At 70.0% G+C, this 114,322-nt stretch carries 102 protein-coding genes, 2 tRNA genes, 3 pseudogenes and 1 riboswitch (2 of these 108 cut by a window edge); of the genes and pseudogenes, 48 read left to right on the top strand and 59 right to left on the bottom strand.

Features of this window, described 5'->3' with window-relative positions; all coding sequences use genetic code 11:
* A protein-coding gene (locus tag RF645_RS06515; protein WP_368818804.1) for an alpha-amylase family protein crosses the window boundary here: on the bottom strand, positions 1 to 1,286 show its 5' portion. The gene continues 709 nt to the left of window position 1, outside the view; only the first 1,286 of its 1,995 coding nucleotides appear in the window; it begins with the start codon at positions 1,284 to 1,286; its stop codon lies beyond the left edge, outside the window.
* Between the two features lie 47 nt (positions 1,287 to 1,333).
* On the bottom strand, positions 1,334 to 1,615 hold the full coding sequence (locus RF645_RS06510) for a hypothetical protein (protein WP_368818803.1): 282 nt from the start codon (positions 1,613 to 1,615) through the stop codon (positions 1,334 to 1,336).
* 152 nt (positions 1,616 to 1,767) lie between these two features.
* Here RF645_RS06510 and RF645_RS06505 point away from each other — a divergent pair, with 152 nt between their 5' ends.
* On the top strand, positions 1,768 to 4,626 hold the full coding sequence (locus tag RF645_RS06505; protein WP_368818802.1) for an FAD-binding and (Fe-S)-binding domain-containing protein: 2,859 nt from the start codon (positions 1,768 to 1,770) through the stop codon (positions 4,624 to 4,626).
* 63 nt (positions 4,627 to 4,689) lie between these two features.
* Here the strand turns inward: RF645_RS06505 and RF645_RS06500 are convergent, their stop codons facing one another.
* The 4 genes from RF645_RS06500 to RF645_RS06485 all read right to left on the bottom strand — a co-directional run bounded on the left by RF645_RS06500 (position 4,690) and on the right by RF645_RS06485 (position 10,379).
* Positions 4,690 to 6,147, bottom strand: coding sequence for an MDR family MFS transporter (locus tag RF645_RS06500; protein WP_024289430.1), 1,458 nt, complete (start codon positions 6,145 to 6,147; stop codon positions 4,690 to 4,692).
* 233 nt (positions 6,148 to 6,380) lie between these two features.
* Positions 6,381 to 6,950, bottom strand: coding sequence for a Dps family protein (locus tag RF645_RS06495; RefSeq protein ID WP_368818801.1), 570 nt, complete (start codon positions 6,948 to 6,950; stop codon positions 6,381 to 6,383).
* 208 nt (positions 6,951 to 7,158) lie between these two features.
* A complete protein-coding gene (locus RF645_RS06490; RefSeq protein ID WP_368818800.1) occupies positions 7,159 to 9,621 on the bottom strand; it encodes an MMPL family transporter in 2,463 nt (820 codons plus the stop codon).
* An 83-nt stretch (positions 9,622 to 9,704) separates the two neighbouring features.
* Entirely contained in the window at positions 9,705 to 10,379 is a 675-nt protein-coding gene (locus RF645_RS06485) for a TetR/AcrR family transcriptional regulator (RefSeq protein WP_368818799.1), read from the bottom strand.
* A gap of 112 nt (positions 10,380 to 10,491) precedes the next feature.
* Between RF645_RS06485 and RF645_RS06480 the strand changes: the two genes are divergently transcribed.
* Positions 10,492 to 11,910, top strand: coding sequence for an amino acid permease (locus tag RF645_RS06480; protein ID WP_235044768.1), 1,419 nt, complete (start codon positions 10,492 to 10,494; stop codon positions 11,908 to 11,910).
* A 213-nt stretch (positions 11,911 to 12,123) separates the two neighbouring features.
* Here the strand turns inward: RF645_RS06480 and RF645_RS06475 are convergent, their stop codons facing one another.
* A complete protein-coding gene (locus RF645_RS06475) occupies positions 12,124 to 13,140 on the bottom strand; it encodes a DUF2382 domain-containing protein (protein WP_006215380.1) in 1,017 nt (338 codons plus the stop codon).
* Between the two features lie 282 nt (positions 13,141 to 13,422).
* Between RF645_RS06475 and RF645_RS06470 the strand changes: the two genes are divergently transcribed.
* Positions 13,423 to 13,992 (top strand): hypothetical protein, encoded by a 570-nt coding sequence (locus RF645_RS06470; protein WP_285730263.1) that lies wholly within the window; start codon positions 13,423 to 13,425, stop codon positions 13,990 to 13,992.
* A gap of 34 nt (positions 13,993 to 14,026) precedes the next feature.
* A complete protein-coding gene (locus RF645_RS06465; protein WP_006215378.1) occupies positions 14,027 to 14,341 on the top strand; it encodes a hypothetical protein in 315 nt (104 codons plus the stop codon).
* Between the two features lie 43 nt (positions 14,342 to 14,384).
* Here RF645_RS06465 and RF645_RS06460 read toward each other — a convergent pair whose 3' ends face one another.
* The 3 genes from RF645_RS06460 to RF645_RS06450 form a co-directional block, all read right to left on the bottom strand.
* A complete protein-coding gene (locus RF645_RS06460; protein ID WP_368818857.1) occupies positions 14,385 to 15,848 on the bottom strand; it encodes an NYN domain-containing protein in 1,464 nt (487 codons plus the stop codon).
* Positions 15,849 to 15,935: 87 nt separating this feature from the next.
* Positions 15,936 to 16,298, bottom strand: a complete 363-nt coding sequence (locus tag RF645_RS06455; protein WP_006215376.1) for a hypothetical protein — start codon at positions 16,296 to 16,298, stop codon at positions 15,936 to 15,938.
* A gap of 70 nt (positions 16,299 to 16,368) precedes the next feature.
* Positions 16,369 to 18,099, bottom strand: a complete 1,731-nt coding sequence (locus RF645_RS06450) for a glycoside hydrolase family 13 protein (protein WP_368818798.1) — start codon at positions 18,097 to 18,099, stop codon at positions 16,369 to 16,371.
* 305 nt (positions 18,100 to 18,404) lie between these two features.
* On the opposite strand from RF645_RS06450, the gene RF645_RS06445 reads away from it, so the two are divergent.
* The 4 genes from RF645_RS06445 (at position 18,405) to RF645_RS06430 (ending at position 20,952) form a co-directional block, all read left to right on the top strand.
* A complete protein-coding gene (locus RF645_RS06445) occupies positions 18,405 to 19,070 on the top strand; it encodes a LysM domain-containing protein (RefSeq protein WP_368818797.1) in 666 nt (221 codons plus the stop codon).
* A gap of 122 nt (positions 19,071 to 19,192) precedes the next feature.
* A complete protein-coding gene (locus tag RF645_RS06440) occupies positions 19,193 to 19,807 on the top strand; it encodes a DinB family protein (RefSeq protein ID WP_368818796.1) in 615 nt (204 codons plus the stop codon).
* Positions 19,804 to 19,932: a hypothetical protein gene (locus RF645_RS06435; RefSeq protein WP_368818795.1), complete on the top strand. Its 129-nt coding sequence runs from the start codon at positions 19,804 to 19,806 to the stop codon at positions 19,930 to 19,932. Before RF645_RS06440 ends, RF645_RS06435 begins: the two co-directional genes overlap by 4 nt.
* Positions 19,933 to 20,001: 69 nt before the next feature.
* Positions 20,002 to 20,952: a VOC family protein gene (locus RF645_RS06430; protein ID WP_368818794.1), complete on the top strand. Its 951-nt coding sequence runs from the start codon at positions 20,002 to 20,004 to the stop codon at positions 20,950 to 20,952.
* Here the strand turns inward: RF645_RS06430 and RF645_RS06425 are convergent.
* Complete coding sequence (locus tag RF645_RS06425) at positions 20,883 to 21,944, bottom strand: hypothetical protein (protein WP_157796660.1); 1,062 nt, start codon at positions 21,942 to 21,944, stop codon at positions 20,883 to 20,885. The two genes, RF645_RS06430 and RF645_RS06425, sit on opposite strands and share 70 nt — an antisense overlap.
* A 150-nt stretch (positions 21,945 to 22,094) precedes the next feature.
* Between RF645_RS06425 and RF645_RS06420 the strand changes: the two genes are divergently transcribed.
* Positions 22,095 to 22,403 (top strand): 4a-hydroxytetrahydrobiopterin dehydratase, encoded by a 309-nt coding sequence (locus RF645_RS06420; RefSeq protein WP_061712490.1) that lies wholly within the window; start codon positions 22,095 to 22,097, stop codon positions 22,401 to 22,403.
* Between the two features lie 121 nt (positions 22,404 to 22,524).
* Here the strand turns inward: RF645_RS06420 and RF645_RS06415 are convergent, their stop codons facing one another.
* Entirely contained in the window at positions 22,525 to 23,265 is a 741-nt protein-coding gene (locus RF645_RS06415) for a response regulator transcription factor (protein ID WP_053446651.1), read from the bottom strand.
* Positions 23,253 to 24,602 (bottom strand): sensor histidine kinase, encoded by a 1,350-nt coding sequence (locus RF645_RS06410; RefSeq protein WP_368818793.1) that lies wholly within the window; start codon positions 24,600 to 24,602, stop codon positions 23,253 to 23,255. Before RF645_RS06410 ends, RF645_RS06415 begins: the two co-directional genes overlap by 13 nt.
* 196 nt (positions 24,603 to 24,798) lie before the next feature.
* Here RF645_RS06410 and RF645_RS06405 point away from each other — a divergent pair, with 196 nt between their 5' ends.
* Positions 24,799 to 26,745 carry a BCCT family transporter gene (locus RF645_RS06405; RefSeq protein WP_368818792.1) on the top strand — a complete coding sequence of 649 codons (1,947 nt, stop codon included), beginning with the start codon at positions 24,799 to 24,801 and terminating at the stop codon, positions 26,743 to 26,745.
* A 210-nt stretch (positions 26,746 to 26,955) separates the two neighbouring features.
* Here RF645_RS06405 and RF645_RS06400 read toward each other — a convergent pair whose 3' ends face one another.
* From RF645_RS06400 to RF645_RS06390, 3 genes are all read right to left on the bottom strand, one after another.
* Complete coding sequence (locus tag RF645_RS06400) at positions 26,956 to 27,282, bottom strand: hypothetical protein (RefSeq protein ID WP_053448148.1); 327 nt, start codon at positions 27,280 to 27,282, stop codon at positions 26,956 to 26,958.
* A gap of 419 nt (positions 27,283 to 27,701) precedes the next feature.
* Positions 27,702 to 28,682 carry an LLM class flavin-dependent oxidoreductase gene (locus RF645_RS06395; RefSeq protein ID WP_368818791.1) on the bottom strand — a complete coding sequence of 327 codons (981 nt, stop codon included), beginning with the start codon at positions 28,680 to 28,682 and terminating at the stop codon, positions 27,702 to 27,704.
* An 86-nt stretch (positions 28,683 to 28,768) separates the two neighbouring features.
* Entirely contained in the window at positions 28,769 to 30,577 is a 1,809-nt protein-coding gene (locus RF645_RS06390) for a long-chain fatty acid--CoA ligase (protein ID WP_368818790.1), read from the bottom strand.
* Positions 30,578 to 30,899: 322 nt separating this feature from the next.
* Here RF645_RS06390 and RF645_RS06385 point away from each other — a divergent pair, with 322 nt between their 5' ends.
* Together RF645_RS06385 and RF645_RS06380 are read left to right on the top strand one after the other, a co-directional pair.
* Positions 30,900 to 32,090 carry an NRAMP family divalent metal transporter gene (locus RF645_RS06385; protein ID WP_053448147.1) on the top strand — a complete coding sequence of 397 codons (1,191 nt, stop codon included), beginning with the start codon at positions 30,900 to 30,902 and terminating at the stop codon, positions 32,088 to 32,090.
* Positions 32,091 to 32,139: 49 nt separating this feature from the next.
* A complete protein-coding gene (locus RF645_RS06380) occupies positions 32,140 to 32,934 on the top strand; it encodes a putative hydro-lyase (RefSeq protein ID WP_204782512.1) in 795 nt (264 codons plus the stop codon).
* A 9-nt stretch (positions 32,935 to 32,943) separates the two neighbouring features.
* Here RF645_RS06380 and RF645_RS06375 read toward each other — a convergent pair whose 3' ends face one another.
* The 3 genes from RF645_RS06375 to RF645_RS06365 form a co-directional block, all read right to left on the bottom strand.
* A complete protein-coding gene (locus RF645_RS06375; protein WP_040561313.1) occupies positions 32,944 to 33,363 on the bottom strand; it encodes an organic hydroperoxide resistance protein in 420 nt (139 codons plus the stop codon).
* Between the two features lie 132 nt (positions 33,364 to 33,495).
* Complete coding sequence (locus tag RF645_RS06370) at positions 33,496 to 34,791, bottom strand: MFS transporter (protein WP_368818789.1); 1,296 nt, start codon at positions 34,789 to 34,791, stop codon at positions 33,496 to 33,498.
* Between the two features lie 161 nt (positions 34,792 to 34,952).
* Positions 34,953 to 36,113, bottom strand: coding sequence for a DUF1524 domain-containing protein (locus tag RF645_RS06365; RefSeq protein WP_368818788.1), 1,161 nt, complete (start codon positions 36,111 to 36,113; stop codon positions 34,953 to 34,955).
* 50 nt (positions 36,114 to 36,163) lie between these two features.
* On the opposite strand from RF645_RS06365, the gene RF645_RS06360 reads away from it, so the two are divergent.
* Entirely contained in the window at positions 36,164 to 36,913 is a 750-nt protein-coding gene (locus RF645_RS06360; RefSeq protein WP_368818787.1) for a hypothetical protein, read from the top strand.
* Between the two features lie 48 nt (positions 36,914 to 36,961).
* On the opposite strand, the gene RF645_RS06355 is transcribed toward RF645_RS06360, so the two are convergent.
* The 8 genes from RF645_RS06355 to RF645_RS06320 form a co-directional block, all read right to left on the bottom strand.
* Complete coding sequence (locus RF645_RS06355) at positions 36,962 to 37,549, bottom strand: phospholipase A2 (protein WP_081609556.1); 588 nt, start codon at positions 37,547 to 37,549, stop codon at positions 36,962 to 36,964.
* 86 nt (positions 37,550 to 37,635) lie between these two features.
* Positions 37,636 to 37,845, bottom strand: coding sequence for a Txe/YoeB family addiction module toxin (locus tag RF645_RS06350; protein ID WP_368818786.1), 210 nt, complete (start codon positions 37,843 to 37,845; stop codon positions 37,636 to 37,638).
* On the bottom strand, positions 37,778 to 38,020 hold the full coding sequence (locus RF645_RS06345; protein WP_368818785.1) for a type II toxin-antitoxin system Phd/YefM family antitoxin: 243 nt from the start codon (positions 38,018 to 38,020) through the stop codon (positions 37,778 to 37,780). Before RF645_RS06345 ends, RF645_RS06350 begins: the two co-directional genes overlap by 68 nt.
* Before the next feature lie 57 nt (positions 38,021 to 38,077).
* Complete coding sequence (locus RF645_RS06340; protein WP_368818784.1) at positions 38,078 to 38,185, bottom strand: hypothetical protein; 108 nt, start codon at positions 38,183 to 38,185, stop codon at positions 38,078 to 38,080.
* The gene (locus RF645_RS06335) at positions 38,167 to 38,937 is read right to left on the bottom strand and encodes a GntR family transcriptional regulator (protein WP_058871608.1); all 771 of its coding nucleotides are present in this window, start codon (positions 38,935 to 38,937) and stop codon (positions 38,167 to 38,169) included. The genes RF645_RS06340 and RF645_RS06335 overlap by 19 nt, the downstream gene beginning before the upstream one ends.
* A gap of 40 nt (positions 38,938 to 38,977) precedes the next feature.
* Complete coding sequence (locus tag RF645_RS06330; protein WP_368818783.1) at positions 38,978 to 40,723, bottom strand: biotin carboxylase N-terminal domain-containing protein; 1,746 nt, start codon at positions 40,721 to 40,723, stop codon at positions 38,978 to 38,980.
* A 10-nt stretch (positions 40,724 to 40,733) separates the two neighbouring features.
* The gene (locus RF645_RS06325; RefSeq protein WP_006215352.1) at positions 40,734 to 42,536 is read right to left on the bottom strand and encodes a carboxyltransferase domain-containing protein; all 1,803 of its coding nucleotides are present in this window, start codon (positions 42,534 to 42,536) and stop codon (positions 40,734 to 40,736) included.
* Positions 42,533 to 43,315: a LamB/YcsF family protein gene (locus RF645_RS06320; RefSeq protein ID WP_053446642.1), complete on the bottom strand. Its 783-nt coding sequence runs from the start codon at positions 43,313 to 43,315 to the stop codon at positions 42,533 to 42,535. Before RF645_RS06320 ends, RF645_RS06325 begins: the two co-directional genes overlap by 4 nt.
* A gap of 165 nt (positions 43,316 to 43,480) precedes the next feature.
* Between RF645_RS06320 and RF645_RS06315 the strand changes: the two genes are divergently transcribed.
* Positions 43,481 to 45,544, top strand: coding sequence for an NADPH-dependent 2,4-dienoyl-CoA reductase (locus RF645_RS06315; RefSeq protein ID WP_058871611.1), 2,064 nt, complete (start codon positions 43,481 to 43,483; stop codon positions 45,542 to 45,544).
* A 130-nt stretch (positions 45,545 to 45,674) separates the two neighbouring features.
* Here RF645_RS06315 and RF645_RS06310 read toward each other — a convergent pair whose 3' ends face one another.
* The 3 genes from RF645_RS06310 to RF645_RS06300 form a co-directional block, all read right to left on the bottom strand.
* A complete protein-coding gene (locus RF645_RS06310) occupies positions 45,675 to 46,553 on the bottom strand; it encodes a Cof-type HAD-IIB family hydrolase (protein ID WP_006215349.1) in 879 nt (292 codons plus the stop codon).
* A 73-nt stretch (positions 46,554 to 46,626) separates the two neighbouring features.
* Positions 46,627 to 47,331: an SCO1664 family protein gene (locus RF645_RS06305; RefSeq protein ID WP_278855913.1), complete on the bottom strand. Its 705-nt coding sequence runs from the start codon at positions 47,329 to 47,331 to the stop codon at positions 46,627 to 46,629.
* 10 nt (positions 47,332 to 47,341) lie between these two features.
* On the bottom strand, positions 47,342 to 48,013 hold the full coding sequence (locus RF645_RS06300) for an MSMEG_4193 family putative phosphomutase (RefSeq protein ID WP_368818782.1): 672 nt from the start codon (positions 48,011 to 48,013) through the stop codon (positions 47,342 to 47,344).
* A 130-nt stretch (positions 48,014 to 48,143) separates the two neighbouring features.
* Between RF645_RS06300 and RF645_RS06295 the strand changes: the two genes are divergently transcribed.
* The 7 genes from RF645_RS06295 to RF645_RS06265 all read left to right on the top strand — a co-directional run bounded on the left by RF645_RS06295 (position 48,144) and on the right by RF645_RS06265 (position 56,528).
* Entirely contained in the window at positions 48,144 to 49,538 is a 1,395-nt protein-coding gene (locus tag RF645_RS06295; RefSeq protein ID WP_368818781.1) for a sigma 54-interacting transcriptional regulator, read from the top strand.
* 69 nt (positions 49,539 to 49,607) lie between these two features.
* Positions 49,608 to 51,581 carry a VWA domain-containing protein gene (locus RF645_RS06290; protein WP_368818780.1) on the top strand — a complete coding sequence of 658 codons (1,974 nt, stop codon included), beginning with the start codon at positions 49,608 to 49,610 and terminating at the stop codon, positions 51,579 to 51,581.
* 71 nt (positions 51,582 to 51,652) lie between these two features.
* On the top strand, positions 51,653 to 52,771 hold the full coding sequence (locus tag RF645_RS06285) for an alkene reductase (protein ID WP_368818779.1): 1,119 nt from the start codon (positions 51,653 to 51,655) through the stop codon (positions 52,769 to 52,771).
* 96 nt (positions 52,772 to 52,867) lie between these two features.
* Positions 52,868 to 53,776, top strand: a complete 909-nt coding sequence (locus tag RF645_RS06280; RefSeq protein ID WP_006215343.1) for an SDR family oxidoreductase — start codon at positions 52,868 to 52,870, stop codon at positions 53,774 to 53,776.
* A gap of 76 nt (positions 53,777 to 53,852) precedes the next feature.
* Positions 53,853 to 54,719 carry an SMP-30/gluconolactonase/LRE family protein gene (locus RF645_RS06275; RefSeq protein ID WP_029643499.1) on the top strand — a complete coding sequence of 289 codons (867 nt, stop codon included), beginning with the start codon at positions 53,853 to 53,855 and terminating at the stop codon, positions 54,717 to 54,719.
* 3 nt (positions 54,720 to 54,722) lie between these two features.
* Positions 54,723 to 55,337 carry a TspO/MBR family protein gene (locus tag RF645_RS06270; protein ID WP_368818778.1) on the top strand — a complete coding sequence of 205 codons (615 nt, stop codon included), beginning with the start codon at positions 54,723 to 54,725 and terminating at the stop codon, positions 55,335 to 55,337.
* Positions 55,338 to 55,484: 147 nt separating this feature from the next.
* Entirely contained in the window at positions 55,485 to 56,528 is a 1,044-nt protein-coding gene (locus RF645_RS06265) for an intradiol ring-cleavage dioxygenase (protein ID WP_368818777.1), read from the top strand.
* Between the two features lie 38 nt (positions 56,529 to 56,566).
* Here RF645_RS06265 and RF645_RS06260 read toward each other — a convergent pair whose 3' ends face one another.
* A complete protein-coding gene (locus RF645_RS06260; RefSeq protein WP_368818776.1) occupies positions 56,567 to 57,433 on the bottom strand; it encodes a helix-turn-helix transcriptional regulator in 867 nt (288 codons plus the stop codon).
* A 201-nt stretch (positions 57,434 to 57,634) separates the two neighbouring features.
* Between RF645_RS06260 and RF645_RS06255 the strand changes: the two genes are divergently transcribed.
* The gene (locus tag RF645_RS06255) at positions 57,635 to 59,026 is read left to right on the top strand and encodes a benzoate/H(+) symporter BenE family transporter (protein ID WP_368818775.1); all 1,392 of its coding nucleotides are present in this window, start codon (positions 57,635 to 57,637) and stop codon (positions 59,024 to 59,026) included.
* Here RF645_RS06255 and RF645_RS06250 read toward each other — a convergent pair.
* From RF645_RS06250 to RF645_RS06230, 5 genes and pseudogenes are all read right to left on the bottom strand, one after another.
* A complete protein-coding gene (locus RF645_RS06250; RefSeq protein ID WP_368818856.1) occupies positions 58,954 to 60,105 on the bottom strand; it encodes a globin domain-containing protein in 1,152 nt (383 codons plus the stop codon). The genes RF645_RS06255 and RF645_RS06250 overlap by 73 nt on opposite strands.
* Complete coding sequence (locus tag RF645_RS06245) at positions 59,990 to 60,979, bottom strand: ABC transporter permease (protein WP_259870021.1); 990 nt, start codon at positions 60,977 to 60,979, stop codon at positions 59,990 to 59,992. The genes RF645_RS06250 and RF645_RS06245 overlap by 116 nt, the downstream gene beginning before the upstream one ends.
* 104 nt (positions 60,980 to 61,083) lie before the next feature.
* A pseudogene (locus RF645_RS06240) lies at positions 61,084 to 61,371 on the bottom strand (ATP-binding cassette domain-containing protein); the annotation flags it as partial.
* Between the two features lie 321 nt (positions 61,372 to 61,692).
* On the bottom strand, positions 61,693 to 62,499 hold the full coding sequence (locus tag RF645_RS06235; protein WP_368818774.1) for a rhomboid family intramembrane serine protease: 807 nt from the start codon (positions 62,497 to 62,499) through the stop codon (positions 61,693 to 61,695).
* Positions 62,500 to 62,661: 162 nt separating this feature from the next.
* Positions 62,662 to 63,204: a peptidylprolyl isomerase gene (locus RF645_RS06230; RefSeq protein WP_024289487.1), complete on the bottom strand. Its 543-nt coding sequence runs from the start codon at positions 63,202 to 63,204 to the stop codon at positions 62,662 to 62,664.
* Between the two features lie 199 nt (positions 63,205 to 63,403).
* Between RF645_RS06230 and RF645_RS06225 the strand changes: the two genes are divergently transcribed.
* Positions 63,404 to 64,285 (top strand): hypothetical protein, encoded by an 882-nt coding sequence (locus RF645_RS06225; RefSeq protein WP_368818773.1) that lies wholly within the window; start codon positions 63,404 to 63,406, stop codon positions 64,283 to 64,285.
* 125 nt (positions 64,286 to 64,410) lie between these two features.
* Here the strand turns inward: RF645_RS06225 and RF645_RS06220 are convergent, their stop codons facing one another.
* The 12 genes from RF645_RS06220 to dnaA form a co-directional block, all read right to left on the bottom strand.
* Complete coding sequence (locus RF645_RS06220) at positions 64,411 to 65,691, bottom strand: Nramp family divalent metal transporter (RefSeq protein WP_368818855.1); 1,281 nt, start codon at positions 65,689 to 65,691, stop codon at positions 64,411 to 64,413.
* A gap of 138 nt (positions 65,692 to 65,829) precedes the next feature.
* Positions 65,830 to 66,636: a PIG-L family deacetylase gene (locus tag RF645_RS06215; RefSeq protein WP_368818772.1), complete on the bottom strand. Its 807-nt coding sequence runs from the start codon at positions 66,634 to 66,636 to the stop codon at positions 65,830 to 65,832.
* A gap of 83 nt (positions 66,637 to 66,719) precedes the next feature.
* A tRNA-Ala gene (locus RF645_RS06210) sits at positions 66,720 to 66,792 on the bottom strand.
* A gap of 22 nt (positions 66,793 to 66,814) precedes the next feature.
* The gene (locus RF645_RS06205) at positions 66,815 to 66,943 is read right to left on the bottom strand and encodes a hypothetical protein (RefSeq protein ID WP_006214392.1); all 129 of its coding nucleotides are present in this window, start codon (positions 66,941 to 66,943) and stop codon (positions 66,815 to 66,817) included.
* Between the two features lie 35 nt (positions 66,944 to 66,978).
* A tRNA-Ile gene (locus RF645_RS06200) sits at positions 66,979 to 67,052 on the bottom strand.
* A gap of 129 nt (positions 67,053 to 67,181) precedes the next feature.
* Positions 67,182 to 67,718: a DUF3566 domain-containing protein gene (locus RF645_RS06195; RefSeq protein WP_206390498.1), complete on the bottom strand. Its 537-nt coding sequence runs from the start codon at positions 67,716 to 67,718 to the stop codon at positions 67,182 to 67,184.
* Entirely contained in the window at positions 67,715 to 70,354 is a 2,640-nt protein-coding gene (gene gyrA, locus RF645_RS06190; protein WP_368818771.1) for a DNA gyrase subunit A, read from the bottom strand. The genes RF645_RS06195 and gyrA overlap by 4 nt, the downstream gene beginning before the upstream one ends.
* A gap of 150 nt (positions 70,355 to 70,504) precedes the next feature.
* Entirely contained in the window at positions 70,505 to 72,664 is a 2,160-nt protein-coding gene (gene gyrB, locus RF645_RS06185) for a DNA topoisomerase (ATP-hydrolyzing) subunit B (RefSeq protein WP_200860735.1), read from the bottom strand.
* Positions 72,665 to 72,990: 326 nt separating this feature from the next.
* Positions 72,991 to 73,593 carry a DUF721 domain-containing protein gene (locus RF645_RS06180; RefSeq protein ID WP_029643504.1) on the bottom strand — a complete coding sequence of 201 codons (603 nt, stop codon included), beginning with the start codon at positions 73,591 to 73,593 and terminating at the stop codon, positions 72,991 to 72,993.
* The gene (gene recF / locus RF645_RS06175) at positions 73,593 to 74,780 is read right to left on the bottom strand and encodes a DNA replication/repair protein RecF (protein WP_368818770.1); all 1,188 of its coding nucleotides are present in this window, start codon (positions 74,778 to 74,780) and stop codon (positions 73,593 to 73,595) included. The genes RF645_RS06180 and recF overlap by 1 nt, the downstream gene beginning before the upstream one ends.
* A gap of 13 nt (positions 74,781 to 74,793) precedes the next feature.
* On the bottom strand, positions 74,794 to 75,918 hold the full coding sequence (gene dnaN, locus RF645_RS06170) for a DNA polymerase III subunit beta (RefSeq protein ID WP_368818769.1): 1,125 nt from the start codon (positions 75,916 to 75,918) through the stop codon (positions 74,794 to 74,796).
* A gap of 721 nt (positions 75,919 to 76,639) precedes the next feature.
* Positions 76,640 to 78,343 (bottom strand): chromosomal replication initiator protein DnaA, encoded by a 1,704-nt coding sequence (gene dnaA, locus RF645_RS06165; protein WP_285731123.1) that lies wholly within the window; start codon positions 78,341 to 78,343, stop codon positions 76,640 to 76,642.
* A 523-nt stretch (positions 78,344 to 78,866) separates the two neighbouring features.
* Between dnaA and rpmH the strand changes: the two genes are divergently transcribed.
* The 8 genes and pseudogenes from rpmH (at position 78,867) to RF645_RS06125 (ending at position 87,002) form a co-directional block, all read left to right on the top strand.
* A complete protein-coding gene (gene rpmH / locus RF645_RS06160) occupies positions 78,867 to 79,004 on the top strand; it encodes a 50S ribosomal protein L34 (RefSeq protein ID WP_006214384.1) in 138 nt (45 codons plus the stop codon).
* Between the two features lie 87 nt (positions 79,005 to 79,091).
* Positions 79,092 to 79,445 (top strand): ribonuclease P protein component, encoded by a 354-nt coding sequence (rnpA, locus tag RF645_RS06155; protein WP_285731125.1) that lies wholly within the window; start codon positions 79,092 to 79,094, stop codon positions 79,443 to 79,445.
* Positions 79,442 to 79,954, top strand: a complete 513-nt coding sequence (yidD, locus tag RF645_RS06150; protein ID WP_024289494.1) for a membrane protein insertion efficiency factor YidD — start codon at positions 79,442 to 79,444, stop codon at positions 79,952 to 79,954. Before rnpA ends, yidD begins: the two co-directional genes overlap by 4 nt.
* The gene (yidC, locus tag RF645_RS06145) at positions 79,951 to 81,087 is read left to right on the top strand and encodes a membrane protein insertase YidC (RefSeq protein WP_285731127.1); all 1,137 of its coding nucleotides are present in this window, start codon (positions 79,951 to 79,953) and stop codon (positions 81,085 to 81,087) included. The genes yidD and yidC overlap by 4 nt, the downstream gene beginning before the upstream one ends.
* Positions 81,088 to 81,162: 75 nt before the next feature.
* Positions 81,163 to 81,816 (top strand): annotated as a pseudogene (locus tag RF645_RS06140) (protein jag).
* A 3-nt stretch (positions 81,817 to 81,819) separates the two neighbouring features.
* Positions 81,820 to 82,533: a 16S rRNA (guanine(527)-N(7))-methyltransferase RsmG gene (gene rsmG, locus RF645_RS06135; protein ID WP_285731132.1), complete on the top strand. Its 714-nt coding sequence runs from the start codon at positions 81,820 to 81,822 to the stop codon at positions 82,531 to 82,533.
* 297 nt (positions 82,534 to 82,830) lie between these two features.
* Positions 82,831 to 83,691 (top strand): ParA family protein, encoded by an 861-nt coding sequence (locus tag RF645_RS06130; RefSeq protein WP_368818768.1) that lies wholly within the window; start codon positions 82,831 to 82,833, stop codon positions 83,689 to 83,691.
* A 2,171-nt stretch (positions 83,692 to 85,862) separates the two neighbouring features.
* Positions 85,863 to 87,002 carry a ParB/RepB/Spo0J family partition protein gene (locus RF645_RS06125; RefSeq protein WP_235044733.1) on the top strand — a complete coding sequence of 380 codons (1,140 nt, stop codon included), beginning with the start codon at positions 85,863 to 85,865 and terminating at the stop codon, positions 87,000 to 87,002.
* A gap of 161 nt (positions 87,003 to 87,163) precedes the next feature.
* Here RF645_RS06125 and RF645_RS06120 read toward each other — a convergent pair whose 3' ends face one another.
* The 6 genes from RF645_RS06120 to RF645_RS06095 all read right to left on the bottom strand — a co-directional run bounded on the left by RF645_RS06120 (position 87,164) and on the right by RF645_RS06095 (position 93,954).
* On the bottom strand, positions 87,164 to 88,378 hold the full coding sequence (locus tag RF645_RS06120; protein ID WP_368818767.1) for a peptidoglycan-binding protein: 1,215 nt from the start codon (positions 88,376 to 88,378) through the stop codon (positions 87,164 to 87,166).
* A 154-nt stretch (positions 88,379 to 88,532) separates the two neighbouring features.
* Positions 88,533 to 88,859 carry a thioredoxin gene (gene trxA / locus RF645_RS06115; protein ID WP_006214374.1) on the bottom strand — a complete coding sequence of 109 codons (327 nt, stop codon included), beginning with the start codon at positions 88,857 to 88,859 and terminating at the stop codon, positions 88,533 to 88,535.
* A 46-nt stretch (positions 88,860 to 88,905) separates the two neighbouring features.
* On the bottom strand, positions 88,906 to 89,931 hold the full coding sequence (gene trxB / locus RF645_RS06110) for a thioredoxin-disulfide reductase (RefSeq protein ID WP_006214373.1): 1,026 nt from the start codon (positions 89,929 to 89,931) through the stop codon (positions 88,906 to 88,908).
* A 196-nt stretch (positions 89,932 to 90,127) separates the two neighbouring features.
* A complete protein-coding gene (locus RF645_RS06105) occupies positions 90,128 to 91,606 on the bottom strand; it encodes a hypothetical protein (RefSeq protein ID WP_006214372.1) in 1,479 nt (492 codons plus the stop codon).
* Positions 91,607 to 91,714: 108 nt separating this feature from the next.
* Positions 91,715 to 93,370, bottom strand: coding sequence for a murein biosynthesis integral membrane protein MurJ (murJ, locus tag RF645_RS06100; RefSeq protein ID WP_024289503.1), 1,656 nt, complete (start codon positions 93,368 to 93,370; stop codon positions 91,715 to 91,717).
* An 83-nt stretch (positions 93,371 to 93,453) separates the two neighbouring features.
* A complete protein-coding gene (locus tag RF645_RS06095; RefSeq protein WP_024289504.1) occupies positions 93,454 to 93,954 on the bottom strand; it encodes an NUDIX hydrolase in 501 nt (166 codons plus the stop codon).
* Positions 93,955 to 94,066: 112 nt separating this feature from the next.
* Between RF645_RS06095 and RF645_RS06090 the strand changes: the two genes are divergently transcribed.
* From RF645_RS06090 to RF645_RS06050, 9 genes and pseudogenes are all read left to right on the top strand, one after another.
* Entirely contained in the window at positions 94,067 to 95,476 is a 1,410-nt protein-coding gene (locus tag RF645_RS06090) for a CCA tRNA nucleotidyltransferase (RefSeq protein ID WP_081749196.1), read from the top strand.
* Entirely contained in the window at positions 95,473 to 96,897 is a 1,425-nt protein-coding gene (locus tag RF645_RS06085; protein ID WP_368818765.1) for a glycosyltransferase family 87 protein, read from the top strand. The genes RF645_RS06090 and RF645_RS06085 overlap by 4 nt, the downstream gene beginning before the upstream one ends.
* Positions 96,890 to 98,146, top strand: a complete 1,257-nt coding sequence (locus tag RF645_RS06080) for a glycosyltransferase 87 family protein (protein ID WP_235444542.1) — start codon at positions 96,890 to 96,892, stop codon at positions 98,144 to 98,146. Before RF645_RS06085 ends, RF645_RS06080 begins: the two co-directional genes overlap by 8 nt.
* Positions 98,143 to 99,339, top strand: a complete 1,197-nt coding sequence (locus RF645_RS06075) for a hypothetical protein (protein WP_368818764.1) — start codon at positions 98,143 to 98,145, stop codon at positions 99,337 to 99,339. Before RF645_RS06080 ends, RF645_RS06075 begins: the two co-directional genes overlap by 4 nt.
* A 197-nt stretch (positions 99,340 to 99,536) precedes the next feature.
* The gene (gene rpsF / locus RF645_RS06070) at positions 99,537 to 99,884 is read left to right on the top strand and encodes a 30S ribosomal protein S6 (protein ID WP_024289509.1); all 348 of its coding nucleotides are present in this window, start codon (positions 99,537 to 99,539) and stop codon (positions 99,882 to 99,884) included.
* A gap of 125 nt (positions 99,885 to 100,009) precedes the next feature.
* Positions 100,010 to 100,618: a single-stranded DNA-binding protein gene (locus RF645_RS06065; protein WP_006214362.1), complete on the top strand. Its 609-nt coding sequence runs from the start codon at positions 100,010 to 100,012 to the stop codon at positions 100,616 to 100,618.
* Positions 100,619 to 100,731: 113 nt separating this feature from the next.
* Entirely contained in the window at positions 100,732 to 100,968 is a 237-nt protein-coding gene (gene rpsR / locus RF645_RS06060; RefSeq protein ID WP_006214361.1) for a 30S ribosomal protein S18, read from the top strand.
* An 18-nt stretch (positions 100,969 to 100,986) separates the two neighbouring features.
* A complete protein-coding gene (gene rplI / locus RF645_RS06055) occupies positions 100,987 to 101,436 on the top strand; it encodes a 50S ribosomal protein L9 (protein WP_006214360.1) in 450 nt (149 codons plus the stop codon).
* A 374-nt stretch (positions 101,437 to 101,810) separates the two neighbouring features.
* Positions 101,811 to 102,833 (top strand): annotated as a pseudogene (locus tag RF645_RS06050) (MMPL family transporter); the annotation flags it as partial.
* 25 nt (positions 102,834 to 102,858) lie between these two features.
* Here the strand turns inward: RF645_RS06050 and RF645_RS06045 are convergent.
* The 4 genes from RF645_RS06045 to RF645_RS06030 form a co-directional block, all read right to left on the bottom strand.
* On the bottom strand, positions 102,859 to 103,563 hold the full coding sequence (locus RF645_RS06045) for a hypothetical protein (protein ID WP_082331108.1): 705 nt from the start codon (positions 103,561 to 103,563) through the stop codon (positions 102,859 to 102,861).
* A riboswitch (TPP riboswitch) is annotated at positions 103,555 to 103,647 on the bottom strand. (Overlaps the previous gene by 9 nt.)
* Before the next feature lie 138 nt (positions 103,648 to 103,785).
* The gene (locus RF645_RS06040; RefSeq protein WP_053448131.1) at positions 103,786 to 104,448 is read right to left on the bottom strand and encodes an FMN reductase; all 663 of its coding nucleotides are present in this window, start codon (positions 104,446 to 104,448) and stop codon (positions 103,786 to 103,788) included.
* Entirely contained in the window at positions 104,445 to 105,587 is a 1,143-nt protein-coding gene (locus RF645_RS06035) for an LLM class flavin-dependent oxidoreductase (protein WP_368818763.1), read from the bottom strand. The genes RF645_RS06040 and RF645_RS06035 overlap by 4 nt, the downstream gene beginning before the upstream one ends.
* Before the next feature lie 203 nt (positions 105,588 to 105,790).
* Positions 105,791 to 106,369, bottom strand: coding sequence for a MarR family winged helix-turn-helix transcriptional regulator (locus RF645_RS06030; RefSeq protein ID WP_206390513.1), 579 nt, complete (start codon positions 106,367 to 106,369; stop codon positions 105,791 to 105,793).
* A 106-nt stretch (positions 106,370 to 106,475) separates the two neighbouring features.
* Here RF645_RS06030 and RF645_RS06025 point away from each other — a divergent pair, with 106 nt between their 5' ends.
* Both RF645_RS06025 and dnaB read left to right on the top strand, forming a co-directional pair.
* Entirely contained in the window at positions 106,476 to 106,877 is a 402-nt protein-coding gene (locus RF645_RS06025; RefSeq protein WP_251714265.1) for a hypothetical protein, read from the top strand.
* Between the two features lie 387 nt (positions 106,878 to 107,264).
* On the top strand, positions 107,265 to 109,079 hold the full coding sequence (gene dnaB / locus RF645_RS06020) for a replicative DNA helicase (RefSeq protein WP_268144837.1): 1,815 nt from the start codon (positions 107,265 to 107,267) through the stop codon (positions 109,077 to 109,079).
* A 71-nt stretch (positions 109,080 to 109,150) separates the two neighbouring features.
* On the opposite strand, the gene RF645_RS06015 is transcribed toward dnaB, so the two are convergent.
* The gene (locus RF645_RS06015) at positions 109,151 to 109,678 is read right to left on the bottom strand and encodes a MarR family winged helix-turn-helix transcriptional regulator (protein WP_206390516.1); all 528 of its coding nucleotides are present in this window, start codon (positions 109,676 to 109,678) and stop codon (positions 109,151 to 109,153) included.
* Between the two features lie 65 nt (positions 109,679 to 109,743).
* Between RF645_RS06015 and RF645_RS06010 the strand changes: the two genes are divergently transcribed.
* The 6 genes in view from RF645_RS06010 to RF645_RS05985 are tightly spaced (each overlapping or abutting the next) and all read left to right on the top strand, a layout consistent with a single transcriptional unit that may run on beyond the window.
* Complete coding sequence (locus RF645_RS06010) at positions 109,744 to 110,862, top strand: polyprenyl synthetase family protein (protein ID WP_368818762.1); 1,119 nt, start codon at positions 109,744 to 109,746, stop codon at positions 110,860 to 110,862.
* Positions 110,859 to 111,710 (top strand): phytoene/squalene synthase family protein, encoded by an 852-nt coding sequence (locus tag RF645_RS06005; RefSeq protein WP_368818761.1) that lies wholly within the window; start codon positions 110,859 to 110,861, stop codon positions 111,708 to 111,710. The genes RF645_RS06010 and RF645_RS06005 overlap by 4 nt, the downstream gene beginning before the upstream one ends.
* Positions 111,707 to 113,254 (top strand): phytoene desaturase family protein, encoded by a 1,548-nt coding sequence (gene crtI / locus RF645_RS06000; RefSeq protein ID WP_368818760.1) that lies wholly within the window; start codon positions 111,707 to 111,709, stop codon positions 113,252 to 113,254. Before RF645_RS06005 ends, crtI begins: the two co-directional genes overlap by 4 nt.
* Positions 113,251 to 113,592, top strand: a complete 342-nt coding sequence (locus RF645_RS05995; RefSeq protein ID WP_368818759.1) for a lycopene cyclase domain-containing protein — start codon at positions 113,251 to 113,253, stop codon at positions 113,590 to 113,592. Before crtI ends, RF645_RS05995 begins: the two co-directional genes overlap by 4 nt.
* Positions 113,589 to 113,921 (top strand): lycopene cyclase, encoded by a 333-nt coding sequence (locus RF645_RS05990; RefSeq protein WP_368818758.1) that lies wholly within the window; start codon positions 113,589 to 113,591, stop codon positions 113,919 to 113,921. Before RF645_RS05995 ends, RF645_RS05990 begins: the two co-directional genes overlap by 4 nt.
* A protein-coding gene (locus RF645_RS05985; protein ID WP_368818757.1) for a prenyltransferase crosses the window boundary here: on the top strand, positions 113,918 to 114,322 show its 5' portion. It continues 480 nt past the right edge of the window; the window shows 405 of its 885 coding nt (coding positions 1-405); the start codon lies at positions 113,918 to 113,920; its stop codon lies beyond the right edge, outside the window. Before RF645_RS05990 ends, RF645_RS05985 begins: the two co-directional genes overlap by 4 nt.

Here is a 114,322-nt window from a genome sequence, read left to right as displayed (position 1 = left end):
GCGGCGTCCTCGTCGGAGAAGGTCCAGCCGATGTCGTCGTGGCTGCGGACGTAGTTGACCCACGCGGTCCCGGCGGGCAGCTCGTGGCGCTCGGCCAGGGCGTCGTCGAGCAGCGTGGCCTTCCGCGTGGCCAGCGCCTCCCAGGTCAGCGCCATCTGCAGGGGGTTGTAGGAGATCTGGCACTCGTCGGGGTGGACGTACTGCACGACCTCGTCCGGGTGGACGATGGCCTCGGACTTGAAGATCGTGGCCGGGGCGGCGATGCGGCAGACGCGGTTGAGGATCTGCACGATCCAGTGCGCCTGCGGCAGCGACTCGCAGGTGGTGCCGAGCTGCTTCCACAGGAACGCGACCGCATCCAGGCGCAGCACCTCCGCCCCCTGGTTGGCCAGGAAGAGCATCTCCTGGGCCATGAGCGCCAGCACGCGCGGATTGGTCCAGTTCAGATCCCACTGGAAGTCGTGGAACGTGGTCCACACCCAGCGGGGGTCATCGGCGGCCACAGGCGTGAAGGAGCCGGGATGATCGTCCGGGAAGATCTCGCGCGTGGTCCGCTCGAAGGCATCCGGCATCTCGCGATCCGGGTAGATCCAGTACAGCTCCTCGAACTCCGGGTCCCCGGCCTTCGCCCGCTGCGCCCACTTGTGGTCGCTGGCGGTGTGGTTGAGCACGAAGTCGACCACCAGGCTGATGCCGGCCTCGCGAAGCTCCCCGGCGGTGTCCGCGAGCTCCGCCATGGTCCCCAGATCGGGACGCAGCTCGCGGTACGACGACACCGCATAGCCGCCGTCGCTGTTGCCCGCAGGCACCTTGAAGGGCGGCATGACGTGCAGGTACGTCAGACCGAGCTCGCGCAGGTACGGGATCCGCGAGCGCAGCCCCGCCAGATCGCCGGCCCAGCGGTCGATGTAGCAGACCCCGCCCACCTCCGTGGGACGCAGGTACCACTCGGGATCCTCGCCGCGGGTGTCGTCCACCGCGCGCAGCTGCGCGGGGCGCTGCGCCCACGCGCTGGCCAGCTGCGCTCCCATCTCCACCACGACGACGGCGGCCTTCTCACCCGATCCGTAGGTGCGCCGGAAGAGCTCGAGCAGCGCCGGGAAGTGCTCATCGAAGCGCTCGAGGAACCCGGCGGCCTGCCACGGGGCGACCTTCCGCTCGGCCACGAGCTCGCGCAGCTGCGCGACGGCCCGATTGCGGGCGGCCTCGACGGCCTCGGTCGTGCTCGAGAGATCGCTCAGCTCAGGACGGTCGGACACGACGGATGCGCGGGAATCAGAGGCCATGGCTCCATGCTTCCCTGCCGCGGCCCCGGAGCAAAGCGGTGACCCGCTCAGTCGCTTCCGCCGCCGCCGTCGCCCCCGCCGGAATCGCCGCCGGAGTCGCCGCCGCCGAACCAGCCCGAGCCGCTGTCATGGTGCCTGTCGTCGGAGCCCCAGCCCTGGGAGTCCGCGTACGTGGCCCCGCCCAGGGCCGCGCCATCGGCGCCTGAGCCGGGACGTCGGCGCGAGCGGTCGCTGGAGGCGCGCACGATCACCACCACGATGATGAGCACCAGAGCGACGATGACGAGAAGCGCGATGCCCAGGACGACGAGGGGCCCGATCGAGATCATGGCAGGAGCATAGATCCCAGAGGGCTCGGTCGTTCCCGCCGGAATCTCCGCCGATGGAGTCGGCGCCGAGAGTCTCCCCGCCGACGGCCACGGGTCGTCTAACAGCGACGCAGATCACGCGATCCCCGTGCGAGCGTGGGAGAATCAGTCTCATGAAGTCAACGTTGCCGCTGCCCGCCAGACTCGCCTCCCGCGCCCCGCAGGAGCCGCAGGATCCCCTGCTGCGGGATCTCGGCGCTTGGCCGGGCCAGCTCGTGGACTCGCAGCTCGAGCGCCGAGCGGCCGCGCACGACGCCTCCCACTACCTCCTGCAGCCCCGCGCCCTGGTCCGCCCCCACTCGGCCGACGAGCTCGGGTCCCTGCTGCGGATCCTGGAGCGTCACGACACCGGCCTGACCCTGCGCTCGGGCGGGACGTCGCTGTCCGGGCAGGCCGTCACGGACCAGGTCCTCGTGGACGTGCGGCGGCACTTCCGCGGCGTCGAGGTCCTGGACGACGGGGCGCGGGTGCGGGTGCGCCCGGGCAGCACGGTGCGGGAGGCCAACGCGGTGCTGGCCCCGTACGGGCGCAAGCTCGGCCCCGACCCCGCCAGCGAGTCCGCCTGCACCCTGGGCGGGGTCATCGCGGACAACTCCTCTGGTATGCACTGCGGCACGGAGCAGAACACCTACCGCACGCTCGAGTCCATGGTGATGGTGCTGCCCTCGGGCACGGTCCTGGACACCGCGGACCACGACGCCGACCGGCAGCTGCGCGAGGCCGAGCCCGAGCTGCACGAGGGTCTGCTGCGCCTGCGCCGCCGTGTCACGGGTGATGCCGCCTCCACAGCGACCATCGAGCGGCTCTTCGCCATGAAGAACACCATGGGCTACGGCCTCAACGCGTTCCTGGACGAGACCGAGCCGGTGCGGATCCTGCAGCGGCTGATGATCGGCTCGGAGGGCACGCTGGGCTTCGTGGCCGAGGCTGTGCTTCGCACCGTCGAGATCGCCCCTGAGGTCGCCACCGGCCTGCTCGTGTTCCCCACGCTGCTGGAGGCCACCTCGGCGGTGCCCGGGCTCGTGGAGATCGGCTCGGCGACCGTGGAGCTCATGGACGCGACCTCGCTGCGGGTCGCCCAGGCCTCCGGCACCGCACCGCGCCAGATCATGGACATCGACGTGGCCGATCACGCCGCGCTGCTGGTCGAGTACAACGGGTCGAGCCCGGAGGACCTCGCCGAGCGCAGCGGTGCAGCGCGGGAGCACTTCGTCGGCCTGGACCTGTCGGCCGACCCCGGGCTCACCAGCGATGCCGCAGCCCGCGCCGGGCTGTGGACCGTGCGCAAGGGCCTGTACGCCGCCGTCGCCGGGAACCGGCCCTCCGGGGCGAACGCGCTGCTGGAGGACGTCGTGGTCCCGGTGGAGCGCCTGGGCGAGACCTGCAACGAGCTCAACCGCCTGTTCGACGCCCACGACTACGAGCAGTCGGTGATCTTCGGCCATGCCAAGGACGGCAACGTCCACTTCATGCTCAACGAGCAGTTCGCAGACACGAACGGGCTGGCGCGCTACGAGCGCTTCACCGACGAGATGGTCGAGCTCATCCTGGACGCCGGAGGCTCGCTGAAGGCCGAGCACGGCACTGGGCGGATCATGGCGCCGTTCGTGCGCCGCCAGTACGGCGACGAGCTCTACGAGGTCATGCGCGAGCTCAAGGCCCTCGTAGACCCGCGCGGGGCGTTCAACCCGGGCGTGATCCTCAACGACGATCCCCGCTGCTACCTCCAGGACCTCAAGATCGCTCCCACGGTCGAGGAGGAGGTCGATCGCTGCGTCGAGTGCGGCTACTGCGAGCCGGTGTGCCCGTCGCAGGATCTGACGCTCACGCCGCGCCAGCGCATCGTGGGGCGTCGCGAGATCCGCGACGCCGAGCAGCGCGGGGACTGGGAGCAGGCCGAGGCCCTGTTGCGGGAGTACGCCTACCTGGGGGAGCAGACATGTGCCGTGGACGGCATGTGCTCGACGGCCTGCCCCGTGGACATCGACACCGGCGATCTGGTCCGACGGCTGCGGGCGGAGAGCGCCTCCCGCATCGAGGACCTCGGCTGGGACACGGCGGCGCGTCGATGGGACGTGGGCGTGCGGGCGGCCTCGGGCGCGCTGAGCGCGGCCGACGCCGTTCCCGCCGCTCTGCCCCGCGCGGCCACCGCGGCGGCGCGAGCCGTGCTCGGCTCGGATCGCGTGCCGCTGTACTCGCAGCATCTGCCCGCAGGAGGAGGACCCCGACCCGAGCCGCAGTCGCCTCCGGAGGCGCAGGCCGTCCTCTTCGCCGCCTGCGTGTCCTCGATGTTCGGCGGCTCCGAGGCCGGCGAGCCGTCGGCGGCCCAGGCGCTGCTGCGGCTGTGCGAGAGGGCAGGGGTGCCGATCGCCGTGCCCGAGGGACTGGCCTCGACCTGCTGCGGGACGCCGTGGAAGTCCAAGGGCATGACCTCGGGCTTCGAGCGGATGACGCGGACCACGCTGCCGATGCTCTGGGAGGCCACGGACCACGGTCGCCTGCCGGTGGTCTGCGATGCGTCGTCGTGCACCGAGGGCCTCGAGGCCATGCAGGCGGCGGCCAGGCCGGACTCCCCCTGGGCCGGTCTGCGCTTCGTGGACTCGGTCGAGTTCGCGGCCCAGGAGCTGCTGCCTCGGCTCCGGGTCGGACAGCGCCTCGAGTCGATGGCGCTGCACCCCACGTGCTCCTCCACCCAGCTCGGGCTCAACGAATCCCTGCGAAAGATCGCCGAGGCCATGGCCGAGGAGGTCGTCGTGCCCCTCGAGTGGCGCTGCTGCGCCTACGCCGGGGACCGGGGGATGCTGCACCCCGAGCTGACCGCCTCGGCCACGCGCCGGGAGGCCGCCGAGGTGGGCGAGCACGGCTTCGACGCCTACGCCTCCCTGAACCGCACCTGCGAGCTCGGGATGACGGAGGCCACCGGTAAGCCGTACCGCCACGTCCTGCAGCACCTCGAGGCCGCCACCCGCTGACGGTGACAGAGACGGAAGGCGCCCGGTCCTCCCGGACCGGGCGCCTTCACGGCAGTGCGCCGATCAGTCCAGGGTCTGGCGCCCCGCGGGGCTCGCCGGCTTGCGCGGGACGACGAACGAGAGCGCCAGCGCCACCAGGGCGATCCCGAAGCCCACCAGGAAGGCCACATGGACGCCGTGCGCCGTGGCCTCCAGCTCCGACTCCCCTCCCCGGACGGCGGCCAGGGTGCCCACGGACATCAGCGTGATGAACAGGGCGCCGCCGGCCGCGCCCGCCACCTGCTGCAGGGTGTTCAGCAGCGCCGAGCCGTGCGAGTAGAGCGGCTGCGGCAGGCTGCCCAGGGCGGAGGTCATCAGCGGCGTGATCAGCAGGGCCAGGCCGCAGGAGATGATCACGTGGGCCATCACGACGGTCCACAGCGGGGTCTCCAGCGCGAGCCGGCTCAGCGTGAACATGCCGAGGCTGAGCAGGATCGTCCCCGGGATGACCAGGACCCGCGCGCCGTGGCGGTCGTAGAGCCGTCCGACGAACGGGGAGAGCAGGCCCATGATCAGACCGCCCGGCAGCATGACCAGCCCAGTGGTCAGCGTGGAGTGGCCCTGCACCGACTGCAGGTAGATGGGCAGGAGGATGATCATCCCGAACAGGCCGCCGAAGGACACGATCATCAGCCCGAGCGAGATCGTGTAGACGCGGTAGGTGAACGGGCGCAGGTCCAGCAGGGCGCGGTCCTCGCGCTGCAGCGAGCGCTGGCGCAGCACGAACAGCACCAGCGCGATCACGCCGACGACGAAGGCCGGCACCGCCGGGATGGCCGCGTCCGAGGCTCCGATGCCGTTGAGCCCCATGACCAGCCCGCCGAAGCCCAGCACCGACAGCGGCACCGAGATCAGGTCCAGGCCCACTCGGCGCTGCTCCCCCATGGCGGGCATGAGCCACGCACCCAGAGCCAGGGCGGCCAGCGCGATCGGGAGCATGATCGCGAACAGCCACCGCCAGCTCAGCGAGTCCAGGATCAGCCCGGAGATCGTGGGCCCCACGGCCGGGGCCACCGAGATCACCACGGAGATCAGCCCCATCACGGAGCCGCGGCGCTCGACCGGAATCACGTTGAGCACGGTGGTCATCAGCAGCGGCAGCATCAGCGCGGTGCCGCAGGCCTGGATCACGCGCCCGACCATGAGCACGGGGAATCCGGGGGCCAGCATGGCCAGCAGGGTGCCCAGGGTGAACAGGACCATGGCCGCCATGAACACCCGGCGGTGGGCGAAGCGCTGGAGCACGAAACCGGTCGTGGGGATGACCACGGCCATCGTGAGCATGAAGCCTGTGGTCAGCCACTGCGCGGTGGGTGCCGGGATGTCCAGCTCGTCCATGAGATCGGGCAGCGCGACGGAGAGCACCGTCTCGTTGAGGATCACCACGAACGCGGCGGTGATGAGGATGACCAGCAGGGTGCGCACGCGCGCCGGCTCGAGGTCGGGCTGCGCGGGCCGGGGCTCTTCGACTGAGGGCGACACGGGTTCCTCCTGGACTTCTGGGCGGGGGTTCGGCGTCCCGGGCCGGGGCTGAGGCGCACAGGGATGCCGCAGCACGCTACATGCCCGGACATGCGGTGAGAGCACAGTGTGAGGGGCGTCCCACCCTCTGGGCGCCGAGCGGGGCGCTCAGAGGGAAGGGCCCCGACGACCGGAGTCGTCGGGGCCCTTCCCTCAATGCCGCTCAGGCGGACCGAGCGGGGCGCTCAGCTCGCTCAGCCGTTGCCGATGGCGCGCTGGGCGGCGTCGTTCTCGGACGTGGCGCCGCGAGTGGCCAGATCGCCCTCGTCGTTCTCCAGGTGCGCGCGCACGAACCACTGGAAGGCCTCGAGGCCGCCGGTCTGGCTGATCAGCATGTCCTCGGTGACCGGGTCGAGCTCGCCGACCTCGTCGATGGCCTTGCGGTGGGACTCGATGACTCCGCTGTAGACCAGATCGAGGGCGCCGAGGTGCTCCAGCGCACCGGCCCGGCCCACGGAGTAGTCGTCCCAGGTGCGGCCCTGCACCAGCGAGCTGGCGCGGCCGTCCGGGGAGTAGCCCAGCGCGGCGATGCGCTCGGCGATGTCGTCGACGGCCGCGCGGACCTCGTCGACCTGGGGATCCAGCATCTCGTGGACTCCGATGAAGTTGCGGCCCACAACGTTCCAGTGCGCGTGCTTGAGCACGAGCTGAAGGTCGTTGAGGGCCCACAGGCGGTCCTGCAGGATCGTCGCGATGCGGTTTCCCTGCTCGGGGGTCAGTCCGGGCAGGGTGTACTTGGCGTTGTTCGGGAATGCCTCAGCCATGGTTCTGCTCCTTCCGTCGCCATCAGCCTGCGCTCCGCGTCTGGCGGAGCCCGATCGATCTGATCAGTCGGCGGATGTCTCCATGCCTCCATGATGGCACCCTTCGGGTGCGTTATCCAGAGCTGTTCACGATAAGCGAGAAGCAGGACGAGCGGCGCCCCGGGTCCCCTCGCGGGGGCCCGGGGCGCCGCTCAGCCGAGGGCCCGGCTCACTCGGCTGCGTGCCTGCCCCGCGAGGACCGGGAGGATCCGGCCAGCGCCTGCTCCTCCTCGGCGGCGACGACCTCCCGGGCCAGCCGCTCGTCGCGCGAGGCCGGGGCCTCGGCCTGGGGCTTGCCCTGCTGCAGGGACTCGCCCTCCACATCCACGTTCGGCAGGATGCGATCGAGCCAGCGCGGGAACCACCAGGCCTTCTCCCCCAGCAGCGTCATCAGCGCCGGGATGATCGTCATGCGGACCAGGAAGGCGTCGAACAGCACGCCCGTGGCCAGACCGAATCCCATGGGCCGGATCATCGCCATGTGGGAGAAGATGAAGCCCGCGAAGACCGAGGTCATGATGATCGCCGCCGCGGTCACCACGGCCCGGCCGCCCACCATGCCGCGGACCACCGCGCTCCGCGCCGGATAGCCGTGGACATGGGCCTCTCGCATGCCGGTGACCAGGAACAGCTGGTAGTCCATCGCCAGGCCGAACAGGATGCCGACCATCAGCGTGGGCAGGAAGCTGAGCACCGGCCCGGGCTCGGTGACGTTGAACAGCCAGCTCAGCCAGCCCCACTGGTAAACCGCCACGACGACGCCGAAGGCCGCCAGCAGCGACAGCAGGAAGCCGAGCGACGCGATCACCGGCACCAGGATCGAGCGGAACACCAGGATCAGCAGGACCATCGAGATCGCCACGACGACCGCCAGGTAGACGGGCAGCGCATCGGAGAGGACCTGCGAGACATCGATGTTGGCCGCCGTCATGCCGGCCACGCCGATCGTCGGATCGCCGGCCGCCTCCACGTTCCCGGACAGGCCGCGGATGTCGTCCACGAGGGTCTCGGTCGCCTCATCGGACGGCCCGCTCTCGGGCACGACCTGCAGCAGCGCCATTCCGGAGTCCACATCGATCGGCGTGGGGACCACGGAGGCGACGTCGTCGAGCTCGGAGACCTCCTGGCCGACGGCCAGCTGCAGCTCCTGCGCCTCCTGCTCGGTGGCGTCCTCGGGCAGATCGGCCACGACCGTCATGGGGCCGTTCTTGCCGGCCCCGAACTCCTCGGCCACCGTCGTGTACGCCGCGTACTGCGTCGAGTCCTGCGGCTCGGTGGAGCCGTCGGGCAGGCCCAGGCGCATGGACCCCATGGGAATCGCCAGGATCGCCAGCGCAGCCACGGCCGCCAGCAGCACCGGCAGCGGGCGACGCACAGCCAGGGGCGTCTTGACGTGCTCGGCCTCATCCACCGTGACATCGCGCTGCGACTTGGGCAGCAGGCGCTTGCCCACCAGCCCGAGCAGGGCAGGAGTCAGGGTCAGCGTGATCAGCACGGCCACCAGCACGGCGAGCGCGGCCACGGCGCCCATGAGCGCCAAGAAGGGGATGCCCGTGACGGACAGGCCGATCAGCGCGATCATCACGGTCATGCCTGCGAAGGCCACGGCCGAGCCGGCAGTGCCCGTGGCCAGGCCGATGGCCTCCGTGACCTCCGTGCCGCGGCGCAGCTCGGTGCGGTAGCGGTTGAGCAGGAACAGGGAGTAGTCGATGCCCACGGCCAGGCCCAGCATCACGCCGAGCATCGGGGTCACCGAGGCCATCTGCACTTGTCCCGACAGCGACAGCGCCAGCATGGTGGAGAAGCCCACGCCCACGAACGCGGTCAGCACCGGCAGGGCCGCGCCGACCGCGGTGCGCAGCATGATCAGCAGGACCACGACCGCCACGACCACGCCCACGATCTCGCCGGCGCCCATCGCCGACATCTCCTGGGCGATCTCCTTGGAGTAGTCGACCTCCACGCCGTCGACTGGGTGATCCTCGACGGCAGCCATCAGATCGTCCTTGGTGGACTGCTCGATGGACATCTGGTCCTCGTCGAAGTTCACCGTGGCGACCGCGGTGGACCCCTCGGGCGACACGAAGCCGTAGTCGCCCATCATGTCCATGGTGTCCTGGCCGACCTGCAGCTGCTGCTCCTGCTGCGTGACCGACTCGGCTGTGGTGCCCTCGGGCAGCATGCCGGCCTGCACGGCAGCATCGAGACGGCCGCTGTCGCGCAGCTCGATCAGCTGGGGCAGCTGCTCGGCGCCCTGCTCGACCTGGTCGCGCTGATCGTCGAGATCCGCCTGGGCGTCGAACGGGTTCATGGCCGAGGCCATGCCGTCCACGTCCGCCGCGGCATCCAGAGCCTCGCCGATCTCGGTCTTCTGCTCATCCGTGAACTCCGAGCCGTCCTCGGTGCTGAAGACGACCGTTCCCATGCCCTGATTGGCCTTGGGCAGCTCGTCGGCCAGACGGTCGGCCAGCTGCTGGGTCTCGGTGCCCGGGATCTCGAAGGAGTTGGACAGGGTCCCGCTGAACGCCGCGAAGGCGCCCCCGGCGAGGCCCAGCAGGACGAGCCAGGTGATGATCGCCACCCAGGCGCGGGTGGCTGCGCCCCGGCCCAGGCGGTAGAGGAACTTGGCCACTGGCGTGGCTCCCTTCAGGAGACGGTTCCGAGCAGCGACGCCGCCCGGCGGTTGTTTCGGGGAATGCAGGAGTCTCGGTGCGCTCAGGGCTCGGGCCGGGCGAACCCGGTCTCGAGCCGCGTCAGCGACCGATCTAACAGGGTGGTCCAGGTGCGGCGGTTGCGCTCGGAGAGCGTCTGGTCCGTGGTCTCGGCCCACTGCTTGACGCTCGAGGACATCGCGGCGATGGCCATCTCCACGAGCAGGCGGATCTCCCAGAGCTCGGCCTCGCCCATGCGCTCACGGAGGGAGTCGACGCAGTAGCGCACCATGCCCTCCATGAGCCCGATCATCCAGATCTCCTCGCTGCGCAGCCTTTCGGCATTCGGACGCTGCCGCTCCTGGTCCATGGCCGAGAGCAGGACGATGGACGGATGCACGGGCGTGAGGATGTCGACCGAGCGCAGGGCGGCGGTGAAGGCGAGGCACGCCTCCGACAGCGTCGCGAACGGCTCGCCCCCCAAGGCCTTCTCGACCTCCTCGTAGAGCTGATCGACCTTGGATGCGAACGACGCGAAGATCGCCTCGTCCACCGAGGAGAAGTGGCTGAAGATCGTGCGCCGGGAGACGCCCGCCCGCTCGGCGAGGCTCTCGACGCTGAATCCGTCGATCCCGTGCTCCGCCGTGAGCTGCGCGGCGGCCCCGACGATCGCCCGGCGATTGCGCCACTTGGTGGCCTCGCGCTTGTCCGTCGGCGGAGTGCGGCATGACAGTTTCACGCAGTGGACCCTAGCGGGCACCTTGCACTGAGTGCAATGTTGCACGCTGTGCAATGAGTCACCCGGTGCGCCCCGTCCGCCACGGCCCCGCGCCGATGCTAGGTTCACCCGCATGAGCTCTCCCTCCTCCCGCGCGGACGCGCCGGACAGCGGCACCGCACCCATCGGATCCTCCAGCCTCGGCGCCGGGATGAAGGGCCGCCATCTTGTGATGATGAGCCTCGGCTCGGCGATCGGCGCCGGGCTGTTCGTGGGCTCGGGAGCAGGCATCCACACGGCAGGACCAGCCGTGCTGCTGTCCTACGTGATCGCCGGGATCGTCGTGATCATCATGATGCGCAGCCTGGGCGAGCTCTCGGCCGCGCACCCCTCCTCCGGGGCCTTCTCCGTCTACACGTCCCGAGCCCTCGGCCCGGCCGCCGGGTTCACGGTCGGATGGCTGTGGTGGCTGCAGCTATGCCTGGTGATCGCCGCCGAATCGACGGCAGCCGCGCAGCTGCTCAACGGCCTGTGGCCCGTCTTCCCCCAGTGGGTGCTGGCCCTCGTGTTCATGGTCGCCTTCACCGCGGTCAACATGCTCGGCGTGGGGAAGTTCGGCGAGTTCGAGTTCTGGTTCTCCATGATCAAGGTCGGCGCCGTGGTGGCCTTCCTCATCGTGGGCATCGTGTTCCTGCTCGGCGGCACGCCGACCGAGTCCCCGGGGCTGAGCAACCTGAGCGATCACGGCGGCTTCTTCCCCCTGGGCCTGGGCGGCGTGGCCGCGGGCCTGCTCGTGGTGGCCTTCGCCTTCGGCGGCATCGAGATCGTGGCGGTGGCGGCCGCCGAGACCGAGAACCCCGCGCAGAACATCCGCCGCGCGGTGCGCACCATCGTGTGGCGCATCCTGATCTTCTACATGGGCTCGGTCGCGCTCATGGTGATCGCTCTGCCCTGGGACTCGGACGAGCTGCTGGCCTCGCCGTTCGTGGCCACCCTGGACGCCGCCGGCCTGCCCGGGCTGGGCGCGGTGCTCGGAGTGATCATCGTGGTCGCCCTGCTGTCGTCGCTGAACGCGAACCTCTACGGGGCCTCCCGCATGGTCTACTCGCTGTCCGAGCGCGGCCTGGCGCCCGCGGCCCTGCACCGGATCGACGGCCGCCGCGTCCCCCTGCTGGCCGTGCTCGCCTCGGTCGCCCTGGGCTTCGTGGGCGTGCTGCTGAACTACCTGTGGGCCGAGGCCGTGCTGGGCATCCTGCTCAACATCGTGGGCTCCACGCTGATCGTCACGTGGGTGGCCACGATCGTCTCCCACCTGATCCTGCGCCGGCGCGCCGAGCGCGACGGGACCCCCATGCCCGTGAAGGGCCGCGGCTTCCCCTACGTCAACTACCTGGCGCTGGCCATCATCGCGGCCATCATCGTGCTGGGCATGGGTGTGCCGGATGTGCGCTTCCAGCTGCTGGCCACCGGCGCCCTGGTGGTCGTCCTGTGGGTCATCGGCGCCGCCCTCGCCCGCCGCCGCCCCGAGCTGGCCACCGCAGACCGGGTCTGAGGGCACCCGCAGCAGCGAGGCCCCGCCGGAAGCCCTCCACGGCTCCCGGCGGGGCCTCGTCAGCACTTCCGGTGCGCAGCGGTGCACCGAGCCGGCCCGGACATGTGAAAGGGGCGCTTCGCCCACCCATGGTGCGAAGCGCCCCTTCGGCTCGGCCGCGTGACCGGAGGAGCACGCGGCCGGCGGAGATCGGGTCAGCGGACCCGGACCGGATCAGATGCGGTCGTTGCGACCATCCTGATCAGTGCGGCCGTCGACGTCACGACCGTCGACGCCACGGGCATCGGCGTCGCGCTCGATGTCGACCTCCTCGCGGGCGACATCGGTCTGGACCTGCTCCTGATCCTGGACCACGTTCTTGTCCAGGCCCACGCGCTCCTTGGCCACGACATCCTTGTCGACCACGGGGCGCTCCTCGGAGAGGCTGACCTCGACGTCCTCGTCCGACAGGCGGCCGCCGTGCTCGCCATCGGCGATCGGCTCGCGGACGATCTCGACCTCCTCGCGCTCGACCGGGACAGTGACGGTCTCGGTGTCGTGCACGATGTGCTTGCGCAGGCGAGCACGGCCGGTCTGCACGCGCTCGGTGCCGACGTTGACCTCCTCCTCGTGGCGGACCACGGAGTTGGCGTCATCGCCGCGGGCGGTGCCTGCAGCAGCGACATCGTCGCGGTGACGGGCATCGCCGTCGCGCAGGTCGCCCTCACGGCGATCGCCGGCGAGGGGGCCGTCGGCCGCGTTGTCGCGGTGCCGGGCGTCGCCGTCGCGCAGGTCGTTGTCGCGGCGGTCGCCGTCGCGGCGGTCGCCGGTGTGCGCCGCGCCGGCCGCACCTGCGGCCGTGCCAGCGGTGCCCGCGGCAGCGGCGTCGCGGCCGTCGACCGCACCATCGCGGCCATCGCGCACCCGCTCGGTGCCGCCGGCCTGGAGGCCGTAGTAGCGGTAGAGCTCGTCCTCCTGGGACTCATCCACGTGGGAGTCCGCGTCCAGGTTCGGGGCGTCCTTGATGAAGGCCTTGGTGTAGGGCACGCGCAGGTCGTCGCCGTCCTGGGTGGCCTCATCGAGCGGGACGAAGGTCTCGTTGCCGCCGAACAGGCCGGTGTTGACCGTGACCCAGTTGGGCTGACCGGTGGCGTCGTCCAGGTAGACCTGACCGACCTTGCCGACCTTGTCCCCGTCCTGATCGATGACGGTGCTGCGCTGCAGGTCCTCGATGCTGATGTTGTTCGCCATGTCGTGCTCCTTAAGTCAAGTGTCGTGCACGTCCCCGCATCGATCTTGTGGACTGATGCGGGGCCCGGGTCGATGGATCGTCCCTTGTCGGACAGAGTCCCTTCGGTCCGGGGGCTGCTTGCCTGAGGAAACCATAAGCAGGTTTGGCATCCATCTGCATCAACTTTTCTGACGAATTCGCTCCGCACAGTCACCCAGTTCCCTGATGGTTCACTGAGAGCGGGGTCACATATCTGGACGCCCGCGCCTGACGCGAGTACAGGCTCTGGCTACTCTGGGGTCATGAGTCAGACGGAGGCCCCGCAGGGCAGCGCGCCGGAGAAGGCAGGTGCCATCGAGCGGGCAACGGGGACCTCGTGGCCGGAGTGGCGGCGGATCATGGCGAACGGCGGCGCCGCGGACGCAGATCACGCCGGCCTGGCCAGGATCGCGCTTGCCGCCATGGGCGAGCGCGTGGAGAACCCGGGCTGGTGGGCGCAGTCGGTGGCCGTGGCCTACGAGCAGGACACCGGCCGCCGCGTGAAGGGACAGGTCGCGGACGGAACCTTCCAGGTCTCCGCGACCCGCACGCTGCCCGGAACCATGGATGAGGTCTTCGAGGCCTGGCTGGCCCGAGCCCAGAAGCTTACCGAGATCGATGGCGCGGCGATCGTCGACGGCCCTCGGGAGACCGGCACGGCCAAGCGGCGCCACTGGCGGATCGGCCTTGCCGACGGCACGCGCGCCGTCGTGTCCGCGGAGGCCAAGGGCCAGGGCCGGGCGTTCCTGACAGCCACGCACACCAAGCTGCCCTCGATCGAGCAGCTCGAGCGCTGGCGGGCGGCCTGGAAGGACCAGCTCGCCGGCCTGTGAGTCCACGGCAGCCGGCCGTCGGGAAGGAGAGCACATGCACGAACCAGCATCCGAGAACCGCAGCAACCGCTCCCGTGCGTCGGGATCCCGCCCAGGGCCCGCGGCGATCGCCGCCGTCCTGGCGGTGGCCCTGGGCATCGCGACGATCCTCAGCCCCACCGCGAACCTGCTCCTGCTCATCGGCTGCGCGGCGGCCTTCGGCGCGGGCGTTGGACTGCTCCTGGACCCGCCCCTGCGCGGCTCGCTGCCCAAGGACAGGGCGGCCCTGCGGATCCTGCTGGGTGTCACGGCCGCCGGCGCGCTGCTGGTGGTCCTGCTGCCGGTCCTGAGTCGCACCGGCCTCTGGTGAGACCCCGCTCCGATGCCTCACAGAGCATCGGAGCGGGAAGGGATCAGTCCAGCCCGATCCAGTCGGCCAGCGCCCGGGTGTCCTTGGCACTGGCGTTGAAGCCCACGCGGCGGGCCTGCTCCACGATCGAGGCGTGCACGGCGCTGCGCATCACGTCCTTGCTCGGCTGATCATCGCCGGCCAGGTCGATGCCGGCATCGGTGCAGCCGCGGATCGCGTAGAGCAGGTCCTCGCGGGAGATCTGGTGATGCCCCAGCTGCTTGGCCCGTTGCTGGCACCACGTGGTGGCCTCCGAGAGGCTGAAGCTCTCCGCCGTGCGCGAGTACTCCTCCAGCACCGTGAACACGGCGTTCCACTGCTTGCGCGACAGCCGCGGCGCCTTGGCCACCGTGCAGAAGCGCCCCACGGGCTCCGGGACGCGCACCTGGTGCTGCGCCTTGGACTCCACGGACGAGTTCACCGTCTGGTCATCGCGGCGCCCGCCCGAGGAGCCGGAGCCCGTCTTGGCCGGGGCCTTGTGACGGGTGTCGTCCCAGACGCAGCGGTCGTCGAAGCGGGCGTGCGGCAGCCCGACCCGCTCCAGCGCCTTCTTGAAGGACCCGGCTCCGAACCACTTGCTGGCCTTGAGGCCGTCGCCGAGCTCCTCCAGCGCCAGCCGGGACAGATGCGTGTAGGTCAGCGGCGCGGTCGAGCGGCGGTAGGCCCGCGTCACGAAGGACCGGAAGTCCTCCCAGTCCGCGTCCTGCGACCGATCCTCGCCGGAATCCCTCGCCCCGCGCTCCGGGAGCAGGCGGGGCTCGTCGTCGTCCTCGTCGTCGTAGTCGTCCTCGAGGTCTTCGTCCTCGTCGAGCACTGCGGGGTCGTCGTCATCCCAGTCCTCGGAGTCATCGTCCGCCGGGGACTCCGCGTCCGCCTCCTCCTCGGCCTGCTCGGCGCCCTCCGTGGCAGCGAGCAGATCGAAGATGTCCTGCTCGTCGAGGTACTCGTCCGCCAGGGCCTCATAGGCGATCGCGGTCGAGCCGGTGGCGATCACGCAGGTGCGCAGATCGGCGGCGCGCAGGACCTGCAGCAGGGGCGTGAAGTCCGAGTCCGACGACGCCAGGACGAACTCCTCGAACAGGGCCCCCTGGTTCAGCGCGGCCATGACATCCACGACGATGCGGATGTCCGCGCCGTTCTTCGCCTGCTTGGTCAGCGCGGGGCAGTCCACGACCTCGATGCCGGCCTGGGTGAAGTACGGGCGGAAGGCATCGAAGCGGATGCGCTGCCCGGGCTCGGTGGGATGCGGGACGCTGCCGCCCGGGTTCAGGTAGCAGCGCAGCTGCAGCCAGCGCCGCGAGGGGGCGCCGTTCGGATGCGTCAGCCCCTCGATCCACACCTGCGGGCGCTCGGCGATGCGCACGGCGGCTTGCGGGTCGGAGCGCAGGAGCCCGCCGAAGAAGTTGTCGAAGTCGATGTACAGGGCAGAGCGGCGCTGGTCCACAGGTGCCTCCGGGGGGTTGGTCATCACTCAAGCACCCTACGCGTCAGGGGCGACGACGCAGGCCCTCATGACGGGCTCCCGGGCGGAAGGCGCAGCGACAGCGAGCGCGGCTCAGCCCAGCTTCCGCTTGACGTAGCTCTCGCGCACCATCTCCACGACCTCGACGGAGACGCTGCCTGCCGGCCCTTCCGGAACTGCCCCGGCGACCGCCTCGAGGATCGCCTCCGCGGTGCGCGTCCTCAGCTCCTGGCTGCGCCCGGGCAGGACCCGCAGCTGCACTGCCACGTAGCCCGTGCCGTCATGCGGGTGATCCACGGCGAAGTCCTCGAGCACGCGCGCCCGGGCCTTGGCGGAGGACATGTCGTACTGGCCGATCTCCTGCAGGGCACCCAGCCCGGCTCGGATCAGCTCCTGGGCGTCATAGCCCGGTGCGGCGGCGATGTCTGCGGTGGTCTCGATGATCAGATGCGGCATGAGGTGAGCCTGCCACCGGGGCCCGGCGCCGCACCAGAGCTGCCGCGCCGGTGCGGCGCCCAGCAGGTGCTCAGCCGCGGCGGATCCAGGCGGTGGAGCGTCCGCTCAGGCGGCCGTCCTCCAGCGGGGCGCTGACCAGCAGGACCTCGCCCTGGGACAGGTCCACCGGCTCGGAGCCGAAGTTCGTCACGGACTCCCAGCCGCCGGGGCGCACGAGATGCAGGACCTCGTCCGCGTCCAGGCCGCCCCACTGGAGCACCTCATCGCCCTGCAGCTGCCGGCGCAGGCTCAGCGCCTGCCGGTACAGCGACAGGAAGGACTCCGGCTGCTGCGCCTCCTGGGCGGCCGCATAGCGGGCGAACCACTCCGGCTGCGGCAGATGGGGCGGCCCGCCGAAGCCGTTGTGCGGCTGATCCGCATCCCACGGCAGCGGGACGCGGCAGCCGTCGCGGCCCTGGTCCACCCCGGGATTGCGGAAGAACGACGGGTCCTGGCGCTCGTGGTCCGCGATCTCCACGACCTCCTGCAGGCCGAGCTCCTCGCCCTGATAGAGGTAGGCGGAGCCGGGCAGCGCGAGCAGGAGCATGACGGCCGCGCGCGCCCGACGCTCGCCGAGCTCCCGGTCGAGCAGCGGCATGCCGTCCTCGAGCAGCAGCCACTGCTGGGAGGCGACCTTGAGGTTCTCGCCGCCGGCGGAGTTGCGCGGGAACTCCCCCAGGGCCTGATGCAACCCGCCGAGGTCCAGCCCGTAGCGGGTGGCGTGGCGGACGACGTCGTGGTTGGACAGCACCCAGGTGCTCGAGGCTCCCGAGCGAGCTGCCTCCGCGAGGTTCTTCCGGATGGCGCGGCGGAACTCGGAGGCGTCGAACGGGACCTCCAGCAGATCGAAGCTGAAGGCCTGGCCGAGCCCCTCCGAGCTGGCGTAGCGGGCCAGGCGGTCGGGATGGACCCAGGCCTCGGCCACGGCGGTGCGGGGAGGGTCGTACTCGTCGAAGACCTGGCGCCACTCGCGGTAGATCTCGTGGACCTCGTCGCGATCCCAGAAGGGATGTGCGCCCAGGGACTCGAACTCGTCCGGCAGCTCGGCGCTGGCCGGCAGCTGCTCGGGCAGGTCCTTGGCCAGCCCGTGGGCGACGTCGATCCGGAAGCCGTCCACCCCGCGGTCCGACCAGAAGCGCAGCGTGGTCAGGAACTCCTGGTGGACCTCCGGGTTGGACCAGTCGAAGTCCGGCTGCTCGCTGGCGAACAGGTGCAGGTACCACTGCCCCGGGGTGCCGTCCGGCTCGGTGACGCGCGTCCAGGCCGGGCCGCCGAAAATGGAGGTCCAGTCCGCCGGCGGCAGCTCGCCGTGCTCGCCTCGGCCCTCCCGGAAGATGTAGCGGGCGCGCTCGGGGCTGCCCGGCCCGGCGGCCAGCGCCTTCTGGAACCACACGTGCTGATCCGAGCTGTGGTTGGGCACGATGTCGACCACGACCTTGATCTGCCGCTCGTGCAGGGCCGCGACGAGCTCGTCGAAGTCCTCGAGGGTGCCCAGACGGGGGTCGACGTCGCGGTAGTCGGCGACGTCGTAGCCGCCGTCGGCCAGCTCCGAGGGATAGAACGGGCTCAGCCACACGGCATCCACTCCCAGGTCCCGCAGGTAGTCCGCGCGACGGGTCACGCCGCGCAGGTCCCCCAGGCCGTCGCCGTCGGCGTCCTGGAAGCTGCGCGGATAGACCTGGTAGACGACCGCCTGCCTCCACCAGTCCGGCGAGCTCCAGAGGGGGTTCGGCTGCGGTGCCTCGGAGGCGGGGATGCTCACAGGATCTCTCCTTCATGCAGGGGATGAACGCGGATGCGCTGAGGTCGGACGACGACGGAGCCCGACAGACGGACCCGACGCGCAATCCCACCAGGCTATCGACGCTCCACGACAGCCCGGGAACGGCGACGCGCACGGGCAGAGGAACATGCCCGGGAAACCATGGTGTGGCCCCCATCACCAGACGGGCCTACTCTGGGCCTCGGACCGACAGTCCGACGCCTCGAGGGTCCTGTGCCGCCATCAGCGCAGGTCACGGCGCTCTCGCGGGTGACGACAGGCACGATCTCATCGAAAGGCACCCCATGGCTCTCCAGTTCCCCGAGAAGAAGCATCTGCGTCTCGCGCCCCTGGGCCTCGTCCTGGCCGCCGGGCTCACGCTGTCCGCCTGCGGAGGTGGCGACGACGCCTCCTCCGACTCGTCCTCCTCCGACTCCAGCGCCTCGGAGTCCAGCTCGTCCGCCTCGGGCGGGGCGTCCGAGGGAGCGTCGGGTGGTGCCTCCGCTGGCGCTTCCGCCGGTGCTGAGGGCGGCGATGCCGCCGCCGGCGGGGCGGCAGGTGCTGAGGGCGGCGATGCCGCAGCCGGCGGTGAGGGTGCCGCTGGCGGCGATGCCGCAGCAGGTGCCGAGGGTGGCGACGCGGCTGCGGGTGCTGAGGGCGACGCCGCCGCCGGCGGTGCTGCTGGCGCCGAGGGCGGCGCAGGCGCTGAGGATGCCGCAGGCGCTGAGGGCGGTGCCGCCTCGGGAGCGGTCGATCCGTACAACGGCGGCGTGCCGGAGTCCGTCGGCGTCGACCCGGGCGCGGCTCCGTCGATCCAGCCCGGCCCGTACACGGTCACCCAGGGCGACACCCTGGGCTACATCTCGACGCTGTCGGGCATCACGGTCGACGACATCGCGGCGGCCAACGGCCTCTCGAACGTCGACCAGCTCGAGGTCGGCCAGACGATCACCATCCCCGAGGCCGGCTGATCCCCAGCCGACTCGATCGACGGGCCTCCCTCTGACCAGAGGGAGGCCCGTCGTGCTGCGGGGGCGCAGAACCCGCGGCATCTCCTGGTCATCGCGGGTTCGGCCTGCCTACGGTTCAGGACATGAGCACTCACAGCACCACCCCGACCCCTACCGACACCGTCGACTGGGCCTTCGTGACCGAGGGCCCCTGCGCCGAGTGCGGCTTCGCCCCGGGACTGCGCGAGCTCTCCGCCGCCGAGACCCTTCGCGCCTCCGCCGCCTCGTGGCAGGAGACGATCGAGCGCGACGACGTCCGCGAGCGCCCGTCGGCTGAGGTCTGGTCCCCGCTGGAGTACGCCGCGCACACCCGCGGTGTGGTGGGGCTGTTCCACGAGCGGATCTCACTGCTGCTCGAGAAGGACGACCCGCGGTTCGGCTCCTGGGACGGGGAGCAGGTCGCCGTGGACTCCGACTACGGAGCCCAGGACCCGGCGGTCGTCGCCGCCGAGTACGCGCAGGCCGCCGATGAGACGGCCGCCCTGCTGGACGGCCTGGACGAGCAGCAGCTCAGGCGCACGGGCTCACGGGCCGACGGCCGCGCCTTCACCGTGGCCGGGCTGATCGACTACCTCTTGCACGAGGTGCGCCATCACCTGCACGACGTCGGCATCCAGGCGCCTCGCGAGGGCGTCCGGGAGGCTGCGGCGGAGGCCGCTGAGCAGGCCCACGATCAGGACGCAGGAGCGTCGCAGTGACCGCGCCCCTGCGCGAGCTCGTGCGCGTCCTGCTGGACGCCGGTACGCTCGGGCGCGCAGGCGCCTCCGTGCCCGAGCAGCCGCCCGTGGGCGGCTTCCGCACGGCCCCGGTCACCCTGGACTGAGGACGTTCCGGCGCCCGCGCCGTCACCGGTGCCGCCGGTGCGCGCCCGTCGTCGTGGAACGAGGACCCCATGCCCTCCGTGCAGACCGATCTCTGGTTCGACACCCAGGCCCTCGAGGCCGCCGAGTACTGGACCTCCCTGGTCCCCGGCTCGCGGATCCTGGAGGTGTTCCACGACCACGGAGGCAACCCATTCACCGTCGGCGAGGGCTCCGTGCTCTACGTCCAGTTCGAGCTCGGCGGCCAGCGCTACGGCGCCGTCAACGGAGGACCGCACTTCCAGCTCGACGAGTCCGTCTCCATCTCCCTGATGTGCGATGACCAGGCCGAGGTCGACCGGTACTGGGAGGAGCTGACCCGAGAGGGCAGCGAGTCCATGTGCGGGTGGTGCAAGGACCGTTACGGCATGAGCTGGCAGATCGTCCCGCGGGAGATGATGCGGCTGCAGGCCGACTCCGACCCGGTCGCCGCGCGGCGCTCCACGCAGGCCATGCTCGCCATGCACCGACTGGATGTGCAGACGCTGCGCCGCATCGCGCTGCGCACCGAGGACCAGGACCGGATGCCCGCACCGGCCCCGGAGCAGGGCCGGGTGCCGAACCACATCGAGGGCGCGGTGCGCATCTCTGCCCCGGCGCACGAGGCCTGGGAGCTGATCTCGCGCCCGGGGTGGTGGGTCAACGACGGCCGGATCCGCGAGCACGAGATCACCTCGGACGGCGACCGCCACACGGTGACCGACCCCGTGCAGGGAACCTTCGCGCTCACGGTCGAGGACAGGCTCGACGGCGAGTTCATCGCCTACCGCTGGGAGGGCTTCGAGGGCTCCGACGATCCTCGCACCCTCACGCAGTTCTGGGTCGATCCCCTGGACGACGGCTCGTGCATGGTCCGGATGCTGGAGTCCGGCTTCCGCGACGGCGGGGCCTCCGATGCCGCGCTGCGGCCGACCTACGACGACCAGGCAGGCGGCTGGTGCCTGGAGCTGCGAGCGCTGCGCTCGGCCCTCGACGGTTCCTGATCCGCGGCCGGCGCTGACGCGGCGTCGGCGCCCGGCAGCGCAGAGAGGCGGTCGGCCTCCGTCGCCGCCTCGTCGCCGGAGGACGGCCTCCGGTCGTCGGCGGACGTCGCAGGTGTCGACGGCCGGACCTGCCAGTCCTGGCGAGTGCGCCGGGTCCGCCGAGCTGTGCGCAGCGCTCCCACGGCCACCGCGATGCCGATCAGCAGCGGCACCCACACCTTGGAGTACTCCAGCAGGAAACCAGCCCACTCGGGCAGCTCGATGCTGGGCCAGGGGATCGAGGGGAGGTCGATCTCCGGCCAGGGGAGGCGGGGCAGGCTGATCTGCGGCCACGGGATGCCGAGATCGGGCAGCAGCCGGCCCAGGAAGCTCCACACCGGATCGAGCAGACGGAGGATCAGCGGCAGCAGCACGATGCCCGCGATCGCCGCCCCCGCTCGCCCCATCCCCTCCATGAGCGGGTAGACCGCGCGCTTCCAGGGCGAGGCCTCCATGGCCGCCTGGCGACGTGCGGCCCACGATCCTTCCGGCGGTGCGAACTCGGCCACCTGGCTGCCGTCCTTGAAGCGGACGTGGGCGACCCGAGTCCCGCCGCCGACCGCCTTCACCACGATGCGGGGATCGGCGAACGAGAGCAGCAGGGACTTGGCCTCCGGGGCCGGCGCCTGGTCGGGCTGCTCGTCGGAGGATCCGGTGCGGGCGTCGTCGTCCTCCGGGTGCACGGCCACGCGATGCGAGCCGAGCTGCGAGGCCCGTGCGAGCACGCGGGTCCCGCGGAAGAACACGCAGCCCTTCTGCGGGCCCTCCATGTCGTCGCTGCGGAACTGCGGATCGACCTCGGTGAGCTGGGCGCGATTGCCCACCGCCACGCTGAACGGCCCGAGCTGCGGGTGGTGCAGGCGCCAGATCTCCGGCTGAGGCCGCCCCGGCGCAGGCTGCACGACGTCCTGCGGGGCCTCAGCCCCCTCTTGGTTCTGCTGCTCGCTCGTCATGCTCCAGAAGCTACTGAGGACGACCATCTCCGGTCATCGGCCCCCGGGACGACTTCGGGCGCTCATCCTTCTGGAGGGGGCCTGGGCCTCTCTTCGCCGCGGATCATCAGCCCCCTGCCCGAATGCTCCTCGCCGTCCTACGCTGGGAGCATGGATCACAGCACCGGACAGCTCACCGACCAGGAGATCGCCGAGGCTCAGCTCGCCGACTGGAGCGTGGAGGACGGCGTGCTGCGCGCGTCGTTCGACACCGGCGACTTCCTCAGCGGCCTCAAGTTCGTCACCGCGCTGGCGGAGATCGCGGAGGAGGTCGGACATCACCCCGACGTCCTGCTGACCTACCCCTCCGTGCAGCTCTCGCTGATCAGCCACGACGTCGAGGCCATCACCCAGAAGGACGTCAACATGGCGCGGCGGCTCTCGGAGCTCGCCGCGCAGCTCGGCGTCTCCGCCGCCTGAGCGCGCGCGACCGCAGCACCACGCGGACCAGGGACCCCGCCGGATCGCACCGGCGGGGTCCCTGCGTCGTCTCAGCGCCCTGCGCTGTCCCAGAGTCCTGCGCGCCCAGGCCCCGGCCGCCTCAGGCGCCCAGCACGCGGATGGCCACCTGCACGCGGTTGGTGACCTCGAGCTTGGCGAAGATGCTGGCCACGTGCGTCTTGACCGTGGTGATCGACAGGAACATCTCCTCGGCGATCTCCGAGTTCGTCAGTCCCCGGGCCACGGCCTCGGCGATCTCGCGCTCCCGGGCGCTCAGGACGTCCAGCCCCGGCCCGGACCCGACCTGGGGCCGGGGAGCAGAGCCCTGCGACGAGGACTGCTCCCCGTCCGAGACGGACACGGAGCCCGGCCTCGCCTCAAGGGTGCCGAGCTGCCTGCCCTGCGCCGTGGCCACGGCGATCAGCCGCGAGAGCACCTGCGGGGAGACCGTGGAGCGGCCGGCGGCCGTCTCCTGGACGGCTTCGACGAGCTGGCGCGGCGGGGTGTCCTTGAGCATGAAGCCCAGAGCCCCGGCCTCGAGGGCGTCCAGGATGAACGAGTCGGTGTCGAAGGCCGTGAGCATCAGGACCTCGGGCGGCTGCGGCAGCGCGCGCACGAGCCGACATCCCTCGATCCCGTCGACACGGGGCATGCGGATGTCCATGAGGACCACGTCCGGGCTCAGCTGACCGGCGAGCTCGGCGGCCCCCGCGCCGTCGGCGGCCTCGCCCACGACCTGGAGGTTCTCGGCGCCGTCGAGCAGCAGCTTCAGCCCGGCACGCATGAGGGACTCGTCGTCGACCAGCAGGATGCGGACGGGATCGCTGTCTAGCTGCGGCATGGGATGCACGCCTCCAATCGGAACATGGTCTCGGTGCGCTCAGTGCTGATCGTGCCACCCAGACCGCGAGCGCGCTCGTCGAGTCCCACCAGGCCGAAGCCGCTGGGCTCCGGATGCGCGTCGGCGACCTGCGGATTGCTCACCGTCAGGGACACCGCCCCGGCGCGACGAGACCAGCGGACGGTCACCGGCGCACCGGGCGCGTGCTTGACCGCGTTGGTCAGCGCCTCCTGCAGGATCCGGTAGAGCGTGCGCGCCGCAGTGTCCGGCACGGCCTCGGCGTCGACGACCTCCCGGCCGACCATCTCGATCCGGGCGCCTACCGCGCGGAACTCCGCCAGCAGCTCGGGCAGCTGCCGCAGATCGGGCTCGGGCCGGGTGTCCCCGGGGTCGTCGCGCAGGATGTCGAGCACGGTGCGCAGCTCGGCCGACGCCGTCGCGGCCGTCTGCTGCACCAGTCGAGCGGTCGAGCGGACGGTGTCGCGGTCGAGGTCCTCGCGGTAGTCCAGCGCACCGGCGTACGTGCTGATCAGGGCCAGGCGGTGGGAGAGGGTGTCGTGCATCTCCCGAGCGATCCGGGTGCGCTCCTGCGCCCGGGACTGCTCCGCGCGGGCGTGCTCCTCGCGCACCAGGGCGGCCGCCTCCCGTCGGGCCGTCAGCGCCTCGGCCTGCAGGGCCCGGATCCGGCGGCGGCGGGACCACCGGTACATGCCGATCAGCACAGGCACCAGGAGCATCACGGCCGAGACCCCGCACACCAGCAGGCCGTCGAACCACCCCTCGGCGGAGTCTTGGATGAAGTACCCGACGATGGTCGCGGCCACCGTGACGACGTAGACCAGCCCCGCCCACGACCGACGTCCCCGTGAGGAGATCGAGATCATGGTGAACAGCGAGGCAAGCCACGCCGAGACCGAGAGGGACACGCACACGCCGATGATCAGGGCGGCGATCAGCGCCGAGCGGGGCTCGGGCCGGTCCACCAGCTCCGCCGGATCCACGGAGCCGCCCTCGAGCGCCTGAGCATCGGTGAACCCGTGCCGCAGCGCCACGGGAACCAGTGCCACCGCGATCAGTCCCAGGACCACATCCAGGACCGAGAGCAGGACCACGGGCCGGCCCGGGCCGTACACGTCCAAGGGGTCCAGCGGATCGCCCTGGGTCAGCACCACGACCAGGATCAGCCCCCAGACCACCGGCCCGAGCAGGAAGGCGAGCAGCGTGAGGATCGCGGTGACCCACGGGCGCTGCAGCCTGCGCGGACTCCAGGGCTGACGGGGCGTCTCCGGCGCCGACGCAGCCCACGGGGCGGCGGTCTGGGACGTGGTGGCGGACATGGCTCTCAGCGTAGGAGCGCGCCGCGGCCGCGTCGCCGTCCGGAAGCATGAACGGGCCCTCATCCCATCCGACGAGATCCCGCCGCCCACGGCCCCAGCGAGCGGCATCACACCGGGAGCCTGAGCCCGTCGGTATACCGTGGAGCGCTCACCGGCCCTCTCGGGCCCCTCCCTCCACCGAAACTCGAGCTTCCCTATGCCCTCCTCCAGCCCGGCTTCCGAGCAGGCTCCCGATTCCGGCGACGCCGAGTACCCCCACGGCACTCACCCGGGGCTCGTCCCCGGGGTGGCCGTCGACGAGCAGCGGGTGCGCTACCGCACCGACAAGATCACCTTCGGGGTGGCCGGCGGCCTCATCGTCGCCTTCATCCTCTGGGGCGCGCTGTCCACCGAGAGCCTCACCTCCGCCTCGACCAGCGCCCTGAGCTTCACCGTCACCTACGGCGGCTGGATCTTCACGACCCTGGCGGCCGTCGTCCTGCTGTTCCTGCTGTTCGTGGGCTTCTCCCGCTTCGGGCGCATCCCGCTCGGCAAGGACGGCGAGCAGCCGGCCTACTCCATGCGCTCCTGGATCGCGATGCTCTTCGCGGCGGGCATGGGCGTGGGCCTGATCTTCTTCGGCGCCTACGAGCCTGTGACGTACTACATGACCCCGCCGCCGGGGCGTGCTGAGCCCGAGTCGCTGCAGGCCATGCACTCGGCGATGGCGCAGACGATCTTCCACTGGGGTCTGCAGGCCTGGGCGATCTACGCCATGGTCGGCGCGGCCATGGGCTACGCCGCCTACCGCCGCGGCCGTCCCCTGCTGATCTCGGCGATCTTCGGCCAGCGGGCGCCGGGCAGCGTCTGGGGGCGGCTGATCGACGCCTTCGCCGTGATCGGCATCCTGTTCGCCACGGCCGCCTCGCTCGGGCTGGGCACCCTGCAGATCGGCCGCGGCGTGGAGGTCGTGGCGGGCATCGGCCCGGTGTCCAACGCCGTGCTGATCGGGATCATCGCCGTGCTCACCGCGTGCTTCCTGATCTCGGCCGTCTCCGGCATCGCCAAGGGCATCCGGCTGCTGTCGAACGTCAACATGATGCTGGCCGCAGCTGTCGCATTCTTCCTGTTCGTGGTCGGCCCCACGGTCTTCCTGCTGAACTTCATCCCCTCCGTGGTGGCCACGTACTTCGGCGAGATGTTCGACATGCTCTCGATGTCCGCCTCCAAGGGCCCCGACGCCGAGGAGTTCATGCGCTACTGGACCCTGTTCTACTGGGCCTGGTGGGTCTCGTGGGCGCCGTTCGTGGGCGCGTTCGTCGCGCAGATCTCGCGCGGGCGCACCCTGCGCCAGTACGTGACCGTGGTGCTGCTGGCCCCCACCGCCATCTGCGTGCTCGCCTTCTCGATCTTCGGCGGCACCGCCATCTGGCTGCAGCGCTCGGGCAGCGATATCGCCGGAGCGGCCTCCCCCGAGGACATGCTCTTCCAGATGCTCGACGCCCTGCCGATGTCCCAGATCAGCTCGGTGGCCGTGATGATCCTGCTGGCGGTCTTCTTCATCACCTCGGCCGACTCGGCCTCTGTGGTCATGGCCTCGATGTCCCAGCGCGGCAACCCCGAGCCGACCAAGCCGGTCGTCGCCTTCTGGGCGCTGGCCCTGGCCGGCGTGGCCGCCGTGATGCTGGTCGTGGGCGGGGCCGATGCCCTGCAGGGGCTGCAGGACCTCGTCACGGTGGCGGCCCTGCCCTTCGCCGTGATCCTGCTGTGCATCATGCCGGCGTTCTTCCGGCTGCTGTCGACCGACCCCATGATGCTGCGCGTCCAGTACGCGCGGGTGGCGATCGACGACGCCATGCGCACGGGCATGTCCGAGCACGGCGACGACTTCGCCCTGGCCGTCAAGCACGAGACCGAGGGGTCCTCCGCCGGACGCGACTTCGACTCGACCTCCCCCGAGTACACCGAGTGGTACCGCCGCACCGACGAGAACGGCGAGCCGGCGGAGTACGACTATGAGAAGGACCGCTGGGCCGACGAGGCGACAGGCGAGATGTCGTCCGTGGAGGCTGCCGGTGAGTCCGGCTCCGAGGCCCCGTCCGACACCGAGGCGGAGCCCCGGGCCGACGAGCCCGCCCGCGGCAAGGCCCCCTGGAGGCGCTGAGCGAGCGCATCCCGCACGACGACGCCGTCTGGTCGCCCTGCGCCGCGGCATTCATCGTCGAGGGGACCCATCGGACGCTTTCGTCGCCGAGGGGACGCAACTGACACCCTTCCAGGTGCAGGAAGGCGTCGGACGGGTCCCCTCAGCGCGTACGGGGTCAGCTACGTCCCCTCGGCGTTCCAGTTGACGCTCGACGACGCCCGCACCGCTTCAGCCGCGGGCGATGGCGACCGCCGAGCGGATGAGCGGGATCTGCAGCGGGACGCGCCCGATCGCGACGGCCTGAGCCGGCCACGGCTTGTCCCGCCAGTCCACGGCCATCTTGATGTTGCCCGGCCACACGCCCACGAGGAGCGCGGCCGACGCCGCACCGCCCAGCCGACGGGTCCGAGGTATAGCCAGCAGCCCGGCCACACCGAGCTCGGCGACGCCCGACCACACAGCCCACTGGCGAGGCGTCCCGGGCAGCGCCTCCGGGATGATGCTCTGGTAGACGCCGGGGACCGCCAGATGCAGCATGCCGGTCACGGCATACATGCGCGCTTGGCGGCGACCCAGCGCGTCGGGCGACCTCCCCGCCGCCCTGGGGAAGGTCGTCACCGCAGTGGTCGACGCAGTGAGAGCCGAGGTCGCGGAGCTCCCGGCTCCCGACCTGCGAAGCCTGCGCATGGTGCGTCGATGCCGGGCGAGCTGGCGCCGGCGCTCGGCACGGATCTGACGGGGCCGCAGAGAACTCATCATGCTTGCCATTCTGGCCCCGCACGGCGGCCGCCGTCGATCCGGCCGCTCAGCGGCTCCGCTGACAGGCATCCCCTGCCGTGCGAGACCGGCGCCTCGGCATAGGCCTCAGCGCCCTCGGCTCCGAAGGGGCCGCGTCGGAGGAGAAGGTGACGTAGACGAGACGGGGCATGGCTGCTGCCCTTCCGGTCGATTCCTGGATCGGGGTGAAGGCTGCCTCAACGGCCCCAGGCCTCGCGCAGCACGCGCAGGGAGTCGATGGCACCCTCGGAGGTGGAGCCCACCGGAGCGACCATGATCTCGTCGGCGCTGGCGCGGGCCGCGAAGTCCTCCACGTACTGCTTGACCTGGGCGCCGTCGCCCACGGCCGTGTAGCGGATCATGTTGAGGATCTGCTGCCCGGCCGGGGAGTGCATGACCAGGTCGAGCTCCTCCTCGGAGAGCTCCCGGCCGCGTCCGGCCATCTGGCGCACGCGGGAGCGGCGGTACCACTCGAGCTCCTGCGCCGCGTCGTCCGGGTCGTCGCGACCCACGACGTTGACCGCGGCGATCACGTACGGCTCATCGAGCACCTCGGAGGGCTGGAACTGCGCGCGGTAGGCCTGCGTGGCCTGCTCGAGGGCCTCCGGGGCGAAGTGCGAGGCGAACGAGTACGGCAGGCCGTAGGCGGCGGCCAGGGTGGCGCCGAACATCGACGAGCCCAGGATGTAGAGCGGCACGTTCGTGCCGGCGCCGGGGACGGCGCGCAGGCCGGGGACCACGGACTCGTCGCGCAGGAAGGCCTGCAGCTCCTTGACGTTCTGCGGGAACTCCTCGGCGGCACGGGGGTCGCGGCGCATGGCGCGCACGGCGGCCTGATCGGTGCCGGGCGCGCGGCCCAGGCCCAGATCGATGCGCCCGGGGTGCAGCTCGGCGAGGGTGCCGAACTGCTCCGCGATGATCAGCGGAGCGTGGTTGGGCAGCATGACGCCGCCCGAGCCGAGCCGGATCGACTCGGTCTGAGCGGCGATGTGCGCGATCAGCACGGCCGGGGCAGCCGAGGCGATCGAGCTCATGTTGTGGTGCTCGGTGTACCAGACGCGCTCGTAGCCCAGCCGCTCGGCGACCTGTGCGAGCTCGACGGACTCCTGGAAGGCCTCCCCCACGGTCTTTCCGCTGCGGACGGAGGCGAAGTCGAGGACGGACAGAGGAAGGGGCATGGCGCGGGCCTTTCGGGATCGCAGGTGCTTAGGTCTCTGACCCGTACAGCGGATCCCGGGCCCGCTTGATTCCCCGCCCCGTCCGCTCAGTCCTTGCGCGGGCCGCCGTAGATCTCGTTCACGACGTCCTCGTAGGTCCGCAGCACCTGGGCACGCTTGAGCTTCAGCGACGGGGTGAGGGTGCCGTCGTTCTCCGAGAAGTCCGAGGACAGGATCCGGTGCTCCTTGATCTGCTCGGCGCGCGAGACCGCCTGGTTGGCCTTGTCGATGGACTCGGCGATCGCCGCGCGCACCTGGTCGTTCTGGCGGGCGTCGTCAAGGGTCATCTCCGGATCCAGCCCGTGGGCCTCCAGCCAGCCGGGCAGCGCCTCCTCGTCCAGGGTGATCAGCGCGGCGATGAACGGGCGGTTGTCGCCCACGGCGATGCACTGCGAGACCAGCGTGTGCGCACGGATCTGGTCCTCCAGGACCACCGGGCTCACGTTCTTGCCGCCGGCGGTCACGATCAGCTCCTTGATGCGCCCGGTGATGCGCAGGTAGCCGTCGTCGTCGAGCTCGCCCAGGTCGCCGGTGCGGAACCAGCCGTCCTCGAAGGCCTCCTCGGTCTTCTCCGGGCTGTTCCAGTAGCCGCGCATCACGGCGATGCCCTTGGCCTGGACCTCGCCCATGTCCGTGATCCGCACCGCGTTGCCCGGCAGGGGACGCCCGACGCTGCCGATGCGCAGCGCGGTCGGGGTGTTCACGGTCTGCGGCGCGGTGGTCTCGGTGAGGCCGTAGCCCTCGAGCACCATCAGGCCGACGCCGTGGAAGAAGTGCGCCAGGCGCTCGCCCAGCGGGCCGCCGCCGGAGACCGCGTGCGTGACCTTCCCTCCCATGGCCTCGCGCAGCTTGGCGTAGACCAGGCGGTCGAAGATCGCGTGCTGGATCTTCAGCCCGAGCGGCACCTTCCCGGCCTGCTCGGCGCGCGACCAGGCGATCGAGACGGCCGCGGCGCGGTCGAAGATCTTCCCGCGGCCGCCGGCCTCCGCCTTCTGCTGGGCGGAGTTGTACACCTTCTCGAACACGCGCGGGACGACGAGCAGGAAGTCCGGGTGGAAGCTCTGCAGGTCCGGCAGCAGGTTCTTCATGTCCGCGGTGTAGGCCATGGTGCAGCCGCCGGCCACCGTGAGGATCGAGACGTAGCGGGCGAACACGTGGGCCAGCGGGAGGAACATGACCGTGCGACGCCCCTCCTGCACCACCTCGGGGATCGACAGCCTGGCAGCGTCCGCGAGTTCCACGAAGTTCCCGTGGGTGATCTCGCAGCCCTTGGGCTTCCCGGTGGTGCCGGAGGTGTAGATGATCGTGGCGAGATCGTCGAGGCCGGCGAGATCGCGGCGGCGCTCGATCTCCTCGTCCGGGACGTCCTTGCCTCCCTCGCGCAGGTGATCGAGCGCGCCCTCGTCGAAGCACCACACGCTGTGCACGGCAGAGAGGTCCTTGTCCTGGGCTGCCCGCTCGAACACGGCCTTGTGCTCCGGGGTCTCGACGACGAGCGCCGTGGCGCCCGAGTCCGCCAGGTTCCAGTGCAGCTGCGACGGCGCCGACGACTCGTACACCGGCACGGAGACCGCACCGGCGAACCAGATCGCGAAGTCGATGAGGCTCCACTCCAGGCGGTTGCGCGACATGAGCCCCACACGGTCCCCCGGCTCAATGCCGGCGGCCACCAGTCCCTTGGCCAGGGCGGTGACCTGCTCCACCACCTCGCTGGCCCGCAGATCGATCCACTGCTCACCCACGCGGTGGGAGTAGATCGCCGGATCGGAGGGCTTGCGCGCATTGCGCAGGAGCAGCTCCGTCACGTTCGTGTCTCGGGGGGTCTCTACAGCAGGCGGAATGCTGATCTCGCGCACGGGGGCTCCTGGTGATAGGGGTCAGTGACTCTACGGTAGGCGACCGTGAGACAGGTCACAAAAAGGAGATCAACCCGGATGTGGTGCAGATCTCGTCAATTTGTTGAACAATCTGTACTGTGTCCTCCACTGACCCGGACTCCCCTCTGCGAAGGGCTCCACGCCGACGGTGAACCGCACCCCCGGCGCGCACAACCTGGGGCCGCACCACGCCGCCCCGCTGATCGTCTCGAGGCAGACCATGATCCAGCACCACCCCGAGCAGGCTCCCGTGCAGGACGCCGGCTCCACCGACGCGCAGACCCCCAAGGCCGCCCCCGGCATGGTCTCGAGTTCGTCCCGTCAGGCCATCCTGGGCGCCCTCTTCCTGATGGCCACCAGCGCCATCGGACCGGGCTTCATCACCCAGACCGCCAACTTCACCGTCCAGATGGGCGCGGCCTTCGCCTTCGCGATCCTGGTCTCGATCCTGGTGGACATCGCCGTGCAGCTGAACGTGTGGCGCGTCATCGGCGTCTCCGGGCTCAAGGCCCAGCAGCTCGGCAATGCGGTCCTGCCCGGCGTCGGCTGGCTCGTCGCCGCGCTCGTGGCGCTGGGCGGCCTGGTGTTCAACATCGGCAACACCGCAGGCGGCGGCCTGGGCATCAACGCGATGACCGGCCTGGACGCCAAGTGGGGCGGGCTCATCACCGCCGTGCTGGCCATCGCCGTGTTCCTGTCCAAGAAGGCCGGCATGGCCCTGGACAAGATCGTGATCGGCCTGGGCGTCGTGATGATCCTGGTGACCGGCTACGTGGCCGTCGTCTCGGACCCGCCCGTGGGCGAGGCCATGAAGAACATGGTCCTTCCCGAGCAGATCAGCTACGTCGTGATCGTCACCCTGATCGGCGGCACCATCGGCGGCTATATCACCTACGCCGGCGCGCACCGCATGGTCGACTCCGGGATCACCGGACCGGAGAACGCCACGCGGATCTCCAGCTCCTCCGTGATCGGCATCATCATCACGGGCATCATGCGCTTCCTGCTGTTCCTGGCGATCCTGGGCGTCGTGGCGGGCGGCGCGGAGCTGATCGGCGACAACCTCGCGGCCCAGGCCTTCGAGCAGGCCGCCGGTGCCGTGGGCCTGCGCCTGTTCGGCCTCATCCTCTGGGCGGCCGCCGTGTCCTCGGTGATCGGCGCGGCCTACACCTCGGTCTCGTTCCTCACCTCGGACAAGACCAAGGCCGGCACCCGCAACATCCTCACGGTCGCGTTCATCGTATTCTCGGCCATCATCTTCCTGCTGCTCGGCCAGGCGCCGTCGACCCTGCTGATCGTGGCCGGTGCCGTGAACGGGCTGATCCTGCCGATCGGCTTCACGGTGATCATGATCGTGGCCTGGTTCCGCCGGGACCTGCTGCACGGCTACAGCTACCCCAAGTGGCTGGCCATCATCGGCGCCCTGGTGCTGATCCTGACCTACATCCTCGGCTGGAAGTCCCTGTCCGGCATCGCGGCCCTCTGGGCGTGACGCCTCTGGCATCCTGAAGACCATGACCCGCGCGACGGCAGGAGCTCCGATGAACGACGACACCCCCGTCTCCCAGCTGAGCCCTGCCGCCGCTCGGGAGCTGTTCCGCGCCGGGCGGGCCGTCCCCACCTCCGGGTGGTCGGACGGCTTCGCCCAGGCCAATCTCATCGCGGTGCCGCAGGACTGGGCGTACGACGTCCTGCTCTTCGCCCACCGCAACCCCAAGTCCTGCCCGCTGCTGGGCGTGCTCGAGGCCGGTCAGCTCAGCAGCGACCTGCTGCCCGGCGGCGACATCCGCACCGACATCCCGCGCTACACCGTCCACCGCGACGGCGAGCTCGTGGGCTCCCCCGCCGACGTCACCGAGCTGTGGCGCGATGACCTGGTGGCCTTCCTGATCGGGTGCAGCTTCACGTTCGAGGCCGCGCTGCTGGAGGCCGGGCTGCCGCTGGCGCATCAGGACCAGGGCGTGAACGTGCCGATGTACCGGACGTCGATCCCGGCCGGCTCTGCGGGCCGGCTGCACGGGCCCACCGTGGTCTCCATGCGGCCGCTGCCCGGATCCATGGTCGCCGACGCCGTGCGCATCACCTCGCGCTACCCGGCCGTGCACGGTGCGCCCCTGCACGTGGGCGATCCGGCCGCGATCGGCATCGAGGACCTCTCCCGTCCGGACTACGGCGACGCCGTGGAGATCCCCGACGGATGGCTGCCGGTCTTCTGGGCCTGCGGCGTCACGCCCCAGGCGGCGATCGCGGCCAGCGGCGTCCCCTTCGCGATCGGCCACGCGCCGGGGCACATGCTCATCACAGATGCCCCGAACGCGTCGTACCAGGTGCCGTGAGGCCGCGGATCAGTCGTCCGAGACCGTGACCTCCACCGGAATGTTGCCGCGCGTGGCATTGGAGTACGGGCAGACCTGATGCGCCGCATCGGCCAGCTCCTGCGCCTCGTCGTGCGGCATGCCCGGGATGACGACCTCGAGCTCGACCGCCAGGCCGAACCCCTCGCCCTCCTTGCCGATGGAGACCTTGGCGCCCACGGAGGAGTCGCCCAGGTCCTTGCCGCGCTGCCTGGCGGTGAGCTGCAGTGCGGAGTGGAAGCAGGCCGCGTAGCCCGCGGCGAAGAGCTGCTCCGGGTTGTTCCCGTCGCCGCTGCCCCCCATGGCCCGGGGCGAAGCCAGATCGAATTCCAGGCCTCCGTCGGGGACGGTCACGCTGCCGTCGCGTCCTGCTCCGGTGGCGAGTGCCTCGGTGGTGTACAGGGGATCCATGTCATCCTCCTCGCGATCCGCGACCGGCGTCTCCGGCACGCGGTGATCTCATCGTAGGACGCCCGTCAAGACGGGGGTGCATCGGCTGCGCGAGCACCTGCGAGCCGCGCGGCCAGGACGGGCCGGGCGAGCTCAGCGGGCCGAGGCGGCCTCGGGGGACTGCACCGGGACCTGCGCGGTGTCGAGCTCGCGGCGGAAGCGCCGCGAGCGCAGGCGCAGCAGGGCGAAGCTGCCCAGCAGCATCGTGAAGCCCAGGCTCGCCACGACCAGCCCGACCACTGTGGGGGCCGCCAGGCCGAGGCCCGCGGAGATCACCATGCCGCCCAGCAGCGCGCCCAGCGCGTTCGCCACGTTGAACGCCGCGTGGTGCAGCGAGGCGCCCAGCATCTCGGAGGGGCCGGCGATGCGCATGAGCCAGGTCTGCATGGACGGGCCCAGCGTCGCGTGGCCCATGTTGGTGAGGAAGAACGCGATGCTCAGCCCGACCGGGTCCGTCACCACGGAGACCATCAGCACCATGGCCGCGATGTAGAGCGGGAAGGCCACCAGAAGCGTCCTGTCCAGGGAGCGGTCCGTCGTGAAGCCGCCGATCGCGTTGCCGATGGTCATGCCCAGTCCGGCCACCGCCAGCAGCACGGGGATGAATCCGGCGCTCATGCCGGCGACCTGCTGGCCGATGTCCGCGATGTAGCTGAACACGGCGAACGACCCGGCGAACCCCACCGCGGCGATCAGCATGACCACCCACAGCTGGACCCGGGAGAAGGCGCGCAGCTCGTCCTGGGTCCGTCGGCCCTGCGGGGCGGGCTGGGACGGGATCGTGGTGGCCACCAGGACGGCGGTCAGCGCGAAGACCGCGGCGATCGTCAGGAAGGCCGCGCGCCATCCGGCCGCCTGCCCCAGAGCCGTGAGCATGGGCACGCCCACCAGATTGGCCACGGTCAGCCCGGACAGGGCGACGGCCGCGCCCTTGCCCTGCGAACCGGGGCCCATGAGGGAGGCCGCCAGCAGCGAGGCCACCCCCAGGTAGGCGCCGTGCGGCAGCCCTGCGATGAAGCGGGCCAGCAGCGTCAGCTCGAAGCTCGGCATCAGCCCGGAGGCCAGGGTGGACACGCACAGCAGTCCCGCGAACACTACGATCAGGCGGGTGCGGCTCAGGCGCACGGCCAGCAGGGACAGCAGCGGGGCGCCGACCACCACGCCCAGCGCGTAGGCGGTGATGGCCCATCCGGCGCGGGCCACGCCCTGCTCCGGGTCCGCGTCCATCATCTCGGGCAGCAGCCCCTGGGCGATCTGCGGGAGCAGCCCCATGGAGACGAACTCGGCGGAGCCGATGCCGAAGCCTCCGAGGGCCAGGGCCATCAGCGCGATGCGGCGGCGCGTCGGCGACAGCACGGCGCCGCCCTGGGTCTCATGCACAGCGGTCACAGGACACCTCCCGGGATGATGGATCGATGAAGAACTGCATCACCGCGGCGGAGGCCTCACGCTCGCGGCAGAACCCTCAACGCTAGACCTCGGCTCGCTCTGCCTGCCAGGCCTCCGGGGCCATCCGACCCGCGAGAAGCGTCACACGGCCGCGACGCCGGTCACTCGCAGGCGACCCCGTCGCCGTCGCCATCCATGCGCGGCGCATAGCCGGGCATGCCGCGGTACAGGGGCGCGGCACCGGCGGCCCGGGCCTCGGAGCAGTTCGCGAAGGCTGCGCCCGGTGCAGCGGGTGCCGGGGCAGGCTCCTGGGCGGGCTGCGGTGCGCTCTCGGCGGGCGCCCGCGTCGAGCTCTGGTCCGAGCCCGAACCGGACTCGGACGACGACTCCCCCTCGCAGTCCCGCAGCACCTCCGCCATCCGGTCGTGCTCGGGCTGGGTGACCCACAGGTCGTACTTGGCCTTCACATCGACCTGCCGCGCCACGTAGGGGCACCAGTAGGAGCGGTTCGGCGGCAGCCAGGTCGCGGCGTCGCCGTCGCCCTTGGACTGGTTGGTCGGACCGTCGACGGCCAGGAGGTTCAGCGGGTCGTTGGCGAAGACCAGCCGCTGCTGCTCGCTCAGCTGCTGGGCGCCCTTCTGCCAGGCATCGGACAGCGCCACCACGTGATCGATCTGCACCTCGGCGGAGGTGTCCATTCCCGCGGTGAAGTCGATCGCGGTGTCCGTGTAGGGGTCCTGCAGCAGACCGGAGGACACGGAGCAGCCGTCCTCGCGCTCGATGCCCGTGAGGTCGCGGGCCAGGATGTCATTGCGGGTGCTGCACCCGTTGCCGTCGACGTCGTGCCAGGTGGGACCGAAGAGATCGCGGCCATAGCCGGTCTTCGGCGCGCGGCCCTTGATGTCGAGGGTCTCCAGCACGGTCAGGGCCTCAGCGGAGTCGGAGGCGGCGCTGTCGTCGACGGGCGCGGGCGAGCTCTCGGGCTCCGAGGCTTGCGCCGACGTCTCGACCGCCTCGGGTGCCTCTGCTGCCTCGGACGACTCGGCCCCGCCAGGCTCCTGCGCCTCCGATGACGGGGCCTCCGGCGCCTGCGGTGCAGACGACGCCGAGGAGCCCGGCCGCGGATCTTCGGCCTCCTCGGAGGACGGGCCGACGATCAGCGCGATGACCACCAGAGCCACGAAGGCGAGGACCAGCAGGCCCAGGCAGCCGCCGCAGCCGATGCCGATCTTGGCGGGGGTCGTCATCCGGGAGCGCGCAGGGGTCACATCAGCCTCGTCGTCGGGGGTCGCGGGGAAGCCCCACAGCCTACTGATCAGCACCCTGCCGACGACGGCGCCGCGCGGGCCGCTGCGTGCCCTACCCTCTCCTGGTGTCCTACCTCGATGAGCTGGCCGAGCGGCCCGACGACCACGACGACAGCCCTCCCGACGGCAGCCGGTACCAGAGCCTCAAGCACGAGGCGGTGCGCGATTCCACGCGCGCGCTCCAGCAGCGCATCCGCTCCCGCTTCCCGGATCGCGGGCTGTGGGAGGTCTGCGGCGAGCTCGCGGCGCTCGTGGACGAGGTCGGCTCGGAGGGCGGCATCAGCCGCCGTCGCATCCGGTTCGCCCGCTTCATGTCGCGGCTGCTGGTCGTGCTCATCGTCGTGTTCGTGGCGCTGACGATCGCGCTGGCCGCGGCCGACATCTGGGCCGATCCGGAGGCCATCAGCCCGATCGACTTCCTGCCGCTGCTGGAGACCGTCATCAACAACGCGGTGTTCGCGGGCCTGGCGGTGTTCTTCCTGATCGCCGTGCCGGAGCGGATGGAGCGGGCGCGCGTGATGCGGCTGCTGCACCGCCTGCGCTCCCTGGCCCACGTGATCGACATGCATCAGCTCACCAAGGTGCCCGAGCGCCTGGAGCGGGGCTCGCGCGCCGACGGCGGCCTGGATCTCAGCCGCGAGCAGCTGCGCCACTACCTGGATTACTGCACGGAGATGCTCTCGCTCGTGGGCAAGACCGCTGCCCTGTTCGCCGAGGACACGACGGACGGCGAGATCATCGACGGCGTGGAGGGCCTGGAGACCCTGACCTCCGACATGGCCCGCAAGGTCTGGCAGAAGATCGCGGTGCTGTGACCTGCGTGAACGGCCGGCACGCCGCGGACTTCACCCTGACTCGGCCGACTAGTTGTTCAGCCCCTGCCCCTCGTAGAAGGCTCCGCCCGCATTTCGCACCGCGTAGTAGTAGACATCGGCCACCCCGAGGCACGCGTTGCGGCGGATCATCTCGGTGGGGTAGGCCCGGGTGCAGGACGCCGTGAGCCCGGACAGGAACACCGTGTCGCAGTCCAATCGATCGACGAAGCTCGTGGACGAATAGCACCGATCGTGATCGTCGCAGGTGGGCTTGAAATCAGCGCGCCCCCACTGATCCGGTGAATAGCTGCAGCCGTTGGTCTCGTCGGTCGCCGCTGCCAGAGGAGCAGCGGAGGCCTGAGGTATAGCGGAAGTCTGAGCCAGGCGGAGGGATGATGACCCTCCGGTGAGCCGCACGATCTCCTGGATCTCCGCCTGACTCGAGATCGCGTCGAGCTCGACGATCTCCTGGGGCGTGAAGTTGCGCAGCAGGACGTCGTGCTGCTTCTTGGTGATGTCCCCGCCCGTCGGCGACGCAGTGGATGCCGCCGTGGCCGCGGATGCTCCCGCCGCGGTCGATGCCAGCAGCATCACGGACGCAAGAAGAGTGATCGGTCGGCGCGAAACGGTCTTCATGGCATGCCCCTTCGGTGGAGAATATGAGCCCCCACTAGGGGATACAGTCTCAGACTGTAGCGCAGCTCACCACGCGCGGGCCCATCTCAGCGGCCGTAGTGGTAGCGGCACTGGGCTATCAGCACACGAGCCTCGACGACCTTGCAGACCAGTCGGTGCTCATCGGTGATCCGCCGCGACCAGAAGCCGCCGAAGTCGTGCTTGAGCGCTTCGGGCTTGCCGATGCCTTCATTGCTGTTGCGCTGGATGTCCTCGAGAAGCCAGTTGATGCGCTTGAGGACCTTCCGGTATGGCATCCAGGAGACGCCGGGCATTGGCGGGCGAGCGCATGAGGTACGCCGTCTCCCGCAAGGACTCGTAGTCCTCCAGCGAGAGGATGACGGCGGACTCGCGACCCGAGCGGGTGATCACGACAGAGTCCAGCACCTCGGCGTAGCGCTGGCGCGATTCGGAATAGGTCATCGTCTTCATTCGACCTCCCTGTACAAGAATTTGCACAGCCCGAGGGGCTCGCCGGAGAGGGGTGCCTCAACCCTGTCCGACGGCGGCGAGCTGTCGGCGGGCGGCGGGGCGCCCCAGGAAGAGCCAGCCCAACGAGCCCAGCAGCGGCAGGGCGATCACGAGCAGGACCCACACGGCCTTCCGCTCGCCGGTGATGGCCGGCTGCAGGAAGAGCGGCCCCACAGCTCCAGGATCATGCCCCGGGAGTCCCGCAGGTATGCCCCGATCCGGTCGGTCGCCTCGGCATCGCGCTCCTGGGCCACGAGGTCCACGAGCGCCGCATTGCGCTCGACCCACGGCTGGTGGAACGCCGGAGTGTCATCGAGCGTGTGGAAGAGCAGGCGCAGCTCGGACTGCACCCGCTTCATGAGCTCGAGCTGGCGGAGCGAGCCGGACAGCGAGACGACGGCCCGGTGGAAGGCGTCGTTGGCCTCGGCCATGGCGGCCACCTGCCCGGCGTTGCGGGCCCAGCGGCCGGTCTCCACGGCGGCGCTCATCTGCTCGACCGCACGATGACGAGTCCCCGCCTCCGGCCAGCGCAGAGCCGCCCCCTCGAGGGCCAGCCGGGCGCGGTAGAGCTGATGGACCGTGGCCTCATCCGGAAGGCATACGCGGATGCCGCGATGGCGCTCGCGCTCGACCAGGTGCTCCTGCTCGATCTCGTCGAAGGCTGCGCGCAGGGAGTTGCGGGAGATGCCCAGGACCGCCGCCAGCCGTTCCTCGGGCAGGCGGGCGCCCGGTCGCAGGAGGCCCGTGACCACGCCGCGGCGCAGCACCTCGGCTCCGCGCGCGACCGCGCCCCGACCCTCGTGCTCCGCGTCCACCGCATCGCGCACCGGCGCGAGCACGGTCATGTCGGGCAGCGGCGCCTTGCTCTCGATGGTCATGAGCTCATCGTGCCAGTCGGCGCCAGGATGACCTCCCGTGTCATGACGTGATGCGTCCGAGCACCTGACCGGCCGTCACGGCATCGCCCTCGGCCGCGCCCCGCTCGGACAGGGTGCCAGCGCACGGCGCAGCGACCTTCGACTCGGTCTTCATGACCTCGAGCACGAGCAGGTCGTCGCCGGCCTGGACCTGCGCACCCTCCTCCACGAGCCACTTCAGGACCGTGCCGCCCACACCGGCCTTGATCGCGCCGTCGTCGTCGGTCTCCGCAGAGCCCGACGACGACGCCTGCCCACCGGACTCGAGCGCTGCGGCCAGCGCCTTGGGCACGCCCAGCATCACCCGGCGGCCGTCGATGTCCACACTGAACCGCGAGCGCCCCAGCTCGGCGGCGCGCAGGTAGTCGGCCGCGTAGCCGTCGTCGGCGCTGAGCCGCTCGGCGAACTCGTTCTCGATCCAGGCCGTGTGGACCGTGAAGTCCCCAGCGGTCTCGGCGGCGAACTCGGGGGCCTCGACCGCCGCGCGGTGGAACGGGACTGTAGTGGCCACGCCGTGGATGCGGATCTCGGCCAGGGCACGACGGGCCCGCCGCAGCGCGGCCTGCCGATCCGCGCCGTGCACGATCAGCTTGAGCAGCATCGAGTCGAAGGTCGTGGCGACCTCCTGACCGGCGCGCACGCCGGAGTCCAGGCGGATGCCGGGGCCGGTGGGGGCGTCGATCGCCTCGATGCGCCCGCCGCCGGGCAGGAAGCCGCGGCCCGGGTCCTCCGCGTTGATGCGGAACTCGAAGGCATGGCCCTGCGGCTGGGCGCCCAAACCCTCGGGCAGGTGCCCGCCGTCGGCCACGAGCAGCTGCAACTGGACCAGGTCGGCGCCGTAGACCTCCTCGGTGATCGGATGCTCGACCTGCAGGCGCGTGTTGACCTCCAGGAAGGAGATCAGCCCGTCGCGGCCCACCAGGAACTCGGCGGTGCCCACCCCCACGTAACCGGCCTCGCGGCATATCTCGGCGGCGGCGGTGTGGATCCGCTCGCGCTGCTCGTCGCTCAGGAACGGCGCCGGGGCCTCCTCCACGAGCTTCTGGTGGCGGCGCTGCAGCGAGCAGTCGCGCGTGCCGAGCACGGCCACGCCGCCGTGGGAGTCGCAGACCACCTGGGCCTCGACGTGGCGCGGCTCGTCCAGGAAGCGCTCCACGAAGCACTCGGGGCGCCCGAACGCGCTCTGGGCCTCGCGGGCGGCCGAAGCGAAGGCGTCCTCGACCTCGGAGAGCTCGCGGACCACGCGCATGCCGCGCCCGCCGCCGCCGTGAGCGGCCTTGATGATCACGGGCAGCCCGTGCTCCTCGGCGAAGGCGGTGGCCTCAGCACCCGAGGCCACCGGGCCGTCGGTGCCCGGCACCAGCGGGGCCCCCACGGTGCGGGCGATGTCGCGAGCCTGGACCTTGTCGCCGAGCTTCTCGATGGTCTCGGGCTTCGGTCCGATCCAGGTCAGGCCGGCGTCGATGACTCCTCGGGCGAACGAGGCGTTCTCGGACAGGAACCCGTAACCGGGGTGGACGGCGTCTGCACCGGCGCGCTGGGCGATCGCCAGGATCGCCTCCTGATCCAGGTAGGTCTCGGTCGGGCTGGTGCCCTCGAGCGCATAGGCCTCGTCCGCCAGGTGGACGTGCGGGGCGTCGGCGTCGGGATCGGCGTAGACGGCCACCGAGCTCAGGCCGGCCTCGGCGCAGGCGTGGATGATGCGCACGGCGATCTCGCCGCGGTTGGCGATCAGGACCTTCTGCACGATGGTCTCCTCAGTGGTTCTCGGCAGCAGGCGCTGCGACGGTGTCGGTGGAAGCGGTGGTGGTGGCGGGGTCGACGGCGATGAAGCGCACCGTCCTGCCGGGAGCGGCCTGGGCCATGAGGTCCAGATCGGCCTCGAGCACGCAGGCGATGACCGGGTAGCCGCCGGTCACGGGGTGGTCTCTCAGGAACACGACGGGCAGCCCGGAGGCCGGCACCTGGATGCTGCCGGGCACCGTCCCCTCACTGGGCAGCTCGCGCTCGATGCTGCGAGCCAGCTCCCGGCCCTCGAGTCGGGCGCCCACGCGATCGGAGGCCGCCGCGACGGCCCACTCCTGCTCCTGGAAGGACTCCAGGGCCTCAGGTGTGAACCAGTCGTCGCGCGGGCCCAGGACAACGCGGACCTCCAGCGGCCCGCTCGGCGGAGTCGGCTGGGCAACCGGAGCGCCGGCGACCTCGAGCGGCCAGTCCACTGCGGTGCCGGGGTCACGGCCCACGGCCAGGCGGTCGCCGTCGGACAGCGCCGCGGGGCCGAGCCCGGCGAGAGTGTCGGTCGCACCGCTGCCGATGACCGCGGGGACGTCGATGCCGCCGCGCACAGCCACATACACGCGCAGCCCGTCCGAGGGAGCTCCCACACGCAGCGTCTGGCCGTCTTTCAGCGCGAAGGGCAGACCGGCGCGAGGACGCCAGCCCGAGTCGACCCTCGGAGCCTTCGTCGACTGCTCGGCACGCTCGTCCGGCTCAGTCTGCTCGGTCTCAGGCACATCGGCCGAGTCCGTCGCGACGGGCGCCTGCTCCTCCGATGGCGCCGCGTCCGTCGGCTCCGTGTCCGGCGTCGGCGCAGGGACGACCTCCAGCTCCACAGCAGCGCCGGTCACGGCGAGGACCTGATCGCCCGCGGCCCGCAGGCTCAGACCACCGAGCACGCTCTCCAGGCATGCCGTGCCCGGCATATTGCCGACCAGCCGGGCGGCTCGATCAGCGGCGGCACGGTCCAGAGCCCCGGAGGAGGAGATCCCCACGTCGGAGCGCCCCGGGCGACCGCGGTCCTGGATCAGCGCCTGCAGCCCGGCGGTCTCGACCACCAGGTGATGCGCGGGATCGACCTCGCTCGGCTCCGGGTCTGCGGCCGGCTGGATCTCCACGGCCTCGCGCACCGCCCGGTACGTCAGGCGGTCGCCCGGGGCCAGCAGCGCCGGCGGATCCTGGTTCAGATCGACCATGGGCGTCGTCGTGCGCCCCAGCAGCTGCCAGCCGCCCGGGGAGCTGCGCGGGTAGACCGCCGAGAACTGCCCGGCCAGCGCCACCGAGCCGGCGGGCACGGCGGTGCGCGGCGAGCTACGGCGCGGGATCTCGGGCGTGCCGCGCAAGGCATCGGGCAGCTGGAGGCCATCCACGGACTCCAGCGCTCGAGCGCAGTAGAGGAAGCCCGGAGCGAAGCCGGCGAACGCCGCGATCCAGGGCTCCGCAGTGTGCCACCCGATCAGCCCGTCGGCAGAGACGCCCAGGGATTCGGCCAGCTCGTGGAGGTCCTCGCCGTCGTAGACGACGTCCAGCGCGATCTCCCGGCCCGGCTGATCCGCCAGTGAGCCCCGGGGGATGCGTGCGAGCGCGGCCTCCAGAGCAGGACGGTCGCTCGTGCGGATCAGCACGGTCGAGGCGCCGCCCACCCCGCGGAAGCCCTGCTCGGACAGCGCGGCATGCACAGCCACGGCGTCGGCCAGGTCGGCGCACTCGATGAGCAGCGAGTGATCGGCGACCGGCAGGAGCCGCCGCTGCGGCACCTCGGACGACGCGCGGGACTCGCTCACGAGAGGAACGACCGCTGCTCGACGCCGGCCTCGGACAGCGCCGCCGAGACCTGCCGGGCGATCTCGAGAGCTCCGGGGGTGTCGCCGTGGACGCAGATCGATTCGGCATCCACGGAGATGGTGGAGCCGTCGATCGCGGTAACCGTGCGCTGGGTGGCCATCTGGACCACGCGGGCGGAGATCTCGGCCGGATCGTGCAGCACCGAGCCCTCCTCGCGGCGTGAGACCAGACGGCCCTCCGGCGTGTAGGCGCGGTCGGCGAAGGCCTCGCGCACCGTGGGGATGCCGGCGGCTGCGGCCTGGCGCTCGATCTCGGAGTCGGGCAGGACCAGGATCGGCAGCTCGTCGCCGAGCTCCGCGAGCGCCCGCACGACGGCTTCGGCATGGGCCTCGTGGTGGCCGATCGTGTTGTAGAGCGCGCCGTGGGGCTTCACGTAGCGGACCTGCGCGCCCACCGAGCGGGCGCAGGCCTGCAGGGCGCCGATCTGGTAGATCACCTGATCCGTGAGCTCCGAGGGCACCACATCGATGAAGCGGCGCCCGAAGCCTTTGAGGTCGTCGTAGCTGACGTGGGCGCCGATGGCCGCCCCGCGCTGCGAGGCGATGCGGCAGGTCTCGCGGGCGACCGACGGATCGCCTGCGTGGAAGCCGCAGGCCACGTTGGCGCTGGAGACGACCTCGAGGATCTCGGCTCCGTCCGGCATGGACCAGGAGGTCAGCGACTCCCCGCAGTCGGCGTTGAGATCGATCCGGGGCTGCCCGGAAGTGATGGCGCTCATGGAAGTCGGCCTCCTTGCTGTGGTTGGAACAGGATGGACCATTGAGGGCGATTGTTCAACAATCGAATGTGATGTTCGCTACTGCTGACGCTTCGTCACTATGATGGCGCAGATCACATACCCCACTGCATCGACCTGCTGAGAGTCGTCGCACCCAGGAGCAGCATGACCGAGCACCCCCGCCTCTCCGCCCCCCTGAGCATCGGGAGGCTGGAGCTTCCCCACCGCATCCTCATGGGCTCCATGCACACAGGTATGGAGGACGATCCCGAGCAGTTCCCCGAGCTCGCCGCGTACTTCGCCGAGCGCGCCCGCGGCGGAGCCGGCCTGATGATCACCGGCGGCTTCAGCCCCAACGGCGAAGGCCGCCTCACCCCCGGGGGCGGCCAGCTCTCGGATCCCGCCCAGGCGGCCCATCACCGGATCCTCACCGACGCCGTCCACGAGGCCGGCGGCCTGCTGGCCCTGCAGATCCTGCACGCGGGGCGCTACGCCTATCACCCGAAGGCGGTCTCCGCCTCGGCCACGCAGTCCCCCATCAGCCCGTTCCCCGCCCGAGAGCTGACCGACGAGCAGGTCCGGGCCGCGATCCAGGACTTCGCCCGCTGCGCCGTGCTCGCCCAGGAGGCCGGCTACGACGCCGTCGAGATCATGGGCTCGGAGGGCTACCTGCTCAACCAGTTCCTGGCCCAGCGCACGAATCAGCGCGACGACGAGTGGGGCGGGAACGCCCAGCGCCGTCGTCGCTTCCCGGTGGAGGTCGTGCGCGCGGTGCGCGCCGCGGCCCCGGGGCTGCCGATCATCTACCGGATCTCCCTGATGGACCTGGTCGACGGCGGCCAGGCCTGGGAGGACGTCGTCGCCCTGGCCCATGAGCTCGAGGACGCAGGCGTCGACGTCTTCAACACCGGCATCGGCTGGCACGAGGCCCGCGTGCCCACGATCGTCACGAGCGTCCCGCGCGCTGCCTTTACGGAGGCGACCGCCGCGCTGAAGGCCGAGGTCTCGGTGCCAGTCGCGGCGTCGAACCGCATCTCCATGCCGCAGGACGCGGAAGCGATCCTGGCCGAGGGCCAGGCCGATCTGGTGTCCATGGCGCGGCCCTTCCTGGCCGACCCCGCCTGGGTCCGCAAGGCTCTCGAGGGCCGCGAGGACCGGATCAACACGTGCATCGCCTGCAACCAGGCCTGCCTGGACCACACGTTCTCCCAGAAGCGGGCCTCCTGCCTGGTGAACCCGCGGGCGGGCCGCGAGACCACCCTGGTGCTCGAGCCCACGCGCACCGCGCAGCGGGTGGCCGTGATCGGCGCCGGCCCGGCAGGCCTGTCCACCGCGGTGGCCGCCGCCGAGCGCGGTCATCGGGTGGAGCTCTTCGAGGCCCAGGACCACCTGGGCGGGCAGTTCGCCCTGGCCCAGCGCATCCCCGGCAAGGAGGAGTTCGCCCAGACGCTGCGCTACTTCACCCAGCGGCTCGACGACCTGGGGGTGGAGGTCCGCACGGGGCACCGGGTGAGCGCCCAGGAGCTGATCGACGCCGGTTGGGACCACGTCATCCTGGCCACCGGGGTGGAGCCGCGCGTCCCCGAGATCGAGGGGCTCGAGCATCCGTCGGTCATCACCTATCCGGACCTGGTCAGCGGACGCCGCCAGGCCGGCGAGCGCGTGGCCGTGATCGGCGCCGGCGGCATCGGCGTGGACGTGTGCGAGTTCCTGACCCACGGCGGCCCGCAGCCCACGCCCGTGGAGGACTGGCAGAAGGAATGGGGCGTGGCTCCGCTCAGCGGCCCCAACGCCCAGATCGGCGGGCTGCGCAAGCCCGAGCCGGAGCCGTCGCCGCGCCAGGTGCACCTCATCCAGCGCCGCGCGTCCTCGATCGGCAAGGACCTGGGCGTCACGACCGGCTGGGTCCACCGCGCGGCCCTGCGGGCACGCGGCGTCCACCAGATCACCGGCGCGCAGTACGTGCGCATCGACGACGACGGCCTGCATCTCACGGTGCCCGCCGAGGACTCGTCCGGCACCGATGCCGCCGACGCCCCGCGCGAGCCCCTGGTGCTGCCGGTCGACTCGGTGATCCTGTGCGCCGGTCAGGTCTCCCAGCGCGAGCTCGTGGAGCCCCTGGAGCACTCCGGCATCAGCCTGCACATCATCGGCGGAGCGGATGTGGCCGCCGAGCTCGACGCCAAGCGCGCGATCAAGCAGGGCGTGGAGGTCGCTGCGGCGCTGTGAGCGCCCGGCGTTCGGCAGGCACGAGCCGCGGCCCTCTCGCCCGGCCGTGCTGCCAGCACACCATCGGAAAACCCCTGGAACTGCCAGGATGCTGGCAGCTCCATGGGCCTGAGGCGGTGCTGAATGAGGTTCAGCCGCGCCCGGTCGGCTCCGGAGTCTCGGTGCGGTCCTCGCGCCGCTCGTCCTGCGCATCGACCTCGGACAGCGAGAACGGGAAGTACTGCTCCAGGATGCGGGCGATGCCCTCGTCGTCGTTCGTGGCGGTGACGACATCGGCGGCCTCCTTGGCCTCCGGGATGCCGTTGCCCATGGCCACGCCCAGACCCGCCGCGGAGAGCATGGTGATGTCGTTGCCGTTGTCGCCGAAGGCCATGACGGCCTCCAGCGGGATGCCCTTGGCCGCGCAGTAGTCGGTGATCGCCGAGGACTTGTCCACGCCGCGGGCGGTGGCCTCGAAGTAGATCGGCGAGGAGAACGTGCACTCGGCGCGATCGGCGAAATCCCGGTCCAGCTCCTTCTGCAGCTCGAGCAGCTCGGGGCGCTCCCCGGTGAACAGCAGCTTGGTGGCCGGCTCCGGCAGATCGGCGACCTGCGGCAGCGGACGGATGCTCAGCGCGTTGCCCTCGGCCTCATGGCGGACCTGCGGGTGCTCGGGCTCCGAGGCGAAGAGCTCCTCCCCCAGCGGGATCATCACGATCAGGCCGCGCGAAAGCACGTGGTCGATGATCTCCTGCGCGGTCTGGGCGTCGATCTCCCGGCGGGCGATGACCTCCCCGGAGGCCTGGTCCACGATGATCGACCCATTCATGCCGGCCAGGATCAGATCCTCGCCGATCTCCAGCTTTTCGGCCAGCTGCTTCAGACCGGGGATCGGGCGGCCGGAGGCCAGCATGATCTGAGCGCCCGCCTCCCGGATGGCCTCCAGCCCCAGGCGGGTGCCGGGCTGGAGCTGGCGGTCGCTGCCCAGCAGGGTGCCGTCGATGTCGAAGGCGACGAGGCGGAAGGTCATTGGGGTCTCCTGTGCTGGGGGGCAAGCATTCCTGCCCCCCAGCATGCCAGCTCAGCGCCCGGGACGACGGGCCTTACAGCGGCGGCCAGGGGATCCGATATCCACCGGTCTCATCGTGCGGCAGCACCGGGTCTGCCAGCAGCATCTGCACCCGCAGCTGCAGGGCCATCTGCTCGACCGGGAAGAGCAGCTCCTCGAGCTCGTCGGGCAGCTGCTCGGCCAGTGGAGCCAGGTCCTCGAGCAGCCCCTCCGGCACGGGCTCGCCGGCGAACTCCCAGATCACGGTGCGCAGCTTGTCCGGGGCCGAGAAGCACAGCCCCTGATCGATCCCCCAGATGCGGCCGTCGGCGCCGTGCAGGACGTGGCCGCCCTTGCGATCGGTGTTGTTGGCGATGACGTCGAAGACCGCCATCCGCCGCAGATCGTCGTGCGTCTCGGGATGGGAGTCGTAGAGCGTGAAGTAGTGCTCCTGCGGATCGTGGTCCACGAAGCGCTGGATCGACCCGGGGCCGAAAGGCCCCTCCTCGCGCAGCACCGTGGTGGGGATCAGCCCCCAACCCAGGGCCTCGGACAGCACGTAGGCTGCCCGCTCCCGGCGGTAGATGCGCGGCGGGAAGTCGCGCAGGGGCTTCTCGCCCTCCTCCGCCTTGTAGACGCCGCGGACGGTGCGGCCGTCGTCGTCGGTCACGTCCACGAGCAGCGCGGAGTTGGAGGACTCGCGGAACAGGCCCACGAGCTCGATCTCCCCGTGCTGCAGGACGTGCTCGTCAGCGCTCATGGGGGGGGGATCAGTCCGAGAGCAGGTCGGACAGGAAGCCGTCGGTCGTGTTCATGCGCAGAACAGAAGGTGCCCGTCCCGGCATATACGAGATCGCCGAGACGGAGCAGGGATCCACGGAGATGCGCTGGAAGTGATCCAGGTGCGAGCCGAGCGCGTGGTTGAGCAGCACCTTGATGGGGTCCGCGTGAGAGAAGCACACGACGGTCTGGCCGGGATGCCGATCGCAGAGGCGCTGGATGCCCTCGACCATGCGGTACTGCATCTCCGTGAAGCTCTCCCCGTCCGGGAAGCGGAAGCTCGAGGGGCTCTGCTGCACGGCGGTCCACTCCGGCAGCTTGGCCAGGTGCTTGAGCTTCTCGCCGGTCCACTCGCCGAAATCGCACTCGAGCAGGTCCGACTGCGCCTCGGCGGTGAGCCCGGTGGCCTTCTCGACCGGCTCGGCGGTCTCCCGCGTGCGCTCCAGCGGCGAGGTGTACAGGGCGTCCACGGCCAGGCCCTGGAAGCGCTCGGCCAGCCGCTCGGCCTGCGCCAGGCCCTTCTCGGACAGGTGCAGCCCCGGTGCACGACCCGGCAGGACCTTTCCCGTGGTGGGGGTGAGTCCGTGGCGGACCAGCAGGATCAGCGTGGGGCGCTCGGCGGAGGTCTGGGAACTGTCGGTCTCGGTCTGTCTGTCGCTCACGCGCTCACCGTACCGCCCACGGCCGACTGCGGAAGAGGGGCGGAGGCACCGAGTGCGCTCAGCGCGAAAGCACCCAGCCGGGTACTGCCAGGCCACTTGTGCTGTCGCGGTGCAGGGCTAGCGTGAAGGTGTGACCGATCACCCTGACATCAGCACCCTGGGCGAGCTGCGCGCCGCCGATCTCCCTGTCCGCACCCTGCGTGAGGAGCTGCGGGCCAACCTGCTCGACGCCCTGGCGGAGGACCGCGACCCCTGGCCCGGTCTGCACGGCCTGAGCCGCACGGTCCTGCCGCAGGTCGAGCGCGCCCTGATCGCCGGGCACGACATCGTCCTGCTCGGCGAGCGCGGACAGGGCAAGACCCGTCTGCTGCGCACCATGGTGGGCCTGCTGGACGAGTGGTCCCCGGAGATCGAGGGCTCGGAGTTGCACGAGCACCCGCTGGATCCGATCACCGACGCCTCCCGGACCCGCATCGCCGCCGAGGGCGACTCCCTGCCCATCGTCTGGCGGCACCGCGACGAGCGCTACGTGGAGAAGCTGGCCACCCCGGACACGTCGGTCGCGGACCTCATCGGCGACGTCGACCCCGTGCGCGTGGCCGAGGGCCGCCGCCTGGGCAATCCGGAGACCATCCACTACGGCCTGATCCCCCGCGCCCACCGCGGCATCGTGGCCATCAACGAGCTTCCCGATCTGGCCGAGCGCATCCAGGTGGCCATGCTCAATGTCATGGAGGAGCGCGACGTCCAGATCCGCGGCTACGTCCTGCGCCTGCCCCTGGACGTGCTGGTCGTGGCTTCGGCCAACCCGGAGGACTACACCAACCGCGGGCGGATCATCACGCCGCTGCAGGACCGCTTCGGCGCGGAGATCCGCACCCACTACCCGATCGAGCTCGCGGACGAGATGGCCGTGATCTCGCAGGAGGCCGACCTGGTCGCCGAGGTCCCCGAGGCCCTGCTGGAGATCCTGGCGCGCTACACCCGGCTGCTGCGCGAGTCGCCGGCCGTGGATCAGCGCTCCGGAGTCTCGGCCCGCTTCTCGATCGCCGGTGCGGAGACCACGGCCGCGGCCGCCCTGCGCCGAGCCACGGTGTACCGGGAGGACACCGCCGTCGCACGGCTCGTGGACATCGACGCCGCCGTGGACGTGCTGGCCGGCAAGATCGAGTTCGAGGCCGGGGAGGAGGGCCGCGAGCAGGCCGTCCTGGACCACCTGCTGCGCCGGGCCACCGCCGAGACCCTGGCGGCACGGCTGCGCGGAGTGGACCTGGACCCCCTGATCGAGGCCCTGGACGGGACCGTCACCGTGACCACCGGTGCGGACATCCCCGCCCACGAGCTGCTGGAGGAGCTGCCAGAGCTGCCGGAGGAGAGCCAGGAGCTCTACGACCGGATCGCCCAGGCCTTCGGCGCCGAGTCCGCCGGCGAGCGCGCCGCGGCCGTCGAGCTGGCCCTCGAGTGGCTGTTCCTGGCCCAGAAGATCTCCAAGGACGCCGACGACGACGGCACCATCTACGGCTGAGCACGGGCTCCCGGCGCCGCTGACCGGGTCCGCGCTCGTCGTCCCTGCACCACGGAAAGAAGGTGCGCAGTGCCTGCGTATCGCAACAGCCGCTACGGCCGCTATCGCGGGGGACCCGATCCCCTGGCGCCGCCGCCGGACCTCACGGAGGCCCTGGACGCGATCGGCCGCGATGTCATGGAGGGGTACTCGCCGCAGGATGCCCTGCGCGAGTTCCTGCGCCGCGGCGGTCGCGGCCAGCGCGGCCTGGACGACCTCTCCCGGCGGGTGAACCAGCGCCGCCGCGAGCTGCTCGGCAAGCACAGCCTGGGCGGCACGCTCGATGAGGTGAAGAGCCTGCTCGAGCAGGCCGTGCGGCTGGAGCGCGAGCAGCTGCTGCGTGACGCCCGCATGGATCCCACGGACCGGCAGCTGCGGGAGATGCAGCTCGGTGCGCTGCCGTCGTCCACGGCCGCGGCCGTGTCCGAGCTGGCGGACTACGACTGGGCCTCTCAGCAGGCCCGGCAGACCTATGAGCAGATCAAGGACAAGCTCGGCCGCGAGGTGCTGGATCAGCGCTTCGCCGGCATGAAGCAGGCCCTGGAGGGCGCCACGGAGGAGGACCGCCAGGAGATCTCGCAGATGCTCGCCGATCTCAACGAGCTGCTGGCCAAGCACGCCCGCGGGGAGGACACCCCTGAGGACTTCGAGCAGTTCATGGAGGAGCACGGGGAGCACTTCCCGGAGGATCCGCAGGACATCGACGAGCTGATCGACGCCCTGGCCCAGCGCTCGGCGGCAGCCGCCCGCATGATGAACTCCATGACGCCGGAGCAGCGCCAGGAGCTCATGGAGCTGTCGGCCCAGGCCTTCGGCTCCCCGCAGCTCATGGAGCAGCTCAGTCAGCTCGACGCCAACCTCCAGGCCCTGCGCCCCGGCGAGGACTGGAGCGGCTCCGAGCGCTTCGAGGGCCAGGAGGGCCTGGGACTCGGCGACGGCACCGGGGTGCTGCAGGACATCGCGGACTTGGATGCCCTGGCCGATCAGCTCTCCCAGAGCCATCAGGGCGCGGCCCTGGATGACATCGACCTCGACGCCCTGGGCCGGCAGCTCGGCCAGGACGCCGCCGTGGATGCCCGCACGCTCAGCGATCTCGAGAAGGCCCTGCGCGACTCCGGGCTGCTGCACCGCGGATCGGACGGCGCGCTGCGGCTCTCCCCGCGCGCGGTGCGCCAGCTCGGGCGGGCGCTGCTGCGCGACACCGCCGAGCAGCTCTCCGGCCGCCCCGGCTCACGGGACACCCGCCACACCGGAGCCTCGGGAGAGCTCACCGGCTCCACCCGGGCCTGGCAGTTCGGGGACCTGGAGTCCTGGGATGTGACCCGCACGATCACCAACGCGATCCAGCGCACCGTCGGGGAGGGCGGCGATCCGTCCCGCGGCATGCGACTGCGCGTGGAGGATGTCGAGGTCCAGGAGACCGAGGACCGCACGCAGGCGGCGGTGGCGCTGCTCGTGGACACGTCGTTCTCCATGGCCGCCGAGGGCCGGTGGCTGCCCATGAAGCAGACCGCCCTGGCCCTGCATCACCTGATCAGCACCCGGTTCCGGGGCGATTCCCTCGAGCTGATCTCCTTCGGGCGCTGGGCGCGCAGCCTGGACGAGAATGAGCTGACCGCCATGCCGCCGGTGCACGAGCAGGGCACCAATCTGCATCACGGCCTGCTGCTGGCTGGGAGGTTCTTCCGCCGGCACCCGTCGATGCAGCCGATCCTGCTGATCGTCACCGACGGTGAGCCCACCGCGCACCTGCTGCCCAGCGGCGACGCTCACTTCGACTGGCCCACCTCCACCCCCACGCTGCAGGCGACCGTCTCCGAGCTGGACCGCGTCACCCGCACCGGGGCGCACACCACGTTCTTCCAGCTCGGCGACGACCCCGGCCTGAGCCGCTTCCTCAACGCCATGGCTCGCCGGGCCGACGGCCGCGTGGTGGCCGTGGATCCCGAGGAGCTCGGCTCGGCGGTGCTGGACGAGTACCTCTCGTCCAAGGGCGGGGAATGAAGCGACGGAATATGTCGGACTCGTCCTGTCTTGAACCGAACAGTTCCGTCCCGCCGCCAAGGAGGCCGCTCATGCCCGATCTGTTCGACCAGCTGACCCTGGGAGCTCTCGAGATCCCCAACCGCGTGGTCATGGCACCGCTGACCCGCCTGCGCGCTCAGGCCGACGGCACGCCGTCGGACCTGAACGTCGAGTACTACGCCCAGCGCGCCTCGGCGGGCCTGGTCACCACGGAGGGCACCTTCCCCGCAGCCGTCGGGCGGTCCTACCCGGGTCAGGCCGGCATCGCCAACGACGCCCACGCCGCCGGGTGGAAGCGCGTGGCCGAGGCGGTGCATGCCGAGGGCGGGCGGCTGTCCATGCAGGTCATGCACGGTGGCCGCATCTCGCATCCGGAGATCAACGGCGGTCAGCAGCCCGTGGCCCCCAGCGCGATCGCCCCCGGCACCTCCCTGCACCTGCAGGACGGGCGCAAGGACGAGATCCCCGTGCCCCGCGAGCTGAGCACCGAGGAGCTGGCCGGTGTCCGCGACGAGTTCGCGGCCGCCGCACGCCGGGCCGTCGACGCCGGGGTGGATCTGATCGAGCTGCACAGCGCCAACGGCTATCTCCTGCACCAGTTCCTGGCTCCGGCGTCGAATCAGCGCACGGACCGGTACGGCGGGACGCCTGCGGCGCGGGCGTCGTTCGTGGCGGAGGTTGTGCGCGCCGTGGCCCAGGAGGTCGGAGCCGATCGCACTGCGATCCGCCTGTCCCCGGGCAACGGAGCGCAGGGCACGGCGGAGACCGATCCGCAGGAGACCGAGGCCACCTACCGCACGCTGCTGCAGGAGATCGGCGGGCTGGGCCTGTCCTATGTCTCGCTGCTCGTGGCGGATCCGCAGGACCCCTCGGTCGCCCTGGTCCGCGAGCTGTTCGACGGCCCGCTCCTGCTGAACACCGGGTGGGCGGAGATCACCGATCTGGAGACTTCGCGCGCGATCGTGGACAGCGGCGCCGGCGATGCAGCCGTGGTGGGCCGCAGCATGATCGCCAACCCCGATCTGGTGCAGCGCTGGCGCGAGGGCCTGCCGGTCAACGAACCCGACCCTTCCACCTTCTACACGCACGAGGCCGCCGGCTACACCGACTACCCGCTGGCTGTGAGCGGATCCGCCGCACCGGAAGGCCCCGCCATGACACGGCCCTGAGCCAATCACAACGGGGGTTCGCGCCGTCAGCGAACAGCCAGGTCAGGACCAGGCTCGACACAGACAGTCAGGGTGCTGATGTTCTAGGCTCGAAGCATGACGAACAACGAGAAGCACGACCAGCTCACCTTCCAGAACCCCACGACCCGCTACGTGCAGATCGACCCGCCGGTGCAGTCCCAGGAGGCCCCCGGCCTGGACCGCGACCTGGATCCCCGCGCCGATCTGGGCGAGGAGACCTACCGCGGCACCGGGCGCCTGGAGGGCCGCACGGCCCTGATCACCGGCGGCGACTCCGGCATCGGCGCCGCCGTGGCGATCGCCTTCGCCCGCGAGGGAGCGAACGTGGCCATCAGCTACCTCCCGGAGGAGGAGCAGGACGCCCAGCACGTCAAGGAGGTCATCGAGGGCGCTGGCCGCAAGGCCCTGCTGCTGCCCGGCGACCTGCGCGACAAGGACTTCGCCCGCAAGCTGCCCGGCAAGGTCGCCGATGAGCTCGGCGCCCTGGACATCCTGGTCAACAACGCCGGGCGCCAGTACCACTGGGAGAGCCTCGAGGCGATCACGGACGAGCAGTTCGAGAACACCTTCGACATCAAGCTGTTCTCGATGTTCCGCGTCACGCAGGCGGCGCTGAACGTGATGCCGGCGGGCTCGTCGATCATCAACACCACCTCCGTGCAGGCCTACAAGCCCTCGGAGACCCTGGTGGACTACGCGTCCTCGAACGGCGCCATCAACGCCTTCACCCAGGCCCTGGCCCAGCAGCTCGTCGAGCGCGGCATCCGCGTCAACGCCGTGGCTCCGGGCCCCATCTGGACGCCGCTGCAGGTCACGGACAACAAGAACGAGGAGCAGCTGACCTCGTTCGGCCGCCAGGCCACGATCGGGCGCGCCGGTCAGCCCACCGAGCTCGCCCCGGCCTACGTCTACCTGGCCTCCCCCGAGTCCAGCTACGTCACCGGCGACGTCCTCAACGTCAACGGAGGCTCGCCCGTCGCCTGATCGGCATACGCCACCGCACGACCACGCCGGGTCGGAGCCTCCCCAGGCTCCGGCCCGGCGTCCTACGCTGAGGAGCATGACCATCAAGGCACAGCGCATCACCGATTCGATCGCCCATCACGCAGAGGGCCCTGTCTGGTGGGCGGCCACCGGGCGCCTGAGGTTCGTGGACATGCTCCACGGGGCGATCATCGAGATCGACGACGACGGCGGCCATCAGCGCCTGGAGGTCCCCTCCCGGATCGCCTCGATGCTGCGCCCGCGGGTGGGCGGCGGCGCCGTCGTCGGGCTGGAGAACGGCATCGGCCTGGCCCGCCAGGAGGATCTCTCGGATCTCGAGCAGATCGTGACCCTGTTCGAGGATTCCGGGCTGCGCACGAACGAGGGCGGCTGCGATCCCCAGGGCCGGCTCTGGCTGGGCGACATGGCCTATGAGAAGACCGAGGGCGCCTCGAGCGTCTACCGCTGGGACGGGCCCGGCACCGAGCCGCAGACGGCCTGGGATGGCGCGACCATCGCCAACGGCATCGGCTGGAGCCCGGACGGGGACCTCGCCTACTGGAACGACACCCCCACGGGACAGATCACGGTCTTCGACCACGACCCGGAGCGCGGACCCGTCGACCCCCGCGCCTTCGTGCGGATCCCGGAGGACGCGGGGCACCCCGACGGCCTCACCGTGGATGCCGAGGGCGGCATATGGACAGCGCTCAACGGCGGCAGCGCCGTGCACCGCTACTCCCCCGAGGGCGAGCTCACCGAGGTGATCGAGCTGCCCGTCCGCCAGATCACCGCCTGCACCTTCGGCGGCCCGGACCTGGACCGGCTGTTCATCACGACGTCGCGGGAGAACCTCCCCGATGACGAGGAGCCGGCGGCCGGATCGATCTACGCCGTCGAGCCGGGCGTGCGCGGCATGCAGCCGCTGGCCTTCGGAGGCTGAGCCGTGCAGATCCTGCGCAGAAGCCGCTCCCGGCGCGCACCGCGCCTGGCACCCCGGCTGCTGGCCACCGGCGCCGCCGTGACCACCACGGCAGCGATCGGCTCGCTCGCCACGGGTCCGGCGGTGCGCTCCCCCGAGTGCACCCAGCTGGACAAGCCCTCATGGCAGCCGCCGGGAGTCGCGTTCCCGATCGTATGGACGGGCCTCTACACGGTCATCGCGTGCTCGTCGGCGCTGGCGCTGACGAACCTCGCCCGGCACCGCGAGCGAGCGCAGGCCGATGAGCACGAGCTCGTGCCGCCGCAGCGGCCGCGGGTCCCCGCGCGGCGCTCCCGCCCGCTGTCCCGGCAGCTGAGTCGTCGCAGCGCCGGGCTGCGTCGATCCCTGGCCGTGAATCTCGCGCTGAACGCCGGCTGGTGCTGGACCTTCTTCCGGGCCCGCGAGTTCGAACTGGCCTCGGTGCACGCCGCCGTGCTGACCCTCAGCTGCGCAGACCTGAGCCGACGTGCGGGCTCCGCCCATCGAGGAGCGGGGGCAGCCCTGGTCCCCTACGTCCTGTGGTGCGGCTTCGCAACGGCGCTGAGCACTTCGATCGCGCGGCGCAATCCCCGCCGGTGAGCCGCTCGATCGAAGAATTCTCTGCCGTCAGCACCTCACAGCCCCAGCACAGGTCCAGGCGAACCTCGGCACAAGGGCCGCTCGTAGCTTCGTGATCAGACAGCCCGGCAGCAGCGCCGGGCGGACCCCGATCACGAAGGAGCAGCCGTGCTCTTCCTGCGCCGCAGCCGCGACACCGCTTCCCAGGACTCCGCCTCTCAGGAGCCCACTGCCGAGCCGCCCGCCGACAACGAGAACGACCCTCGGGTCGAGATGATCGACGGGATGCCGCACTACCAGGGGCGCCCGCTCGAGCGGCCCGAGGACGAAGTCCAGGACCAGGGGCTGTCCTTCGACCTGCAGACGCTCGTCTCCCGTCGCAGCGCGCTCTCGGCGCTGGGCCTGGGTGCCACCGCCTTCGGGCTGGCGGCCTGCGCGCCCACCTCGAGCTCCTCCTCGGCGTCCTCGTCGGCCTCCGCCACGAGCTCGGCGACCCCCACCGATGACGCCTCGATCGACGTGGCCTCCGAGATCCCCGATGAGACCGCCGGCCCCTACCCCGGTGACGGCTCGAACGGGCCCGACGTCCTGGAGGAGTCCGGCGTGGTGCGCAGCGACATCCGCTCGAGCTTCGGCACCGGCTCCGCCACGGCCGAGGGCATCCCCATGACCCTGGAGATGACCATCGTGAACATGGCCGACAGCTACAAGCCCTGGGCCGGAGCTGCTGTCTACGTCTGGCACTGCGACCGCGATGGCGAGTACTCCATGTACTCCGAGGGCATCGAGGATGAGAACTACCTGCGCGGCGTGCAGATCGCCGACTCGAGCGGCAAGGTCACCTTCACCAGCATCTTCCCCGCCTGCTACACGGGTCGGTGGCCGCACATCCACTTCGAGGTCTTCCCGGATGAGGCATCGATCACCGATCAGTCCAACGCGGCGTCGATCTCGCAGATCGCGATCCCGCAGGCCACCTGCGATGAGGCCTACGCGACCGCGGGCTACGAGTCCTCGGTGACCAACATGGCCTCGCTGTCCCTGGACACGGACAACGTGTTCAGCGACGACGGCGGGCAGACCCAGCTGGCGACCGTGACCGGTGATGCCAAGAGCGGGTACACCCTGTCGATCACCGTGGGCGTGGACACCAACACGGAGCCGTCGATGGGCGGCGGGGCCGGCGCCCCCGGCGCTGCACCTGCGGCCTGAGCCTCCGGCGAGGTCCCGCCTCATCGGCTCCCGCAGCCTCAGCTCATGGATTCCGAGATCGGCATACTGACTGGTCCCGGCTGGTTCTCGGCCAGCCAGGATGCCAGGGTCCGCAGCCGGGCCTCGGAGTCCGAGCCCTTCTCGGTGGAGTAGAGGAACAGCGTCTGATCCTCCGCGCCGGTGACCTCCAGGGCCTCGTAGTGCACATCGATGCGGCCCACGAGCTGGTGGTTCAGGCGCTTGAGGCCGTCGCGGCGCTCGGTCACCCGGTGATCCGCCCACCAGGTGCGGAACTCCTCGCTGCGCAGAGACAGCTCCCCCACGAGCTGAGCCAGCTGGGGATCGTCGGGGTGGCGCCCGGCATCCAGGCGCAGGGTGCCGACCATGGAGGAGGCGACCTTCTCCCAGTCCACGTACTTCTCGCGAGCCTCGGGGTCCAGGAAGGCCCAGTGGATGAGGCTGCGCTGCCCGGGGGCGCGGGCGGGGATGTCCGCCAGCAGGGAGGCGGCCAGCGGATTCATGGCCAGGACCTCCGTGCGGCGACCGCGCACGAAGGCCGGATGATCGGTGAAGGTCTCGAGCAGCGAGTGCTTGAGGCGCTGCTGCTCCGCCGTGGGGGGCCTGGCCCGCTGGGGCAGTGCCAGCGCCCGGGCCAGATCCTGCAGGTGGCGGGCGGCGGTGGGGTCCAGCTCGAGCGCCTCGGCCAGGGCGAGCTGCACCGATTCCGAGGGCCGCTTGTGCCGGCCCTGCTCCAGGCGCGTGTAGTAGTCCGTGCTCACCCCTGCCCGCGCTGCGACCTCCTCGCGACGCAGACCGGGGACTCGCCGACGGGGCCCGTCGTCGTCGGGGGCCAGCGCAGCGCGCCGGGCCTTGAGGAAGTCCCCGAACTCGTTGCCTGCGCTCATGGACGCCGTCCTCCCTCGCTGTGCTCATCGTCGGTCCTGCGGCTTTGTCTCCATGATGCCGTCGCAGCGGCGCGGACGGAGTATCTGATCCTGGGTATGCCATACCCAGGATCAGGTGGGCGCAGGTGCCGGGGTGCGCTGGGGGGCCGGCTCTGGTGGACTGAGCGGAATCCGTCCGCCGTCCAGCCACCGGGCAGTCCCATGTCGACACGGCAGCGTGCTCCGGTCCTCGAGCGGCCCGACCTCTCCCCCGCCGGGCCTCGGCAGCTGCTGCGCGACCTCAGTCCCGAGTACGCGGTCAACGGCCTGATCGGCCTGATCTTCTCAGCCTCCGGGCCGATCGCCGTGACGCTGGCCGTGGGTGCCTCCGGCGGGCTGTCGGATGAGCAGATCGCTTCCTGGGTCTTCGGCATCTTCCTCTCGGCGGGGCTGGCGACCATCTTCATGTCCCTGCTGTTCCGCCGCCCCTTAGGCTTCGCCTGGTCGATCCCGGGAACCGTGCTGCTGGGGCCGTCGCTGCAGCACCTGTCCTTCCCGGAGGTCGTGGGTGCGTTCTTCACCACGGGTGTCCTGGTCATGGGACTGGGCATGACCGGTGTGGTGCGCAGGGCCATGGCCGCGATCCCCATGCCGATCGTGATGGCCATGGTCGCGGCGATCTTCCTGCGCTTCGGCACGGACGTCGTGGACGCCTCCACCTCTGCCCCGGCGATCGCCCTGCCGATGGTCATCGTGATCGTCCTGCTCACCGCGGTGCCCGCCCTCGGCAAGCGCATGCCCCCGGTTCTGGGGACCCTGCTGATCGGGCTGGTCATGGTGGTCGCCACGGGCCAGTTCCGCTTCGAGGCCGACGGCCGCGTGCCGGCCCAGCCCGTCTTCACCGCCCCCGAGTTCACCCTGGCCGCCCAGCTCGAGCTGCTGGTGCCGCTGGCGATGACGGTGCTCGTGGTGCAGAACGGCCAGGGCATCGCCGTGCTGCGCCAGGCCGAGCACGATCCGCCCATCAACTCGTTCGCCGTGGCCTCCGGCGCCTTCTCGATCGTCAATGCGTCGGTCGGCGCGGTCTCCGCCTGCGTCACCGGCCCCACGAACGTGCTCCTGACGGCATCGGGGCAGAAGCAGCGGCAGTACACGGCGGCTGTCACCTACGGCGTGCTCTCGCTGGTCTTCGCCCTGTTCGCCCCGGTGTTCACGCGGTTCATGCTCGCCACCCCGGAGGCCTTCGTGCTGGCGCTGGGCGGCATCGCGATGATCAAGGCCCTGCAAGGGGCGTTCGTCACCGCGTTCTCCACGCGCTTCACGTTCGGCGCCCTGGTGACCTTCGTGGTCACGGTCTCGGGGCTGGACCTGTTCAACATCCACGCCGCGTTCTGGGGCATCCTCTTCGGCTACGTCGTCTCCCGCGTCCTGGAGCCCCAGGACCACCTGGGCCTCGGCTGGCCCGCCGCACCTGGGTTCCAGGCGCGGCGGGCCTCGTGCGAGATCACTGCACGCCGGCTCGACTCACTCACCGACCGAGGTCACTCGGCGTCGGCGTGGTACTCCACGGCGTCGTCGTGGAGCATCCACAGGTCCGGGCCGAAGATCTCGTAGCGGATCTGCTTGCCCGGGATGCCGGCGCCGATCAGGGCAGAGCGGGTCTCCTTCATGAAGTCCAGGCTGCCGCAGAGGTAGACCTCCGCACCCGCGTCAACGCCCTGGGCACCGAAGTCGGCACGGCCGATGTGGTCGGCCTCGCCCTCCTCGACCGTCCAGCGCTCGAAACGCGCCTCCGGCAGCTTCTCGATGAGGGCCTTCTGCTCCTCGAGCAGCGGCGCCGCCGCGTCCGAGGAGTCCACGCGGAACGCAGTGACCTGGCGCTGCGATCCCTCGGCGACCAGACGGTCCAGGAACGCGACCATGGGCGTGACGCCGATGCCCGAGGAGATCAGAACGAGCGGGGCGGTGGAGCCGGTGAGGACCACGTCGCCGTACGGGTTCGACAGCTTGACCGTGGAGCCGACCTCCATGGCGGTCACGACCGGCGAGACCTCCCCGTCCATGTCCTGCTTGACGGCCAGGCGGCGCTGACGGGGGCTGTCGACCGGGATCAGCGTGAACTGCCGGGACTGCTCGATGCCCTCGGGCAGCCGCACCTTGATCGAGACGTACTGCCCGGCCACCGCATCGGTCATGGGGGTGTCGTCGGCGGGCTCGTAGGTGAGGACATAGGTGCCCTCCGAGGTCGCGCGCTTGTCCACGAGGGTGAACTCGTTGAACACGTTGTCGTTGGCCTGCTCGGAGTACAGGCCCTTCTCGAGCTTGATGAGGGCATCGGCCATGAGCCAGTAGACCTCGGTCCAGGCCGCGGCGGCCTCCGGGGTCAGGGCATCGCCCAGGTCATCGGCGATCGCGCCCAGCAGGTGCTTCTCCACGATCGGGTACTGCCCCTCCACGATGCCCAGCGACGTGTGCTTATGGGCCACGCGCGAGAGCAGCTCGTCGGGGTAGGACTCCGGGTGGTTGAGGATGTGGGTGGCGAAGGCGACCACGGAGCCGGCCAGGGCGAGGGGCTGCTCACCGGTGCGCTGGTTCGCGCGGCTGAAGATGCCCTCCTCGATCAGCTGCGGCTCCGCCTCGAACATCGACTGGTAGAACTTCGGCGCGATGTCCGGAAGGCGCTCCGCGATCACGGGCGCGGTGGCTTCGATGAGCGGGCGGGCTGACTCGGAGAGCATGGGCTCCTCTTCCTGTGCACGGCTTCGCCCCATCGCCGCCGACGGAGTCCCCCGCGGCAGGCGCTGAGCCGACGGCCGGTTCCGGCCGCACCTTGGATCGTTGCACCGCCGCCGCGGCCGGGGCTTGATCTTGGTCAAGCCCCGGCAACCGGTTGCCGCCGTCCCGGGGACGGCTCACATCCCCGCAGGCCCTCCTTCGGCACGACGGCGCAGTGCCGGCCTCGTGGCCCGCAGGGCGATCGGGATCATGCATGGCCGCACCGGCTCCGAGCACGACGACGACGGCCGCCAGAGTCATCGGCGAGATCAGCGCCCCTGCCCCGATCATGGGCGACAGGACGATCACGGTCGCTCCCACGGCGATGACCAGCAGGACCCGCAGCGGCCGCATCACCGCCAGGCGACGGGCCCGATCGATCTGCGCCACGGGCATGCCCAGCCGGTGCAGGCCGAACCACACCTGCCAGCGATCATCGGCCGCGGCGAGACCGGCCGTGCCCAGCAGCGCGGCGACGCGCAGAGCGATCGCCCACCAGGGCAGCACCAGGGCGGCGGCCCCGATCCGCACACCGTCCACATGCAGCCCGCCCAGGGCCGGGATCAGCGCCGCGTAGATGCCCAGGCCGGCCAGCAGCCCGATCGCAGCCTGGAGAAGCGCCTCGAGGAGCACGAGGGCATGCAGCATGGCTCTCCCTGCCCCCAGCAGGCGCAGCCAGGACAGCCGCGCATCGCGCCGCCGCGCGGACAGCTTGGCCGCAGCGCCAGCGAGCTGCACGAGCGGCAGGCCGAGAATGCACGGCGCCACAGCGCTGAGGGCCCTGTACAGCATCCGCATCCCGGGCTCGGCGTAGTCGTGGCTCCAATCGGAGCACGGCCGGCGGGGGCACGGCAGAGCCGGAGCGGGACAGGGTCGCGGAGCTCATCGAGCAGCAGCCCCTGCTGGAACACGAAGCCGAAGTGCTCCCGTCGCAGCCGCGCCCGCTCCTCCGCCGACAGCTCCTGGACGGCGACCGAGCCGTCCGCGGTGCGGAGGCGGCCCTGCCCGGAATCAGGGACCGAGATCCCGGCCAGGGCGTGGAGCAGCGTGGTCTTGCCCGAGCCCGAGGGCCCGGTGATCGCCACGGACTCCCCCGGGGCGATCGTGAGGCTCACCCCGCCCAGGGCGGCCGTCGATCCGTAGTGCTGTGCGAGGTCATGGGCGTGGAGAACAGCTCTTGTCATGGCTCCACGATGCGCCGCGGGGCATCGTCGGCACATCGGACCCGGGTCTGGTCTTCGTGCCCGTCGCCGCGCCCCGTCGTGGTAGCGCGGTCTGATCGGCATCCCGCCCCGGGGATGACTCCGAGACCGTCCCCACCCGGTTCACAAAGTTATCCACAGGTGTGGAGAAAGGTGTGAAGAAGTCGAACATGTCTGCGAACAGTGCGGGCTCGATCCGCCCTGATCGGTATCCACAGGCTTGTTCACACTTGTGGAATTACACAAATGGCGTTCGTCCACCGCTGTGGACACAATCTGTGGACAGCCGATGTGCACAGCGTCTCAGCCGCGGGGGCGACGGCCGCGCCCGCGCAGTCCCAGCAGCGCGCCCATCACCACCATGCCCGTCACGATGCCGCCCAGGTGGCCCTGCCAGGAGATGCCGGGGAAGAACAGGCCGAAGGCCGTGTTGAACCCGATCAGCACGAGGATCCCGGACAGGTTCTCGCGATAGCGCCGCCCGCCCCACAGCGCCAGGGCGAGCACGGCGCCGAACAGCCCGAAGACCGCGCCGGAGGCCCCCACGGTGAACGTGTAGGCGGGCGAGAGCAGCAGCACCGCCGCCGCTCCGCCCAGCAGCGAGAGCAGATAGACCGTGAGGAAGCGCCCGCGCCCGATCTCCGGCTCGAGCATCCGGCCGAAGATCCACAGCGTGTACATGTTCAGCAGCAGGTGCGCGGGGTTGGATATCGAGTGCGAGAACCCGCTGGTGATCACCGTCCACGGCGCCTGCGAGACGTAGCCGGGGGCCAGGCCCAGCAGCACCAGGGGGTTGATCCCCATCAGGCTCAGCAGCCACTGCACCGCGTAGACCGCCACGTTGATCCCGATCAGCACCCAGGTCGCGGTCATGGCGCCCCCGCGCCGGCGAGCCTGGCGAACAGAGGGAACCGAGGGGGCGGGCCGAGCCTGACGCGCCTCAGGATGCCCCGCCTGCCACGACGCCCCCTGCAGCGGATCGCTCGGCTGCCCAACAGGCTGCGACGGGTCCGCCATCCGCCCGTACTGCGGCAGCTGCGGGCCGCTGTCGCTGCGGGGATCGCGGGGAGATCCGGGCTCGCCGCTCGGCTCGTGGGGTCCCTGGGTCATCGGTGTGCTCCTGTGCGATGGATGGTCCTGGCTGGGCGGCGGGGCGCCGTCGTCGCGGGCCCTGCGCCGTCGGATATGGCGCAGGGGCCCGGCCGATCGGCCGGGCCCCTGCGGGTCGACGATCGCCGCGAGCGCGGGATCATCGGGTGCTGCGAGTGCAGCTCAGAGCTGCTCGATGTCGATCGAGGTGATGACGGCGTCCTCGACCGGGCGGTCCATGCCGCCGGTGCGCACGCTGTTCAGCTCGTCGACGACCTTCTTGGAGGCATCGTCGACGACCTCGCCGAAGATCGTGTGCTTGCCGTTGAGCCACGGGGTGGTCGAGGTGGTGATGAAGAACTGCGAGCCGTTGGTGCCCTGGCCGCCGCGCTTGCCGGCGTTGGCCATGGCCAGCAGGTACGGCTTGTCGAAGCTGAGCTCGGGGTGGATCTCATCGTCGAACATGTAGCCCGGGCCGCCGACGCCCTGACCCAGCGGATCGCCGCCCTGGATCATGAAGTCCTTGATGATGCGGTGGAAGATGATGTCCTTGTAGAGGGGGCCCTCGCCCTTGGAGCCGGTGTTCGGGTCCACCCACTCCTGGGAGCCGTCGGACAGGCCGATGAAGTTCTTGACGGTCTTCGGAGCGTGGTTGCCGAAGAGCTCCACGACGATGTCGCCGTGGTTCGTGTGGATGGTCGCCTTAGCGGTGGCAAGAGAAGTCATGGCCCCAGTATCCCATGACCGGCTCGCTTGTCGCGGAGAAGAGACGACGACGGTTCCGTTCCGCCGCGAGTGAAAAAGCACAGCCGTCTGCTGAAAACTCCCTGAGTGATGGGTGACCCGACGGCCTCCACCATGGGTCATCCCAGGCACAGCCCGTATGCTGGACCAAGAATCCTAGACCCCTGAGGAGGGAGCTTCCATGAGCAAGAGGGCAGAGAAGAAGGCCGCCAAGGCAGCCGCCGCGCGTCAGGCCGCTGTGGAGAACCGCGTCGTCGACGCCGGCGACTGGCTCGCCAAGGAGATCGGCGCCCTGGCGCCGCGCCTGCAGGACGGCGTGCGCTCCGGCGCGATCTCGCTGGCCGGCGGCATCCACACCGCCACCCCGTACGTCCAGCAGGGCGCCGCCAGCGCCAAGGGCGCCACCTCCGAGCTGCGCAGCCGCGCCGCCGTGCAGGCCGCCAAGTCGGCCCCGCAGGTCGCCAAGGTCGCCGCCAAGGTCGCTCCAGTCGGTGCCGCCGTGAAGGCCTCCCCGCAGGCCGCCAAGGCTCTGAAGGCCGCCAACGACGGCAAGCTGGCCGTGTCCGAGCGCTACAACGCCACGGCCGCTCAGCTGGCCCAGCGCTTCGCCGACGCCGACACCCCCGAGCAGTTCGAGGCCGCCGTCGCGCGCCTGACCGGCAACAAGAAGGCCGTCAAGAACGCCAAGAAGGCCGCCGCGCGCATGTCCAAGGACTACGCCAAGCAGCAGAAGAAGGCGCAGAAGGGCGGCGGCCGCGGCCTGCTCGTCCTCGGCCTGGTCGTGACCGGCCTGGTCGCCGGCGCCGCCGCCTTCAAGGCCTCGCGTCCGGTCCAGGATCCCTGGAAGACCCCGGCCTCGACCTCCCCGCGCGTGACGGCCTCCCCGGTCGACAAGTCCGCCACCGTGGCCGCCGGCCAGGGTGTGAAGGTCGATGACGCTAAGGCCGACTCGAGCGTCAAGGACACGGCCAAGTCCGTGACCGAGGATGCCAAGCAGACGGTCAACGAGATCAAGGACCAGATCAACGGCACCCAGAACGAGAAGAAGGACGGCCAGGCCTGAGCCTGATCGCCTTCAGCGGCTGAGGCCGCACACCGCACGGCCCCCTCACCGAAAAGGTGAGGGGGCCGTCGTCGTCCTGGATGCCGGGGCCGGGGCATGAGTGCCGCCGGACCCCGGGGCGGGGATCAGCCGAAGGAGCCGATCACGTCCTGGATCGTGTCCCAGACCTGGTAGATGCCCAGGATCGTGAACAGCACGGCGCAGATGATCAGCACGCCGTTGGTGACCCAGCCGTTGCGCCAGCGGTCGGGGGTGCGCTTGGTGTTCAGCAGCCCCAACAGCGTGATCGCCAGGAACGGCATGAACAGCGCGCCCAGCACGCCGTAGAGCAGGATCAGGAAGATCGGACGGCCCAGCAGCAGCAGGAGCATGGGCGGGAACGTGATCCACAGCAGGTAGAACTTCACGTACTTGCCACCCGGACGGGTGGCCGGGTGACCCGAGGGCAGATCGCGGTGGTGGCCCCAGAAGTCCGCGAACATCAGCGAGACGCCCGACCACACGCCCACGACCGAGGAGAACGACGCGGCGAAGAAGCCGATCAGGAACGCTGTGCCGATGGCCTGGCCGTAGCGATCGTTGAGGACGTCGGCCAGATCGAGCAGCCCGGCGTCGGTCGCGGAGATGGACACGCCCGCCGCATAGAGCACCTCGGCGCCCACGATCAGCATGGAGAGCACGAAAATGCCGGTGACCACGTAGGCGACCGTGTTGTCGAGCTGCATGACGCGCATCCACTTGGGGCTGGCCCATCCCTTCTCGCGCAGCCAGTAGCCGTAGGCCGCCAGGGTGATGGTGCCGCCGATGCCGCCGGACAGCGCCAGCGTGTAGACCAGTCCGCCCTCGGGGATCATGGGCACCAGACCGGCGATCATGCTCGGGATGTTGGGTGCGGCGATGATCGCCAGACCCACGACCACCACGAACATGATGCCGACCATCACGGCCGTGAGCTTCTCCACCAGCGCGTACTTGCCGAACCAGACCATGAAGAAGCCGGCCAGGCCCATCAGGATGGCCCAGGCCGGCAGCGGCATGGTGTTCGGGAACAGCGCCACGATCGGCAGGGCTGCCGAGGACATGGCCGTGGCCCCGTACACGAAGCCCCAGATCATGATGTACGGCGCGAAGTAGACCGCCGTCCACTTGCCCAGCGAGCGCCAGCCCTCGAAGATCGTGCGGCCGGTGGCCAGCGAGTAGCGCCCGGCGCCCTCCACGAGCACGATCTTCACGATGGTGCCCACGATGACCGCCCACAGCAGGGCGTATCCGTAGCGCGAGCCGGCCGTCAGGGTCGCGACCAGGTCGGCTGCGCCCACACCCGTTCCGGCCACGACCAGGCCCGGGCCGATGATCTTCCACCGGCGGATCGCGGTGAGCTGCTCATCCGGATCGATGTGGGGCATGGGCCCCAGGTATTCCTTCGGTGCGGACATGACTCACCCTTCTCACGACGTGATCTGCGCCATGAGTATCTCAGGTGATGCCCAGATCCTGAACATCAGCTGGCAACGCAGCTCGTGCAGGTCTCAGCGACGCCTTCGTCAGGCGAACAGCCACCGCGAGGACAGCTCCTGTTCGAGCCCCGGCTCCCGGTACGACTCGACCCCGAAGAACGCCCGGAAGTGCTCCAGAGGCATCGCCAGCATTCCCTGCACGTCCGCCTGGGAGGCGTGGCACTGCATCGTGCGCCGCTTCAGCTCCAGCAGCTCGTCGTCCAGCTCGAGCTGCCAGTCCAGCTGGGAGGCAGGGATGCCGAAGCCGTTGCCGTCATCGGCGGGGCCGTCGGGATCCATGACCTCGTCCGGCGAGGCCCCGGCCGCCAGAGCCTGCTCGCGCAGCGCTCGGAGGCGGTCCCGGTTCATGGACTGCTCCAGCAGCCGGGGCCGCGAAGCGGCGAGCTCGGCCGCGCGGTGGGCCACGTGATGGACCTTCACGTGATCGGGATGCCCGTAGCCGCCGTGCCAGTCGTAGCCCACCAGCACATCCGCGCCCTCGTCGTCCAGGATCGCGGCGACGGCCCGTGCGGCCTCGTCGATGTCGGCGCGGTGGAAGCAGGCCTCGCCGTCGTTCTGCTCCCAGCCGGTCATCCCGGAGTCGTGGTAGCCGAGCCACTCCACTCGGGAGATGCCCAGCACCCGTGCTGCTGCGGCTGCCTCCGTGCGCCGGTGATCCGCGACGGAGAGCACCTCCTGGGCGTCATTGGCCGCCTCCAGCGGTGTGCCGAAGTCCCCGTTGGTCGCGAAGATCTCGACCACGCGGTGCCCCTCCGCCGCGGCACGGGCCATGGTGCCGGTGGTCTGCGAGGACTCGTCGTCCGGGTGGGCATGGAGGAAGGCGATCACGGCCATGACGGGGCAGCTCCTGAGATCAGTGGCGGGCGCACGACGACGGCCCCGTTATCAGGCGGGGCCGTCGTCGATATGGGATCCGGTGGAGGCAAGGGGACTCGAACCCCTAACCCTCTGCTTGCAAAGCAGATGCGCTACCAATTGCGCCATGCCCCCGGAGCATCCTGTCGAGCTGAACTCAGTCGACGGGATCTGCGGCATCGCGCCAAGCGGCGCGATCGGCATCTGCGGAGCGCAGCCGCCAGGCGGCGACTCCTGCTCCGGCGGCACCGACCACCAGCACGATCGCCGTGAAAGCGTTCTTCATGCCGGTCTCCGATGCACTGGGATGCCGTTGAACCGTGGGCGTACCAGGAATTGAACCTGGGACCTCTTCGTTATCAGCGAAGCGCTCTAACCGTCTGAGCTATACGCCCGTGACCGGCGGACCGATCACGTCCGCTCGAACCGACCAAGCGGTCTGTCCGTCGCGGAACGAATAGGGACTCTACACGATCGCCGCGACCGGGACCAATCGAGGATCCCCGTCATCGGCGCCGCGCAGGTCAGTCGTCGGTCAGCGTGACTCCGATGCCGCCGATCAGGCCGGCGGCCAGGTTGTAGAGCATGGCGGCGATGACCGACAGCAGCGTCAGCAGGATGACGTTGATGACCGAGAGGATGGTCGCGAAGATCGCTACCTGCCCCAGGGAGACGATCTCCTGGACCTCTGTGCTGCCGCCCGGGCCCGCCAGCATGGCGGCGAGCTCGTTGATGCCGTTGAACAGACCCGTGATGTCCATCAGGATCCAGATCAGCACGGCCGCGACGACCACCACGATGCCCAGCGAAACCGAGAGCAGGAACGCGAGCTTGAGCACCGACCAGGTGTCCACGCGCGACACGACCAGGCGCGCGCGGCGCACCTTGGCGCGCGGCGCGGGCCGCACCAGTCCCTTGGTCGAGGACCGCTGGGGCGTGCGGCTGCTGGACGACGACGCCTTGGCGCTGTCCGCCTTCTTGGTCTGGCTGGGGGAGGATCCCCGACCAGCGCCGCCGGACTTCGAACGTCCAGCCGCACCAGAGCGTGCCTCGGGGCTCATTCGTTACCTCCGTTGTTGACTTCGTCCAACGTTACGACATCCTCATCCGCAGCATCGGCTGTCGGATCCGCAATCGTAGCCGTGCCGTTCTCGACGGCTTCCTCGACCGCGTCCTCGATGTGGCGCTCGGCATTCCAGGCCACACCCACGATCGAGTCCTTGGGGGCAGGCTTGGCGAAGATGACGCCCATGGTGTCGCGGCCCTTGGCGGGGACCTCCGAGACCGCAGAGCGCACGACCTTGCCGGAGGCCATGACGACCATGACCTCGTCGGATTCTCCCACGATCAAGGCGCCGGCGAGCTTGCCGCGCTCATCCCCGACCTTGGCGACCTTGATGCCGAGCCCGCCTCGGCCCTGGCGCCGGTACTGCTCGATGGCCGTGCGCTTGGCGTAGCCGCCCTCGGTCACCACGAAAACGTAGCTCTCGGTGCCCTTCGCCACGACGTCGGCGGCCAGCAGCTCGTCGTCATCGCGGAACTTCATGCCGGTCACGCCGGAGGTCGCGCGGCCCATGGGTCGCAGCGCCTCGTCATCGGCCTGGAAGTGCAGGGACTGGCCGTTGCGCGAGACCAGGAAGATGTCGTCGTCGGAGTCCACGAGCTTGGCCGAGACCAGCTCGTCGCCCTCGCGCAGGTTGATCGCGATCACGCCGGCGGTGCGGTTGGTGTCGTAGTCCTCGAGCCGGGACTTCTTCACCAGGCCGCTGCGCGTGGCCAGCACCAGGTACGGGGCGTCCTGGTAGGTCGACAGCTCCATGACCTGGGCGATCTGCTCGCCGGGCTGGAAGGCCATGACATTGGCGACGTGCTGGCCCTTGGCGTCGCGACCGGCCTCGAGCAGCTCGTAGGCCTTGGTGCGATATACGCGGCCGTGGGTCGTGAAGAACAGGATCCAGTGGTGCGTGGTGGTGGTGAAGAAATGCTCGACGACGTCGTCGCCGCGCAGATTCGCTCCGCGGATGCCCTTGCCGCCGCGGCGCTGGGCCCGGTACTGATCGATGCGCGTGCGCTTGACGTAGCCGCCGCGGGTGATCGTGACGACTACGTCCTCCTGGGGGATCAGGTCCTCCATGGACATGTCGCCGTCGTAGCCCCACAGGATCTCGGTGCGGCGGTCGTCGCCGTACTTCTCGACGGTCTCCTCGAGCTCCTCGGAGACGATCTGGCGCTGCAGGTCCTCGGAGGCGATGATCGCCTCGAAGCGAGCGATCATCTGCTCGAGCTCGGCGAAGCGGTCCTGGATCTTCTGCCGCTCCAGCGCGGCCAGGCGCCGCAGCTGCATGTTGAGGATGGCCTGGGCCTGCTCCTCGTCGATCCCGAGCAGCTCCATCAGCCCGGTGCGGGCCTCGTCCGGGGTGGGCGAGCGGCGGATCAGGGCGATGACCTCGTCCAGGGCATCCAGGGCCTTCAGCAGGCCCACCAGGATGTGCGCCTCCTCCTGCGCCTGACGCAGACGGAACGTGGTGCGCCGGACGATGACCTCGATCTGGTGGCGCACCCAGTGGTAGATGAAGGCGTCCAGGGACAGCGTGCGCGGCACACCGTCCACCAGGGCCAGCATGTTCGCGGAGAAGTTCTCCTGCAGCGGGGTGTGCTTGTAGAGGTTGTTCAGCACCACCTTGGCCACGGCGTCGCGCTTGAGCACGATCACCAGGCGCTGACCGGTGCGCCCGGAGGTCTCGTCGCGCATGTCGGCGATGCCGCCGATCTTGCCCTCCTTGACCAGGTCCGCGATCTTGATGGCCAGGTTGTCCGGGTTGACCATGTACGGCAGCTCGGTGACCACCAGGCAGGTGCGGCCGTGGATCTCCTCGACGGAGACGACCGCGCGCATCTTGATGGAGCCGCGACCGGTCCGGTACGTGTCCTCGATGCCCTTGTGGCCGAGGATCTGCGCCCCGCCCGGGAAGTCCGGGCCCTTGACGCGCTTGAGCAGCGCCTCGAGCAGCTCCTCGCGGCTGGCCCCCGGGTTCTTCAGGTACCACTGCACGCCGTCGGCGAGCTCGCGCAGGTTGTGCGGCGGGATGTTGGTGGCCATGCCCACGGCGATGCCGGCGGAGCCGTTGGCCAGCAGGTTCGGGAACCGCGCCGGCAGCACGGTGGGCTCGCGCGACTTGCCGTCGTAGTTGTCCTGGAAATCGACGGTCTCCTCGTGGATGTCCCGGACCATCTCCATTGCCAGCGGAGCCATCTTGGTCTCGGTGTATCGAGGGGCGGCGGCGCCGTCGTTGCCGGCGGAGCCGAAGTTCCCCTGGCCCAGGGCCAGCGGGTAGCGCTGGACCCAGTCCTGGATCAGGCGGACGAGGGCGTCGTAGATCGCCGAGTCGCCGTGCGGGTGGTAGTGGCCCATGACGTCGCCGACCACGCGGGCCGACTTGTTGAAGGACCGGTCCGGGCGGTAGCCGCCGTCGTACATCGTGTAGATGACGCGGCGGTGCACCGGCTTGAGGCCATCGCGGACGTCCGGCAGGGCTCGTCCGACGATCACCGCCATGGCGTAGTCCAGGTAGGAGCGCTGCATCTCCGTCTGGAGGTCGACCTGCTCCACGCGATCGCCGGTGATCGTGGCGGCCTCGACCTCGGTGCCCGGCTGGTTCTCCGGCTCCTCCGGGGTGACCTGGCTGTCGTCGCTCATTCGTGCGCTTCCCGTCCTTCTCCCGACGCCCGCGGGCGTCTGTGCGTCTGCTCGGCCGCTGGGCCGTGGTGCTCGAGACTGATCCGCCGGTCACCGCCATGGAGGCGGCGACGGGCACATATGCCGCAGTCGGCATATGCTCCGTTGCGACTAGATGTCGAGGAAACGGACGTCGTTGGCGTTCTGCTGGATGAACTCCTTGCGGGACTCGACGTCCTCGCCCATGAGCATGGTGAAGACCTGCTCGGCGGCGGCGGCGTCCTCCATGGTCACCTGCAGCAGCGTGCGGTGCTCAGGATCCATGGTGGTGTCCCACAGCTCGGTGTAGGACATCTCGCCCAGGCCCTTGTAGCGCTGGATGCCGTTGTCCTTGGGGATCCGCTTGCCCGAGGCCTGGCCCTCCGCCAGGGCGCGATCGCGCTCGGCATCCGAGTAGACGTAGTCGTGCGGCGCGTTCGACCACTTGATGCGGTACAGCGGCGGCTGCGCCAGGTACACGAAGCCGTGGTCGATCAGCGGGCGCATGAACCGGAACAGCAGCGTCAGCAGCAGCGTGGTGATGTGCTGGCCGTCCACGTCGGCATCGGCCATGAGCACGATCTTGTGATAGCGCGCCTTCTCGATGTCGAAGTCGTCGCCGATGCCCGAGCCGAAGGCCGTGATCATGGACTGGACCTCGGCGTTGGACAGCGCACGATCCAGGCGGGCCCGCTCGACGTTCAGGATCTTGCCGCGCAGCGGCAGGATCGCCTGGTGCGCCGGATCGCGGCCCTGCACGGCCGAGCCGCCTGCCGAGTCGCCCTCCACGATGTAGATCTCGGACTTCGACGGGTCCTTGGACGAGCAGTCCTTGAGCTTGCCCGGCATGCCGCCGGACTCCAGCAGCCCCTTGCGCCGGGTGGTCTCGCGGGCCTTGCGCGCCGCCAGACGAGCCTGCGAGGCGCCGATGGCCTTGCGGATGATGTCCTTGGCGTAGTTCGGGTTGCGCTCGATCCAGTCCCCGAACTCGTCGGCGACCACGCGCTGCACGAACGGCTTGGCCTCGGAGTTGCCCAGCTTGGTCTTGGTCTGGCCCTCGAACTGGGGGTCGCCGAGCTTGATCGAGATGACCGCGGTGAGGCCCTCGCGGACGTCCTCGCCGGTGAGGTTGTCGTCCTTGTCCCGCAAGAGCTTGAACTCGCGGGCCTTGCGGTTGATCACCGTGGTCAGCGCGGTGCGGAAGCCCTCCTCGTGGGTGCCGCCCTCGTGCGTGTTGATTGTGTTCGCGTAGGTGTGCACCGACTCGCTGTAGGCGGTGGTCCACTGCATGGAGATCTCCACGGAGATGGAGCGCTCGACGTCCTCGGTCTCGAAGTCGATGATCTCGTCGTGGACCAGCTCGGCCTTCTTGCCGCTGTTGATGAAGCGGACGTAGTCCAGCAGACCGTGCTCGTAGCAGTAGACGACCCGGCGGTGGCCGTCGGCGGTCACGCCCACGGTGTTCAGCGCCGGAGCCTTGGCCGTCTCCGCCTGCTCGGCGCCGCTCCCGGCCTCCGGGGACTGCGCGGTGGGGACCTCGGAGGCGTCCTGGCCCTCGACCTCGGTGATGATCTCGGTGCGCGCGGACTCGCCGGCGACCTCGTCGCCGGACTCGTCCAGGCGCCGCTGGTCGGTCAGGGTGATGCGCAGCCCCTTATTGAGGAACGCCATCTGCTGGAACCGGGCGCGCAGGGTCTCGAAGTCGTACTCGACGGACTCGAAGATCTCCGGATCAGCCCAGAACGTCTGCGTGGTGCCGGTCTCCTCGGTCTGCTCGCCGCGCTCGAGCTCGCCCTGGGGGCGGCCGCCGTCGGCGAACTCCATGCGCCAGACGTAGCCCTGGCGGCGGATCTCGGTCTCCACGCGCGATGACAGCGCGTTGACGACGGAGATGCCCACGCCGTGCAGACCGCCGGAGACCGCGTAGCCGCCCCCGCCGAACTTGCCGCCGGCGTGCAGGATCGTCATGACGACCTCGACCGTGGGACGACCCTGCGTGGGGTGCATGTCCACCGGGATGCCGCGGCCGTTGTCGGTGACGCTCACGCCGCCGTCGGCCCGCAGCACGACCTCGATGTGATCCGCATGGCCGGCCAGGGCCTCATCCACGGAGTTGTCGATGACCTCGTAGACCAGGTGGTGCAGGCCCCGCGGTCCGGTGGATCCGATGTACATGCCTGGGCGCTTGCGGACCGCTTCGAGGCCCTCCAGGACGGTGATGTCGCTGGCGCCGTAGCCGCCTTCGGTGCTCTTGTCCTCTGACACGGGCTGCTGGTTCCTCCTGATGGTCATGATGGAGGCCGCAAGGGTCCTGGAGCACGGGGTCCGGGGCGCAGGCAGCACTCCCGACGACAGCGAGCGAGCGGGACGCACCGGAGCATTCGGGGGGCCGCGGGGTCTGCGCGCTCGATGCGCTGCGTCGATAATCCGGGCCCATCATACCGGATCTGCGCAGATGCCGGGTGCGGGACGGCCTGAACCCGCTGTCAGCGGCACGAGAACGCCCCTAGGAGTGCCTCCGGGGGTGCTCGCTGACCCGGAAGTCGTCTCCGGAGGTGCCGAGCACTCTGCAGGCCGTCCACGGTCTCGAGGCAGAGGCCGATCGACGGCGGTCCGGATCAGCCGTAGGTATCGCGGGGCCCGCGGCCGCGGATCGAGCGCCGGCCCTTGCGCCAGCTGGGGGCCGCCGGGCCCACGATGTCCAGGCGCGTGACGATGCCCGGGCCCAGGCGCTTCTCGATGGTCGACAGCACTTGGGACTGCAGCATCCGCATGTTGGCGGCCTGGGCGGTGGAGGAGCATCGCACGCGCAGCACGGTGTCCTCGAAGGACTCCGGCACGCAGTGCTCGGCCACGTACGCCCCCACCAGCTCCGGCCACAGGGTCATGACCGACCCGACGGCGACCGGGGTCCGCCAGCCGCGTCCGGAGACCAGGCGATCCATGACCCCGCCGATGCCCTGCGGATCCCGCGGCGAGTCTCCGGCGCCCGAATAGCCGCCCAGCTGCCGCGGATCGCGCTCGGCGTCCCGGCGGCGCACGGGACTGGCGGTGAGCGCCTCCATGGCAGCGCCGAAGCTGCGCAGGTTGGCCTTGGCCGCAGCGCCGTGAAGCCGTCCCTCGCCGCGGGCCTCGGCGCCCCGGCGCACGCGCATCAGGGCGGCGGCGGCCGGATCGACGATGTCGCGGTCGCGCTCGGCGCGCGGCTGCTGGGCGGGGATCACGTGCGGGATCCGGGATCGACGACGGCCTTGCCCGGGCTCACGCGCACCAGGGTGAGCCCCGAATCGGCATCCAGCAGCTCCTGCGGGACGTCCTCCTCCACGGCGGCGGTCACCAGCACCTGCTCGGCCTCCGAGACCATGTCGGCCAGGCGGCTGCGGCGCTGGGCGTCGAGCTCGGCGAAGACGTCGTCGAGGATCAGCACGGGGGAGGAGCCCTCGGAGCGGTCGTCATCCAGGTGCACGTACCAGGAGCCCAGCCGCAGGGACAGGGCGCAGGACCACATCTCGCCGTGGGAGGCGTAGCCGCGGGCCGGCAGATCGCCGAGCTGGATCTCGAGCTCGTCGCGATGCGGTCCCACCAGGGACACCGCCCGCTCGATCTCCTGGTCCTGGGCCTCCGCGCAGGCCTGGAGCATCAGCTCGCGCAGATCCGCGGTGCTGAAATGGGCAAGCTGATCGACCCGACCGTCTGCGCTCTCCGGGAGGATCGAGGAGCGGTACCGCAGCCGAGGCATCCGGGGACCGTCGGAGAGGCTGCTGTAGGCGCGGCGGACCTCGGGCTCGAGAGCGAGGACGAGCTGCAGACGAGACTGCAGGACCGCGGCCCCATAGGTCGCCAGCTGGTCGTTCCACGCGCTGAGAGTGGCCTCGTGCGCCTGGGTGAAGCGCCCGGCCTTCCGCGCCGATTTCAGCAGGGCGTTGCGCTGGCGCACGGTCTTCTCGTAGTCGGAGATGACCCCGGCCAGGGCCGGACGCATGGAGGAGCCCAGCACGTCCAGGAACGCCCGGCGCCCGGAGGGCTCGCCCTTGATCAGCGCGAGGTCCTCCGGGGAGAACAGCACGGTGCGCAGGATGCCCAGGGCCTCTCGGGCGCGGACCGAGCCGCCTCGGTTGATCCGCACCGTGGGAGCACGGCCCTCGCTCAGAGTGAACTCGAGGTTCGTGCGGTGCCCGGCCCTGCGGATCCCCGTGCGGATCATGGCGCGCTCGGTGCTTGCTCGGTGCAGCGGGGCATTGCCGCTGACCCGATGCGAGGCCAGCGTGGCGGCGTAGTCGATCGCCTCGACCACGTTGGTCTTGCCCACCCCGTTGGGCCCCAGCAGGACCGTGATCCCGGGGGTCAGCTCGAGCTGGAGCTGCTCATAGCTGCGGAAGTCCGCGAGGGAGAGGGAGTCGACGTGCACGCAGGTCCGGGGCTCAGGAGCTGGGGAGGCGGACCGGCATCAGCAGGTACCGGTAGGCGACGTCGTCGTCCCCGTCCTGCTCCTTCTGCGCCGAGAGCACTGCCGGCTTGGGCGGAGCGGTGAAGGAGAAGCGCACGTACTCGGAGTGGAAGGCGTGCAGGCCCTCCGAGAGGTACGTGGGATTGAAGGCGACGGTGATGTCCTCGCCCTGGAGGTTGGCCTCGATGACCTCGGAGGCCTGGGCGTCCTCGCCGGTGCCGGCATCCAGGGCCACCTGGCCGTCCGTGAAGGCCAGACGGACCGGGGTGTTGCGCTCGGCCACCAGGGACACGCGGCGCACGGCCTCCACCAGCTCGGAGGTGCGCACCGAGGCGGTGATGGGCGTGGACTCGGGGAACAGCGAGCGGATCTTGGGGTACTCGCCGTCGATCAGCAGCGAGGTGGTGCGGCGGCCGCCGGACTCGAAGCCCACCAGCTCCGTGCTGTCCGACAGGGCGAGGTTCAGCTCACCGGCCGGGCCGAGGGTCTTGGCGACGTCGTTGAGCGTCTTGGCCTTGATCAGCGCAGCCGTCTGCAGCGAGCTGCTGTTGGGGCGCCAGGTGAGCTCGCGCATGGCCAGGCGGTAGCGGTCGGTGGCCAGCAGGGTCATCCGCTCGCCGTCGATCTCGATCCGGACGCCGGTGAGGATCGGCAGGGTGTCGTCCTTGGAGGCGGCGATGTTGACCTGCGCGACGGCCTGGGCGAACTCAGCGCCGTCGATGACGCCTGAGACCTCGGGCAGGCCGGGCAGCTCGGGGTAGTCCTGCACGGGCATGGCCGCCAGGTTGAACCGAGACGAGCGGCAGATCAGCGTCAGCTTGCCGTCATCCGTGATGACGTCCACGGGAGCCGAGGGCAGCGAGCGGCAGATGTCTGCCAGCAGGCGGCCGGAGACCAGAGCGGTGCCCTCCTCCTCGATCTGGGCGTCGATCGAGACCCGAGAGGAGATCTCGTAGTCGAATCCGGCCAGGGAGACCTGCCCGTTCTCCGCCTTGAGAAGCAGACCGGAGAGCACCGGGACGGGCGGGCGAGGGGACAGCGATCGGGCGGTCCAGGTCACGGCCTCGGCCAGAACGTCGCGTTCGACGGAGAACTTCACGGTGGGGGCGCCTTTCGTTCGCAGATGTCGTCCGCGCGGCGTCCGGTGCGGAGGTCCGGACAGACGACGACAGCATGCTATCGGCGCGCTGTGCCCTGTGCCATCTGCCGGAGCAGACCGGGGAGTCGCAGCGGCGCTTCGGTGGATCCGGGTTTCTGTAATTCCAAGAATCCTGGAGGTGCGGAGCCCCGTGACCTGCTCGAGGCAGGCAGCGAACAGCTCTCGGTGCGGCTGAACGTGTAATTACACGAGCTCGCCGGGTCCGGATCGGGGGTCAGGGCATTCGTTGTCCGGCGGGAGGTATTAATGGACAGTAGTGTTCATAACCGCTGTGGATCTTGTGGAAAAAACCCTGATCGGCTGATCTGGCGCGGATCATGGCTGTGGGTCGGCTGTGCACCGCCATCCACGGACCGCCCCGTGCCTGTGTAATCACATTCTTGTCATTCCGGGCCCGTGCACAGGCCGATCCCCGGATCTGCCTCGACTGTCCACCGCGATCGCGGTTCTCTCCACAGCGCTGTCCACAACCGGTGGAATCGTGTCGTGCACAGCCTGTCCACAGGGCTTCCCACAGCTGTGGAGAACGGGTTTCGCAGCCCGCATCCGCGCCGCGCCGTCCTGTGGATGACCGGAGATCGACGCAGGCCCCGGGTCCGCTCGTGCGGGCCCGGGGCCTGAAGGGATGAGGCAGAGCGCAGCGCATGGGCTGCGCTGCAGATCAGCTGTGGCGCTGCTGCTTGATCCGGTTGGTGAGCTCGGTGACCTGGTTGAAGATCTGCCGGCGCTCGGCCATCAGCGTCCGGATCTTGCGATCGGCGTGCATGACCGTGGTGTGGTCGCGGCCGCCGAGCTCCTGTCCGATCTTGGGCAGGGACATGTCCGTGAGCTCGCGCAGCAGGTACATGGCGATCTGCCGGGCCGTGACCAGCGTGCGCGTGCGGGACTTGGACTTCAGCTCGTCCAGCGAGATGTCGAAGTAGGCGGCCGTCTGCCCCAGGATCGTGGCGGCGGTGATCTCGCCGTCGTCGTCGGTGATCAGGTCCTTGAGCACGAGCTCGGCCAGGGGCAGGTCCACGTCCTGCTTGTTCAGGGAGGCGAAGGCCGTGACGCGGATGAGGGCGCCCTCGAGCTCGCGGATGTTCGTGGAGATGTGCGAGGCGATGTACTCCAGGACCTCGGGCGGGGCCTGGGTGCCGTCGGCATCGGCCTTCTTGCGCAGGATGGCGATGCGGGTCTCGAGCTCGGGCGGCTGGACGTCGGTGATCAGTCCCCACTCGAAGCGCGAGCGCATGCGATCGGCGAATCCCGTGAGCTGCTTGGGCGGCAGATCGGAGGTGATCACGATCTGCTTCTCGTGGTTGTGCAGCGCGTTGAAGGTGTGGAAGAACTCCTCCTGCGTGTGCTCCTTGCCCGCCAGGAACTGGATGTCGTCGATCAGCAGCATGTCGACGTTGCGGTAGATCTCCTTGAAGGAGGAGCCCTCGTCGTCGCGGATCGAGTTGATGAAGTCGTTGGTGAACTCCTCCGAGTTCACGTAGCGCACCGCGATGCCGGGGTAGAGCCGCTTGGCGTAGTGCCCGATCGCGTGCAGCAGGTGGGTCTTGCCGAGCCCTGAATCCCCGTATATGAACAGCGGGTTATATGCCTTGGCCGGCGTCTCGGAGACCGCGAAGGCCGCCGCGTGGGCGAAGCGGTTGGACTGGCCGATGACGAACGACTCGAAGACGTACTTGGGGTTCAGCCGAGCGCTCGAATCCCATTCGGCCGAGGCCGCACCGGCCGTGCCGTGGTCCTCCGCAGCCGAGCGGCCCGGGGCAGCGGCGGGGACGAAGGTGTCCTGAGGGCCGGTCTCCTCGACTGCGGCCTCGCCGGTGCTTTGCGCGGAGGCGGTGTCCTGCGGCGCGGGCTGCTCGGGCAGGGGGCGTCGGGCCGGCTCCGGTGCGGAGGGCCGCGGCGCCGCCGGTCGCGGCGACGGCGAGCGGAAGGTGTTCACGGCCCCGGAGTACTCGGAGCTCGTGGTGGACAGCGAGTCCTGCTCGGTCTCCTCCTGGGCAGCCGGCGGAGCGGTGTGGCCGCGCTCGGCCTCGAGCTCGCTCAGCGGCGGCAGCGAGGCCCGGGATGCGGACTCGATCTCCTGCTCGGAGACCTCCTCCAGGTCGGTGTCCACCACGAGTGCGACCAGGGTGTCCTTGCCGAAGGAGTTCGTGACGGCCTGGTTGAAGGCCGGCGCGATCTTGGACTGCAGGACCTCGCGGGTCAGCTCGTTCGGCACGGCGATCAGCAGCGTGGTGCCCATGAGGCCCCGGGGCTTGGCCAGGCGCAGGAAGCCGCGGTGGCGCGGGGAGATCTGCGGGTCCTCGGTCATGGCGCGGACGCATTCGGCCCAACGGGCGTCGAGCTCCGGATTCTGCTGAGGACTCACAGTGGCGGGGACTCCGGGATTCGGGGGCGATGTCGGCTCCGGGCGGGTGCCCGGGTGCGCTCGCGACCGGTCATCCACAGAGTTGTTCACAGCGGTGGACAGCGGCTCGGGGGTCGAGCGCGAGGGTTCAGCGTAGAGCACGTTCGAAGCCCCGACCTAGCCCCGATCGGGGCCGAAAAGAACTACAATCGTGTAGTTACACGAGCGAGAGCGCACCGTTGCTGGCAAGGACGGGGATCCGGTTATCCACAGGAATTTCCGGAAGACGTGCACAGCATGTGGGCGAGAGGCGGTCACCGACGGTTCGGTTGACCGTCCCACTCGCCGCGCCTACAATCGATCAGTCCTGTGTCTGACCTGCGCCCGGCGCCATGCGCCTCGCGGCGGCACAGCCATCGACCACCACAGCGGTGGACCCCTTCCTCAGGCGGACGGCCTGCTGCGCGCTCGTGCTCTGCACGGGCAGCGTGCGCCGGATCCGCACAGGGCAGGGGCACGCCCGTCCTGCATCCGGAGAAGATCAATGAGCAAGCGCACGTTCCAGCCGAACAACCGTCGTCGCGCCAAGAAGCACGGCTTCCGCGCCCGCATGCGCACCCGCGCCGGCCGCGGCATCCTCTCGGCGCGCCGCGCCAAGGGCCGCGCCTCCCTCTCTGCCTGAGCCCTCTCGTCGCCCTCGCGGATCCGACGGCCTCTGCTCAGCAGAGCCCCGGTCCGCAGACGCCGCCGAGACCGAAGGGGTGAGCGCGTGCTTCCCGCACAGCACAGGATGCGCACCTCCACGCACTTCGCAGCGACCACACGTTCCGGTGCCCGACAGGGGCGCCGGAACGTCGTCGTCTATGTGCGCGCCACGTCCGGGGACCAGCCGTCCCGGGCGGGCTTCGTGGTATCCAAGCGGGTCGGCAATGCGGTCTGCCGCAATCTCGTGAAGCGGCGGCTGCGGGAGCTCGTCGGGATGACGATCCAGGGCAGCCCAGCCGGCTTCGACGTCGTGGTGCGGGCCCTGCCCGCCTCGGCAGAGGCCGACTTCGCCGAGCTGCGGCGGGACTGGGAATCCGCCTGGCGCAAGGCCGCGAGGAAGGCCGAGGTGCCGGCATGAGCACCGCGCAGGGCCTCGGCCATCAGCATCCTGTCCTGGATGAGGAGCAGCTCTGGGAGCAGGCACCGTCGGACTTCGTGCGCCCTCGGGGTGCGGTCCAGGCGGTGTGGCTGCTGCCGCAGAACCTGATCATCGCGGGTCTGAAGCTCTACCGCATGCTGATCTCCCCGCTCTACGGGGACGTCTGCAGGCACTTCCCCACCTGCTCGGCCTACGGCCTCGAGTCCGTGGTTCGCCACGGGGCGGTCCGGGGCCTAGGTTTGACCGTGCGACGACTGCTCAGGTGCCATCCCTGGGCGGCGGGCGGAATCGACAGGGTGCCGCAGGGCGGCCGCCGGTTCTCCTCGGAGACCGAGCTGCCGCGGATCATCCTGCTCAACCACCCCACACCCGCCGATCGCGCAGCCGTGCTGACACCCCGCGATCCGGCACACGAGACCACGTCCGCGCGCCAGCACGGCGCAGACCCGGCTGCCGCGCAGACGGCTCAAGGAGCTTCCTCACGATGAACATCTTCGACATCATCCTCTGGCCCTTCAAATGGGTCGTCTCGGCGGTCCTGTGGCTCTTCCACGAGCTGTTCACCCTCATCGGGCTGGATGCGGCGAGCGGATGGACCTGGGTCCTGGCCATCGTGGGCCTGACCCTGGTCATGCGAACCCTGACCATCCCGCTGTTCCTGCGCCAGATCCGCTCCATGCGCGGCATGCAGGAGATCCAGCCGCAGATGGCCAAGCTGCAGGCCAAGTACAAGGGCAAGAAGGACCAGGTCTCGCGCCAGGCCATGGCCCAGGAGCAGATGGCCCTGTACAAGGAGCACGGGGTCAACCCCCTGGCCTCCTGCCTGCCGATCATCGCCCAGATGCCGATCTTCTTCGGCCTGTTCCAGGTGCTCAACGGCGTGACCGGCGCTGCCGAGCGGGACGAGGGGATCCTGGTCCTGTCCTCGGACAAGATCCACCAGTTCTACGACGGCACCCTGTTCGGCGCCCCGCTGTTCTCCACGCTGCGCTCGCCCGGCGACGGCAACCACACCGCCACGATCATCATCGCGGCCCTGCTGGTGGTGGCCATGACGGTCACCATGTTCATCTCGCAGAAGCAGCTGGCGTCCAAGAACGTCTCGGAGGCCACCAAGAACTCTCCGATGTACCGCCAGCAGCAGATGATCATCTACATCTTCCCGATCATCTTCCTCATCACGGGCATCAACTTCCCGATCGGCGTGCTGATCTACTGGACCGTCTCCAACCTGTGGTCCATGGGCCAGCAGTACTGGGTCATCCGCAACAACCCCACTCCCGGCTCGCAGGCCGAGCGCGAGCTCAACGAGCGCCGCGAGGCCAAGGGCCTTCCCCCGGTCGGCAAGACCAAGGAGGAGCACCAGGCCGAGATCGAGGAGGCTCGCGCCAAGGCTGCCGCCGGTCAGCGTCAGCAGCCCATGAGCAAGAAGCGCCAGAAGGCCAAGGGCATCAAGGGCCAGGGCCCGCTCGAGACCGGCCAGGACGATGTCCAGCAGCCGGAGAAGGCTCAGGGGCCGGTGATCAACGGGGAGCCGACCACCGGTTCGTCGTCGCCGATCTCCAAGGGCTCGTCGGGCGGCAAGAAGTCCGGCAAGGGCAAGGGGAAGTCCGGGTCCTGAGACCGGTCCTCTCAGGGCGCCGCTCGGGTCATACTGTCGAGACGGCTGCTGCACCACTTCCGTCAGGAGAGACGAATGAGCGAGAACCAGCACAGCGAGCAGGCTCAGGACTCCGCGCCCGAGGGCGTGCAGATCCAGGACCTGGAGCCCGGTCAGAAGGTCGACGCCTCGGCGGTCGTCGCCGGTGTGGACGTCCCGCAGGGCGACGAGGCCGCTGCGGCCTCTGCCGAGCAGAGCGACCAGGATGACGACGAGCTCGACCCCCTCGTGGAGGAGGGCGAAGTCGCTGCGGACTACCTCGAGGAGCTGCTGGATCTCGCCGACCTGGACGGCGACATCGACATCGAGGTCCGCAACGGCCGCACCTACCTCTCCGTGGTGACGGAGGAGGAGGGCGACGACGGACTCGACATGCTCGTCGGCAAGGACGGAGAGGTGCTCGAGGCTCTCCAGGAGCTCGTGCGGCTGGCCGTGCTGGCCGGCACGGAGTAGCGCAGCCGGCTGGTGCTCGATATCGCCGGGCACCGGCTGGCCCGTGCCGAGCAGCTGCGCGAGCTGGCCCGTCGTGCCGTGCAGAGCGTGCGGGACTCCGGCGAGCCGGTGCACCTGGACCCGCTGAGCCCCTACGAGCGCAAGATCGTGCACGACGTCGTGGCGGAGGAGGGCATGCACTCCGAGTCGGAGGGCGAGGGCCCCGGACGCCACATCGTGGTCTCGGCGAACGGCTGAGGCATGACGGAGCAGCACCCAGGCGAACGCTCTGATCGCAGCGGCCAGGCGAAGTCCGACGGCGCCGTCGCCCAGCCGGCTCCCGAGCTGCAGGGGCGTGAGGCCGAGGCCGCGCAGAGCCTGTTCGGCGACCGGCTCGAGCTAGCCCAGCGCTATGTGGAGCACCTTGCCTCATCGGGCATCGTGCGCGGACTGATCGGTCCGCGTGAGGCTCCGCGGCTGTGGGGACGTCACGTCCTGAACTGCGCCGTGGTGGAGGAACTGATCCCGCAGGACGCCCGTGTGGCCGATGTGGGCTCCGGGGCGGGACTTCCCGGGCTGTGCCTGGCGATCGCACGCCCCGATCTGGAGCTCACGCTGATCGAGCCGCTCGAGCGCCGCGTGACCTGGCTGAACGAGATCGTCCAGGATCTGCAGCTCGAGAACGTGCAGGTCCTTCGTGCGCGCGGCGAGCAGGTCGAAGAGCTGCCGGGCGGTTCCGCGCCGGCCGTGGTCACGGCCCGCGCTGTCTCCGCGCTCGGCGGTCTGCTGGACTTCACGCTTCCGCTGCTGCAGGGCTCCGGTGAGCTGCTCGCGCTCAAGGGCCGGTCGGCGCAGCAGGAGATCGATAAGGCACGCAAGCAGCTCAAGCGGCACCGCGTCGCGCAGACCGAGGTGCTCACCCTGGGCTCTGAGCTGCTCGAGGAGCCGACCACCGTGGTACGAGTCGTCCTCTGAATCGGTCTCGAGGCGCTGACCTCGATCGACGGTCCGGAGAAGGGTCTTGGGTAGTGTGGGACCGGCCCTCAGCGGCCGCGACATGTAATGTGATGCAGGTCACATCAGACCGAGGAAGGCGACGTGATGACCCAGAACGACAGGCCTCACGGCTATGACTTCGGTCTTCCCCCTGATCCGGTCTCGCAGGATTCGGCAGTGCAGCCGGACCGCGGATCGCGGTTGACTGCAGGACAGGACGCCGGCGCGACAGCCGCCGCACAAGGCGCGGGAGACACCCCCCTCGGAAGGAAGCTCGTGGAAGAGAATCAGCGACGTCGCCGACTCGAGCACGTGCAGCTTCAGCGACCTGAGCGCACTCGTGTGATCACGGTCAGCAACCAGAAGGGCGGCGTGGGCAAGACGAGCACCGCCGTCAACCTGGCAGTGGGCCTGGCCAAGCAGGGTCTCAACGTCCTGGTGGTCGACAACGATCCGCAGGGCAATGCCTCCACCGCCCTGGGCGTGCCGCACAGCTCGGAGGTCGACGGCGTCTACGACGTCCTCGTCGATGAGATGGAGCTGGCTCAGGTGGTCGCGCCCTCCCCCGAGTCCGATCGGATCGTGGTGGCGCCGGCGACCATCGACCTGGCCGGTGCAGAGATCGAGCTCGTGTCCATGGTGGCGCGCGAGCAGAGGCTGTGCCGTGCTCTGGACCAGTACGCCGAGGCTCGTGAGGAGCAGGGCCTGGAGCGTCTCGACTACGTCTTCATCGACTGCCCGCCCAGCCTCGGCCTGCTGACCATCAACGCCTTCGTGGCCGCCAGCGAGGTCCTGATCCCCATCCAGTGCGAGTACTACGCGCTCGAGGGCCTGAGCCAGCTGCTGGGCAACATCGAGATGATCCAGAAGCACCTCAACCCGGATCTGGTCGTGTCCACCATCCTCATGACCATGTATGACGGCCGTACCAACCTGTCCTCCCAGGTGGCGGATGAGGTGCGGGCGCACTTCCCGGAGCAGGTGCTGGAGACCATGATCCCCCGGTCCGTGCGGATCTCCGAGGCGCCGAGCTATCAGCAGTCGGTGCTGAACTACGATCCGCAGTCCACGGGCGCTCTGTCCTATCTCGAGGCAGCCGCTGAGATCGCCGCGCGAGGCGTGCCGAAGAGCAAGTGATCCATTGATCGGGCAGGCTCTGCAGGTCCAAGCGGGCCCCGTTCCACGTGGAACGGGGCCCGTAGTCATTCCAGCTCTTGCAAGAGGGAGACGGTGCTGTCATCGTCGGCCGGCGGATGTCGACTGCTCCCGCTCGTCTTCTGTCGGCGTGTTTCACGTGGAACGTGCGGTTCGACCTTCTCCGTACGGTCTTTGACTCAAGGTGGCGAGGGGCGTCGGCGGTCGTCCATGCGAGACGGCTGTCCGAGGAAGCGCAGGAGGAATCGGACCCCGATGACTCCGACGAACTCCGGGTCTTGCCCGCTGTCCGTCGTCCCAGGGCACACAGCGATCATGTGAGAGGCGGAAAAGCTCTTCCCTTGGGAGACGCCTCGGCATGCCCTGCTCTGCAGCGCGCGATGGGCGACGCATTAAGGAACGTGAGAAACGCTAAGGAAAGAGGTCCAGCTGACGACTGGATCCGACGTCAGGACCCTCGACGGCTCGTCGGTGGCATGGTGGCCGTCTTCGGCCAGTGCGCGAGTCCATGTTTCACGTGGAACGCACTGTCTCTGGTGTCCGTCTGCTCTCCGTGCCTCGATTGGCGGGTGCTGCGGAGCGCATCGCGACGGCGAGAGTCTCCGCAGTGCGCGGCGGGACCGCGAAGGCGAGTCACCGTACATGCTGGCCATGCCGCCAGGCGAGGGCACCATTGATCATGGGACAAGTGCTGCCCCTGTGTGGCGACGATGCCATGCGAACTGAGACAACCTACTGTGCGAGCGTTGTCAGGACTGAGGCCGGGTCTCATCAACCCGTAGCAGCTCACGAGATGCGATGATCTGTGTCCAGAGCGGAGGCCAAGGGCCGAAGGCCACGGCTCTGAAAGCCAGGCTCTGCGCGCGGTAGTCAGCTCACTGGTACGCGAGGGCCAAAGGGCATACACCGGCCGGTGTGCGGTACGAGGCGACATGCGGGTGATCCACGCGATCCACGCTCCGGAGACGGAGACCGGCTGCAGCACGTAGAGGTGATTCAGGGGTGAGGCGCACACGCCATGGACTTGGACGGAATGCAGGATGCGTGACGTCCTCCTCGTACCGACTGCGCAATGGGCGTACGCATGCCGTGATGTTTCACGTGGAACGCTGTGGGAATGGCCCCCTAGGGCACTGTCTGGACGACTAGTCGGCTGATGGGCGCGTGTCTTCAACGTCGTAACAGTCGCGGCGAAATTCCTGGATTCTATTCGGGACGTGCGCGTGGACGGCCTTGTGACTGAGCGATGTTCCACGTGAAACGAACACCAGACCGTCAGATGCAGTCCGCTTCGGGAGTGGATAGCGTCCAGGGGCGCTCGATGTTTCACGTGGAACGGCCGCGAAGACCATGCCTTCGCGACTGGAATGCGTCCAGCAAGGCCAGATCAGTCACAATTCGGCCCGGAACTCCGGGTGGTTCCACGTGAAACGCGCGAATCTCTGTCGATGCTCCGTAGACTGTCCGGGTCGTCCAGTAGAGGAGTGTTGTCCATGGCGGAGCGCAAGAGGGGGCTCGGTAGAGGCCTCGGAGCCCTGATTCCCAGTGCACCTGTCGAGAAGCCGTCTTCGGAGTCGAGTGTCCAGAGAAACGACGCTGGGGGTACAGAGGCGCCGCCGGCCGGTAGCGCGGCAGCGCAGTCGGTGTCGACCGTCGCAGCTGATACCGCAGCGGTGAATGCGTCCGATGCGACGGAGAGCAACGACTCCCGTACGGATCGACCTGGGCGAGTCAAGTCGGAGGCTGCACGTTCCGGGACGGGAGCACCCCAGCCTGAGGAGTCCAAGTCGTCGTCTCCCAAGGGGGCTCGCTCCAAGACCGGAGCGGCGACACGAGCGTCCTCGAAGTCTGGAACTGCCGCCTCGCGGAGTGGAAAGGCCTCCACCGCCCCCAAGTCCTCAAAGAAGAAGGGGAACGGAGCGACGACTGCGGCCGGGGCCGCCGTCTCCGAGGCGGATGCGAAGGCGATTGCGGTGGACCCCAAGCACGCCGAGTCGAGCGGTTCTGCGGAGGAGACGACATCGTCCGTTTCACGTGGAACGGGCGGCCGTCGCCGCCCGGTCTCGGCCAGTGCTCGACAGAGCGCCATGAAGTCCCGGATGGATATGGGGGCAGCCCTGCAGAACCGCGGAGGAAGCGGCCGCCCGTCCGACATGTTCTTCACCCCTACTCCCTCGTCCGCGGAATCAGCGGAATCTGCCGATTCTCCGGACGAGGCCTCGGATCAGCAGGAGTCCGTGCAGTCGGCTGCTCCCGCCGCCTCGGACGCCACCACGGAGGTGCACACTTCCGTCACCGAGCCCTCAGAGGGCGCGACGGACGCTGATCGGACGGCTGATGTTTCACGTGGAACGTCGGGGGCTAACGCGGAAGGCGTCGAGCCAGATGCCGTAGCCGCGGAAACCCCTGCGACCGCTGCGGAACTGCCTGCGGATCCCGACACGTCGGACCTCGCCTCAGTCCCCGGCGCGGTGTTCGCGGAAGTCCCCGTGGGCAGCATCCACCCCAACCGGAAGCAGCCGCGTCAGGTCTTCGACGAGGACGAGCTCGCGGAGCTCGCCTACTCCATCGGCGAGCTCGGAGTCCTTCAGCCGATCGTCGTCCGGCCGTCCCGAGAGCCGGACGGTCAGCCCTACGAGCTGGTGATGGGTGAGCGCCGTTGGCGGGCCACTCAGCGCGCGGGCCTCGACACCGTGCCCGCCATCGTCCGCGACACCGCAGATGATGACCTCCTGCGCGATGCACTGCTGGAGAACCTGCATCGCAGCCAGCTGAACCCTCTGGAAGAGGCTGCGGCGTATCAGCAGCTGCTCGAGGAGTTCGGGGCCACTCAGGAGGAGCTGTCTCGACGCATCGGGCGCTCCCGTCCGCAGATCTCCAACACGCTGCGTCTGATGCGCCTGCCACCGCTGGTTCAGCGCCGGGTGGCGGCAGGTGTGCTCTCGGCCGGCCATGCTCGTGCGTTGCTGGCGCTGGAGGATCCTGCCGAGATGGAGCGGCTGGCCCAGCGCATTGTTGCTGAAGGCATGTCGGTGCGCGCTGCTGAGGAGGCAGCATCGCTGTCCAAGCGCGGCAAGCCGGGGCGTCGACCCGCGGCCAGGGCCCAGGAGCGACACAGGGAGCGTCTGGACTATATCGCCGACGCCTTCTCCGACAAGCTGGACACCAGCGTGAAGATCAACCTGGGTGCCCGCAAGGGGCGGATGACGATCGAGTTCGCCTCCGTCGAGGATCTCAATCGCATCATCTCGGTGCTGGATCCGCAGACGCAGGATGCGGCTCAGGAGGACTGAGCGCCTGCTGGCACCTCGCCCAGATCGGTCGTGACGACAGCTCCGGGCGGGGTGCGGCACCGCCTCGCTCCCTGACCGTCTGGTACAGCGCTGAACACGCAGAAGAGCCCCTTTATGTGATGTACGTCACATAAAGGGGCTCTTCGTCGCTCTGGAGGAGGTCAGGCCTTGGGTCGTCGTGCCAGCTCTCGAGCGATATCCGAGGTGCTGAGCGTCCCTGTGGGGTGATCCTGGGAGGACTGCGCGAACATGCGCTGCAGGCCCACGGCGATCGCCTGAGCGATATGCGCTCGGTACTCCCCCCGCTCCAGATCCTCGGACTCCCCGGGGTTGGAGAGGTAGCCCATGTCCAGGTAGATCGTGGGCGCAGGCGTGGTGCGCAGGACGATCCACTGACGGCCATGGCAGCCCAGATCCAGTGCACCCGTGCGTGCGACCATCTCGCGCTGGATCAGCGAGGCGCCGCGCTGGCCGATCGGGGAGAGGGCGTCCTGCTCGGCGCCGGAATTCCCCCAGAAGTACGAGGCCATGCCGCTGGCCTTCTCCGAGCGGTTCCAATCGCATCCGAGCACGACGACCACGGGCTGGCGCACGCCCTCGAGGGCCTCATCCAGGGTGCCGGGAGTCTCGATCACCGTGCCGTCGGCGGCCTGGAGCGGCTGATCGGAGACGACGACGGGATGTGCGCCGATGTCGGCGAGCAGCTCGTGGGCACGAGCTGCGACATCCAAGGAGAGGTCCCGACTGCGCTGCCGATCCGCAGGGGGAGCCTCCGCAGGGCTGGGGTGCTCCCCGATCATGGCGCTGGGCACCAGGATGATGCGGTGCGAGCGCACTGCGCCGTTGGCGGACTCCAGATTGTGGAAGTCGCGCAGAGAGAACGCCTTGGAGTTCGTGATGTTCTTGTTGATCCGGGCCAGGGCCTCGATGGTGCGGTGATCCACTCGGCCGCTGCGCTCCAGTCCCAGGCTCTGCTGCAGCTCCAGCACGGCGAGGTGGGTCTTCTCCTCGAACGCGCCGTTGAGATGGCCGTAGTACAGACCGAGGAGGGACAGATTGTGCTGGAGGCGCTCCACGTCGTCGCCCCGCATGGGCTCCTGGCGGTCCCACTGCAGCGGACGGTCCCCCAGGGTGTACTGGGCCTCGCTGAGGCGCCGTTCGGTCTCCGGGCCCACCACGCCGTCGACGATCAGTCCCCGGCTCTGCTGGAAGGCCCTGACCGCCGTCTCCAGGGCGGCGTCGAACTCGGTGGCCTGAGGGCCGTCCAGGTCGGTGTCCTGGGGCAGCTGGCCGGCGCGCACGAGTCGCTCGCGCAGGACCCGTACGCGGCGGTCGCTGTGGCCGCGGCCCAGGGAGGCGGCAGAGGAGTCGGACATGGAGACCTTACGGAGTCGGGAACGAGGGAAATTCCTTGAATACTAGAGGCACTCGGTGCGTGTGTGCATCTCACCAGCGGGAAGAGGCACCCGAACGGCCCCCGGAAGCCCCCGCGATGGCGGGCTTCCGGGGGCCGTTCGGCAAGTGAGCGAATCAGGCGCCGAGGAACTCGGCGAACTCCTTCTCGAGAGCTGACTTGGGCTTGGCGCCGATGGACTGCTTGGCCACCTCGCCGTTGTTGAAGACGTACACGGCCGGGATGGACGTGATGCCGTACTTGGCGGCGATGGCCTGGTTGTCGTCGACGTTGACCTTCACGACCTTCACGGAGTCGTGCTCCTCGGCGATCGAGTCCAGGACCGGGCCGACCATGCGGCAGGGGCCGCACCATTCGGCCCAGAAATCGACGATGACGGGCTTGTCGGACTGGAGGACCTCGGCCTCGAAGTCGGACTCGTTGACGGCTGCTGCGTTGCTCATGGTGTGCTCCTTCTGGGGTGGTGAGGGTCTGTGGGAGGGCCTGGGATCAGCCGGCGCGGGCGTCCAGGTAGTGCCCGGCGTCGATCGCCGCGGCGCAGCCGGAGCCGGCGGCCGTGATGGCCTGCTTGTAGGTGGGATCCAGGACGTCGCCGGCGGCGAAGACGCCCGGCAGCGAGGTCCGGGACGAGCGGCCGTCGACCTGGACGGTGCCGTCGGGATCGATCGCGAGCTGGTCTGCGAACAGGCCGGTGCGGGGATCGGCGCCGATCGCCACGAACAGGCCGGTCACCGGAAGCGCGGAGGCCTCCTGCGTGACGGTGTCTCGCAGGGTCAGCTCCTCGACCTTGGACTCGCCCGAGATGCCGATGACCTCCTTGTTCCAGAGGATCTCGATCTTGGGGTCCTCGAAGGCGCGCTGCTGCATGATCTCGGAAGCGCGGAACTCGTCGCGGCGGTGGATGATCGTGACCTTGGAGGCGAACTTGGTCAGGAACGTGGCCTCTTCGATCGCGGAGTCTCCGCCGCCCACCACGGCGATGTTCTGCTCGCGGAAGAAGAAGCCGTCGCAGGTCGCGCACCAGGAGACGCCGTGGCCGGACAGCCGCTTCTCGTCCTCCAGGCCGAGCTCGCGGTAGGCGGAGCCGGTGGCCAGGATGACGGCCTTGGCCCGCAGGACCTCGCCGCCCTCGACCGTGATCTCCTTGATGTCGCCCTCGAGCTTCAGCGACAGAGCGTCCTCGTAGCGGACGTCGGCGCCGAAGCGCTCGGCCTGGGCCTGCATGGTGCCCATGAGCTCGGGGCCCAGGATGCCGTCCTGGAATCCCGGGAAGTTCTCGACCTCGGTGGTGTTCATGAGCTCGCCGCCGGCGGTGACCGAGCCGGCGAGCACGATGGGCTTGAGGTTCGCGCGCGCTGCGTAGATGGCGGCGGTGTAGCCCGCCGGCCCCGAGCCCACGATGACGACGTCGTGCACCGTGGCGCTCGGATCGGCAGCCACGGACTGCGCCGCGGACGTCTCCGGGGTGCTCGAGGAGAGGTCGAGGCTGATCGCGGGGCTGAAGTCTGGGCTCACGTTCGCGGTCCTTCTTCCTTCGTGTGCGGTGCTTGCGGTCCGACGGCTGCCGGGCGGACCGGGTGCGGATCGTGCGCGTGTGACAGGCGCTGCGATCCGTCGTCTGCCCGCATAACCAGGGGACAGCAGGAACTATTCCGGCAACCGCGGCAACTTGACTTGACGATGTGTCAGCAAGCTGGAATGAGCTGCGAGCTCAGGAGACCTCGATCTCGGCGATGCGCAGACCGTAGGGGTAGTCGGCGATCGGCTCCTCGAGCGACGGCAGCTCGGTCCACTGGACGATCAGGTAGGGGTGATCGTCCTGCGCGGCCTCGTCGGAGAGCTCCACGGTGGTCTCCGGGCCGTCGAAGGAGCCCTGGCCGATCTCCTCTGCGCCGTCGAGCGACGGGCTGTCCGCGGCGTAGACCGTGAAGGAGCCGCCCGTGCCGCTGGTCTGCTGGATCGTGAGCTCGTGCATGGGGGTGGACTCCTCGAAGCGCACCGCCAGGGCCACGGAGGACACGAGCTGGCCGTAGTCCGCGGCGGAGAAGCCGTAGCTGACCCAGGAGGTCTCGGGATCGCCGTCGATGGCCTGGCTCAGGGTGGCGTCCTGATCGGCCATCAGAGTGGGGTCGTCCGGGACCAGGCGCGTGACGGTGGTGGGAGCGGGGACCGCCTGCTCCGTGGGCGAGGCCGACGCGGAGGGCTCCTCCTCCGGGCCGAAGACCTGCCCGGAGTTGAAGACCTTGCCGAGTCCGCCGAACACGATGCCCGCGCCCACGAGGATGAGCAGCAGGAGCAGCGCGAAGATCAGCGCGAGCCGTCCCTTGCCCCCGGAGCGGCCGGAGCGCGAGGAGCTCGAGCCGCGCGCGGCGGACGAGCCGCCGCTGGACGACGAAGCTGCGGCTGCCGCACCCGTCCCGGCAGCCGCAGCGCCCGAGCGCGAGGAGGCCCCGGAGCGCCGCGAGGACCTGGGCTCCTCGGACTTGGGCCGCGACGCGCCGGCGGGGGCGCTCTGGTAGTCGTACTCGTAGGAGTCGAAGCGGTTGTCGCCGTCGTAGCTGGGGTCGATCGACCCGCTGGCCGACTGCATGCGCTGCTGCGGCTCCGTTCCGCGGCCCGCGGCGGCGCGGTCGAACAGCGTGGCGCGGGTCGAGGCCTCGGAGGCGCGTCGGGGGCGGCCCAGGCGCTTCTCGACCTTGGGCGCGGGCGGGGCCGTCTCGATGTCGTCCTGATCGTCCCAGCGCCCGAAGTCCTGCTCGGCGGTGTCCTCGTACTCGGGGGCATCCGGCTCGCCGTCGTCGAGGACGTAGGCGCCGGCCGAGCTCGAGGAGCGGGGGCGGCCGAAGATGTCGTCGGAGAGGGTGTCGTCGTCCACGGTGCCCGGCTCGGCCAGCAGCTCCTCGAGCAGCACCGCGGGAGCGGCGAACGAGGTCACCAGGTAGGGCGTGGCTCCGGACTGGCCGAGGTCCAGGATGTGCAGATCGGCATCCACGGCGCCGATGGCCATGGTGCGCGCGTTCTCGACCACGCGGGCCGTGTGCGCCTCCGACGGCACGAGGATGGTGACCTCGCGGCCGAGGATCTGGTCCTTGCCGCCGAGCACGTGATCGCCGTCGGAAGTGGTCTGCACCTCGTCGAGGACGATGTAGCGACCACCCAGGACGGTGCCGAGGCTGATGGGCTGGGCCACGAGGTCTCCTGTGGATCTGCGGGTCCGCCGCAGTCAGCGGCAGAACGGGGTAGGGAGCGGCGGGTCAGTCGCAGTGTACTCGGGGGTCCATGCGAGCCGATGAGGACCTCAGCGGCGCAGGCGCGCCGTGAGGGGGGCCATCAGCTCGGGCAGCTCCTTGAGCTTGAACACCTTGAGCATGAACAGGTAGATCACAGCGCTGACGAGACCGCCGATGGCGAGGGTGCCGATGGCGCTGAGCTGCGAGGACCACGGCCAGCCCTCGGGGTCCCAGCCGCCCATGGCGTACAGGACGACGGTCGCCGCGACGGCGGTGACGAGAGCAGCGGCGATCGCGCGGATGTGGGTGTCGATGACCTCGGCGGTGCGGTAGTCGCCGATCGTGCGCACCGCGATCACGTGGTACAGCAGCGTCATCAGGATGTTCTGCCCGGCGTAGCAGGCGGCCACGGCGAAGACGACCAGGTGCGGAGGCATGGTCTGGCTGATGATCACCGCGGCCGCGACCGTGAGGATCGAGACAGCCAGCTGGACCATGAACGGGGTGCGCGCGTCCTCGCGGGAGTAGAAGAGGCGGCCGAGCATGAACGCCGTGGTCATGAACGGGGCGCCGATCGCGATCACCGCGAAGACCTGCCCGATCACCGCACCGGACTCGGGGACGCCGCCGGAGAAGAGCATGCCCAGCGGGCCGGCGAACACGATCATGGCCATCGTGCAGAAGATCGTGGCGATGCCCGAGTAGCGCAGGGCCTGGGACAGCGAGGCCTTGAGGGTCTCGTCGTCGCCCTGGGCGGAGGCCGCTGCCATGGAGTTGAACAGGACCGTGGCGATCGACAGGCCGATGACGCCGTGGGGCAGCGAGTAGAGCATGGCCGCCTGGTCCAGCGACGCGCTGCCGGCGATGTGCTGCGGCGGGTCCATCTCCAGGTACTGCTCGCGGAAGCCCGTGGGGATCGAGGCGGTGCGGGTCAGCGCCAGGAAGGCGAGGTTGGCGACGACGCCCGTGGCAAGCGTCCACACGGAGAGCTTGGCCGCCTGGGAGAGCCCGATGCCGCGCCAGCCGAACTTGGGGCGCAGCCCGAGGCCCAGTCGCTGCAGGGGCCAGAACAGCACGACAGCCTGCAGTGCCACGCCCAGGGTCGTGACCCCGGCCAGCAGCAGGGTCTGGGCGCTGGTCCAGGACTCGAGGGAGTGCTCTGCCTCCGCGAAGCTGCCGAACTGCCGGATGAAGATCAGCAGGCCGGCGATCGCCACGATGTTGTTCACGACGGGCGCCCACATGTACCAGCCGAACGCGCCCTTGGCGTTGAGCACCTGGCCCACGACCGTGTAGACGCCGTAGAAGAAGATCTGCGGGAACGTGAACAGGGCGAACGTGACGCCCAGGGCCAGCTGCTGATCCGACCAGTCCTGGGTCATGACCCGGATGATCGGCACGGTGCAGGCCACCACGACCAGCGTGATCCCGGCCAGGGCGATCACGGCCAGGGTCAGCAGCCGGGAGATGTAGTCGGCGCCGTCGTCGGCGGAGGCCTTGGAGGCCTTGATCACCTGGGGCACCAGCACCGCGTTGAACACGCCGCCGGCCACGAGCACGTAGATGTAGTTCGGCAGGTTGTTCGCGATCTGGAAGATGTCCGCCACCGAGGTCAGCGAGCCGATCGCGACCGTGATGAGGATGGTCTTGACGAAGCCCAGGATCCGGGAGACGAGCGTGCCGGAGGCCATGATGGCGCTGGACATGGCACCGGATCGAGCCACGTGGTCTCCTTCGAGGACGTCGGGCGCCGGGGGCGGCCCGTGCTGGGCCGGGCAGCCCGTGGTGAGGCGCCCGAAGCGGGGGTTCAGAGCTGGTGGATGATGAACTCGCGGGCGATGTCTGCGATGCGCCGCTCGTTCGGGAAGGACAGGCGGCGGCCGAGGTCGTCGATCTTGACCCACGCGACATCCACGGCCTCGTGATCGGGATCGTTCTCGGTGGTCAGCTCGCCGCCCACCGCCTCCAGGAGGAAGTGGTGCACGGTCTTGTGCACGCGGTGCCCCGAGACGGAGAACCAGTAGTCGATGCTGCCCAGCGGAGAGATCACCCTCCCGGCGATCCCGGTCTCCTCCTCGATCTCTCGGACAGCGGCGACGCCGTCCGTCTCCTCGTTCTCCGGGTGGCCCTTGGGGAGGCACCACTCCAGGCGCCCTCCGCGGTTGATCCGGGCGATGATCGCCACCGGCAGATCAGGTGAGTCGAAGTCGACGACGATGCCGCCGGCCGAGACCTCTTCCACCGTGGGCAGCGCAGCGACGGGCCCGGAGGGCCGTCTCTTGGGTGCGCTGGGTACGGGGAAAGCCATGCGCTCAACACTAACGGCTGAGTCTGGGAACGGGCGGAGCCGCCGACGTCCCCCGGCGGTCCGCGACGCGTCCCCGCAGGGCAGAGGCCGGGGGTCTGGAATGATGGGCGTGATGACCCAGCAGCTCGACACCTCCGCCGTCCCCTCCGTCGTCCTGGAGGCGGGCCGCCGCTTCGCCGATGCCGGCCACGACCTCTCCCTCGTGGGCGGCCCCGTGCGCGATCTCTTCCTGGGCCGGGTCGCCACGGACCTGGACTTCACCACGGATGCCACCCCCGATCAGACCCTGGCGGCGGTGCGCGGGTGGGCGGATGCCACGTGGGAGATCGGCCGCGACTTCGGCACGATCGGGATGCGTCGAGGGGATCAGCAGCTCGAGATCACCACGTACCGGGCGGAGGCCTACGACCCTTCCTCCCGCAAACCGATCGTCGCCTTCGGGGACTCCCTCGAGGACGACCTGGTCCGGCGCGACTTCACGATCAACGCGATGGCGCTGCGGCTGCCGTCGATGGAGCTGGTGGATCCCCACGGAGGCGTGCGAGATCTGGCCGCCGGCGTGCTGCGCACCCCGGGCTCCCCGCACTCGTCGTTCGACGACGACCCCCTGCGCATGATGCGCGCAGCCCGCTTCGCCTCCCAGCTCGACCTGCAGGTCGCCCCGGAGGTCCTGGCGGCCATGACGGAGATGTCGCAGCGTCTGGAGATCGTCTCGGCGGAGCGCGTGAGGGAGGAGCTGATCAAGCTCCTGTGCGGCAGGGCCCCGCGCCGCGGGGTGGAGATCATGGTCGACACCGGCCTGGCCGACGTCGTGCTGCCGGAGGTGCCCGCGCTGAAGCTCGAGACCGACGAGGCCCACCATCACAAGGACGTCTACCAGCACTCGCTGACCGTGATGGAGCAGGCCGCGGAGCTGGAGACCGGCCCCGACGGCCCCGTGCCGAGCCCGGACCTGGTCCTGCGGCTGGCGGCGCTGCTGCACGACGTCGGCAAGCCAGCGACCCGGCGCTTCGGCCCGGACGGCGCGGTCACCTTCCGCCACCACGAGACGGTGGGGGCCAAGATCGTGAAGAAGCGCATGAAGGCGCTGCGCTTCGACAACGACACGATCGCCGCCGTCACCCGCCTGGTCGAGCTGCACATGCGCTTCTACGGCTACGGCGACGCCGAGTGGACCGATTCCGCGGTGCGCCGCTACGTGCGCGACGCCGGCCCCCAGCTCGAGCGCCTGCACCGCCTCACCCGTTCTGACGTCACGACCCGCAACCGCCGCAAGGCCGCGCGCCTGGCGCGGACGTACGACGAGCTCGAGCAGCGGATCGCGCAGCTGGCCGATCAGGAGGAGCTGGAGTCCATGCGCCCCGACCTCGACGGCGAGCAGATCATGGCGATCCTGGGCATCCCCCCGGGGCCGCAGGTGGGGAAGGCCTATAAGCACCTGCTCGAGCTGCGCCTGGACGAGGGCTCTCTGGGTGAGGAGGAGGCCGAGAAGCGGCTGAGGGCTTGGTGGGAGAGCCAGTGAGCGCACCCGCGCAGTCCGAGACGGGCCGGAGGGGCTGGCGGTCGCCGCGCGGCATGCGCTCCGGGCAGTGGCTGTGGCTGCTGCTCGGGCTCGGCACCTGGACCATGATCGTGGCCTGGCTGCTGCGCTTCTCGTGCCATCAGCTGGGGTGGAACGGGGCGCACACCCAGCAGCTCGTCTGCTACTCCGACATCGGCTACCTGTTCACGACCCGGGGGATGTCCGACGGGAGCTTCGCCTACCTGTCGCAGGATCCCTCCGCGCTGCTGGAGTACCCGCTTCTGCAGAGCCTGATCGCCACGGCGACGGGTCGTGCCGCCTACGGCCTGGGCGAGGGGCTGCCCGTGCCGACGGTGCAGAACATCTACTTCGATCTCAATGCCGCGCTGCTGCTGCTCGTGTGGCTCGCCGTCGTGGTGATGGTCGCGGCCATGGGCACTTCCACGGTCCACACCGCGGCGCTGGCCGTCTCCCCGGCGGTGGCCGCCACGGCCCTGATCAACTGGGATCTGTGGCCGGTGCTGACCTCGGTAGCCGCGCTTCTGGCCTTCCAGCGCAGCCGCTGGGCCGTCGGCGGCGTGCTGCTGGGACTGGGCACGGCTCTGAAGCTGTGGCCGTTCGTGATGCTCGGGGCGGTGATCGTGCTGGCGCTGCGCCGGCGCGAGCTGCGCCCGGCGGTCATGGCGGTCGTCTCGGCCGTCGTCGCATGGGTGGTCGTCAACGTGCCCTTCGCCCTGTGGGACCGCCAGCAGTGGAGCTGGTTCTGGAGCTTCTCGGGTGAGCGCGGTGCCGGGTTCTCGTCGATCTACCACGTGTGGAACGTCGTGTGGGCGCCGGAGCTGGGCGCGCAGCCGCTGGCGGCGGAGTCGCTCAACGTGATCGCCTACGGGGTGTTCGCCCTGTGCTGCGCGGGAGTCCTGGTGCTCGGGCTGAAAGCCAGGCGCGAGCCCACCCTCGCGGAGCTGTCCCTGCTGATCGTGGCCGCCTTCGTGCTGACCAACAAGGTCTACTCCCCGCAGTTCGTGCTCTGGCTCGTCCCGCTGGTGATCCTGGCCGCCCCCCGGCTGCGGGAGTACGCGGTGTGGCAGGTCATCGAGGTCGCGCACTGGATCGCGGTCTTCACCTGGCTGTACTCGATGGTCGCGGATCAGCCGAATGCGGAGGCGATGGGCCGCTTCTATGCCGCGGCCGTCGTGCTGCACATCCTGGCCGTGGTGTGGCTGTGCGCCCGGGTGGTCGTGCGCCTCCTGCGCGGCCTGCCGGCCTACGACCCGGACCGGATCGGCGGGAGCGCCGCCGAGACCGGGTCCTCCCCGGCTATCCTGAGCGCGGATCGCAGTGCCGGATCCTTCCCTGCGCGGCCGCTGACCACCGCCGGGGAACCAGACACCCGAGCAGGAGGGGCAGGACGCCATGGCTGACGGACGCCCCGGCAGGCGCGGGACCAACGGTCTCGTGCTCTTCGTGCTCGGCATCCTGGCCGTGCTGCTCTCCTTCCTGCTGCGGGTCCCGTGCCGCGTGCCGGAGTGGAGCGTCGACTCCCGCTTCCCGGGCCTGTGCGCCGCCGAGCTGCAGCCCGGCGACCTCTCCGTGACGCCCGGGGGCATGCTCTCCGGCTTCTTCACGGGAGGCCCCACGGGCGATCAGCCGATCGTCGTGGGCATGTTCACGTCGATCCTGGGCTGGATGACCACTGGTCTGGCCGAGGCCTTCAGCTTCGAGATCACCCCGAACACGGTCCTGGACCTCACCGTCTTCCTCACGGCCCTCGTGTGGGTCGTGACCATCACCGCGGTCGCCTCGCTGTCCGGCAAGCAGCCCTCGGACCCCGTGGTCCTGGCCTTCGCGCCCACCGTCCTGCTGGTCGGATTCACCTCCTGGGACCTGTGGGCCGTGATGTTCATGATGCTCGCGGTCGCCTCCTACATCCGGGGCTCGCCGGGAGTCGCCGGCGTGTGGATCGGGCTCGGCGCCACGGTCAGCTTCCTGCCGCTGCTCGTGCTGATCGCCATCCTGTTCCTGGCCGCGCGCTACCGCTACCTGGGCGACTTCATCAGCGCGCTCGTGGTCTCGCTGATCGTCTTCGCCATGGTCAACGGGCCGTTCATGGTCCAGGAGTTCGACCGCTGGCGCGAGCGCATGGGCGAGACCATGCGCTCGCCGGTCTCGAGCGACTCCGGCTGGAGCGTGTGGAACGCCCTGGGCGCACCGGCCACCGGACTGTCGATCGACTCCGCGAACCTGGACCAGATCTCCATGATCGCGATCCTGCTCGGGGTCGTGGCGGTGCTGCTGGTGAGCGTGCTGGCCGGCAAGGAGCCGAGCATCGTCCAGGTGCTGCTCATGCTGCTGGCCGTCTTCCTGCTCTTCAGCCGGGACTGGTCGCTGCTGCAGTCCGTGTGGCTCGTCCCGCTGGTGATCCTGGCCAGGCGCAGCTGGCTCGAGTTCTTCCTGTGGCAGGCCGTGGAGATCGGCTACTGGGCCACCATGAACGCCCCGGCCGGGGCCTGGGAGACCCAGCCGCTGTTCGGCGACTGGGGCTGGTCGCCGCAGGCCCTGCTGGCCGCGGCGCGCTACCTGTTCCTGATCTGGTTCATCGTCATCGTCGCCGTGGACATGCAGCGAGGCCGCCGTGCGACCCAGATCGGTGTGGCCGCGAGGAACGCATGAGCCAAGAGGTCGGCGCCTCCGCAGAGGCAGAACCCGAGCTCGATCAGGACGTCCAGGAGCTCGGTCCCGCCGAGCAGCGGCGCCGCCGACGCCTGCGCCGGTCGCTGTGGACCTGGCTGATCGTCGTGGTCCTGCTCATCAGCGCCGGCGGCACCGCCCTGAACTGGTTCATGGTGGATCGCGACCCGGAGGAGCCGGTCGAGGACTGGCTCGACGCCATGGTCGACGGACGCTCGCGCCAGGCCCTCGCCCTGTTCGGCGACTCACGGGGCGGGACCGGCGCCGAGAGCATGCCGAATGCGGCATACAGGCAGGCCGAGGGACGGATCAGCTCCTGGGAGATCGTGGACGTCCATCGCGACGGCGATCGGGCCCAGGTCACCGCCTCGGTGCGCTGGCCGGACGGGCAGGTCCCGGAGGGCGCCGAGCAGGGCGAGGAGCACACCTGGTCGGTGCACCAGGTCCGGCGCACCGGGCCCCTCAACGACAGCTGGGAGATGGACGGCGTGGATGCCAGCACGCTGACGGTGGCTGCTCCCGGGATCCGGGACCTCTCGATCAACGGCGAGCGGATCCGTCTGGACCCCGAGGATCGCACCGTGGCCGACGGCGCCGGGGGCAAGTGGCAGTGGGAGGCCCTGCCGGGGAGGTTCGCCGTGGATCTGCCCCGAGGCGACGACTACGTCCTGGCCGAGCCGATCGATCCGGCCGAGGTCCTGGTCGGCGATCCGCAGCCGCAGGAGGTCGTCGTGGAGCTGGAGCCCTCCCCGCAGCTGTGGGCCGAGGTGGACCAGGAGATCGTCCGCAGCGTCGAGAGCTGCATGGACTCGACCTCCGTGAGCCCCGACGCATGCCCGGCCTCGCGCCGCTGGGCGGAGGGAGGCGTGCCCCGCGCCGATGCCGCGGACAACGCGGAGATCGAGGTCCCCGAATCCGATCTGAAGGATCCCAAGGCAGGGGCCGAGATCTCCGAGGTCGAGTGGGAGCTGGTCTCGCGGCCGCCGCTGTGGCTGGTCGCCGAGGAGGACTCCGACTCGCAGCTCGACTGGGTCGCCGACGAGACGGCGCAGGCGGAGGCTCGGCTGTCCTACCTGGAAGACGGCAAGAGGGTCGAGGAGATCGTCAGCTTCCCCGTGCATGTGGACGTCACCTCCGACGGCAGGGACGCCGAGATCGACGTCGCGCTGCGCTGAGGGCCTCCCCGCAGCGGGCGGGCGCTGAGGGCCCGTCGCATGCCGCAGCGGCCATGGACCCCGGGTCGGCGGTGGTGTACAGTCGATCAGTCTGTGCGAACAGGGCCCCGTCGGGGCCGACTGCCGCAGACTCGCATTGAACCTCCTGCTGCGGAGAGACCGCAGCCGTTCCAGCCCGAAGGAGGTGGGTTCTTTCCATGCGCGAATACGAGCTGATGGTCATCATCAACCCGGAGGTCGACGACCGCGCGGTCGAGCCGACCCTGAAGAAGTTCCTCGAGGTCGTCACCCGTGAGAACGGCACCGTCGACAACATCGACATCTGGGGTCGCCGCCGTCTCGCCTACGAGATCCAGAAGAAGTCCGAGGGCATCTACGCCGTCGTGCGCTTCCACGCCGAGCCCGCTACCTCGCAGGAGCTCGACCGTGTGCTGAACCTCAACGAGGCGATCATGCGCACCAAGATCATCCGCCCCGAGGAGCAGCGGATCCACCCGCACCACGACGTCAACGGCGAGCCCGTCGCCGAGACCGCCGAGGCCTGAGCAGATCGGCGCCGGTGACGGCGCGAGCTGCATCGGGTGCGATCCCACCGACTCCGTCCTGGGCGGCGGAGGAGGATGGGGGAGCACCAGCCCCATCACCGCGAGTTCTCCGGAAGGAGAGTCCCATGGCCGGCGACACCATCATCACCATCATCGGCAATCTGACCGCTGAGCCCGAGCTGCGCTTCACGCCGTCGGGTGCGGCCGTCGCGAACTTCACGATCGCGTCGACCCCGCGCCAGTTCGACCGCCAGTCCAACGAGTGGAAGGACGGCGAGACGCTGTTCATGCGCTGCTCGGTGTGGCGCGAGGCGGCGGAGAACGTCGCCGAGACGCTGCAGAAGGGCATGCGCGTCATCGCCCAAGGGCGGCTCAAGTCCCGGTCCTTCGACACGAAGGAAGGCGACCGCCGCACCGTGATGGAGCTCGACGTCGATGAGATCGGCCCGTCGCTGCGCTTCGCCTCGGCGAAGGTCAACCGCCAGTCCCGCGGAGGCGGGTCCGGCGGCGGTTTCAGCGGCGGCGGACAGCAGTCCGGCGGCTCCGGCGGCTGGGACAATGGCGGCGGGGGCGGCTTCGGCGGCAACCGCGGCGGCCAGTCCTCCGGCGGCTACAACCAGGGCGGTCAGGGCGGTGGGCGCCAGCAGGCGGCCCCGCAGAACGATCCCTGGGGCCAGTCCGCCGGCGGCAGCTACGACTGGGGCACCGGACAGGACGACGAGCCGCCGTTCTGATCGGCGGCCCGAGCGCCTGAGCCCTCGCACCTACCCGGCGCAGAACCGGGAGACACAACACATTTCCATCCCGCAGAGCACTGCGGGCTCCACGCTTCAGAAGGAGCACCACGATGGCGAAGCATGAGATTCGCAAGCCCAAGCCGAAGGCGAACCCGCTCAAGGCCGCAGGCGTCACCGAGATCGACTACAAGGACGTTGCGCTGCTGCGCAAGTTCATCTCCGACCGCGGCAAGATCCGCGCGCGTCGCGTGACCGGCGTCTCCGTCCAGGAGCAGCGCAAGATCGCCCAGGCCGTCAAGAACGCCCGTGAGGTCGCCCTGCTCCCCTACGCCGGCTCCGGCCGCTGATCGGAAAGGAACACACTCATGGCAAAGATCATCCTGACGCACGAGGTCTCCAACCTCGGTTCCGCCGGTGACGTGGTCGAGGTCAAGGACGGGTACGCCCGCAACTACCTCTTCCCCCGCGGCTTCGCGACCCAGTGGTCCAAGGGCGCCGAGCGCCAGATCGAGTCCATCAAGGCCGCTCGTGCGGCCCGTGAGCTCGCCTCGCTCGAGGACGCGCAGGCCCTGGCGGCCTCGCTGACCTCGGCCACCGTCACGGTCCCGGCCAAGGCCGGCGCCGAGGGCCGTCTGTTCGGCTCGATCAAGGCCGAGCAGGTCGCCGACGCCGTCAAGGCCGCCGGCCTGGGCGAGATCGACAAGCGCAAGGTCGAGATCCGCGAGCAGGTCCGCACCGTCGGCACCTACCAGGCCACCGTGCGCCTGCACGAGGACGTCAACGCGAACATCGAGTTCGAGGTCGTCCCCGCCTGATCCTTCGGGTGAGCCGTCCTGCACGGCACGCCTGACCGACGAGCCGTCGCCCCTTTCCGGGGCGGCGGCTCATCGTCGTTGCCGGGCCTGTCGGGCGCCGGCGGGGGGCGGCTCTGCCCCTGACAGGTCACCGTTCGGCGGATGACGACGACGGCCCTGCGCAGCGACACAGGGCAGGCCCTGATGTGGTCCCTTGCGCGGTGATCTCGCATCTGTTCCCGGCCCTCGGGGCACGGGCGCGGCGCGGATCTGCTGCGGGCGCATGACCCGTCCCCAGGACGGCCGACTTCTGCGCCGACCAGCACCGACGCCGGCGTCGTCTCCCGTGCTACGTTCCCGGCGGCGGCTACGCCGACCCGACCTCGGAATCCGCCAGGGCACAGCAGATCGTGCACGAAGAGGTCGGCGGGGAGGCGAGCCTCGTCGTCCTGGTCCGAGCCCCCGAAGGCTCCCAGGCAGCCGACTCCGCTGACGTGGGGGAGGAGATCGCCGCGGATCTGCGCGAGCACGACGGCATCGTGTCCGTCCATGCCTTCAGCGATCCCGGCATGAGCGACCCGCTGAGCTCTGACGACGGCCGCACGGGCATGGTCGTCGCGCACATCGAGGGCACCTTGGCCGAGCAGACTGAGATCTCCACGGAGCTCGTGGACCAGCTGAGCCAGGAGCGCGGCGACGGCACCGAGGTGCTGGTGGGCGGCTCCGCGCCCATGATCGCCTCGAACAGCCAGCAGGTGATCAAGGACCTGGGGCTGGCCGAGCACATCGCCGTGCCCATCACGCTGGTGCTCCTGCCGGCGGTGCTGGGCGTGGTGACGCTCGTGTTCCAGCACGGCTGGCTCTCCGGGTTCCTGGGCTTCACGCGGGGCCCGCTGGACATGTCCATGCCCGTGCTGCTGTTCTGCATCGCCTTCGGGCTGTCGGTGGGCTTCGAGCTGTTCCTGATCGGGCGCATGAAGGAGTTGTGGGAGCAGACGGGCAGCAACCGCATGGCGGTCGTGGAGGGGCTCGCGCACACCGGGCGCATCAACACACTCGCGGCGCTGGTGCTCTCGGTGTCGTTCGCGGCCTTCGGGACGAGCCAGGTGAGCTTCATGCAGCTGTTCGGCCTGGGTACGGCGTTCGCGATCCTGCTCGATGCGACCCTGGTGCGCGGCGTCCTGGTGCCCGCGTTCATGCGGATCGCCGGGCGGGCCAACTGGTGGGCACCGGCCCCGCTGCGGTGGTTGCACGATCGGATCGGGCTGGCGGAGGCCCCCGAGGATCCGCATACGGGCCCCTTGGCGCAGCGCGAGCCGGAGGAGTTCGGGGATCACATCACGTCGCCGTCGGCCCGACGACGCCGCGGCCGCCATGTGGCCGACACGGCGCCGCGGCACCGGAAGGGACCGTGGTGAGGGTCCCGTCAGTCGGTCCGCGCTCTCAGCGCGGGATGATCTCCGACTGATCCTGAGTCAGGGCCTGATCGAAGAACGCCAGCTCGTGGCGGCAGCCTGCCAGATAGGCCCGCTGTGCTGCCGCACGGCCTGATTCCGAGCTCTGTGCGAGCTCCCGCTCGACGCGCTCCAGGGCTGCAGCGGTTGCAGCCACGAACTCGGGATCGCGGTAGGTCTCCAGCCATGCGGCATACGGGTGATCCGGCTCCACGGTCGGCAGACAGGCTCCGACCTGGGCGTAGAGCCAGAAGCAGGGGAGCACTGCAGCAGCGCCGACAGCTCGGTCCTGTCCCAGGGCGGCGGCCAGCAGGAAGTCCGTGTAGGCCGCGGTGACGGTGCTGGCGGGCTCGTCGGCGGCCTCCGGACGGGCGGCCATCCAGGTGCGGTGCAGCTGGGCCTCCTCCGTGAGGCAGCCGACCGAGGCCTGTGCCCACGCGAGCTGGTCCGGGGCGTGATCGCAGCGTGCGGACAGAGCCGCCAGGGCCCGGGCGTAGCCGGCCAGATACAGGGCGTCCTGGGCGAGGTAGAACGTGAACCGCGCGTCGTCAAGGGTTCCGTCCAGCAGGGCGCGCACGAATCTCGAGTCCTGGATCTCGGCTGCCGTCTGCGCGCCGGCGTCCCACAGCGACTGCGTCCATGGACCGGCCGCTTCGACGGCGGGCTGGGGGGCGATGTTCGAGGTGGAGCTCATCAGGGACATCCCTTCGCCAGTGCGAGCTGGAGCAGGTTCCACGGGTCTGATCTCAGCGCCGGCGGCGCACCCCGTGTCCGCAGCCCAGTGTAGGCGGCAGGATCGGATGCCGACAGGGCGGCAGCCGGTTCCGCTGTGAGAGACGAGACCTGCTCATATGGCACATTCGACATATGAGCAGGTCAGGCGGCCTATGGGTCCTCCGAGAGCTCGGCCAGCCCGTCAGGAGCCGTCGTGGCCCTTGAGAAGGCTCGCGAAGTTCGTGACCGGACCCAGGTCCACGCCGCTGCGACGTGGCGCCCGCGCGGGCTCGGTGGGCAGGAAGCCCTCCACCCCGGCGGACTCGGCCACCAGTGCCGTCGCCATCTCGGAGGCGGCTCGAGCGATCCGCGACTCCAGGCCTCCGGTGTCCCCGGAGCCGAAGTCATCGGTCGCGGCGAACACGCCCGTGGGCAGCACGACCGCCCGCGAGTAGGAGAACAGCGGGCGCAGCGCGTGGTCCAGGACCAGGCTGTGGCGCGGGGTGCCGGCCGTCGCGGCGATGAGCACCGGGAGGTCGATCAGCGCTTCGTCGTCGAGGACGTCGAAGAACATCTTGAACAGCCCCGAGTAGGAGGCCCGGAAGATCGGCGTGACCGCCACCAGCCCATCGGCCTGGGCGACCAGGCGCTTGACCTCGTCGAGCTGCGGATCGGGCAGCCCGCCCGTGGTCATGGCCTGCGCCAGCGGCAGGGCCAGGTCCCGCAGCTCCACGTGGTGGACCTCCAGGGCCTCGCCCCGGGCGCCGACCCGGGACTCGACGGCCTGGGCGATCCGGTCCGCCAGCAGGCGGGTGGACGACGGCGAGGACAGCCCCGCCGAGACGACGACGAGCTGGCGGGTCATCGCTGCTCATCCTCCTTCTGCTCGTCCTGCGGCTGCGCGTTGATGACCTGGCGGTGCTTGGAGTCCGGGCCCTGGGCGCGCAGGGTCTCGTGGGTGGGCGGGTCTGAGGGCACGTGCGCCGGGCGACGTGCCTCGAAGCCCTCGCGCAGGCGCGGGGCGATCTCCCGGCCGAGGATCTCGATCTGCTCCAGGACCACCTCCTCGGGCAGGCCGGCGTGATCCAGCAGGAACATCTGGCGCTGGTAGTCGCCCACCTGATCCGCGTAGCCCAGGTAGTGCTCCACGATCTGATCCGGGGTGCCGACCGTCAGCGGGGTCATCCGCGAGAAGTCCTCGAGCGACGGGCCGTGGCCGTAGACCGGCGCGTTGTCGAAGTACGGGCGGAAGACCCGCTTGGCCTCGGCCTCTGTCTCAGCGGCGAAGATCTGGCCGCCCAGGCCCACGATCGCCTGGTCGGCGGCGCCGTGGCCGTAGTGCTCGAAGCGCTGGCGGTAGAGGTTCACCATCGAGGCGGTGTGCTCGATGTTCCAGAAGATGTGGTTGTGGAAGAAGCCGTCGCCGTAATAGGCGGCCTGCTCCGCGATCTCCGGGGAGCGGATCGAGCCGTGCCACACGAAGGGCGGGGTGTCATCCAGCGGCCACGGGGTGGAGGTGTAGCTGTTGAGCGGGGTGCGGAACTTGCCCTGCCAGTTCACGACCTCCTCGCGCCACAGCTTGCGCAGCAGGTGGTAGTTCTCGATGGCCAGCGGGATGCCCTGGCGGATGTCCTTGCCGAACCAGGGGTAGACCGGACCGGTGTTGCCACGGCCCATGGTGAGATCCACACGACCGCCGGAGAGGTGCTGGAGGAAGGCGTAGTCCTCAGCGATCTTCACGGGGTCGTTCGTGGTGATCAGCGTGGTGGCCGTGGAGAAGCGCAGCCGCTCGGTCTGGGCGGCGATGTAGGCCAGGTGCGTGGTGGGCGAGGACGGCACGAACGGCGGGTTGTGGTGCTCGCCGGTCGCGAAGACGTCCAGACCGACCTCCTCCGCCTTCAGGGCGTACTTGGTCATCGACTGGATGCGCTGAGCTTCGGACGGCGCCTTGCCGGTGGTGGGGTCCGGGGTGACGTCGCCGATGGTGAAGATGCCGAACTGCATGGTGCTCGCTCCTTGGGTGCGCATCGCGATGAGCCGGAGATGTCTGGTCATCGCGTGACGTTTCACGGAACAGTATGCGTCGATGTAGGTGACATGTCAACCATTAGGTCCGCCGTGCTCGAGGGACGGCGGGAACGACGAACGCGCTGTCGTCGTGATGCGCCAGGCCGTGTCCGCGCAGGGCGGCAGCCGGCCTGCGCGGGTCAGTCGATCGGTGCGCAGTCCGGGCGGCGGATGTCGAGCTTGCGGGCGATCCGGGAGGTGATGCGGTCCAGGTCCTCGATGTCCTGTGCATCGAGGGCGTCGAAGAACGACCTGCGCACGGCGCCCAGGTGGCCCGGGGCGGCTGCGGCCAGGGCCTGGCGACCGGCTTCGGTGAGCTGTGCGAGCTGCGCCCGACCGTCGTCCGGGGCGGCTGAGCGGGCGATCAGGCCGCGCTTCTCCATCCGGGTGAGGTGGTGGGACATGCGCGAGCGCTCCCAGTCCAGCAGCCCGGCGAGCTCGGTGATCCGGCAGGAGGAGCTCTCGCTGTCGTTGAGCATGACCAGGACGTCGTAGTCCTGAAGCGACAGGCCGGAATCGGACTGCAGCTGCGAGGACAGGGCGGCGGGGATGCGGCTGCTCACGGCAAGCCAGCGGCGCCAGACGGTCTCCTCATGTGCGGACAGCCAGTCGACGCCGTCGCCGGCGCCGCCCGTGCCAGCTGTCGTCGAGGGGGAGTCCCCGGGCTCGTCGGCGTCTGAGGGGAGGCTGCGGGGTTCGGTGTCGGGTGCCGTCGTCATGCCCCCAGGATAGCGACAAACGTGACGCGTCATCAGTGAGTGGCTGCGGGTTGCCGCTCACTTTCACGTGAGCCGGCATCCAGCAGGTGATGGCACCATGTCCGCCATGTTCCCCAGTTCCCGCAGCGCCCGACGTCAGCCCGCCGCCGCCCGGTCAGGAGCGGGTCGCTTCTCCGCCGCGCCTGCCTCTGCGCAGCGGAAGCGCCGCAAGGGCAAGGCCGAGCCGCGGCTGCTGCCGATCGCCGTCATCCTGTGGATCGTGGGGCTCGCGGCCTTCGTGGCGGGCTTCGGGCTGGGCAACACCGGTTCCGGCGTGGCCATGACCCTCACGTTCTTCGGGGGGCTGATCGTGGCCACGCTGGCGGAGGTGGGGGCGTTCCTCACTGCGCTGGCCAGCACGATCTCCTATCGGCGGCACAGGCCCTGGAATGTGATCGTGATGATCCTCTCGGTGCTGATCAGCCCGGCCACTCTCATGCTGCTGCTGCAGCTGGCCATGGGGTCCTGAGCTCGGTTGCCGAGCCGGGCGACGCACGACGACACAGCCCTGTGGGAATGCCTACGTCTCGTGTGGACACGGCCTGTGGAGAGTTGTGCACACGCCGTGGAGAAACCCTGGAATCACACTCTGACCTGGTGATTCATCCTTCGTTCACGAAGTCTGAGCCTGTGGATATCCACAGCTGGCAGGGAGATCTGCACCGGTTGCGCACAGTCCTGCACGGCGCGCCCCACAGGGCATCCACAAGTTATCCACAATCAGTGGATAAAGCCCGCGCATGTCATTGCAAGCGTTCCGGCCGAGCGGCTTATGACGTCGGCTCGGTGGGCCAGAATGGGCGGGCCGGGCGGCCGTCGTCGTCCTGGCTGCAGTCAGCGCTGGAAAGGCCCCGTCGTGTCCGAAGAGATCCGCACTCCCCCCTACGACAACGTCGCCGAGCAGTCCGTGCTCGGCGGCATGATGCTGTCCAAGGACGCCATCGCGGACGTCGTGGAGGTGCTGCGCGGCAACGACTTCTACAAGCCGGCGCACGAGTCCATCTACGAGGCCATCATGAGCCTCTACGGCAAGGGCGAACCCGCCGACGCCATCACCGTGGCCGACGAGCTGACCAAGCGCGGCGAGCTCGAGAGGACGGGCGGGCCGGCCTACCTGCACTCGCTGATCTCGTCGGTTCCCACCGCGGCCAATGCCGGGTTCTACGCCGAGATCGTCCAGGAGCGCGCCGTGCTGCGCCGCCTGGTCACCGCCGGCACCAAGATCGTCCAGCTCGGCTACTCGCAGGACGGCGAGGTCGAGGTCCTGGTCAACGAGGCCCAGTCCGAGATCATGACGGTGGCCGAGCGGCGCAATTCCGAGGACTACGTGGTCCTCAAGGACGTTGTGGAGTCCACCGTCCAGGAGATCGAGGACGCTGGCGGCCGCTCCGGCATGCAGGGCGTGCCCACCGGATTCGTCGAGTTCGACGAGCTGACCCACGGTCTGCAGGGCGGGCAGATGATCGTGATCGCGGCCAGGCCGGCCATGGGCAAGGCGCTCGCGCTGGACACCCCCATCCCCACGCCCACCGGGTGGACGACCATGGGGGAGATCTCCGTCGGCGACCTCGTCCTGGCCGTCGACGGCACTCCCACGCGGGTGAGCGCCGCGACCGACGTGATGCTCGACCGGCCCTGCTACCGGGTCAGCTTCGACGACGGCAGCGAGATCATCGCCGATGAGGAGCACCAGTGGCTGACGCATACGCGGACTGCCGTGCTTGTCGGAGCCGGTGCGGCTGATGCGGGCTCGGCCAGCGTGGTGACCACGGGGCAGATCGCGGCCTCTTCGCAGCGCCACCTCGTGCGCATTCCGGATGACGCCCGAATCCCGCTGTGCCATGACGGCGGCATTGAGCCGGGAACCGAGCGGGCGATCGTCGCCGTGGAGTCGGTGGCCTCGGTCCCGGTCCGGTGCCTGCAGGTCGATCATCCGGAGCACTTGTTCCTGGCGGGACGGACGTTCATCCCCACGCACAACTCCACGTTCGCCATCGATATCGCTCGCTCGGCGGCGATCAAGCACAACATGACCACCGCGATCTTCTCGCTGGAGATGGCGCGCAACGAGATCGCCCTGAAGATCCTCTCGGCCGAAGCCACCCTCAACCTGCAGGACCTGCGCAAGGGCACGTTGCAGGACGAGCAGTGGGGCAAGATCGCCTCCACCATGGGCAAGCTGGACTCGGCGCCGCTGTTCATCGACGACTCCCCGAACATGTCGCTGATGGAGATCCGCGCCAAGTGCCGCCGCCTGAAGCAGAAGCACGATCTGAAGCTCGTGGTGCTCGACTACTTGCAGCTGATGAGCTCGGGCAAGAAGGTCGAGTCGCGCCAGCAGGAGGTCTCGGAGTTCTCGCGAGCGCTGAAGCTGCTGGCCAAGGAGCTCGACGTCCCCGTGATCGCGCTGTCGCAGCTGAACCGTGGTTCCGAGCAGCGCACGGACAAGCGGCCGATGGTCTCGGACCTTCGCGAATCAGGCTCGATCGAGCAGGATGCCGACATGGTGATCCTTCTGCACCGAGATGACGTCTACGACAAGGAGTCGCCGCGCGCAGGCGAGGCGGACGTGATCGTGGCCAAGCACCGTAACGGCCCCACCAAGACCATCGTGGTGGCGTTCCAGGGCCATTACTCCCGCTTCGCGAACATGGCGAACGAGGGGTTCTGATCCGGAGGCCGCCTCCTGGGAGCCCTTGAGGTCATCCGTGGTCAGGGCCGACCTGTGTTCAGCCCGGATCCTCAGATCTTGCGGTCCGCGGCCTGGTGCGGCGGCTCTCCGGTCCCTTCGAAGGCCTGAGTCATGTCCGCCAGGAAGTCGAGCACCGCCTGCCTGGACTCCTCGGGGACCCGTCGGGCCGCCTCGAGCATCCGGTCATGGGGCTGCGTCATCACAACCCGGACGCGTTCGTGGGCCAGCGGCTGGGCGATCACGGTCACAGATCGCCCGTCGCGGGGGTGGCGCACGCGTCGGAGGTGACCCGTGCTGGTCAGGCGGTTGAGCAGCTTGGCGGTGGAGGCGGTGGAGATCCCCAGCTCGGCGGCCAGGGCGGAGGCGGTGAGGGGGTCGTCGGCGCGCTCGCCGGCGATGATCAGCTGCAGAGCCTTCAGATCGGTGGGGTTCAGCTCCATCTCGGCGGTGGCCCGGTGATGCATGAGGCGACGGGCGCGCTGGAGGCGTCGCATGGCGCGCAGAAGCTCGCGCTCGGGGGCGGAATCGTCGTACCAGTAGGAGTCGCTCGACGACCCCTGCTCTGGGGGCCGGGTCATGGGCGAAGGGTATCTGAATAGTTATCTAGGCAGGCTAGCTTTTCTGTGCGAGGCTGGCCCACGTGATGAGTCAGCAGAAGCCGACAACCGTGCAGCGCGAGCTGCAGGAAGTGTGGAGGCGCGGTGGGGAGCGCTCCGCACGTCTCGGGCCTGAGCACGGACAGCTGTGGGGCGCGCTCGATGAAGCCGCCCGAGGTGGGAAGGGGTTGCGCCCCGACCTCGTCATCGCCGTCCATGCGGCCCTTGGAGGCACTCGGTACGAGTCTGTCGCCAGTGCTGCTGCGGCGGTCGAGATGCTGCACACCGCGTTCGTGGTCCATGACGATGTGATCGACGGCGACGACACTCGCCGCGGGCGGCCGAACGTCTCCGGAGCCTTCGAGGTGCAGGCCCGGAGGACGGGTGCGAGCGCGGCAGCGGCACAGCGGCAGGGTTCCGCCGCAGGGATCCTGGCCGGTGATCTGGCGCTGGTCTCGGCCCTGCGCCTGATGGCCCGCAGCGGCGCCTCGGCCGCCCAGACCGAGCAGCTGCTCGAGCTGCTGGAGGAGGCGGTCCACGCCACGGCATCCGGCGAGCTGGCGGACGTGCGCCTGAGCCGGGTCGGCGAGGGGCAGGCGCTGCAGCTCCAGGACGCTCTCCGGGTGGCTGAGCTCAAGACCAGCGCCTACTCCTTCCAGCTGCCCATGCAGGTCGGGGCCGTCCTGGCCGATGCTCCGTGGGAGCTGCTTGAGAAGCTGGCTGTGATCGGGCGATTGGTCGGCATCGGGTTCCAGCTGCTGGACGACCTCCTGGGGGTCTTCGGCCGCCAGGAGCTGACCGGCAAGACCGTGATCTCCGACCTTCGCGAGGCAAAGCCCACTGCGCTGCTGGCCCTGGCTCGAGGCACGTCGTGCTGGACGGAACTCAGCGCGCTGATCGGGGACCCGGAGCTGGGCGAGGAGCAGGCCGATCGAGCCCGTGATCTGCTCACCGGGTGCGGTGCCCGGCGCGCCGTCCAGGATCTGGCCGACCAGCAGCTCGAGGAGGCTCTGCACCTGGCAGCTCGACCTGCCGTCCCGGCAGAGCTGGAAGCCGTGGTGGCCCAGCTGATCGAGCGAGTCAGGGCATCGGCCTCCTCAGCCATGACGACGCACAGCGCTGAAGGTCAGTTCGGTGCGGCTCCGCTTCGGGAGCAGGCGTCATGACGGCGGTGAGGCCGGTGTCGCGCTACGACCGGGTGGCCGCGGCGAGTGCCGCCGAGGTGATCGGCCGCTATTCGACGTCCTTCGGGTGGGCCGTGCGACTGCTCGCCGAGCCGACTCGCTCGGAGATCCGCAGCCTCTACGCACTGGTGCGCGTGGCCGATGAGATCGTCGATGACCCGGATCCGGGCCTGAGCCCGCAGCTGCGGTCCGAGCTGCTGGAGGAGCTCGAGGCCGACACGCTCCGAGCCCTGCAGCACGGGCGCAGCGCCAATCTGGTGGTCCAGGCCTTCGCCTCCGTGGCACGACGGCGGGGCATCGGTCCGGAGCTGATCCGCCCGTTCTTCGCCTCCATGCGCGCCGATCTGGGACTGCGCACCCACGACGACGAGAGCCTGGACGACTACGTATACGGCTCCGCCGAGGTGATCGGGCTGATGTGCCTGCACTGCTTCCTGGGGGCGGACGGCGGTGCCTACGAGCGGCTGGCTCCCGGGGCGCAGCGGCTGGGCGCTGCCTTCCAGAAGATCAACTTCCTGCGGGATCTGGCCGATGATCACGACCTGCTGGGGCGGACGTACTTCCCCGGCCTGGATCCGGAGGCGTTCACCGACAGCCGGCGCGACGAGCTGCTGGATGACATCGATGCCGACCTGGCGGTGGCTGCCGAGGCGATAGCCCAGCTGCCTCCCGACAGCCGCCGGGCGGTCCGTGCTGCGCACGGGCTGTTCGCCGAGCTCTCACGGCGCCTGCGCCGCACCCCTGCCGCGCAGATCCGGCGCACCAGGATCCGGGTGCCCGATGCGCGCAAGGCGGTCATCATCGTGCGTGCGTTGGGAGGCCGCCCATGAGCCGGGAACGTCGGGCTGTGGTCGTCGGCGGGGGCATCTCGGGGCTGGCCACGGCCGCGCTGCTGGCCCGGCGCGGCTGGTCCGTGGACCTGCTGGAAGCGCGGGGGGCCCTCGGCGGCCGAGCCGGAACGTGGGAGGCTGACGGCTTCCGCTTCGACACCGGGCCCTCGTGGTACCTGATGCCGGAGGTCTTCGAGCGGTTCTTCGAGCTGATGGGCACGAGCGTCGACGAGCAGCTGGATCTGCAGCAGCTCGATCCGGGGTACCGGGTGTTCTTCGAGGGCCACGACGAGCCGCTGGACATCGCGGCCGATGTCCGGACCAACATCGAGCGGTTCGAGGAGATCGAGCCCGGTGCCGGCCGGGTCCTGGAGCGCTATCTGGACTCCGCTCGCTCCACCTACGAGCTGGCGCTGGCCCGCTTCCTCTACACGTCCTTTGATTCGCTGCGGCCCTTCATGGATCGCCGCGTCCTGGGATCGGCGCATCGGCTCGGCCCGCTGCTGCTGCAGTCACTCGAGCGCTTCACGGCGCGACGATTCCGGGACCCGCGGTTGCGTCAGGTCCTGGGCTATCCCGCCGTCTTCCTGGGGTCCTCGCCGGACAGGACGCCTGCGCTGTACCACCTGATGAGCGCCATGGATCTCACGGGCGGGGTGCTCTACCCGCAGGGCGGCTTCGGCGAGCTCATGGCCGTCCTGGAGCGACTGGCCCGGGCTGCTGGTGCCCGGCTGCACACCGGGGCGGAGGTCACCGAGATCCGCACGGGCGCAGGGGGCCGTCGCGGGACAAGCGCGCAGGCGACGGGGGTGCGCTTCCGCGATGCCGAGGGTCTTGAGCGGGATCTGGCGGCAGACGTCGTCGTGTCCACGGCCGATCTGCACCGCACGGAGACCACGATGCTGCCCGAGCACCTGCAGACCTACCCCGAATCCTGGTGGACCCGGCGCACCAGCGGTCCGGGCGCGGTGCTCGTGATGCTGGGTGTAGACGGTGCGCTGGAGCGGATGCCGCACCACAGCCTGTTCTTCACGCGGGACTGGCGGCGCAACTTCGCCGCCATCGCGGACGGTCGCGTGCCGGAGCCTGCTTCGGTCTACGTGTGCCGGCCCTCGGCCACCGACCCGTCGGCTGCGCCGGCGGGTCAGGAGAACCTGTTCGTGCTCGTGCCCATGCCTGCCGACCCGCAGCTGGGGCGTGGAGGGATCGACGGCGGCGGTGATCCGCGGATCGAGGCCATCGCCGATGCCGCGATCGACCAGGTGGCTCGCTGGTCCGGCCACGAGGACCTGGCCCAGCGCATCGTGGTGCGCCGCACCGTGGGCCCTGCGGACTTCTCCGAGGACCTGGGGGCCTGGCGAGGCAGCATGCTCGGTCCGGCGCACACCCTCGGCCAGAGCGCCATGTTCCGCGCCGGCAACCGCTCTCGGAAGGTGGACGGGCTCTACTACGCCGGGTCGAGCACGATCCCGGGGATCGGGCTGCCCATGTGCCTGATCAGCGCCGAGATCGTCGCAGACCGGATCGCGCGGGAGCTGTCATGACGGGGCTGATCTACCTGGGCGCCCTGCTGATCTCGACCAGCTGCATGGCACTGCTCGACCGCCGTTTCCATCTGGTGCTGTGGCGGGCGCCGCGAGCCGGCGCGCTCACCGTCATTGCAGGGATCGCGGTCTTCCTGCTGTGGGATCTCGCGGCCATCGCCTCGGGGCACTACGGCAAGGGCCAGGGGCCGATGACCGGGGTCATGCTGGCGCCCGAGCTGCCCCTGGAGGAGATCGTCTTCATCACTTTCCTCTGCTACCTCACGCTCGTGCTGCGGGGACTGATCGCGCTGGCCGCCGATCGCTCTCGGGCCTTGCCGAAGGAGGGTGCGCGATGACCTATGCCGTCCTCGCCGCGCTGTTCGTGGCCGCGACGGCCGTCGTGGCGGGCCTGGTCTCCTGGCGGCGACGCCTCGGGGCTGCCTGGTGGGTGACGACGGCCCTGACGATCCTCGGCCTGCTGCTGCTGACCGTCGTGTTCGACAGCCTCATGATCGCGGTGGACCTCTTCCGCTACGACGAGGCGCAGCTGCACGGCTGGTTCGTGGGCCTGGCACCGATCGAGGACCTGGCCTGGCCGATTGCGGCCGGTCTGCTGCTGCCGTCCCTGTGGGAGCTTCTCGCTCGGCCGGCGGATGACGGCGAACGGGAGAGGAGCGGCCGATGACGCGCACCGAGGGGACGACGGCAGCCGCCCGGCAGCTCGTGGGCGCCTCCCGCCCGCTGAGCTGGGTCAACACCGCGTATCCGTTCGCGGCCGCCTACTTGATGGCCGGTGGAGGACTCACCGCCGAGCTGGTGGTGGGGACGGTCTTCTTCCTGATCCCCTACAACCTGCTGATGTACGGCATCAACGACGTCTTCGACTACGAATCGGATCTGCGCAATCCCCGCAAGGGCGGGGTCGAGGGCATCGTGCTGGCCTCCCGCTGGCACCGGCTGACGCTGTGGTGGGCCTGCCTGCTGCCGGTTCCGTTCGTGCTCGCGCTGCTCTGGTGGGGGTCCTGGGCATCAGCGGCGGTCCTGGTGGTCACCCTGGTGGCCGTCGTGGCATATTCCGCCCCTGGC

Source organism: Kocuria sp. CPCC 205260, assembly GCF_040981045.1.
GTDB lineage: Bacteria > Actinomycetota > Actinomycetes > Actinomycetales > Micrococcaceae > Kocuria > Kocuria palustris.
The sequence above is the reverse complement of the archived record's forward strand: the minus strand, read 5'-3'. Positions and strand labels throughout refer to the sequence as shown.

Coding starts and splice junctions, on each gene's coding strand:
- RF645_RS06215 (WP_368818772.1), bottom strand. CDS start 66,636: ATGGCCGTGATCGCCTTCCTCCATGCCCACCCGGACGACGAGTCCTCG.
- RF645_RS06510 (WP_368818803.1), bottom strand. CDS start 1,615: ATGATCTCGATCGGGCCCCTCGTCGTCCTGGGCATCGCGCTTCTCGTC.
- RF645_RS06285 (WP_368818779.1), top strand. CDS start 51,653: ATGCCCGATCTGTTCGACCAGCTGACCCTGGGAGCTCTCGAGATCCCC.
- RF645_RS06075 (WP_368818764.1), top strand. CDS start 98,143: ATGAGCCAAGAGGTCGGCGCCTCCGCAGAGGCAGAACCCGAGCTCGAT.
- RF645_RS06225 (WP_368818773.1), top strand. CDS start 63,404: ATGAGCAAGAGGGCAGAGAAGAAGGCCGCCAAGGCAGCCGCCGCGCGT.
- RF645_RS06260 (WP_368818776.1), bottom strand. CDS start 57,433: ATGAGCGCAGGCAACGAGTTCGGGGACTTCCTCAAGGCCCGGCGCGCT.
- rpsF (WP_024289509.1), top strand. CDS start 99,537: ATGCGCGAATACGAGCTGATGGTCATCATCAACCCGGAGGTCGACGAC.
- RF645_RS06045 (WP_082331108.1), bottom strand. CDS start 103,563: ATGAGCTCCACCTCGAACATCGCCCCCCAGCCCGCCGTCGAAGCGGCC.
- gyrA (WP_368818771.1), bottom strand. CDS start 70,354: ATGAGCGACGACAGCCAGGTCACCCCGGAGGAGCCGGAGAACCAGCCG.
- rpsR (WP_006214361.1), top strand. CDS start 100,732: ATGGCGAAGCATGAGATTCGCAAGCCCAAGCCGAAGGCGAACCCGCTC.
- RF645_RS06345 (WP_368818785.1), bottom strand. CDS start 38,020: ATGAAGACGATGACCTATTCCGAATCGCGCCAGCGCTACGCCGAGGTG.
- rpmH (WP_006214384.1), top strand. CDS start 78,867: ATGAGCAAGCGCACGTTCCAGCCGAACAACCGTCGTCGCGCCAAGAAG.
- yidD (WP_024289494.1), top strand. CDS start 79,442: ATGAGCACCGCGCAGGGCCTCGGCCATCAGCATCCTGTCCTGGATGAG.
- RF645_RS06455 (WP_006215376.1), bottom strand. CDS start 16,298: ATGCCGCATCTGATCATCGAGACCACCGCAGACATCGCCGCCGCACCG.
- RF645_RS06400 (WP_053448148.1), bottom strand. CDS start 27,282: ATGTATGCCGTGACCGGCATGCTGCATCTGGCGGTCCCCGGCGTCTAC.
- RF645_RS06030 (WP_206390513.1), bottom strand. CDS start 106,369: ATGACGACGGCACCCGACACCGAACCCCGCAGCCTCCCCTCAGACGCC.
- RF645_RS06095 (WP_024289504.1), bottom strand. CDS start 93,954: ATGGCTTTCCCCGTACCCAGCGCACCCAAGAGACGGCCCTCCGGGCCC.
- RF645_RS06350 (WP_368818786.1), bottom strand. CDS start 37,845: ATGCCATACCGGAAGGTCCTCAAGCGCATCAACTGGCTTCTCGAGGAC.
- RF645_RS06040 (WP_053448131.1), bottom strand. CDS start 104,448: ATGACCCGCCAGCTCGTCGTCGTCTCGGCGGGGCTGTCCTCGCCGTCG.
- rsmG (WP_285731132.1), top strand. CDS start 81,820: ATGACGGAGCAGCACCCAGGCGAACGCTCTGATCGCAGCGGCCAGGCG.
- RF645_RS06090 (WP_081749196.1), top strand. CDS start 94,067: ATGACCCAGCAGCTCGACACCTCCGCCGTCCCCTCCGTCGTCCTGGAG.
- RF645_RS06010 (WP_368818762.1), top strand. CDS start 109,744: ATGAGTCAGCAGAAGCCGACAACCGTGCAGCGCGAGCTGCAGGAAGTG.
- RF645_RS06310 (WP_006215349.1), bottom strand. CDS start 46,553: ATGACCTTCCGCCTCGTCGCCTTCGACATCGACGGCACCCTGCTGGGC.
- RF645_RS06355 (WP_081609556.1), bottom strand. CDS start 37,549: ATGAAGACCGTTTCGCGCCGACCGATCACTCTTCTTGCGTCCGTGATG.
- RF645_RS06460 (WP_368818857.1), bottom strand. CDS start 15,848: ATGACCAACCCCCCGGAGGCACCTGTGGACCAGCGCCGCTCTGCCCTG.
- RF645_RS06475 (WP_006215380.1), bottom strand. CDS start 13,140: ATGGCGAACAACATCAGCATCGAGGACCTGCAGCGCAGCACCGTCATC.
- RF645_RS06205 (WP_006214392.1), bottom strand. CDS start 66,943: ATGAAGAACGCTTTCACGGCGATCGTGCTGGTGGTCGGTGCCGCCGGA.
- RF645_RS06125 (WP_235044733.1), top strand. CDS start 85,863: ATGTTCTTCACCCCTACTCCCTCGTCCGCGGAATCAGCGGAATCTGCC.
- RF645_RS06280 (WP_006215343.1), top strand. CDS start 52,868: ATGACGAACAACGAGAAGCACGACCAGCTCACCTTCCAGAACCCCACG.
- RF645_RS06420 (WP_061712490.1), top strand. CDS start 22,095: ATGGATCACAGCACCGGACAGCTCACCGACCAGGAGATCGCCGAGGCT.
- crtI (WP_368818760.1), top strand. CDS start 111,707: ATGAGCCGGGAACGTCGGGCTGTGGTCGTCGGCGGGGGCATCTCGGGG.
- RF645_RS06320 (WP_053446642.1), bottom strand. CDS start 43,315: ATGAGCGCCATCACTTCCGGGCAGCCCCGGATCGATCTCAACGCCGAC.
- RF645_RS06405 (WP_368818792.1), top strand. CDS start 24,799: ATGCCCTCCTCCAGCCCGGCTTCCGAGCAGGCTCCCGATTCCGGCGAC.
- RF645_RS06465 (WP_006215378.1), top strand. CDS start 14,027: ATGCACGAACCAGCATCCGAGAACCGCAGCAACCGCTCCCGTGCGTCG.
- yidC (WP_285731127.1), top strand. CDS start 79,951: ATGAACATCTTCGACATCATCCTCTGGCCCTTCAAATGGGTCGTCTCG.
- RF645_RS05990 (WP_368818758.1), top strand. CDS start 113,589: ATGACCTATGCCGTCCTCGCCGCGCTGTTCGTGGCCGCGACGGCCGTC.
- RF645_RS06410 (WP_368818793.1), bottom strand. CDS start 24,602: ATGTCCGCCACCACGTCCCAGACCGCCGCCCCGTGGGCTGCGTCGGCG.
- RF645_RS06495 (WP_368818801.1), bottom strand. CDS start 6,950: ATGGCTGAGGCATTCCCGAACAACGCCAAGTACACCCTGCCCGGACTG.
- gyrB (WP_200860735.1), bottom strand. CDS start 72,664: ATGACCATCAGGAGGAACCAGCAGCCCGTGTCAGAGGACAAGAGCACC.
- RF645_RS06245 (WP_259870021.1), bottom strand. CDS start 60,979: ATGCTGTACAGGGCCCTCAGCGCTGTGGCGCCGTGCATTCTCGGCCTG.
- RF645_RS06195 (WP_206390498.1), bottom strand. CDS start 67,718: ATGAGCCCCGAGGCACGCTCTGGTGCGGCTGGACGTTCGAAGTCCGGC.
- RF645_RS06120 (WP_368818767.1), bottom strand. CDS start 88,378: ATGTCCGACTCCTCTGCCGCCTCCCTGGGCCGCGGCCACAGCGACCGC.
- RF645_RS06440 (WP_368818796.1), top strand. CDS start 19,193: ATGAGCACTCACAGCACCACCCCGACCCCTACCGACACCGTCGACTGG.
- RF645_RS06235 (WP_368818774.1), bottom strand. CDS start 62,499: ATGACCCAGGGACCCCACGAGCCGAGCGGCGAGCCCGGATCTCCCCGC.
- RF645_RS06395 (WP_368818791.1), bottom strand. CDS start 28,682: ATGCCCCTTCCTCTGTCCGTCCTCGACTTCGCCTCCGTCCGCAGCGGA.
- RF645_RS06065 (WP_006214362.1), top strand. CDS start 100,010: ATGGCCGGCGACACCATCATCACCATCATCGGCAATCTGACCGCTGAG.
- RF645_RS06305 (WP_278855913.1), bottom strand. CDS start 47,331: ATGAGCGCTGACGAGCACGTCCTGCAGCACGGGGAGATCGAGCTCGTG.
- RF645_RS06015 (WP_206390516.1), bottom strand. CDS start 109,678: ATGACCCGGCCCCCAGAGCAGGGGTCGTCGAGCGACTCCTACTGGTAC.
- RF645_RS06080 (WP_235444542.1), top strand. CDS start 96,890: ATGGCTGACGGACGCCCCGGCAGGCGCGGGACCAACGGTCTCGTGCTC.
- RF645_RS06035 (WP_368818763.1), bottom strand. CDS start 105,587: ATGCAGTTCGGCATCTTCACCATCGGCGACGTCACCCCGGACCCCACC.
- RF645_RS06445 (WP_368818797.1), top strand. CDS start 18,405: ATGGCTCTCCAGTTCCCCGAGAAGAAGCATCTGCGTCTCGCGCCCCTG.
- RF645_RS06025 (WP_251714265.1), top strand. CDS start 106,476: ATGTTCCCCAGTTCCCGCAGCGCCCGACGTCAGCCCGCCGCCGCCCGG.
- RF645_RS06425 (WP_157796660.1), bottom strand. CDS start 21,944: ATGACGAGCGAGCAGCAGAACCAAGAGGGGGCTGAGGCCCCGCAGGAC.
- RF645_RS06255 (WP_368818775.1), top strand. CDS start 57,635: ATGTCGACACGGCAGCGTGCTCCGGTCCTCGAGCGGCCCGACCTCTCC.
- RF645_RS06275 (WP_029643499.1), top strand. CDS start 53,853: ATGACCATCAAGGCACAGCGCATCACCGATTCGATCGCCCATCACGCA.
- RF645_RS06415 (WP_053446651.1), bottom strand. CDS start 23,265: ATGCCGCAGCTAGACAGCGATCCCGTCCGCATCCTGCTGGTCGACGAC.
- RF645_RS06375 (WP_040561313.1), bottom strand. CDS start 33,363: ATGGATCCCCTGTACACCACCGAGGCACTCGCCACCGGAGCAGGACGC.
- RF645_RS06380 (WP_204782512.1), top strand. CDS start 32,140: ATGAACGACGACACCCCCGTCTCCCAGCTGAGCCCTGCCGCCGCTCGG.
- RF645_RS06505 (WP_368818802.1), top strand. CDS start 1,768: ATGAAGTCAACGTTGCCGCTGCCCGCCAGACTCGCCTCCCGCGCCCCG.
- RF645_RS06480 (WP_235044768.1), top strand. CDS start 10,492: ATGAGCTCTCCCTCCTCCCGCGCGGACGCGCCGGACAGCGGCACCGCA.
- RF645_RS06470 (WP_285730263.1), top strand. CDS start 13,423: ATGAGTCAGACGGAGGCCCCGCAGGGCAGCGCGCCGGAGAAGGCAGGT.
- RF645_RS06220 (WP_368818855.1), bottom strand. CDS start 65,691: ATGCCCCACATCGATCCGGATGAGCAGCTCACCGCGATCCGCCGGTGG.
- RF645_RS06430 (WP_368818794.1), top strand. CDS start 20,002: ATGCCCTCCGTGCAGACCGATCTCTGGTTCGACACCCAGGCCCTCGAG.
- RF645_RS05995 (WP_368818759.1), top strand. CDS start 113,251: ATGACGGGGCTGATCTACCTGGGCGCCCTGCTGATCTCGACCAGCTGC.
- trxA (WP_006214374.1), bottom strand. CDS start 88,859: ATGAGCAACGCAGCAGCCGTCAACGAGTCCGACTTCGAGGCCGAGGTC.
- RF645_RS06230 (WP_024289487.1), bottom strand. CDS start 63,204: ATGACTTCTCTTGCCACCGCTAAGGCGACCATCCACACGAACCACGGC.
- RF645_RS06005 (WP_368818761.1), top strand. CDS start 110,859: ATGACGGCGGTGAGGCCGGTGTCGCGCTACGACCGGGTGGCCGCGGCG.
- RF645_RS06315 (WP_058871611.1), top strand. CDS start 43,481: ATGACCGAGCACCCCCGCCTCTCCGCCCCCCTGAGCATCGGGAGGCTG.
- RF645_RS06385 (WP_053448147.1), top strand. CDS start 30,900: ATGGTCTCGAGTTCGTCCCGTCAGGCCATCCTGGGCGCCCTCTTCCTG.
- rplI (WP_006214360.1), top strand. CDS start 100,987: ATGGCAAAGATCATCCTGACGCACGAGGTCTCCAACCTCGGTTCCGCC.
- RF645_RS06335 (WP_058871608.1), bottom strand. CDS start 38,937: ATGACCATCGAGAGCAAGGCGCCGCTGCCCGACATGACCGTGCTCGCG.